Here is a 112,679-nt window from a genome sequence, read left to right as displayed (position 1 = left end):
CGGATGCTGGGGATCCAGCTGCACCCGCCGGGCCCGCGCCTGCGCGGCCTGCTGGCGGATGAACGACGCCGCCGGGTGTGCATCCGAAAACAGTTGGCGCTGCATGCGCAGCGGGTTCAGGCGCATCAACGCATTGGCGCTTTCGCGGGTGGCCGTCATGCGCACCCAGGGGCGTACCCAGGTCTTGTAGAACTGCGCATTGATCTGCGACCACTGGCTCACCGTCGAGAAGACGGATTCCTCCTCGCGCCCCTCGGGATTGAGCCGGCGCAAATCGTCCATGGTGCGGTGCTGGTATTGCACGGTATAGTCGCCCGGCTCCAGCGCGTCCCAGCGCTGCGCCTGCTGGCCATCCTTGCGCTCCAGCTTCATCTCGTAGAGGCCCGGTGGCAGGCTTTCGATCACGTCCAGCGAGCTCACCAGCTGGTCGTGTTCCTTGAGCGCCACCGATCCCCCCACGAAGATGCCCAGGTGGCCCACGCTCTCATGCAACACGTAGATGATGGTGCGCCCGGCAGCAGCGATGGCGCGCTCGTCGCCCCAGGTGTCGATGATCCAGTTCAGGGCCTGCGGCGGCGGCGTGATGTTGTCACCCCAGGAGGCGAAGACCACGATAGGCGCCACGATATCGCGCAGGTTCACCGCCTTGCCGCGCACCTCCAGTTCGCCCCGCGCCAGCTTGTTGCCGACGAACAGGTTCTCGGTGATGGCCTCGATCTCGGCCCCGGTCATGCGGAAGAAGCCGCCCCACCAGCGTTCGAACTCCAGGAAGCGCGGCGCCTCCTGATCGACCCCGGCCCACAGGTTGTAATACTTGTTCCAGAAGGTATTGGCCGGGTTGAGCTTCTCGAAATTCTCCACCAGGCTGGCACCATCGAAGCGGTCCGCCCCGAGATCGGCCGCCAGCGAGGCCAGCCAGGTACCGCCCAGCGTGGCGCCGCTGTAGCGCATGGGATTCAAGGTCGAACTGCCGGCCCAGTAGGAAGCGGGCGCACCCACCATCATCAGCGGGCCGAACAGTTCCGGCCGCACCGCGTCCAGCGTCATCATGGCCCAGCCGGCCTGGCAATTGCCGATCACCACCGGCTTGGCCGCACATTGCGGATGACGGCGGATCACCTCTTCCAGGAAGCGCGCCTCGGCCTCCATCACGGTGACCAGGGTCTGGCCATCCTCCGGCTCCGGCCGGAAGGTCACGAAATAGACCGGATGCCCGGCCTTCATCGCCATGCCCACCTCGGAATCGAACTTGAAGCCACCAATCCCGGGGCCATGCCCGGCCCGGGGGTCGACCACCACCACCGGCCGCGCTGCAGGATCGACCGGCAGCTCCGGCGGTGGTTGCAGCAATAGCAAGGCGTAGTTGCAGGGCGCCGGCAGGTCCTTTCCGTCCAGCACCAGGGTATGGTCGAACTTCAGCAGCGGCGGCGTGCCCTGCTCCAGGTGTTCCAGGTAATCATTGCCCCGGTCCAGCAGGGTATCGAGGAAGAGGAAACTGCGCTGCACGCAGTCCTCCACATACGCCTGCACATCGCCCCAGGCCAGGGCTGGCGCGGCTGCAGTATCGGCTACAGCACCGGCTGCAGTACCGGTGGCGGCATCAGGGTGAAGGGATCCAGCGTTCTTGCGACTTGCCATGGACTCGCTCCCGGAGGGGGTTCAGAGGGGTAACCAGTCCATCATACGGAGAAAGGTGAAAGCAAATCGTCCGATCTCTGAGACAATAAAACCGCTTTTCCCTGCTTTGGCCCAGCCGGCACAACAAAATCATTGCGTGGAGGAATTCTCATGGAGCTCAAGAGCCTGGTGGACCAGCCCGGCAAGTTGCCGACCGTTCCCAAGGTGGTACAGCAACTGATGGCCAGTTTCAATGCCGAGGACGTCTCGGCCCAGGACATCGCCCAGCAGATCGCCGCCGATCCGGCGCTCACCGCCAAGGTCCTGCGGCTGGCCAATTCGGCCTTCTTCCACGCCTCGCGCACCATCGGCACGGTCGACGACGCGCTGCGCATGCTGGGTTTCATCATGGTGCGCAACCTGGTGCTGGGCAACGGCATGGTGGCCGCCTTCAAGAACACGCGCGGCATGGACCTGCACCAGTTCTGGCTGCACACCCTCTATACCGCCGTCGCCGCCCGCTGGCTGGCCATGCACGCCGGTCATGCCGGCGAAGACAATGGCGACGCCGTCTTCACGGTCGCCATGATGCATGGCATCGGCCAGTTGCAACTGCACGCTGTGGCCGCAGCGGCGGTAGCGCCCCTGGACAAGCAATGCAATGTGCTCGACGCCGACCGCGCCGAGCGGGAGAAAGCCGCCTGGGGCTTCCACTACGCCGATGTCTCGGCCGAACTGGCCACCCTCTGGCACTTCCCCGACGCCATGACCACCGCCCTGCGCAACATTCCCGATCCCCTGGCCGTCGGTCGCCTGGAGCGTGCCGCCGCCTGGGTCCACCTGGGCGCCTGGGCGGCCCGGGTCGAAGTGCTTGCGCTGGATGACGCAACGGCCCTGGCCAGCTATCCCGCTGCGCTGGCCAAAAAACTGGGCGTGGACCCGGCATGGCGCCCGGTGTTGGTAAAACATGCGCCAGATCAGGCCGAGCGCGCCATGCCCTCCTTCAGCGAGCTGTCGGCCGGGCTGGACGCCATGCTGGAATAAGCCCGTCACCATGGAGACCTTCATCGGCCTGGTGCTGGGCCTGCTACGCCATCTGGCCTTCAATGCCGTCTTCTACGCCATCGGCTGCGGCCTGCTCAAGCTGGTCACGCTGGGCCGCTACCCGCGCCTGACGCCGCTGCGCGGCGAACACTGGCGCCACCAGGTGCAGGACGTCGACCTGGTCGCCCTGCTGGGCTTTCTTGCCACGGTAGCGCTGCTGATCCTGATGGCGCATTGGCTGGGCTGACCCGCTTCGGGCCGCTGCCTGCAGCGACATCAGGTCGCACAGATGCTGCAGCTATGCCCCTTGCAGTTGTGCAGCACGCTGCTGCGCCCCGCCCCGGCATGGGTACCGGGGCCGGTGGCCCCCTGACCGGCCAGTTGTTCGGCGCCGTTGCGCGGTTGCCAGCGATACCTGACCTGCAGCCCCACATGGCCACCGGTGAGCATGGGCGCGGCCGCCGTCGGCCGCTTGCAATAGGGACAGCTGGTGTCGCCATGCAAGGCCTGCAGGGGAATCAGTCGTTCGAAGATGCCGTCGCAATGGCTGCAACGAATGTCGTACAAGGGCATGTCCCCTCCTGAAAAATCCCGACCCGAAAAGACCCGACCGGAAAGACCGCCGGCCGGGAACACACTACACACTACGCACAACAAACAAGCTCAGCCTTCAGCCCTTGCGCCCCCAGTAGGACTTGTCGTTCAACATGCCCTTGGGCGTGATGTCCTGATCGAAGATCGAGGTCGGCAAGGCCACCGTGCAGGCGCAGTTGGGAATATCGACGATGCCGCCGATGCGCCCTTCCACCGGCGCGGCCGTGAGCAGCATGTAGGCCTGGCTGCCGGTGTAGCCGAAGTGGGTCAGGTAGTCGATGGCCTTGAGGCAGGCCTGGCGATAGGCCACGGTGGCGTCGAGGTAGTAGTTCACGCCGTTTTCCACGCTGATGCCCTCGAAGGTCAGCCACTGCTCGTAATGCGGCTTGACGATGCTGGGCATGAAGATGGGCGACGTGATGTTGTACTTCGCCATGCCACCCTTGATGAGGTCGAAGCCGACGTGGCTCACGCCATCCATCTCGATGGCACCACAGAAGCCGATCTCGCCATCGCCCTGCGAAAAGTGCAGGTCACCCATCGAGAAACCGGCCCCCTTCACATACACCGGGAAGAAGATGCGCGTACCGGCCGACAGGTCCTTGATATCGGTATTGCCGCCATGCTCGCGCGGCGGCACGGTGCGCGCGGCGACCTTGGCCATCTCGTCGAACTTGGCGCCGGTCAGACCGCGCAGCACGGCGGTGCTCGGATCGGGCGGCTTGGCCAGACCCTTGGCGGCCAGCGGCGCCTCGCGGCGGTTCCATTCGGCCAGCAGCTCATGCGAAGGCAGACAACCCATCAGGCCCGGGTGGGTCAGGCCGGCGATGCGCACGCCCGGGATATGGCGCGAAGTGGCGTACAGGCCCTTCAGGTCCCAGATGGCCTTGTCGGCCTCGGGGAAGTAATCGGCCAGGAAGCCGCCGCCGTTTTCCTTGGAGAACACGCCCGAAAAACCGACCGGGGTCACCGGCTTGATGTCCAGCAGGTCGATCACCAGCAGGTCACCCGGTTCGGCGCCTTCGACGTGGAAGGGACCGGTCAGCGGGTGGGCGCGGGTCAGGTCGACATTCTTGACGTCGGAGACGTCATCGGTGTCCTTGATCTGGGCATCCAGGAAGTCCAGCGACTCGATCAGGATGGATTCACCGGGCTTGACCGAGGCCAGGAACGGCAGGTCCGGGTGCCAGCGGTTGTGGCCCAGTTCAGGCTGCTCTGCCAGCGGGACGCCGGGCTTGATCTTGAAGTGTTGCATGCGATCTCCTTGGTGGTGGATAGGTTCGTGACTTGTTGCCAGTCTGCAGTGCTACGGCCGTTCGTCCTGAGTAGCCGCAACGCGGCGTATCGAAGGCGCGCCAGCGGTTGGCAAGCGGCATTTGCATCCCTTCGGCAAGCTCAGGACAGGCTTCGATACGACCCTTTGGGTCTACTCAGTCCGAACGGACATCAGCTTGCCAACCCGAATGACTTGTCAAGCTGCTGGTTCGGTCGGAATCCCCGGCATCGGACATTCAGGCGTGCCGGCGCTGTTGCGGGTAAGCGCCTCGACCTGGGCGCGGGCGGCCTGCGGATCGTTGACCCAGGTGCGGTAGAAATCGAAGGGACACTCGGCCACGCCGGCCGGCGATTCGCCCGAATTGATCTTGCCCGTATAGCCCCGGTGCAGCAGCTTGTAGAGGTGGTTCTGCGATTGCCAGTTGCGGCGCGCATCGCGGATGGCGCCGATGGACAGCTCGGCATACTGGATGCCCATTTCCTCCGTGCCGCATTCGCCCAGGGTGCGGCCATCGAAGCCGACGATGGCCGAGTGGCCGAAGTAGGAATAGACGCCGTCGAAGCCGGCCGCATTGGCCACCGCCACATAGAGGTTGTTCATCCAGGCCATGGCCTTGGAGACCATGATCTGCTGTTCCTTGGCCGGGTACATGTAGCCCTGGCAGCGCACCACCAGCTCCGCGCCCTTCATGGCACAGTCGCGCCAGATTTCGGGATAGTTGCCGTCGTCGCAGATGATCAGGCTCACCTTCAAGCCCTTGGGGCCGTCGCAGACATAGGTGGTGTCGCCCGGATACCAGCCCTCGATGGGCGTCCAGGGCATGATCTTGCGGTACTTCTGTACGATCTCGCCCTGGTCGTTGATGAGGATGAGCGTGTTGTACGGCACCTTGCGCGGATGCTCTTCATGACGTTCGCCGGTCAGCGAAAACACGCCCCACACACCGGCGATGCGGCAGGCCTCCGAGAAGATGGCGGTCTCCTCGCCGGGGATGGTGGCGGCCGTCTCGAACATCTCGTCGCGGTCATACATGATGCCGTGGGTGGAATACTCCGGGAACACCACCAGGTCCAGCCCCGGCAGGCCCTGCTTCATGCCCACCAGCATGGCGGCGATCTTCCTGGCGTTTTCCAGCACCTCGCCGCGCGTATGCAGGCGCGGCATCTTGTAGTTGACCACCGCCACGCCGACGGCATCCTTGCTGCTTGAAATGTCTCCGTGTCTCATGGACTGGCTCCTTCTGCAAAACGGGTTAATTCAGATTGACGATCAGACCGACAGGTACTTGCTGATGGTCGGCGCATCGACGTTGGCGCGCGTGTCCTCGTAGACGAAGCGTCCCTTGTCGATCACCAGGAAACGGTCGGCAATCTCCAGCGTGAAGCTCAGCACCTGCTCCGAGACCACGATGGTGAGCGCGCGGATCTTGCGGATTTCCTTCAGGCTCCTGGCGATGTCCTTGATGATGGAAGGCTGGATGCCCTCGGTGGGCTCATCCAGCAACAGCACCCGGGGGTTGGTGGCCAACGCCCGCGCAATCGCCAGTTGCTGCTGCTGGCCGCCGGAGAGGTTGCCGCCCTTGCGGGTGCGCATGTCGTAGAGCACCGGGAAGAGCGAATACAGCTCGTCCGGCACCTTGCCCCGGGCCGAAGCCGGCAGGCCGGTCTGGATGTTTTCCAGCACCGTCATGTGCGAAAAGATCATCCGCCCCTGCGGCACGTAGGCCACGCCGCGCTCCACGCGCTGGTGGCTTTCCAGGGCGCCCAGTTCGACGCCGTCGATGCTGATGCTGCCGCCGCGCAGCGGCAGGATGCCCATCAGGGTCTTGAACAGCGTGGTCTTGCCCATGCCGTTGCGGCCCATGACGGCGACGATTTCTTCCTTGGCCACCGACAGGTTGACGTCGTGGATGACCTTGCTCTGGCCGTAGCCGGAGGCGAGTTGCGAGACTTTGAACATGGCAGGCTCCGGGTTGGGTAGGCGTTCAGTGACCGAGATAGACATCGATCACCTTGGGATCGGACTGCACCTTCTCCATGCTGCCCTCGGCCAGGATCTTGCCCTGGTGCAGCACGGTGACCTTGTGGGCGATGCTCTTGACGAAATCCATGTCGTGCTCGATCACCACCACCGAACGGCCCTGGCTGATGCGGCCCAGCAGTTCGGCGGTCTTTTCGCGCTCGGACACGCTCATGCCGGCCACCGGCTCGTCCAGCATCAGCAGTTCGGGCTCCTGCATCAGCAGCATGCCGATCTCCAGCCACTGCTTCTGCCCGTGCGAGAGCAGGTCGGCCTGGGTGTGCAGCTGCTGGTCGAGGAAGATCTCGGCGGCCACCGACTCCACCCGCGCCACCACGTCCGGCGAGCGCTGGAAGGTCAACGCGCCGAACACCTTGCGACCACGCGGGAAGGACATTTCCAGGTTCTCGAAGACGGACAGGTTCTCGTAGATGGACGGCGTCTGGAACTTGCGCCCCACCCCCGCCCGCACGATGGCGTGCTCGCTCATCTTCGTCAGCTCATGGCTGTTGAACTTGATGCTGCCGGAGGTGGCGCGGGTCTTGCCGCAGATCAGGTCCAGCACGGTGGTCTTGCCGGCACCGTTGGGGCCGATCACCACGCGCACCTCGTTGCGTTGCACGTAGAGATTGAGGCCGTCCACCGCCTTGAAACCGTCGAAGGACACGGTCAGGTCTTCGATGGCCAGGACCGGATGGGCATCCGATTCGAAACCGATGGGGTTCTCGCTCATTTGCTGGCCTCCAGAGTGGCGCCGGGCTCGATGCCGTCGCGCTTGGGTTCGGGGGTGGACGGACGGGCCGTCGCGACATTCGTGACAGTCGGGGCCGCAGCGGAGGCGACCGTTGGTGCCACCGCCGCCGGCTTGGGCTCGCCACGCAGCCGCGCCATCAGCCGCTTGCCCTGGGTCTGCCAGAGACCGGCCAAACCATTGGGGAAGTACATCACCACCGCGATGAAGAGGCCGCCCATCAGGAACAGCCACAGCTCGGGGAAGGTCTCGGAAAAATAGGTCTTGCCGAAGTTCACCAGCAGCGTGCCGTACACCGCGCCCAACAGCGACATGCGACCACCGACAGCGGCATAGATCACCATCTCGATGGACGGCACGATGCCCACGAAGGAGGGCGACATGAAGCCCACCTGCAGCGTGAACATGGCCCCGCCGATGGCCGAGAACATGGCCGCCGCGCAGAACACGAAGACCTTGAAGCTGGCCACGTCATAGCCCGAGAAGCGCACCCGCTCCTCCTTGTCACGCATGGCCACCAGCAGGCGCCCCAGCTTGGAGCCCAGCACATAGCGCCCGAACAGGATGCAGCCGAACAGCAAGGCGGCATTGACGAAGTACAGCACCAGCTTGGCATGGTCGGTACGGATGTCCCAGCCCATCAGGGTCTTCAGGTCGGTGATGCCGTTGACGCCGCCGGTCAGACCCTGCTGGCCGATGATCAGGATGGAGAGGATGGCGGCGATGGCCTGCGTGACGATGGAAAAATACACATCCCCCACCCGGCGCTTGAACATGGCCAGGCCGATCAGCATGGCCAGGATGGTCGGCACCAGCAGCACCGCCAGCACGGTGAAGGTAAAGCTGTGGAAGGGCTCCCACATGGCCGGCAAGGCGGTGATCTGGTTCCAGTCCATGAAGTCGGGAATGCCCGGCGTGGACTGGATCTTGGTGCTGATGGGGTCGGAGGCTTCGAGTTTCAGGAACATGGCCATGCAATAGCCGCCCAGGCCGAAGAACACCCCCTGGCCGAGGCTCAAGATGCCGCCATAGCCCCAGCACAGCACCAGGCCCACCGCCACGAAGGCATAGGACAGGTACTTGCCCACAAGATTGAGGCGGAACATGTCCAGCGTCAGCGGAAACACCACCAGCAACAGCACCGCCATCACCAGCAGGCCCACCGCCCCGGAGCGCCCGCCCAACAATTTTTCATAGGCTGCATGCATCATCGGACCTCGCACGGATTGTTGGAGAAAGAAAAGCCGGCCATCACTTGCGCACCTTGGCCGAGAACAGGCCCTGCGGACGCAGCATCAGGATCAGGATCACCGCCGAGAGCGTGAGCACCTTGGCCATGGAACCGGTCAGGAAGAACTCCGCCGTGGACTGTGTCTGGGCAATCGAGAAGGCCGAGGCGATGGTGCCGATCAGGCTTTGCGCGCCGCCGAAGACCACCACCAGGAAGGTATCGACGATGTACAGCGAACCGCTGGTGGGACCGGTGGAACCGATGGTGGTGAAGGCCGCCCCGGCCACGCCGGCCACCCCGCAACCGAGCGCAAAGGTGGTGCGATCGACCTTGCGGGTATTGATGCCGACCGCCCCGCTCATGACCCGGTTCTGCATCGTGGCGCGCACCTGCAGGCCCCAGCGCGAGCGGAACAGCAGCACGAAGATGGCCCCGGTCAGCAGCACCGTAATGCCCATCATGAACAGGCCATTGATGGGAATGTCGATGGCATCGGTCGGCTTGAAGGACCCCATCAGCCAGTCCGGCAGGGTGGCGCTGACTTCCTTGGCGCCGAAGATGGAACGGAAGGTCTGCTGCATCGCCAGCGACAGGCCCCATGTGGCCAGCAGCGTATCGAGCGGGCGCTTGTAGAGGCGGCTGATCAGCAGCAGTTCGGTCAGGTAGCCCACGCCATAGGCCACCACGAAGGACAGCACGATGGCCACGAAGAAGTAGATCGGCTGCAAGGCTGGCGCATAGGTGGTGGTGAGATGCGACAGCAGATAGGTGATGTAGGCGCCGATGGTGAGGAATTCACCGTGGGCCATGTTGATCACGCCCATCTGCCCGAAGATGATGGCCAGGCCCAGCGCCATCAGCAACAGGACGCAGAACACCGAGAGGCCATTGAAGCCCTGCATGGCGAAGATGGCGCCGAATTCGGATAGAGAAACCATGTTGACTCCCGATGGGCAAGGATGAATTGACCGAATTGACCGAATTGATCGGTAAGGGGCGACGACGCCCGCATGTCACTACAGACGCCGCCGCTTTGCTGCACTGAAGGAAGAAGCACGCTCCGAAGCACGCTTCAAAAACCCGCTTCAAAGCCCGCTTTGCATCGCGCAATCACACTCCCACCGTTCGGACTGAGTAGCGGCGCAAGCCGCGTATCGAAGGCGAAAGAACAGAGCGCTCCTTCGATACGACCCTGCGGGCCTACTCAGGACGAACGGGGATGCGATGTATCAAGGCAATTACTGCAAGGTCTTACTGGTAACCCTTGGGGAAGGGATTGGGCTCGATCAGGTCGGACTCATACACCACCTTGAACTGGCCATCCTTCTGCGCTTCGCCGATGCGGGTCTTGCTCCACAGGTGGTGGTTCTCGTGGACCTTGACGTAGCCTTCCGGCGCGGTCTTGAGTTCGATGCCGGGCGAGGCTGCCACCACCTTGTCGACGTCGAAGCTGCCGGCCTTCTCCACCGCCGCCTTCCACAACCAGGGGCCGAGGTAGGCGGCCTGGGTGACGTCGCCGATGACCGAATTGGCACCGAACTTGGCCTTGAACTCGGCCACGAATTTCTTGTTGTTGGCGTTGTCCAGGCTCTGGAAATACTTCATGGAAGCGAAGAAGCCCTCCACGTTCTCGCCACCGATGCCCAGCATTTCATCTTCGGTGACCGAGATGGTCAGCAGGTTCTGGGTCTTGGCGGTGACGCCGGCCGCCTTCAACTGCTTGTAGAAGGCCACGTTGGAGCCGCCCACCACGTCGGCGAAGATGACGTCGGGTTTCTTCAGCTTGATCTTGTTGATCAGCGAGCCGAACTGGGTATTGCCCAGCGGATAGTATTCCTCGCCCACCACCGAGCCCTTGAGCACGTTCTCGATGTGCTTGCGGGCGATCTTGTTGGACGTGCGCGGCCAGATGTAGTCCGAGCCGACCAGGAAGAAGGTCTTGGCCTTCTTTTCCTTGGCCACCCAGTTCAGGCCCGCCAGCACCTGTTGCGTCGCCTCCTGCCCGGTATAGAAGACGTTCTTGGACTGCTCCAGGCCTTCGTAGAAGGTCGGGTAGTAGAGCAGGCCGTTGTCCTTCTCGAACACCGGCAGCACCGCCTTGCGCGAGGCCGAGGTCCAGCAGCCGAAGACGGCCGCCACGCGGTCGTTCTCCAGCAGCTTCTTGGCCTTTTCGGCGAAGGTCGGCCAGTCGCTGGCGCCGTCTTCCTGGATGATCTTGATCTTGCGACCGAGGATGCCGCCCATGGCATTGATCTGGTCGATGGCCAGGCGCTCGGCCTGGATCGACCCGGTCTCGCTGATGGCCATGGTGCCGGTGGCCGAGTGCAGCTGGCCCACGGTGACCTCGGTATCGGTGATGGCCAGCTTGGTGGTATTGACCTTAGCGGTCGGATACTGCTGGGCCGAAGCCATGCCCGGCAGGGCGGCGGCGGCAGCACCGGCGGCCAGGCCCATGAGGACCTTGCGGCGCGGCAGCGAGGGCGGATTGGAAGACGAGGAATGCGACATGCGGTACTCCTTTCGATCGTTGTTGTTGGATGCCGGCCGGGCAAACGTGGCGTCGTGCAGAAAAAAAAGCCGGTAAAAAACGGAAAAGTGAACAAACGAGGGAAAGGCCCGCCACTGGCGTGGCATTCAGGAAAAAGTCTCCTGACAGATATGAATATTCCTTCAAGCCCGCCTTTAGCTGCGCTGGCCCTGCCCTTCGTTCTGGGAGGCAGAATAGGATCGGCGGTGCAGCGCAACAATACGTTGTTTGACGTAAGCTCCCGGCCGCGGCCGGCCGCCTGCCTGCACAGCTTTTGCCCGCCCGCTGCCTGTTGTTGGTGCAGGCAAATGGCGGGGAGCTTGGCGATGCTCTTGCCGGGGTGGCAATACCTGCTGCGGGTCTGCTGTGTTTTGGTGAATTCCCGTGGAATGCGGCAGCGCACATACGTCATTTGACGTATGCCCTCACCGTCCAAATGGTTTGAAAATTGCTTGCGCCTGAACGCGAGCGGTCCGGCAGCCCAGGACCTGACGAGATGACCTGACTTCCCCCCGAGCCAACGTGACCCATCCCGCCACACAACGCATCGTCAAGGTTCGCCGCGACTACAACACCTGGGTCGCCAACGAGACCCTGGAAGATTACGCACTGCGCTATACGCCGCTGTCGTTTCGCCGCTGGTCCGAATTCCGCCTGGCCAACACGGCCCTGGGCGCGACCTCCTTTTTGGCGCTGGAAGCCATCAGCGGCGCCATCACCCTCAGCTACGGCTTTACCAATGCCTTCTGGGCCATCGTCTGCGTGGTGGTGCTGTTCTTCCTGACCGGTCTGCCGATCAGCTACTACGCGGCGCGCTACGGGGTGGACATGGACCTGCTCACGCGCGGCGCCGGCTTCGGCTACATCGGCTCGACCATCACCTCGCTGATCTATGCCAGCTTCACCTTCATCTTCTTCGCGCTGGAGGCGGCCATCATGGCCCAGGCCATCGAGATCTATTTCGGCCTGCCGCTGGTGTATGGCTATGTGCTCTGTTCGCTGATCATCATCCCCATGGTGGCCTACGGCATCACCCTCATCAACCGCCTGCAGATGTGGACCCAGCCACTGTGGCTGGTGCTGCTGGTGCTGCCCTACCTGTGCGTGCTGTACAAGGAACCCGACGCCCTGCGCAACCTGATGAGCTTTGCCGGTCGCGCCGAGGAAGGTAGCTCCTTCAACCTGCTGCTGTTCGGCGCGGCGGCGACGGTGGCCTTTTCGCTGATCGCCCAGATCGGCGAGCAGGTCGACTTCCTGCGTTTCCTGCCGAAAAAGACCGCCGCCAATCGCGGCCGCTGGTGGAGCGCCCTGCTGCTGGCCGGCCCCGGCTGGATTCTGCTGGGCGGCGCCAAGATGCTGGGTGGCGCGCTGCTGGCCTTCCTCGCCATCCAGCACGAGGTGCCGATGGCGCGCGCCGTGGAACCGACCCAGATGTACCTGATCGGTTACCAGTACGTGTTCGGCAATCCGGCCCTGGCGCTGGGGGCGGTGGTGCTGTTCGTGGTGGTGTCGCAGATCAAGATCAATGTCACCAATGCCTATGCCGGTTCGCTGGCCTGGTCCAATTTCTTCGCCCGCCTGACCCACAGCCACCCGGGCCGCGTGGTGTGGCTGGTGTTCAATGTCCTGATCGCGGTGCTGCTGATGGAACTGGGCGTGTTCAATGCGCTGGAACACGTGCTGGCGCTCTACAGCCTGGTGGCCATCTCCTGGATCGGCGCGGTGGTGGCCGACCTGGTGATCAACAAGCCGCTGCGCTTGAGCCCGGCGCATATCGAGTTCAAGCGCGCCCACCTGTACGACGTCAACCCGGTCGGCGTGGGCTCGATGGTGATCGCCACCCTGCTCTCCACGCTGGCCATGTCCGGGGTGCTGGGCAAGACGGTGGCGGCACTCTCCCCCTTCATCGCGCTGGGGACGGCCCTGGTGAGCGCACCCTTGATCGCGGTGGCCACCGGCAGCCGCTACTACATCGCCCGCCGCGATACCTTGTCCGAACAGAGCTATCGCCCCTACACGCCCGGCCACAGCCCCTCGGTACTGGACTGCGTCATCTGCGGCAATGCCTTCGAAACCCCGGACATGGCGCACTGCCCGGCCTACCAGGGCGCCATCTGTTCCCTGTGCTGCTCGCTCGATGCGCGTTGCAAGGACCGCTGCAAGACCCCGCGCGCGCGGCTGCCCAACCAGATCCTGCATACCCTGCGCCAGCTGATCCCGGCGCGCTTCGCGCTCAAGCTCAATACCCGCATCGGCCATTACCTGAGCGTCTTCGGTCTCTTGGCCGGTGGCCTGGCCATCGTGCTGTGGATGCTGTACTTCCAGCAGATGGCCGACCTCTCCGGCCTGACGCTGGCCGCGCCCGACTCGCTGCGCGGCGTCTTCATCAAACTGTTCTGCCTGTTGCTGGTGGTGGTCGGCGTGGGCGCGTGGTGGCTGGTGCTGACCAATGAAAGCCGCGCCGTCGCGCAGGAAGAATCAGAGCGCCAGACCAACCTCCTGCTGCAGGAAATCGAAGCCCACAAGCAGACCGACGCCGAACTGCAGCGCGCCAAGGAAGCCGCCGAATCGGCCAACCTGGCCAAGAGCCGCTTCGTGGCCGGCATGAGCCACGAGCTGCGCACGCCCTTGAACAGCATCCTCGGCTATGCCCAGATCCTGCACGTGGACGCCACCATTCCGCCGGCCCGCAAGGAAGCCATCGCCATCATCCGCCGCAGTGGCGAACACCTGCTGAGCCTGATCGATGGCCTGCTCGACATCGCCAAGATCGAGGCCGGCAAGATGCGCCTGGCCTCCGACGAACTGGCGCTGGAAGCCTTCCTGGAACAGATCGTGGGCATGTTCGCGCCGCAGGCCGAACAGAAGGGCCTGCAGTTCCGCTTCGAAAAGACCGGCCGCCTGCCGCACATCGTGCATGCCGACCAGAAGCGGCTGCGGCAGATCCTCATCAACCTGCTGGGCAATGCCGTCAAGTTCACCGACCGTGGCGGGGTCACCCTGAAGGTACGCTATGCCCGCGAGATTGCCTGGTTCGAGGTGGTCGATACCGGCATCGGCATCGCCGACGACGACCTGGAGCGCATCTTCCTGCCCTTCGAACGCAGCAACGCGGCCAGCCTGCGCGAAGACATCGGCACCGGGCTCGGCCTGGCCATCAGCCGCATGCTGGTGCACATCATGGGGGGCGAACTGAGCGTGCAGAGCACGGTCGGCAGCGGCAGCAGCTTCCAGCTCAAGCTCTACCTGCCGGAGGTGCATGTGCCGCGCCCCCGCCTGCAGCTGGAAGACCAGATGTCCGGTTATGCCGGCCCCTCGCGCCATATCCTGGTGGTGGACGACCAGGCCTCGCAACGACGCCTGTTGAAGGACATGCTGGCCCCGCTGGGATTTGCGGTCAGCGAGGCCGACAGCGGCCTGGCCTGCATGGAAAGACTGGCGCACGAGGTGCCGGACCTGATCCTGCTCGACATCGCCATGCCGCAGATGGATGGCTGGAGCGTGGCCCGCGCCATCCGCGCGCGGGGCCTGACGCAGTTGCCCATCCTGCTGGTCTCGGCCAATGCCTTCGAGAACCTGCACGAACGCAACGGCGCGCCACTGGTCAACGATTTCCTGGTCAAGCCGGTCTCGTACAACGAGCTGCTGGGCAAGATCCGGCAACACCTGCAACTGGACTGGGTGGCGCCCGGCACCGCCTCCGCCACCACTCCACCCACCACAGCTACCACAGCCAAGCCGCTGATGCTGGTGCCGAGCCAGGACAGGCTGGCCGCCCTGCTGCAACTGGGCAGCATCGGCTACGCCAAGGAAATCCTGCGCCAGCTGGACGCCATGGACCGCCAGAACCCGGCCTACCTTCCTTTCACCACGGAGCTGCGGCAACTGGTCAGGCAGTTCCGACTCAACGAATATGTCACCCGCATCAAGGAGCTGATCCGCCATGATCTCAACGACGTTCGATAGGCAAGTCGTACTGATCGTCGATGACATGCCCGACAACCTGGCCATGTTGTCCGACGCCCTCGACGAAAGCGGCCACATCGTGCTGGTCGCCACCGATGGTCTCTCGGCGCTGCAGCGACTGGATCACATCACGCCCGACCTGATCCTGCTGGACGCCATGATGCCCGGCATCGACGGCTTCGAGACCTGCCGCCGCATCAAGCAACTGCGGCAGGTGAGCCACGTGCCGGTGGTCTTCATGACCGGCCTGTCGGAGACCGAACATGTGGTGCGCGGCTTCGAGGTCGGCGGCATCGACTACGTGACCAAGCCGATCCGCCCGCAAGAAGTGGTGGCCCGCATCGGCGCCCACATCCGCACCGGGCGCATGATGTCGCAGGCACGCGGGGTCCTGGAACAGGCCGCGCATGCGGTGATCGTCCTGGGCGGCAACGGCTTGCCGACCTGGCAGACCAGCAAGGCCTCGCAGTGGCTGGAGAAGTATTTCGGCGCCCCCGCACCGGGTAGCCAGCGGTTACCGGCGGCACTGCAGGTCTGGCTGAACGAACAACTGGTGCGCCAGCGCCAGGGCGAGAACCTGGACCAGTTGCCGCCGCTGGTGGTGCGCCTGGACCAGGGCGAACTGCACATCACCCTGTGCGGCCCCGGCCAGGGGCATGGCGCCAGCCTGCTGCTGGAAGAAAAGACCGGCGCCGCCGCCGCGCTGGCACGGCCGGAAGACGGCCCGGTGCTACCCGCCTCCCTGGAAGCCTGCCGGCTCACCCCGCGCGAGAGCGACGTCCTGCTGTGGCTGGGCAAGGGCAAGACCAACCGCGACATCGCCGACATCCTCGGCATGAGCCCGCGCACGGTGAACAAGCACCTGGAACACATCTTCGTGAAACTGGGCGTGGAAACGCGCTCGGCGGCGGCGGTGCTGGCCAGTAGCGTGGCGGCGGGGAGTGGCGGGCAGTTGCTGCAATAGAGGATTCACCCAGTCGGCAACTGGTTTATCAGGACTGACGCTGATTGGATCATCTTAGCTGTCGCAGGTACAGCACCAGTGTCAACGCTGCGACGGCGAGCATACAGGCGGGAATACCGCACTTCATCAGGCGGTCATATTGGCGTTGCACCGAGGCCCGCGCAACGATGAGACCGCAACAGAGCGGGACCAGGCCATAGATCCATAGCGAGATCACCCTGAGCGTATTGCCACAGGACTCACGGCACAGGGTGATAGGCAAGACGGATTCGAGGGCATGCGGGATCAGGTCAATGACCAGGCCTACCCCGGTGCCGAGGAGAAATCCTCGGACATTAGCAAGCATCATGGAATGAAAAAAAACAGAATCAGTTGGGCACTACGCAGGTCGGAATAGAGTGGCAGCCAAGGCCGATGTATCCCCAGACGGAATCGCGCAAAGGTTTCGACCGTGCCAGTGATGCCGTTATAGGTCAGCCGGGAGCCGTTCCATAGATCGATGTGGCCGCCGCTGGGTACTGTTTCACCGGAACGGTACCAATAGGCATGGAACATGATGATGCCGGTTCTGCCCTTGATTTTCGCTTCCCAGTCCTGTCCTGTGATATTTTCCGGCTCCGGCGGTAAGCCGCAGAATGGCTGCAGCTTGAGCCATTCGGCCAATTCCTGCGCTCGGGTCGCGGCGGGCTTTCCATCCAGCAGTATGCGCCCGAGGGTCTTTCGCCCTGCCATGGGCTTGACGGATTTCTGGGAGAACGACCGCATTTCTATGCCCACCTTATGCAAGGTGGCGCTGATGCGAATCGCGCACTGGTTGCCGTATTCCTCGCTTTCCGACCCATCTGGCTGGTACGGATTGCCGCTCACATAGTTGCCCCACAAATCCGCGAAACGTACGGCCGGCACTTCAACACTGCATAGTGAATCCTTGACCGAGTTGGTTCGGATACGTGCTTGCTGAACCCGCTTCTGCCCTCTCACTGGCCCGCTCCTTCCATCATGACCAGGGCATCATCTCCCCAATAGATCACCAGATTGTCGGCACGCAAAGTCGCGATCCTGGGCATCAGTCCATCAGCCCCAAAGCGGCCGGAAATGCTTCGTCCGCCTGGAAGAGCGGCGTAATACGGCACCCCTTCCACTCCGGAAGCCTGCAACCTGAAGCGTTCGTCAAACTGCTCTGCCACAAGCTGTTGATCGCCTGAAATCGATCGGCCCTGCTCGTCGGGGAGATATCGCTCCGATACGGGCGAAGAACCGGCATCGGACACGCCATCCACCTCGTTCAAGGTGGAATAGCATGGGCAGCCATTCGTACTGCGCATGCCGTGAAGAACCCTTGATTGCCCGTTCGTCAGTCTGGCGCGCCCATATCCTTCAGCGATGACACACCCCTTCTCACAGGCAATGCGCGCCCCCTGGAAGGCATAGGCGCGTCCTCTGCTCTTGACCCGTTGATCACCTTCCGCGATATGGCCACCGCAGGCCGTCGCGTCGCCCTCCCTTACCCACCCTATGATTTTCATGCGCCACCTCGCGCACATAAAGTGGGTCCATTGTTCTGTCGCTCCATGCTGCTCTCCGGTTGTTTGATTGTGCGGTAGGGATCCATGAAACGAGTGCCATGGCCGAAAACCGCGCATTTTGCATGCCGCTCCGGCAACCCGGAAAACAAAGGAGAAATAGCTTGAAAACACCGAAACAATCAGATCGATTGCTCGTAAAAGAGGGGGACTTTTCCAGGTGAAATACGAGATGGGATCGGCGGGCGCCTGAAGAAAATTTCACATGAGCGGGCGCTTTGCCCTATCCTTGCACAGGGCACTTACGCCCATCATCACCGAAGCAAGGAGTCATCATGCCCAAGAAAGAGAAACTGGACCCGGAAACCGAAGCCCTGATCCAATGGTGTACCGAAGTCGAGCAATTCCTGGTCAAGGGCGGCGCCACGCTGGACCAGGCGCAGGAGCACATCGAAGAACAGGTGGAGTGGTTCACCGATCTGTTCTACGACGGCCTGCCCCCGGAAGAAGCCGCCAAGGAAGCCCTGGCCTGAAGCAGGTTCCGCCAACCTCCCCCACCACCAGCATCCCGGCCCGCAAGGCCGGGATTTTCTTTTCATGGTTCAGTCGCGGCCAAAGCGCGTGGAGAGTCCGCGCAAGGCGTCGTAGAGAGGCCGGGTGGCCTCGGCCAGGCGCTCCAGACTGGCTTCGCGCAGGGCGTCCAGGTCCAGCGCGGCGGCGCCCTTGAGGCCGGCCCACGCCAGCAAGGCGGCCAGTGCCTGCGGATGGTCGAACATGCCGTGCAGGTAACTGCCCAGCAATTGGCCATCGGCCGATTGCGCGCCCTCGCCCCGCCCTTCGATGACAAAGGCCGGTCGCTCCAGCGCGGCACCGTGTGAGACGCCCATGTGGATCTCGTAGCCGCGCACGCTGGCGGTGTCCTGGCCGAGGTTGCCGAAGTTATCGAAGTTACAGTGGCCGCTGACCTGCAGCAGGCGCTTTTCCTGCGTCAGTTCGGTGTGCATGGCGAGCAGGCCCAGGCCGGCGCTGCTACCGGGCGCGCCTTCCACGCCGTGGGGGTCGTCGATGCGCTCACCCATCATCTGGAAACCGCCGCAGATGCCGATGAGCTTGCCGCCATAGCGCAGGTGGCGGCTGATGGCTTCGGTCCAGCCATGCTGGCGCAACCATTGCAGGTCGCCCCGGGTGTTCTTGCTGCCGGGCAGGATGATGAGGTCGGCCGGGGGAATCGGCTGGCCGGGGCCGATGAAGCGCAGGTCGAGGTCGGGATGGGCGCGCAACGCGTCGAAGTCGGTGTGGTTGCTGATGCGCGGGAAGACCGGTACCACCACGCGGAAATCCCCCTTGTGCTCCTGCGTGGCGGCGACCGCATCTTCGGCGTCCAGCTGCAGGCCGTGCAGGTAGGGCAGCACCGCCAGGACCGGCTTGCCGGTACGTTGCTCCAGCCAGTCGAGCCCGCCTTGCAAGAGGCTGATGTCGCCCCGGAAACGGTTGATGACGAAGCCGACCACGCGCTCGCGCTCGCTCTCGGAGAGGCAATCGAGGGTGCCGGTCAGGTGTGCGAAGACACCGCCACGGTCGATGTCGGCCACGATGATGACCGGGCAATCGACCGCTTCGGCAAAGCCCATGTTGGCGATGTCGCGGGCGCGCAGGTTGATCTCGGCCGGGCTGCCGGCGCCTTCGACGATGACGCAGGCATATTGCGCGCGCAGGCGGGCATAGGATTGCAGCACGGCCTGCATGGCCTCGGTCTTGTAGCGGTGGTAGTCGCGGGCGTTCATGTCGGCGCGCACCTTGCCGTGCACGATGACCTGGGCGCCGGTGTCGCTGGAGGGCTTGAGCAGGACCGGGTTCATGTCGGTATGCGGGGCGATGCCGGCGGCCTGGGCCTGCAGGGCCTGGGCGCGGCCGATCTCGCCACCGTCGGCGGTGACGGCGCTGTTCAGGGCCATGTTCTGCGGCTTGAACGGGGCCACGGCGATGCCGTCCTTCTTCAGGAGCCGGCACAGGGCGGCCGCCAGAGTGCTCTTGCCGGCGTCCGAGGTGGTGCCCTGGATCATCAGGGTGTGGAAGGGGAAATCAGCCACGTCGGCTCCATCTATGCAGGGCTTGTTGCAGCCGCTCCCAACCGGCTTCGTCAGGCGGCAGGCCAAGGCGGATGCCACCGGCACCACGGGTGAAGAGGCGCACCCAGATGCCCTCTTGCGCCATGGCTTGGTGAAACGCCACGGCCTCCGGTTCCGGCCACCACTGGAACAGCGCAGTGCCATGGGAGGCGATGCCGTGGGCGGCCAGCAGGGTCTGCAGGCGCTCGCCGGCGGCCAGCAGTTGCTGCAGGGTGGCCTGCTGCCATTGGCGGTCGCCAAGGGCGGCACAACCGATCTGCTGGGCCGGTCCGCTGATGGTCCAGGGTCCCAGCCAGTCGGCCAGCGCATCCAGCAGCGCCGGTGCGGCAGCAACGAAGCCCAGCCGCAAGCCGGCCAGGCCGAAGAACTTGCCCACCGAGCGCAATACGATCAGGCCGGAGGTGGCCGTGTGGGCCGCCGTGTGGGCGGCCACGCTCTGCCCGGGCAACGTATCGCCGAAGGCTTCATCCACCACCAGCCAACCGCCGCGTGCGGCCAGGTGCGCGGCCCATTGCAGGAGCTGGGCCGGAGCCACCCGCGTACCGGTGGGATTGTTGGGATTGCAGAGCACCAGTACGTCGCAGGCAGTGCCCTGCACTGCCTCGTCCAGTGCGGCGTACGGAATCTCTCGCACCGCATGGCCGGCGCGCTGCCAGCAGTGCGCATGTTCGGCGTAGATGGGCGCGGCCACCACCACCTGGGCCGGGCGTCCGTCCTGCCGCAGCCGCAGTTGCGGCAGTGCCTGGATGGCGGCCTGGGTGCCGGCCACGGCCAGCATGCGGGGCGCACCGTAGTAGGCGCAGGCGGCCTGCTCCAGCGCCTGCGAGACTTCGGGCAGGCGGTGCCAGGCGTCGGCGGCGATGGCAGGCGCCGGATAGGGCCTCGGATTGATGCCGGTGGACAGGTCCAGCCAATGGCTGCGGGGGCGGCCGTAGTGGCGCGCCGCGTCGTTGAGGTTGCCGCCGTGTTCAAGCATGCAGGCCTCCCAGGCAGAGCAGCGCCACGGCGCTGATGACGGCCAGCCATAGGGCCGTGCTCATGGCCACCAGTCGCCAGGCACGCACGATGTCCGGCCCTTGCGGCAGGGGACCGCGCCCCAGTGGCGGGCGCTGTTCCAGTTCGCCGTCATAGATCGCCGGTCCGCCCAGAGCCAGGCCCAGTGCGCCGGCGCCTGCGGCCATCACCGGTCCGGCATTGGGGCTGCTCCAGGCCGGGGCCTGTTCCTTCCAGCAGGCCATGGCCTGGCGCCGCTGGCCCAGCCAGGCGTAGGACAAGGCGGTCAGGCGTGCCGGCAGCCAGTTCAAGGCATCATCGATGCGTGCTGCAGCCCAGCCGAAGTGCAGGAAGCGCGCCGTGCGGTAGCCCCACATCGCATCCAGGGTATTGGCCAGGCGGAACAGCAAGGCGCCGGGGCCACCGGCCACCAGGAACCAGAACAGCGTACCGAAGACGGCGTCGTTGCCATTCTCCAGCAGCGATTCGACGCCAGCCTTGGCCAGTTCCTGCTCACTGGAATGGCGCGTGTCACGGCTGACGATGCAGGAGGTCAGGCGGCGTGCCTGCGGCAGGTCGCCGGTGGCCAGCGCCTGAGCGATGGGCAGGGTATGTTCGCGCAGGCTGCGCAGGCCGATGCAGAAATACAGCAGCGCCGCATGCAGCAAGGCGGCCAGCCACCAGGGCGCGGCCGCCAGCAGCCACGCGGCCACCAGCACCGGTGGCAGCACCGCCAGGCTCCAGGCCAGCACGCCGCGCAGGCGCAGTGCCGGGCGCTGGTTGAGGGTGCGCTCGATGGCTTTGGCCAGGTTGCCGAAACCGACCAGCGGATGCCAGCGCCGCGCCTCGCCCAGGGCCAGGTCCAGCGCCACGCCGAGCGCCATCAGCACGGCCAGCCAGGGCCAGGACAGGCCGCTCAGCATGGGCTGTCCTTCAGGCTCAGGGGCAGCCCGGCGGCGACCCATTGCACCCGTTCGCAGAGGGCGGCCACGGACTGGTTCAGGCGGCCGGCCTCGTCCACGAACCAGCGCGAGATGGCGCCCTGCGGGATGATGCCCATGCCCACTTCATTGGAGACGATGATCACCGGCCCCGCGACCTCCTGCAAGGCGCGCAGGAAATCCACCCGCTGCAGCGTGAATGCCGCTGGCGGGTCGATCGGCCCCCGTTCAGGAAATTCAATGCCGTCGGCAAACAGCAGGTTGGCCAGCCACACGGTCAGGCAATCGACCAGCACCACGCGATCGGGGCGGCTGTGCTCGCGCAGGGCCTGGCCCAGGGCCAGCGGTTCTTCCGCCGTGCGCCATGGGCCACCCAAGGCCAGTCGGCGTTGCTGGTGGTGGTCGATGCGGGCCTGCATCTCTGCGTCGTCACTGCTGGCGCGGCGGCTGGCGGTGGCTAGATAGACGATCTCGCTGGCGCCGCCCTGCCAGGCGGCCAGTGCCAGTTTCTCGGCATGTGCGCTCTTGCCGGAGCGGGCGCCGCCGAACACCAGGGTGCGTTGCGGCGGGCGGGAAGCGGGCTTCATGCTTGTGGTTCTCCCTGGGCGGGCCAACGGTCCTGGTAGACCAGATCGGCCAGTGACTGGCGTGTGGCCCATTGCTCCTGTTCCAGCATGGGCCGTTCGTAGAAGGCGGGGACGTGGCCCAGGCACAGCACCGCCATCGGCTCGGCGCCGGTCGGCATCTGCAGCAACTGCGCCAGGGCCAGCGGATCGAACAGCGACACCCAGCCCATGCCCAGCCCTTCGGCACGAGCGGCCAGCCACATGTTCTGCAGCGCGCAGGAGAGCGAGGCCAGGTCCATCTGGGGCAGCGTGCGGCGGCCGAAGACGTGGGCTTCGCGGTGGTCCATCAGGGCGGCGACTAGCACTTCGCCGCACTCCAGGATGCCTTCCACCTTCAGGCGCATGAACTCGTCCTCGCGCTGGCCCAGTGCCTGCGCGGTGACCACGCGTTCCTGCTCGACCAGTGCGTGGATGGCCTGGCGCAGGTCGCGATCAGCGATGCGGATGAAGCGCCAGGGCTGCATGAAACCCACGCTGGGCGCTTGGTGCGCGGCCTGCAGCAGGCGTTCCAGCAGGGCCGGCTCGACCGGGTCGGACAGGAAGTGGCGCATGTCGCGCCGCTCGCGGATGACGCGATAGAGGGCCTCGATCTGCTCCTGCGGATAGCGATGGGCCGGCTGGGGTGAGACCGATTGAGGCGAGGCCGTCGGCTTCATGCGACCGCGCCTCCCAGCAAGGCCGCCACGGTGCGCGGGGCGGAACGGAAATAGGCGTGCAGGTAGCTGGCGGTGACCTGTTGCTGGCGATAGACCACCTCGCCCTCGGAAGAATCGAACAGGCGCTCGCCCCGCGCCATGAATTGCGCGCCCACCACCGCCCGCGAATAGTGGAAGGTGTGGCAGCGCAGATGCTCGCCCACGGCGCCCGGCAGGTTCAACTTCAGGGTCTGGTAACCCAGCCCCTGCAGGCGTGGCTGCACCGTGGCCTGGCCGGGCAGCACCCCGCACATCTGGCCGCTGCTGCCGTCCTGGCCGACGATGCCCTCCAGCAGGAACAGCATGCCGCCGCACTCGGCGTAGAGCGGCTTGCCGGCGGCCGCATGCGCGCGCAGGCCGGACTGGGTGACCTGCGCGGCCTGCAGTGTGGCGAGGTAGAGCTCGGGATAGCCACCCGGCAGCCACACCGCATCGCAGGGCGGCAAGGGATCATCGGCCAGCGGCGAGAAGAAGGCCAGGCTGGCGCCCATCTGCTGCAGCAATTCCAGGTTGGCGGTGTAGATGAAGGAAAACGCCAGGTCGCGCGCCACGGCGATGGTCTTGCCTGCCAGCAGGCGCGGGAAGTCGCGCTCCGGCGGTGGTGTGCCGAAGTCCACCGGGTCCGGCAGCGTGGCCAGGGAAGTGCTGGACATGCGCTCGGCCACCGCGTCCAGGCGCGCATCGAGGTCGGCGATCTCGGGTGCGGCCACCAGGCCGAGGTGGCGCTCGGGGAGGGCGAACTGCATGTCGCGCTGCAGGCCGGTCAGCAGCGGCACCGACGGCCGGGCGTTGCGCAGGCCCTGGCGCAGCATCTGCGCATGACGTGGGCTGGCCACGCCATTGGCCAGCACGCCGGCAAACTTCAGTTCGGGCCGGTAGGCCAGCAGGCCCTGCGCCAGCGCGCCGATGGTCTGGCCCATGCCACGCGCATTGATCACCGCCACCACCGGGATGCCCAGCAACTGGGCCAGGTCGGCACTGCTGGGTTCGCCATCGTAGAGGCCCATGACGCCCTCCACCAGCAGCACGTCGGCCTCGGCCGCGGCCAGCGCCACCTGGCGCCGGCAGTGGTCTTCGCCGCCCAGCCACAGGTCGAGGTTGACCACCGGCTGGCCGCTGGCCTGCTCCAGCACCATGGGATCGAGGAAGTCGGGGCCGGTCTTGAAGACCCGCACGCGCCTGCCCTGGCTGCGATAGAGACGCGCCAGCGCGGCCGTGATGGTGGTCTTGCCGTGGCCGGAGGCCGGGGCCGAGATGAACAGGGCCGGGCAGCTGTGTTGAAGTTCGGACATCAGAATTCCACGCCTTTCTGCGCCTTCACGCCCTGCTCCTTGTAGGGGTGCTTCACGGGGCGCATCTCGCTGACCAGATCGGCCTGTTCGATCAGCGCCTCGGGCGCGTGACGGCCGGTGACGACGATGTGCAGCATCTCGCGACGGCCGGCAAAGACGCGCAGCACTTCTTCCAGATCGAGGTACTGGTATTTCAGGACGATGTTGAGTTCGTCCAGGATCACCATGTCATAGCTGGGGTCGTTGATCATGCGCACCGCCTCGGCCCAGCCGCGCGCTGCGGTGCGCATGTCGGCTTCGCGGTCCTGGGTATCCCAGGTATAGCCCGCGCCGACGACGTGGAAGTCGCAATTGGCATGGCTGCCCAGGAAGTCGCGTTCGGCGCTGTAGAGCGCGCCCTTGATGAACTGCACCACGCCCAGTTTCATGCCATGGCCGAGGATGCGCATGCCCATGCCGAAGGCGGCGCTGGACTTGCCCTTGCCGGTGCCGGTGTTGACGATCAGCAGCCCCTTTTCCAGCTGGGCGGCAGCCTTCTTCTTTTCAAAGCCTTCCTTGTGGCGCTGGGTCATGCGCTTGTGGGAGTCGGGATCGGTTTTCACGGTCGGGTTCTTTCCAAAGATTCGTTCAGGTCCAGTCGGCACCGGTGCGCTCGGCAAGGATGCGGGCGACGTTGCTGCGACTGGGATGGTAGCCGATGAAGACCAGTTCGCTGTGCTTGCCATCGTGGCTGGCGGTACTGCCCTGCCCGCTTGTAGCAGCCACCACGCGCGCGCGCACCGCCTGCAGCAGCAGCGGGCCGGCGGCGCTGTGCACGAAGCCCTTGGCGCGCAGGATGGGCTCGGCCAGGGCGGCGGCGGCCACCGCCTGGCGCAGGCGCTCCGGGTCCTGCGGCGCCGTGCTGCGCAGCGTGAAGGATTGCCAGCCGGGGTCTTGCTCGTGGAAATGCTTGTGGGTGGACAGCCCGTGGCTGTGCGCGCCCAGGCCGGAGTGGGCATGGCCGTTGAAGCGGCGCTGGTCGGCCGCGACCGTGGCGCGCTCGCCCGGCATGCCCACCGGCGTGTAGTGGTGATGCACGGTCGCGCCCGCCTGGTGCAGGCGCAGGCCCAGCGCCAGGCGGATATCCAGCCGGGCGCCATAGGCCAGTTCCAGGAAGCGCACATTGGGCGCCAGTGCGCGCACGGTCGCTTCGGCCTGCAGCAAGGGCGCTTCGTCCATGCCGTCGATCTTGTTGAGGACCACCACGTCGGCGCATTCCAGTTGCTGGCGGAACAGGCTGGCGGTGGCATCGCGTACGACGTCGCCACTGGCGAAGGCTTCTTCCAGCAGCAACGGGGTATCGACCACGGCCAGGGTGGCGTCCAGCACGAAGTGCGGCGCCAGCTCGGGCGACTGCAGCACCTCCATCACGGCGCTGGGCAGGGCCAGGCCGGAGGTTTCGATCAGCACATGGTCGATCTGCGCACGGCGGGCGGCCAGCGCCAGCATGGCCGGCACGAACTGCTCGTCGTCACCATAGGCGATCAGGCCATGGGCAAAGTCCTGGATCTGCACCTGACCCTGTCCATCGCCGTCGGCGCGCAGCAGGTCGCCGTCGATGGCGACTTCACCGAATTCATTGATCAGCAAGGCCAGCCGGCGCGACTGGCGGCGCTGCACCAGGGCGCGCAGCAGCGTGGTCTTGCCGGCCCCGAGGAAGCCGGTGACCACGGTCACCGGGATGGGCGGCATGGCAGTAGCCAATGCTGGAGCCGATGCGGCGCTCATCGTCAGGCTCCCGCCAGTGCCGCCAGGCGGGCATGGACTTCAGCGAAATCATGGGCGACCAGCGGGTAGTCCAGGCGTGGACGGCGCACCGTCAGCAGGGGGATGCCCAGGGCGCGCGCTGCCTCGACCTTGGCCCGATAGCCGCCGGCCTCGCCGGAGTCCTTGGTGACCACACAATCGATACCCCAGTCGCGCCACAGTGCTTCGTTGAAGGCTTGCGAGAACGGCCCCTGCATGGCGCACAGCTGCGCACGCGGCAGGCCCAGTTCCAGGGCGCGACGCAGGAAGTCGGGGTCGGCCGTGACACGGGCGAACCACTGGCGCTCCTGCGCGCCGCTGGCCTGCAGGAAGGTTGCCAGGTCCTTGGAGCCGGTGGCCAGGAAGATGCGGCGCCCCATGGCAATGGCCCGGGCGGCGGCCTCCTGCATGTCGGTGCAGGCATTGGGATCATCGGCGGCGATCTCGCTGGGGCGCTCATAGCGCAGGTAGGGAATGCCCAACTCCTGCGCCAGCGACATCAGTTGCTGCGACATCTGCACCGCAAAGGGATGGGTGGCATCGACCAGCACCCGGGCCTGGCTGTCGCGCAGGGCCTGGCGACGCGCCTCCACGCCCTGGCGACCGGACCAGACGAACACGCCCGGGCAATCGCCGCGCGCCAGCTGGCCGCCATAGTCGGTGGCGGTGGAGACCACGACGCTGCGGCCCTGCCCGGCCAGCTCGGCGGCCAGCGCATTGCCGTCGCTGGTGCCGGCGAACACCCACACCGCCTGCGGCGGCAAGTGAGCGGCCGCCTGGGCTTGCGACTCTTCGCTCCAGTCGTTGTAGCCACGCGGGGTGAAAATCCAGTCGCGCTTGCGCTGGGTGAAGCGGTTGCCGATGACGATCGAGGTCAGCATGTCGAACTGCAGGCCCGGCAATTCATCCAGGCGATGGATGGAGACCTGCTGGCCCGGGCGGTAGGCATTGCGCACCACGCCGCACAGGGTATGCGGGGCCTTGTGCTGCAGCATCAGTTGCAGGATGCGATAGACGCCCTCCTGCCGGCCGGCGCTCTGCACGTTGTAGAGCACGCAGGCCAGGTCGGCCTGGGCGATGTGGCTGGCGCGCTGTTCGATCCACGACCACGGGCATAGCAGGTTGGACAGCGACAGCGTGGCGAAGTCGTGCGACAGCGGCGAGCCCAGGAGCGATGCACAGGCATTGGCAGAGGTCACGCCGGGGATGACGTTGACTTCAAAGGTGTCGTCCTCGCGCATGTCGTCGAAGGCCAACGCCGCCATGGCGTAGATGCCGATGTCGCCGCTGGAGATGAGCGCCACCCGGCGCCCGGCGCGGGCCTGTTCGATGGCCAGCAGGGCGCGCTCGCGCTCCTGCGTCAGTGGCGGGGTGTGGATTTCCTTGCCCTCGATGTGCGCGGCGATCCAGCGCAGGTACAACTCGTAGGCGACGATGACCTCGCTCTCGCGCAAGGCCTCAATGGCACGCGGGATGATCATCTCTTCGAAACCGGGGCCGACCGAGACCAGGTTCAATACGCCTTTTTTCTTGACTGCTTCCATCCTGTTTTCCTGCTAAAAATTGAGCGACGACTACCAAAACTTCTCATGCCCGTTATTTCTCATGCCCGTTCGGACTGAGTAGCGGCGAAGCCGCGTATCGAAGACGCGCCTTCGATACGGCCCTGCAGGGCCTACTCAGTCCGAACGGTATTGAATTCATCCCTAAGCTGGGTCATGCAAATTTTCAATGAAACTGCGCCACCCCTCGCCATCATCCACGATGGCCACCGTCACCCCATCCAGCGCCGTCTTGCCCAGCAGCAGGCGGCCACGCGGGCTGGCGATGAGCGCCGCCGGTTCGCACACGCCGTCCACGCCGATGTTCTGCCGCACCCACTCCGAGGGCTTGCCCACCCAGGCGCGCTGGGCGATCTGCTCGCGGGCGATCACCCGCAGCGGCAAGCCATGGGTGGCGCAGAAGGCCAGCAGGCCGGGTTCCTCGGCCTTGAGGTCGATGGTGGCGACTTCGCGCACCTGGGCCAGTGTGGCGCCGGGGCATTGCTGCAGCGCCTGCGCGACGGCCGCGCCGATCTGTTCGACCGAGGCCAGCTTGCGGCAGCCTATGCCCAGCACCAGCGGCTTGACGGCTTCGGTGGCGGTGGTCACGACCGGCTGCGCGCCCGTCAGCTGCGCCACCCGAAAGGCCAGGCTGTTGGCCCCACCCTCGTGACCAGCCAGCAGCGAGATGGCGAAGCGGGCCGCTTCATCCACCAGCACCACGGCCGGGTCGCTGTGCTTGTCCTGCGGCAGGCCGTCGAGGAAACGCACGGCGATGCCGGTGGCACCGATCATGATCCACTGGCGATGGCGGCGATAGGCCAGCGCGAACTGCTGGCGCTGCGACTGCGATGTGCCTGCCTCGCTATTGAGCCAGGGCTGGTACAACTGGCCACCCAGCCTGTCCTGCAGGTACATGGCCAGCGGCGCGGCTTCGACGCGCACTGGCCACAGGCCGAGTTCAGGCAAGGCGACCGGCGGGTTCATGCGGCATCCTTGTTCTTCTTCACCACGCGGAACAGATGCGTGAAGTCCTTGGAATAGAGGCTGGACTCGGCCACCTGCGCCTTGTCCAGCGCCGCGCCCACCAGCATCATGGTGGTCAGGTTCCATTCACCGCGCTTGTTCTCTTCCAATACCTTGTCCAGTTGCCCCTGATAGACACGCTGTTCGGGCCAGGTGGCGCGATAGACCAGGGTCACCGGGGTCTCGGCCGGATAGTGCAGCAGCAGGTCGGTGACGATCTTCTTCAGGTGCGGGCCGGAGAGGAAGATGCACATCGTGGCGCGATGCGCGGCCAGGGAGGCGATCGATTCGGATTCCGGCACGGCCGACGCGCGGCCAGAGACACGGGTCAGGATCACGCTCTGCGATACCTCGGGCTTGGTCAGCTCGGCCGAGACCGCAGCGGCGGCTGCCGTGAAGGAGGACACGCCCGGCACCACCTCGTAGGCGATGCCCAGCGCGTCGAGGCGGCGCATCTGTTCGGCGGTGGCGCCATAGATGGCGGGGTCGCCGGAATGCAGGCGCACGACGTCGATGCCCTGCTCCCGGGCGCGTTCATAGCAGGCCTGTTGCTGTTCCAGGTCGAGCGCGGCGGTGTCGATGATCTCGGCATCGGCGCGGCAATGTTCCAGCAAGGCGGTGGGCACCAGCGAGCCGGCATACAGCACCATCTGCACCTGGCCCAGCAGGCGCGCGCCGCGCAGGGTGATGAGGTCGGCCGCACCGGGGCCGGCGCCGACGAAATAGACTTTCATGCACTTCCTTTCAATGATGCTGGCGGGCGATGGCGCTGCGCCTGCGCGGTCTTGCGGATCAGCAGCACGGCCAGGTAGCCGCTGGCCTCGGCCGCATCGAGCGTACTCAGGTCGCTGGCCAGTACCTCGCCTTCCAGGCCGATGCGGCGGGCAAAGCCGCAGTGTCGGGCGATGTCCATTTCACGCAGCAGGTCCAGGACCCAGGGCAGGCGCGCGCCGACCTTCATCAGCACGACGATGTCGTGGCTCTCGATCTCGGTGCGCAGGGTGGCGGCGTCTTCCGGGCAGGGCAGGATCAGGGTGCGTTCCTTGCCCACGCCCAGCGGCCATTCCAGCGCCGCGGCAGCGGCCGCGTAGCTGGTGATGCCGGGCAAGGTGACACAGTCACATTGCGGATAGAGGTCGCGCACGGCCGCCAGCACATAGCCATAGGTCGAGTAGGTCAGCGCATCGCCGATGGTGAGGTACACCAGTCGCTGACCGGCGCGCAGTTGTGCCGCCAGCTGCTGGCCCAGCTGGGCGTAGTGTTCCTGCAGGACCTGGCGGTCGGGGTCCATGTTGAACTCGATCTCGCGCAGGCGGCTGCGGTCGAACTCCACGCCTTCCAGGCATTGCAGGGCGACCGACAGGTCGGCGCCACGCGCCCGGGGAATGTAGATCAGGTCGGCGCTGCGCAATGCGGCCAGCGCCGCCAGCGGCAGGTAGCCAGCCGGGCCGGGGCCGACGCCGATGCCGGTCAGGCGGCCGGTCTTGGGATCCGTCATGCCAGTGCTCCCAGGTGACGGCCGTCGAGGTCGAACAGACGCACTTCGATGCGCGAGACCGCCGGTACGCGGGCCTGCGCCAGCGCGGCGATGCGGGTTTCGATCCCGCTCCAGAGGCGGCGCGAGAGCGCGCTATCCTGCTGGCGGACCAGCTCTATGATTGCTTCCACCGTATTGGCTTCCTTCATCTGCTGCAACAGCGCGGGGGAGAACAGCTCACCCTCGCCTGCCGCGTTCATGTCTTGCGCCACGCGGGCCACGCCCTGCATGGCCATGTTGCTCTTGCTGGAGTGGGTGTCCCACACGCCGTCCAGTACCTTGGCCAGCTTGCCGGGATGGCCGGCCAGCCACAGCAGCGGCAGCCTGCGGCCCTCTTCGCTCAGGGCCTGCTGCGTGAAGTCCAGCGCATCGCCGAGGAAATTGGCGATCTGCACGCTGCGCTTGTCGGGCAGGCCCAGGGTCTGCGCCACGAAGACGCGACCGATCTTGCCCGGCAGGTAGGCCACGGCATCCCCCTCATCGTCACCGGGCGTGCAGGCCGCCAGCGCCACGCGGATATAGACCTCGATGGAGGCGATCCAGGAGGCCATCGACATCGGTTCGACGATGCCCGAAGTCCCCAGAATCGAGATGCCACCCACGATGCCCAGCTTGGGATTGAAGGTCTTGGGCGCGATGGCCCGGCCTTCGCGGCAGCCGATGTGCAGGTCGAAGCCGGGCACGTCGGCCGGGCCGGGTTGCAGTTCCTGCCATACCTCGGCGACGGCAGCGCGCATCATGGCACGCGGCACCGGGTTGATGGCGGGCTCGCCGACGGCCACGCGCAGGCCGGGCATGGTGGCCGTGCCTACGCCTTCGCCGGCGAAGAAGCGGACCTCGCCGAGCGCATTACGCCGCACCTGGGCGACGATGGTAGCGCCATGGGTGTTGTCGGGATCGTCGCCGCCGTCCTTGAGGACTTCGGCTTCAGCCATGCCCTCTTCCACCATGCGCACCGCCTTGACCGGCACACACAGGTAATGCCGGCCATCGGGCAGGCTGACGTCAGTCTGTTGCAGCGTCACGCCGCCCAGCAGGCGATAGAGCGCGGCGCGCACCGCCGCCGTGGCGCAACTGCCGGTGCTGCGACCACGCCGCAGACCGTTGGGGGCGAGCACGGCCAGGTCGTATTCGGCGCGTTGCAGTTCGCCCGGGTGGTCCATCACTGCACGCCTTCGACTTGTGCTTCCTGCTGCACCAGCCAGGCGATGGCATCGATCATCAGGGCATTGACCACGCTGGCGGCCCAGGGCGAGCCGCCCCGGGTGCCGCTGTTGGTGATGCGCGGCACCTGCAGGCAGCGGCGCAGCTCGTCCTTGCTCTCGCGGGTGCCGACAAAGCCGACCGGCAGGCCGATCACCAGTTGCGGGCGCCAGCCATGTTCGCGGATCAGGCGCACGGCTTCGGTGATGGCGGTGGGCGCGTCGCCGATGGCCAGCACGATATCGTTGCCGAACTTCTGCCAGGCGCGCCGGATGCCGGCCGCCGAGCGGGTCATGCCCAGGTTCTGGGCCATCAGGTGTGACTCGGGATCATGCACGCCGCACCAGGTCTCCACGCCCAGCTGTTCCAGCACGGCGCGCTTCAAGCCGGTCTGCACCATGGTCACATCGGTGACCACGCGCTTGCAGCGCAACAGGGCTCTCATGCCGGCCTGGGCGGCACCGGCCGAGAAATAGATTTCATCGGCCACGGCGAAGTCACCGCTGGTATGCACCAGCCGCTGCAGCACGGTCAGGTGCTCCGGCGGGAAGCCGCTCCAGTCGCGCCCGGCCTGGATGATCTCCATGCTCTCGGCCTCGATGGGATGCGGCACGTAGGGCGCGGTGCGCGCCGGTATCGCCGCCGACTGGGCGCGGGCAGTCAGATCACGCACCTGCAGATGATGGGCGCGCTGCGGCTCGCCGACCTGCTGTTCGAAACCGACGATCTGCACGCGGTACTTGCACAGGGTGCAGTTCATCGCGGCGCGGCCTTCGACGGCCTCGCGGGCGCGCTCCAGCATGACATCGGCAACATGGGCGTGCACGCCCAGGTAGGCGGCCTTGAGCACTTCCACGCCGGGCTCGCGCGCGGCCTGTTCGTCGGCGGCGGCATAGATGCGCTTGACCAGCACGCCATCGAAGAGGAAGAACGGCAGCACTACCAGGCGCTGCCAGCCCTGGCCGGCGGCCAGCGACAGGCCTTCGCGCACCAGCGGTGTGGCCGTGCCCGAGAAGCAGACCTTGACGCCGCCGAAGCCCATCCCTTCCTGCACCATGCGGGCCAGCTTGGCGATCTCGCCATTGGCGTCGGGGTCCGTGGTGCCACGGCCGACCAGCACCAGGCAACTGTCCTGGCGGTGGATGATTTCCTCGGAGGTGGCCTCGGCCTCCACCACCCGTTGCTGCACCAGTTGCAGCAGCAGCGGATGCAGGTCCATCGGCGCGCCGAAGTGGAAATCCACCTGCGGGTAATCCCGCGCCAGGGCCAGCAGTTCGGCCGGCATGTCGTTCTTGGCATGACGCGCGCCCAGCAGCACGCCGGGCACCACGGCCACCTCGGTGGCCCCCTCGGCCACGCAGGCGGCAGCCGCCTCGGCAATCGTGGGGGCGGCGAATTCCAGGTAGCCGTGACGCACGATGCGCCCCTGGGCGCGCTGGCGCACCAGTTCCACCAGCGCCTCGAATTCGCGCAGGGAATCGGGATCGCGGCTGCCGTGGCCGGCGATGACGACCGCCGACCTGGTCCGCTGCGGGGTGAGCTCCTTCATGCCGCTCCTCCTGCCGCTCCTCCTGCCGCTGCTCCTGCCACCGCAGCTGCCGGCGGCGGTTCGATCTGGCTGGCCATGGGGGCGAGGGTGCGGATGAGCATGATGCTCATGTCGCTGAATTCGACATCGGCGCAATCGGCCAGCTTGCCGTGCCATTCGGCGTCGCCCCGGGTCAGGTTTTCCCAGACCTCGGTGGGGTGATCGGGACTGACGCCCTGCTGCAGGAGATAGCTGGCAATGTGGCGCGGCATGAAGGAACGCGCCGCATCCCAGGGGCAAGGGATGACGATGGCATTGCGACCGTCATTGAGGACATGCACCAGATGGCGCTTGAAGGGTTCCAGGTCGCCACGGCGGTGGAAGGTGATGAAGGTGGTCTCGTCAAAGCAGACGCGGGCGCGGGAGGCCAGGATCTGGGCCGAGGAAATGCCGGGCAGGGTTTCCACCCGGTGGCCGCAGGCACGTTCCACGCGTTCCAGGTACTGGAAGCCGCTGAAGTGGATGTCGCCCATGAAGACCACCACGCAGCGCTTGCCGGCGTGGTGCAGGGCCGCCACTTCGTCGAGCTTGGCGACCTGGTCGCGGTAGCCCATGAGCACCACCTGGGCGCTGGCGGGGATCAGTTCCTTGACTACGTCCACCACGGCGTTGAAGCCGGCCACCACGTCGGCGTTGCGGATCAGTTCGGCGCCGCGCAGGGTGAGATAGGAGTGGTCGCCGGGGCCGGCGCCGATACAGATGATCATGTTCTTTCCTTTCAGCGCTTGCCCAGTTGGGCGCGCACGGTCAACGCCAGGGCGTCGCCGGTCAATTGTTCCAGGGTCAGGCAGGGCGCACCCAGCGCCTCGGCCAGTTGGGCCGCACGGCCCAGGCGCAGGTAGCCCGATTCGGTATCGAGCACCAGCGCCGGTATGGCTTGCGCGGCCAGGTTGGCGGCCGCTTCCAGGGTCTGCGTCCAAGCGTCGCCCTGGCTGCCGGGCAGGCTCACATTCGCCTTGCCGTCGGACAGGATCACCAGCAGCGGCGGCAGCTCATCGCTGGCCTGGCTGGTCTGCTGCAGCAGTTGCGCCGCCAGTTGCAGCGCGTGCGGCAGTGGCGTGCGTCCACCGGTGGGCAGTTCGCGCAGGCCCTGCTCGGCCAGGTCGGCACTGCGGGTCGGCGCCAGCAGCAGTTGCGCCTGTTCACCACGAAAACCGATCACGGCCAGTTGGTCGCGACGCTGGTAGGCGTCCGTCAGCAGTGCCAGCACGGCACCCTTGACCGCTTCCATGCGCCGCTGCGCGGCCATGGAGCCGGAGGCATCGACCACGAAGACGATCAGGTTGGCGCCACGGCCGCTGCGCACCTGGCGATGCAGGTCTTCGCGGGTGACCTGCAGGCGCTCGCCGCCCTCGCCCGCCAGGGCGCCCCGCACGGCGGCGCTGCGCAGTGTAGCACCGACGGCCAGGCGGTCCGGATTGGCGTCCGGCACGGCGCGCAGGGCGCTGCCCCGGCTGGCGTCGGCCACCGCGCTGCGGCGGCCACTGGCCGTGGAGGCCGGAAAGCTCGTGGTGGGCGTGACCACGCTGATCTTGCGGGCCGGACCGGCGGCGCCGGTGGCGAAGGTCTGCTGGGCACTCTCGCCTTCTCCATTCTGTTGTTCTTGCTGCTCTTGCCGCTCTTGCTGCTCCTTTTGATCCTGCGGTTCTTGCCCTTCCTGTTCATCCGGGGCGGTATCGGGTGGTGCGCCTGCGCTGCCCTGCCCCTGGCTTTCCCCCTGCGCCTGTCGCGCCTGATCGACCAGATCGTCGAGCTTGTCCTGGTCCATGCCGCTCTGTTCGAAAGGCTTGCGGCGACGGCGGTGTGGCAACACCAGGAGCGCGGCGGCGCGTACGTCGTCGGGGGTTACGCGCGCGCGGGCCTGCAAGGCGGCGATGGCGCGGGCGGTCTTGTGCATGACGATGTCGGCACGCAGGCTGGCCACCTCGAACTCGCAGCAGAGATGGCTGATCAGTTCCAGCATGGCGTCGTCCAGCGCCACGCCGGGCAGCAGGCGCTGGGCCTGGGCCACCTGGGCGCGCAGGGCATCCTGCTGGGCCTGCCACTGGCTGGTGAAGGCCTGCGGGTCGGCTTCGTAGGCGATGCGTCGGCGCACCACTTCGGCGCGTACTGACTTGTCGGTGGGCGCCGTCACTTCCACCATCAGGCCGAAGCGGTCCAGAAGTTGCGGGCGCAGGTCGCCCTCTTCCAGGTTCATGGTGCCGATCAGGGTGAAGCGGGCCGGATGGCTGACCGACAGCCCTTCTCTCTGTACCGCGTTGACGCCCATGGCGGCCACGTCCAGCAGGACATCGACCAGGTGATCAGCCAGCAGGTTGACTTCATCGATGTAGAGGATGCCGCGATGGGCCGCCGCCAGCAGCCCCGGCTGGAAGGCGCGCTGGCCGCCCTGCAGGGCTAGCTGCAGATCCAGCGAGCCCAGCACGCGGTCTTCGGTGGCGCCCAGCGGCAAGGTGACGAAGGGGACCTCGGCCAGCGTGGCGGTGGGTGGCTCCTGCGCGCTGCAGACCGCACAGGCCGCAGCGGGCTGGCCGGGCGCGCAGTTGAAGGCGCAACCGGGGTTGCGCAGGATGGCCGGCAGCACCTGGGTCAGGCCGCGTGCGGCGGTGCTCTTGGCGGTTCCCTTGTCGCCGCGTACCAGTACGCCGCCGATGCCAGGATCGACGGCGCACAGCAGCAGTGCTTCTTTCAGCAGGGGCTGGCCGACGATGGCGGAAAAGGGATAGCCAGGATGGTGATGGGGGTGGGCCGCGCTCATTGCATGTCCTTGGTGTGTTCACTGCCACGCACGGTTTCGCCACGGGCTTCGAGCAGGGTTTCGCTGTGCAGGTAGAGGGCGCGCAGTCGCTCCAGTGTCTGTGCATCGGGCTCTTGCCACATGCCGCGACTGGCGGCTTCCAGCAGGCGCTCGGCAATGGCGTTCTGGGCCCAGGGGTTGGCCTGTTCCAGGAATTCACGCATGGCCGGGTCGAAGCCATAGGTCTCGGCCAGTTGTTGGTACATCCAGTCGTCCAGCACCTGGGCGGTGGCGTCGTAGCCGAACAGGTAATCGACGGTGGCTGTCAGTTCCAGGCCGCCCTTGTAGCCATGGCGACGGATGCTGGCCAGCCACTTGGGATTGACCACCCGGGCGCGGAAGACGCGCAGGGTTTCTTCCTTCAGGTCGCGCACGGCGGCGCGTTGCGGGTCATGGCTGTCGCCGAAGTAATGGCGCGGCTGTTGGCCCGACAGGGCGCGGATGGTGGCGATCATGCCGCCGTGGTACTGCAGGTAGTCATCGCTGTCGAAGATGTCGTGCTCGCGATTGTCCTGGTTATGCAGGGCCACCTGCACCCCGGCCAGGCGCTGGCGGAAGGCCTGGCGCTGGTCGGCGCCCTGCACCTTGCGGCCATAGGCAAAGCCGCCCCAGTTGATGTAGGCCTCGGCGAAATCGGCTTGGTCCTGCCAGTTCTTTTCCTGGATCAGGGGCAGGATGCCGGCACCGTAGCTGCCGGGCTTGGCGCCGAAGACACGGTAGGCCGCCTGGGTGGCGGCCTCGGCCTGGCCCAGCCCGGTTTGCAGGCCCTGCTGCAGGTCGCGCAGGTAGTGCTTGCGCACGAAGTTCATGTGCTCCGGCTCGTCGGCGGCGATGGCCAGTTGCACGGCGTCGTCGATGAGTTCGATCAACTGCGGGAAGGCATCGCGGAAGAAGCCGCTGATACGGGTGGTGACGTCGATGCGCGGGCGCTGCAATTCTTCCAGTGGCACCAGTTCGACCCCGGCCACTTGCCGGTTGCCGGCGCGCCAGAGCGGGCGTGCGCCCATCAGCGACAGAATCTGGGCGACGTCGTCGCCGTGGGTGCGCATGGCGCTGGTGCCCCAGATGCTGATGGCCACGCTCTCGGGGTAATCGCCGCTTTCGCGGTGGTGGCGCGCCAGCACTTCACGCGCCAGTTGCTGACCCACGCGCCAGGCCGATTGCGAGGGCACGCTGCGCGGATCGACCGAATAGAAATTGCGGCCGGTGGGCAGGATGTGCGCCATGCCGCGCGTGGGCGAACCGCTGGGGCCGGCCGGGATGTAGCCGCCACGCAGGCCGCAGAGCAGGTTGCCGATTTCTTCGCTGGTCTGGTGCAGGCGCGGCACCAGCTGTTCGCAGGCGAAGGCCAGCACACGGCGCAGCCCGCTGGCCTGGTCCAGCGTCGTGTGCGCGGCCGGGGGCGTGGTCCGCTTCACCGGCGCAGCCGATGGGTGGGCCAGCGCGCGCATGCCACCCAGCACGCTGCCGGCGCTCTTGCCCAGGGCGGGTTGCAGGCGCGGTCGCTGCTCGGGGCTGGCCTGCTCCAGCGCCGCGAAAACGGTCTTGAGTACGCTGTCGATGGACTGCACAGTGAAGTTCTGCTGCTGCAGGGCCTGCATCAGCGAAAGGCACAGGGCGTCGATGGCTTCCAGCGCATCGGCGCGGGTGACGATGGCGCGACCGGCGCAACGGGCCAGGGCGTCGTCGATGTTGAGGCGACGGCCCTTGTGTTCCAGCAGCATGTCCAGCGACAGGCCGAACAACCGTGCCACCTCTTCCTGCAGACCCGGCAGGTCCTGATTGGGCAGGCGCACCAGGGCCACCAGCATGTCGGGCATCTGTGCCTGATCGGGCATGCGGCCGAGGATGTGCAGGCCGTCGCGGATCTGGGCCGCGCCCAGTTCGCAGAGGTAACCGTCCAGGTCTTCGATCAGGTGCGCCACGCCGGCGCCGTCCAGTTCGGTCAGGGCGTGCGGGAGTTCGCCGTCTTCGTGCGGGAGTTCGCCGTCTTCGTGCGGGAGTTCGCCGTCTTCGTGCGGGTGGTCGTGATCGTGGTGCTCATGATCATGGTGAGCATGATCGCCATGATGGTGATGATGGTGAGCATGTCCATGGCCGTGATCGTGGTCATGATCATGGTCGTGATGCAGCAGCTTGTACTGCAGGTCGGTATCCAGGTTGGTCTGCCGCACCAGTTCCCAGATCTGCTGCTGCAGCAGCGGCAGCTTGGCGGGGTCCAGCACTTCCACCTGGTAATACTCGTCCACCAGTTGCGTCAGCTGCGCCAGGGCGCCATAGCTGTCGGCGGTGGTCATCGGCGGCGTCAGGTGGTCTACCACCACGGCGTGGACGCGGCGCTTGGCCTGCGAACCCTCGCCGGGGTCGTTGATGATGAAGGGATAGAACAGCGGCAGGTCGCCCAGCAGCGCATCGGGGAAGCACGCCTCGGACAGGCCCACGCCCTTGCCGGGCAGCCATTCCAGCGTGCCGTGCTTGCCGACGTGGACGATGGCGTCGGCGCCCCATTCTTCGTCCAGCCAGCGGTACAGGGCGTAGTAGTGATGGGTGGGCGGCAAGTCGGGCTGGTGGTAGATGGCGTCCGGGTCCATGCCATAGCCACGGGGCGGCTGCAGGGCGACGAAGGCATGGCCCAGGTCGAGGCCGGCGATGGCCAGGTGCTGCTCATGCACATAGGCCTGGCCGGGCGCGGCGCCCCACTGGCACTCCATCCTGGCTTGCAGGGCCGAGGGCAAGGCCGCGAACCATTGCGCGTAACGGACGGCGGGAATGCGGGCGGCGGCGCGGCGCAACTGGTCTTCGGTGAGCAGGATGTCGTCGTAGGAACAGCGGTCCACCAGTTCATGGATCAGCGCGGTACCGCTGGCCGGCAGGTCGGCGATAGCGTAGCCGTCGGCCTGCAGGGCGCGCAGCACGGCCATCAGGGACTCCGGTGCGTCCAGCCCGACGGCATTGCCGATCTGCGCGGCCTTGCTGCTGGAATTGGTGAAGATGAAGGCGATGCGCTTGTGCGCATTGGGTGTGGTGCGCAGGCGCACCAGCCGCTGCGCCAGGCCGGCGATGCGATGCACGCGGTCCGGCAGCGCCCGGTATTGCACGGCGCCATTGTCGGTGACTTCCTTGAAGGATAGCGGCACGCCGATGATGCGGCCGTCGAACTCTGGCAGCACCACGTTCATGGCGGCGTCCAGCGGGTTCATGCCGCGCGTGGAATGCTGCCACTGGTCTTGCGTCATGCCACTGGTGATGGCTTGCAGTACCGGCAGGTCCAGCTGCTCCAGTACCGAGACCGACCAGCCGGCCGGAGTGACGCCACCGGCGGTGATCTCGCCCATGGCAAAAGAGGTGGTGTTGATGATCAGGTCCACCTGGCCGGCGCCGAAGTATTGCAGCGCGGGTGGCAAGGCGGCGCCGCTGGCGGCCGACACCCGCAGCGAGGAGGTGAACACCGGCAGCACGTCCAGGCCGCGTGCTTCCAGCGCGGCCACCAGTGCGTCGATGAAACCGGTATTGCCCGAGAGCCAGTGCGCCCGGTAGAAGATGATGCCCACGGCCGGCTTGCCAGCGGGTGCGCGGGCGCGCAGGGTTAGCCAGTCGGCGATGCCGGCATCCTGCTCCAGGTCGGGATGGTAGAGACCGTGTTCGGGCAGTGCCTGCGCCGGTGCATAGCCGTAGCCGCTCAGCAGCAGGCGGTCGGACAGGCAGCGCAGCATCTGCGCCAGGTTGACGCTGCCGCCGCCGTTGAAATAGGCCAGCGCCTGCTGCTGCGCATCGACCGGCGCGGTGGAGGCGGCGGCCAGTTCGGCATCGGGCTCGCCGGTGCCGGACAGCAGGATCAGCTGCCGGCCCTCGGCACGCGCCACGCGTAGCAGCTCGGGCAGGCCATTGACGGCGCCCAGGCGGCCAAGGATGCGCAGCACGATCACCTGCGCCGTCGACAGCTCTTCGCGCAGCATGTCGGCCAGGGTGCGGCGCGGCTGCCCGTGTTCATCGGTGTCGGCATGCAGGCCTTGCAGGTCGTAGCCGGCCACCGGGGGAAAGTCCGCCGGCAACTGGCTGCGGGCGGCGGCCAGCATGGCCAGGTCGGTCGGGGCGTGGGTGAGCAGGACGATCTGCGGACGGGCGGCTGAGGTCGCTGAAGTGGCTGATTCAGACATCGCTACGCTCCGGTTCGGGATGGATGTCGCCGCTGCCCAGGCGATGGAAGACCAGGTCGCTGACTTCGCGTCCGCCTTCGAGGTGTTCCACCACCACGCGCTCGATGGCGCTGGCGTCTTCACAGCGATACCAGACGCCTTCGGGATAGACCACCACCACCGGCGCCTGGGCCTTGCAGGCCACCATGCAATGGGTGCGGGTGCGCTTGACGCGCAAGTCGGGACGGGCGTCGATCTGCTCGCCCAGGACGCCGAACATGGCTTCGGCCAGGACACCGTTCTCGGTGCAGCGCGGGCCGACGCACATGAGCACGTGGCGGTGATGAGTTCTCATTGCTTCACTTTCAGAGGCGCCGCGACGCTATCGGCGTTGGCCGGACAGCCAACGCCAGACGGTTCAACCGAACCGGCGGTAGAAGAAACCGGTCAGGCCGCCCAGGGCCAGCCAGAACACGGCATTGGCCATGGCGGTGGCGCGGATGAAGGCTTGCGCCAGCTCTTCCGGCGCGGCACTGCCATGCAGCTCGGGTTGCGGCGCGCCGACCAGGTGCGGCACCACCAGCAGCAGTACGGCCAGGACCTTCCACCACCAGCCACGGCCGAACACGAACAGCCCCAGGCTGGCGGCGGTCATGACCGCCGTCATCACCCACCACAACTGGCGTGCGTGGAGGGGCGCGGCCAGGGTGCCCGGCACTTCCGGCGGCAGGCCCAGCGAGGGCGCGACAAAGAACACGCCATAGCCGGCCAGGCCCCACAGCAGGCCGCTGCGCCAGCCGACGCGGCGACCGCTGATGGCAAAGGCGGCCACCAGCATCAGGGCGAAGCCGACTGCCATGCTGACGTTGGCCAGCACGGTATAGCCGGTGCGTTCGGCGCCGTCAGCCGGCTCCCAGGCGTTGGGGTCGTGCTCATGTGCATCGCCGTGACTATGGGCCGGGGTGCCGGCCGCATGCTCATGCGCCGGGGCGGCGTCATGATCATGGTCATGGGCGGCGGAGGCGGCCGGAGCAGCCTCTTCGGCCGCTTTTTCATACTGCTCGGCCTGGAGGATGATCTTTTCGACCTGGAATTGCTGCACACCCGACAGCAGCACGCCCGACAAGGCGCCTGCCACCACCACGGCCGACGCCATGCGCCGGAAGACGGTCCAGTTCATTGCACGCTCCTCAATGGCAGGGGAAGCCGGCCGAATGGCGCCCGTCGTGGGCGGCATTGTGCAGCTCGACCTTGGAGGCGAAGCCGGCACCGTAGATCAGGGCCACGCCCAGCACAAAGGCCAGCAGCGACGGCGCGATGCGATCGCGCCAGACATGGCTGCCGGCGTGGGAGGATGAAGTGGTGCTGCTGGCATTGAGACCGGAGGTGGTGGACATGCACGTTCCTTGGCTGGATGGATGGAACGGAGAAAGCCACACGTGAAGCACCCATGCACGATCCGGTCGTCCACGGACGACGCTGGCCAGGGCCTGCTCGGAAACATGATGGAAGCTGTCCGCATGATCGCCCTCCGCGAATCATTGAAGAATTTGCTACTGGCCGGTCTCCGGGCTGGCGGGATGAAGTCTCAAGGTCTGAGGCTTCGCGGACAGGCGCCTTCCCATGCTCAGGCACAGTGGCGTAGTGCGTGTCCTTCCTCGCTTACCGTTGCGGGGGCAGCGCCGGCATTGGCCGCACGTGGTCGCGTGGGCCGCACCGGCTTCCCGTTTGAATCCCTGGCGCGGCTGCGCGCGGGATACCAGAAGCAATGCTAGGGGCGAAGTATAAAGGCGGGGGCCCGGTTGGGCAACACGGCGCTCAGCGGGCCGGGTCGGTCGTGGCTGGCGGCGGGGTGGCCAGTTTGTAGTAGAGATGGAGGTCGCCGCCCATGCCGAACGGGATACGTCCCACGAAGACCGCACGGAGTTGCCTGCCGCCCCGTTCTCCGCGCAGTTCCATCAGGCAGAGGTAGCGCTGGCCCAGGTGGCTCAGCAGGGCGAAGGAGGCCTCCTGCGGCCGCTGCACGGTAGACGCTGCCTCCGCGCCGAGGGCGATGGCGCGGTCGATGTAGCCGCGATGGGAATTGACGAACAGGTAATCACCGGCGCCCGGGTTGCCGCTGGCATAGCCGATGCGCCAGCGGGAGTTGTCGCCATCGGGCAGGTAGAGGCGGTAGGGCGACAACGGGCCCTGCTCCAGCATCTGCACCCGGCCGGCCACGGGATCAATGGTGACCCGGCTGTCGCTGGCACGGTCAACGGCCAGGCAGGTGTCGAGTACGACGCCGGGCAGGGGCTGGGCCGCCGGGCAGGCCGCCAGACAGATCAGCAGCAAGGCCAGTGGCACGGAACGCCGCAGCGGTACGCACCAGTAACAGACAGTGGCAAGGCAGCGGGTCAAAAACAGGCTCCAAGATCGTGCAACGGGACGGCACTGGCACACCCAGCCCCGGACTCGCCGCCATCGTTGCAGAAGTGAATTTCCTTTCATATCAGAAAATTCTGAATGAAGACAAAGAAAGCCTGCCCGAATGGGAGGGAAGTCACTTCTAGTAGCCCGGTTGACGCTCCTGGACGATGCCCTGGAACAACTTCAGGGCCACGAAATGCCATTGCGCCGACTCCACATCGTAGAGCGCCACCTGGTTGATCGGCGCCCCCGGCCGCGCCGTGCCGGGGATGCGGCGGATTGCCTGCAGCGCCTGGCGATGGCGCTCGACGTGGCTGGCGGCCAGCATGCGGGCGTGGGATTCGGCATGGGCGAACAGGCCGGCCTGCTCCCACAGGCGTTCATGGCATTCCAGCACCGGCAACTCGATGCGCAGGTGGATGGCGTCGATCAGCTGCGAGATGGCGGCGCTGTGGGCCGAGGACAGGCGCAGCAGGCCGCCATCCCGACGCACCACCAGCTGGCCGTCGTGCGCACCCCAGGCCACGTGCAGGCAGTAGGGCAAGCGTTCGGGCTGGTAGATCAGCAGTTCGTCAGGGCTGAAGGCGGAGGCTGCCATGACCTCGTAGCGATCGGGAGCCAGGGCGTGCCAGGCGGCGTCGATGCAGGCCTCGAAGGGGGAAAGGTAGACCACCATGGCATTGGTGCCGGGCCCGTTGTCGTGATTGCGGGTCCGCTCGCACATCACCTGGCACAGGCCGTCGGCACTGGCCAGGCCGGTGGCGCGTACCAGCACGTATAACGGCGTAAGGGTCTGGAGCACGTGCCGGCGCTGACTGCGACGACGGCCGGGATGGCCCGGATGACCGGGGGCAATGGGAAGCTGATAATCATCGGACAAGGGCTGCACTCCTCTGTGGAAACGGGGGGTGGTCAGCCGGAAAACCGGGATGGATGCCAGTGGGAAGTACTATCCGGGACCTTGCGCCCCACCCTGCCCGATCCGTCCGTACCTGCTGCCAAAACGGCATGTTTTCACAGATGTAAAGCACTTGACATGGGAATTGTCTGAATGAAGCAAGGTTTCGATGCAAGCCGATGGCAGCGCCAGCGATTCAGCATTTACGCCCGTTAACTGCAGAAGCTTGCAAGACCGCTTTTCACTTCAGTTTTTACAATTTCAAGCTGAATGTTCACGAGCAATCCAGTTTATTGGGCACAGTCTCTACCCAGCGCACAAAAAAAAGCAGGCGCGACCGTATCCGGCTACGCCTGCAGTACGCTCACGATGCCGCGAGCCAATGAGGCATGCTGCATCGGGGCGTTGATGCCTCAACGATTCTCTCCCTCCTACATCCGTATCGGTTTGTCGGACGGGCGCGGGTTCAGGGGTGGGTCTTCCACCGGGACCGGATCGTCGTCCGGCAACTCCGGTGGGGGCAGGTGCGGGTCGTGCGCAGGCGGGGTTTCCTGGGGCGTGTGCAGGGCGATATTCAATGGGCCTCCTTGGACGATGTCGATGGCACGCTGCTCGGCGCAGCGTGCTCCTGGCGAAATCAGCGCTGTGCGGTGGGATTCTGGTGAGGAATCGGATCCTGCGGCGGCGTCGGGTCCAGTGGCGGGACTTCCACCGGGGGAGTGTCCTGGGGCTTGTGCATGTGATTCTCCTTGGGAAAAATGGGGGATGGGTCGGCACCGGGTGCCGGCTGTTCGGGTAGCACGCCATCGTCGGCGTTGGACCATGGGTCCTCGGTGCCGTCGGGCTCTACCTGGCCAGGATGCGGCGCGGTCGAAGACAGTGCAGGATCTTCAGGTTTAACACCCGCCACGCTACCGGGCGGCCTGAGCAAGGCCGCTTCAGGCGCGGCCGACGGGTGGGAATGAGACTGTTCCATGCGATCCTCCTTGCCGGGCTGGAATGGAATAATGGAATGACTCATCTTACGAAGCCCGCGCCCCGCTCTCAGCCAGACATCGGCCGATTCCCCTGTAGGAAGGACGGAAAACATCCAACAACGGCAAATAAAAAACCGCCATCCCGGATGAGGATGGCGGCGCTGAGACGGCCTGAGGGTGCTGCGCCCGTACGATTCAATCTTCCTTGAGGGCGCGGCTGACGATTTCCTGGGCTTCGGCAAAGATCTTGTCCAGGTGGGTCTGGTCGCGGAAGCTCTCGCCGTAGATCTTGTAGATGTTCTCGGTGCCGGACGGACGGGCAGCAAACCAGCCGTTGTCGGTAACGATCTTCAGGCCACCGAAGGCCTTGCCGTTGGCCGGCGCCGTCGTCATGACTTCGCGGATCGGTTCGCCGGCCAGTTCGGTGGAACTGACATCGGCCGGCGACAGGCGCGACAGCCGCGCCTTCTGCTCGGGCGTGGCGGCGGCTTCCTTGCGGCCGTTCAGCGGCGCGCCCAGTTGCCGGGTCAGGTCGGCGTAGATCTGGCCCGGGTCGTTGCCGGTGCGGGCCGTCATCTCGGCCGCCAGCAGGGCGGCGGTGATGCCGTCCTTGTCGGTGCTCCAGGGCTGGCCGTCGAAGCGCACGAAGGAGGCACCGGCGCTTTCCTCGCAGCCGAAGGCCAGGCTGCCGTCATACAGCCCATCCACGAACCACTTGAAACCGACCGGCATTTCCAGCAGCTTGCGCCCCAGGTGATCGGCCACGCGATTGATCATCTGGCTGGATACCAGCGTCTTGCCGACGGCAGCATCGGCACGCCATGCCGGGCGATGACGGAACAGGTAGTACACCGCCACCGAGAGATAGTCATTGGCCGGCAGCAGGCCCCTGCTCTTGGCGACGATGCCATGACGGTCATGGTCGGTATCGCAGGCCATGGCCACATCGAAGCGATCCTTCAAGGCAATCAGTTCGCTCATGGCGTAGGGCGAGGACGGGTCCATGCGGATCTGCGCGTCCCAGTCCAGCGGCACGAAGCGGAAGCTGGCATCGACATCGGTATTGACCACTTCCAGGTTCAGCTTGTAGCGATCGGCAATGGCCGACCAGTAGTGCAGACCGGCACCGCCCAGCGGATCGACGCCGATCTTGACGTTGGCACCGGCGATGGCGGCCAGGTCGATGATATTGGGCAGGTCGCCGACGTAGTTGTCGAGGTAGTCGTAGCGGCGCGTGGTATCAGCCTTCAAGGCCTTTTCGAAGCTGACGCGCTGCACGCCCTTGAGCTGCTGCTCCAGATAGGCATTGGCGCGCTTCTCGATCCAGCCGGTGACATCGGAGTCGGAGGGGCCGCCATTGGGCATGTTGTACTTGAAGCCGCCGTTATCGGGCGGATTGTGGGACGGCGTGACCACGATGCCGTCAGCCAGCTTGTCGCGGTGCACGCGGTTGTGCGTGAGGATGGCATGCGAGACGGCCGGGGTGGGCGCGTAGGGGCTGCCCTCGGCCAGCATGGTCACCACTTCGTTGGCCGCCAGCACCTCCAGCGCGCTGTGCCAGGCCGGTTCGGACAAGGCATGGGTATCGATGCCGAGGAACAGCGGCCCCTTGAAGCCCTGCTCCTTGCGGTAATCGCAGATGGCCTGGGTGATGGCCAGCACGTGCCACTCATTGAAGCTGTGGGCATTGGCGTTGCCGCGATGACCGGAAGTACCAAAGGCGACCCGGTGCGCCGGCACGGACACATCCGGACGCAGGCTGTAATAGTTCGACAGCAGCACCGGCAGGTTGACCAGGGCGGAAGGAGCGGCACGTTTGCCGGCGAGGGGATTGACGCTACTCATGGTGTCTTTTATGGATGAATGGATAGCAGGAGAAACCCGGAAAACCGGGGAACGCGAAGCAGCGCCAGCCAACAGCGCGCGCCCGCGAAACTTATTCTTTTTTCAACATCAGAAATATTGTAACGCTTTGCTGCCGCATTGCAGCATTTCCGTGCAGGTCAGCGTGACGATTTGGTGACGATGTGATCAATGGAGCGCTTGCAGCGACTTCCAGCGATTTGCGCCGCTTGCTACGGATCATCTCTGGATGATTCCCGCAAACAACGCAAAATGCGCCCGGGCATAGGCACGGACGCATTCGCTGACGGCGCTGAGGCCGGCAAGCTGAAGGCGGACGTCACATCCGCCCTGCCCGCCCACCCCGTCAGGCTCGCCGGAAGGCGCGTACGATCACCAGCAGCACGATCGCACCCAGGGTCGCGGTGATGATCGAGGCCAGGATACCCCCGCCCACGGCGATGCCCAGCAGACCTGCCAGCCAGCCGCCGATGACGGCACCGACGATACCGATCAGGATGTCGGCCAGCAGACCGAAGCCGCCGCCCTTGACCAGCACACCGGCCAGCCAGCCGGCCACAGCACCAATGATCAGCCATGCGATGAGTCCGTGTTCCATGATGTTCCCTTTCCTAGCGTTCTGTCTTTCTTGGGTTGGTCGCGGAGTGCGCCGGCCCGCAGGCCATTGGCAACGCTCCTTCCTCTTCTCTGCGGGCGCTCGGCACAACAGATGAGGTCATCTTAGGAACATCGCTTGCCGCCAGGTATCGGACAGCGGCCCATTTCCTTGTAGGACAAGCCCGCCCGTGGCCGCTCATCTTCATCGACCCGGAATTCCCGGGGTGAGCGGCCTCCTGTTTTCCTACACGGCAAAAGGCGGCACTCCTATAGAGAGGAAGCGCGAGTTTTTTTAAGCTTGCTTCGCAGTAGAGCAGAGCAGCAAAAGCAGTGCAACAAGTACCAGGCACCGCCAGCACCAGACTTCTACGCCTTACTTACGTTGAACAACGTCGATCAAGAGCCGCCATCATGCCGACCCACGAGCCCAGCGCCCAGCAGCCCACCGCCTTCGCCAATCCCTATGCGCTGAGCGCATTCGGCACGCCGCCGCAGCGTGATGCCGACTTTGCCGACCACTATGCGCGCTATGCCCGCGAATCGGCCCAGTTGATGCAGCAGATCTCGCTGAAGGCGCCGCAACTGGCGGCTGTGCTTGAGCAACTCAACGAGGGTAGTACCCAGCACTCGCAGCATCGCATCGAACTCGACGCCGTGCCGTCGCAAACGGGCCCGAGCCACACCAGCCGCCCCGGCGGCAGCCTGCTCGACACCACTGCCAGCCTGCTCAGTCATGCCTTTCCCGGTGTGGCGCCGTTTTTCCACGGCTGCCGTGCCTTCCTTCATCTGAAGATGATCAAAAACAATCGACAGGCTTGAAGCGCATCCGCGCCCAATAGCCTGCACCGCGTCTGAGGGTGCCACGTCCTCCAACCCATCTACCTGGACCTATCATGAAAAAAATCACCAAAGCCGTCTTCCCCGTCGCTGGTCTGGGCAGCCGCTTCCTGCCTGCCACCAAGGCACAGCCCAAGGAAATGCTGCCCATCGTCGATAAGCCACTGATCCAGTACGCCGTCGAGGAAGCGGTCGAAGCCGGTATCACCGAGATGATCTTCATCACCGGCCGCAACAAGCGCGCCATCGAAGACCACTTCGACAAGGCCTATGAACTGGAGACCGAGCTGGAAGCCGCCGGCAAGGTCAAGCTGCTGGAAACCATCCGCAACGTCATTCCCAAGCACATCAACTGCGTCTATGTGCGCCAGGCCGAACCGCTGGGCCTGGGCCATGCCGTGCTGCTGGCCAAGCCGCTGGTGGGCGACGAGCCCTTCGCCGTGCTGCTGGCCGACGATTTCATGGATGCCGCCCCGGGCCAGAAGAATGTGATGGCACAGATGACCGCCCTCTACGAGCGCGAAGGAAAGAGCCTGCTGGCCGTGCAGGATGTGCCGCGTCCGGAAACCCGCCAGTACGGCATCGTCAGCGGCAGCGCCCATGGCGAACGCACCGAACTGCTGACCGGCATCGTCGAAAAGCCGGCGCCGGAAGATGCGCCCTCCACCCTGGCGGTGGTCGGCCGCTATGTCCTGACCCCGGCCATCTTCGAGCGCCTGGAAAACATCGGTACCGGCGCCGGTGGTGAAATCCAGCTCACCGATGCCATCTCGGCCCTGCTGCAACAGGAACAGATCCTGGCCTATCGCTACGAAGGTCAGCGCTTCGATTGCGGCTCCAAGTTGGGTTACCTGAAGGCCGCCGTGGCCATGGGCTTCAAGCACAAGGAAGTGGGTAGCGGCTTTGCCCAGTACCTGCAGGAATTTGCCGCCCAGCACGATCTGGCGCAGGCGGCCCAGCCCAAGGGACCGGCCACCGTCACCCCATTGAAGCCGACAGCGGCCAGCCCGTCAGCCCCCGTCCCGGCCAGTACCGAAAAGCAGCCAGCCGTAGCCCGTAGTGTCATGTAAGTCCCCGGTAGAGACCGTTGTTGATTGCAGTCCAGCCTCTGGCCGGACTGCTTTTTTTTCGTCCCTATGCTTCCCTACGCTTCGTATAAATTGTTTTGACCTTTGTCACAGAGTTTTAACCTGGACTTGTTAGCATCGCCGCCATGCATCTGCAGACATTCATTTCGCCAGCAACGACATGAATTGCGGCATCCCCGGCCAGGCAGCGTATGCTGTGGCCTCCGCACACCACTTGTAAACGTTTGCAGGCTGATAATGCAGCATGAAATCGTTGCCAGGAGCCTGGAGCGATTGCGGCAAAGGCGCAAAAAATATATATTGTTTATATCAATTTATCACAGGAGCGTTCATGGCCACCCGAGTTCAAGCCGCAGCAGCATCGACCGAAAAGAAGAAACCTGTCGCCAAGGCGGCAGCCCCCAAGCCCCCAGTCAAGAAGCCCGCAGTGCGCCCGGCTGCGCGTCCCGCTCCCAAGGCAGCCGCTGTAGCCAATCCGGCCCCGGAAGCGGTGAAGACTGAAAAGAAGGCAGAGAAGGTCGTCAAGCCGGTGAAGGTGGAGAAGGCCGAAAAGATCGAGAAGGTAGAGAAGGTCGCCAAGCCCAAGAAGGTCAAGCAGGTGCGTGACAGCTTCACCATGCCCGAGAACGAATACGCGGTCCTGGCCCAGGTCAAGAAGTCCTGCCTGAAGGCTGGCGTGGAGATCAAGAAGAGCGACCTGCTGCGCATCGGCGTGTCCCTGATCAAGAACCTCAAGATCGCCGAACTGAAGGACATCCTCAGCAGCCTGACCCCGCTGAAGGTCGGCCGCCCCAAGAAGTAAATCCTCCCGGGCAAGTCTGCCCTGCCGGCTTGCCCAGCGGTTCCCGCAAAAACAATGCCGCCCGGTCTCGATCGGGCGGCATTGTTTTTTGGTGTCAGGCGAGCCGGCTAATTCCTGTCCCCCATGCTGCGGATCACCCGCCAGCGGCCCTGATGGACCTGATACAGCGTAAACACCGGGTCCCGCAGGTTGCCCTCTGCATCGAAGGCGATCTGGCCGGTGATGCCCCGGTAGCGAATGCGGTGCAGTTCGGCCGTGACCTTGGCCGGCGCGAGCGAATCGGCCTCGCGCATGGCGGCGGCGATCACCCGCACGGCATCGTAGGCGAAGGGTGCGTAGAGATAGATGTCATCCTTGTAGCGGGCTTTCCAGGCGCTTTCGAAATGGCTCCATTGCGGCCCTTTGTAGGACGGCAGGCCAGGTTCCACCACGCTGGTCTCCTCACCGGCCACGCCGGCCAGGCGCAGGAAGGTCGGCCCCACCAGGCCACCGATGCCCACCAGGCGCGCGCGTATCTGCAGCCGGCGCAGGTCCTGCACCAGTTGCGCAGCCTGCGCATCCAGGCCGGCGAAGAAGACCACGTCGGGGTCGCTGGCGCGGATGCTGCGCAGGATGCTGTTGAAGTCCGAGGTCTTGCTGCTGACCTGATAGCGGCCCGCCACCCGCCCCTGCTGGGCGGTCACGGCGTTGACGAATTCCTGGGCATAGGTGGCGCCAAAGAGCGTGCTGTCATCGATGACGGCGATGCTGCGCGCCTTCAGGTCGTGCATGACGTACTGGGCCGTGTGGCGTGCGCCGTCGCCATCATGCGGCACGATGCGAAAGGCCGAGGCGTAGCCCTGGCGGGTATAGTCGGGCGCGGTCACGGCGGGCGCCACATGGGCAATCCCGGCAGCGGCATAGATGCGCGAGGCCGGTATGCCCACGCCGCTGTTCCAGTGCCCCACCACCGCCGCTACCCCGGTCTTGACGAAATACTGGGCCACCAGCTCGCCGGTCCGTGGATCGGCGCGGTCGTCCTGCGGCAGCAGCTTGAACAGCACCGGCTCGCCACCGATGACGGGCTTGCCGTTGTTGATGTCTTCCACCGCCAGCTGCGCGGCCCGCTCCAGACTTATCCCGGTACTGCCGGAGGGGCCCGACATGGGCGCCGCCAGGCCGATCAGCACGGTGCGCGGGGTAGCTGCTGCCGCACCGGATTGCATCGCCCATCCGGCGCCCAGAAGGACGGCGGAGAGCAGAATTGTTCTACGCATTACCTTGTTCATCCTTGTTGCTTGCGTGTGTTTTGCGTATGTCTTGCGTGTGTTTTGCTTGTGCCTTGCCTGCCGCCATCGCTAGCAGGTTTCGCGCCACCTCAGAAATTGAACTCCCAGTGGCAGGCCTGCCCGACTTGGATGCTGCCGCCAATGCCACCGATGACGATGGCGTTCTGGCCGAAGGTGAGGCCGCCGTCCACGCGGGGATTGGCGCGGTAGGCCGCCAGCGTGTCCAGCGGCTCGTCGGGCCATTGCGCGTCGCGCAGGCCGGTGTGCTGGTCGATGCCGGGGATCGGGCAACGGGCGCAGGGCTTGACCAGCTTCAGTTGCACCGCCTGCTCGCCCTCGCCAAAGCGCAGGGTATCGATGAAATCTTCCTCGTAAGGCTCCAGCCCGCTGATCACCAGGTTCGGCCGGAAACGGTCCATCGGCAGGCTTGGCGCCCCCTTGGCGGCCAGCCTGGCATTGAGGTCGTCCAGCGAGGCCTGACCGATCACCAGCAGCGGATAGCCGTCCGAGAACTGCGTCGTGGCCTGGTGCGCGCCGGTCCAGCGCTGGCTGCAGGCGCGCGTGACGGCCGGGTCGAAGCGCACCAGGCGCACCTCCTCGCCGAGGTAATGGGAGCACCAGTGACGGGCCGGCTCGCCCTGATCCAGGGCATCCAGATGGCTGTTCCAGACCTGCACCGCCAGGGTGGCCCCATCCTCGCCGGCAGCGGCCAGCCGCAAGGGCGGCATGCCGGGGGCACGCAGCACCAGCGCATCGCCCTCGAAGGCCGGCGTGATGCAGGCCATGCGCGGATGGTTGCGCTGGGTCAGAAAACGGCCCTGGCGGTCCACCAGCATCCAGTGGCGGTCCAGGGCCAGGCCCAGGGCGCCGATATCGGCACGCGTGACCGACAGGCCACCGCAGGATTTGACGGGATAGAAGCGGATGGCGCTGAGGGTGCTGATGGCGCTGGATGTCGACATGGCGATACTGGCCCAGGGAGCGGCGTCTGGCAGGCGCCGATAAAGAATGCAGATAAAGAATGCAGATGAAGTTTCGGCAAGACATTACCACAAGCTCGGCATTGGCTTGTGGCGGGAGCAACACTTCACCCTCGCTCATGCGACAATGCACGCCTGTTCACGAAGCTTTTCCTCACGGGAGTGCCATGCTGGTTGCCAAATTCTTCCATCTGCTGGGACTGACCATCTGGGTCGGCGGCATGTTCTTCGCCCACATGGCGCTGCGACCCGCGCTGGCGGTGCTGCACCCGGAGCAGCGACTGACGCTGATGTCGGCGGTGCTGGGCGGCTTCTTCATCTGGGTATGGGTGGCCATCGCGCTGGTGCTGGGCAGTGGGCTGCACATGATGGCGGTGATGGGTGGCGCTCACTTGCCGCCGTATGTCCATGCCATGAGCGGCATCGGCGCGGTGATGATGCTGATCTTCGCGCATATCTTCTTCGCCCCCTTCCGCCGCCTGAAACTGTCGTCCGCACAGCAGGACTGGGACCGCGCCTCGCGCGCGCTGCGCCAGATCCGCATGCTGGTGGGCATCAACCTGTGCCTGGGCCTGCTGACCATCGCCATCGGTGCACTGGGGCCGCTGGCTGCCTGACGCGGCGGGGTCCGCGCAAGATCACTATCCAAAAAGAGGGAGACGCCCGTGCTGAACGAATCGCAACGCCAGCAAGCCGCTGATCTGCTGTGGGACTGCTGGGCGCACAACCGCCGCATCCCGCACCTGCCGACCGAACTGCAACCGGTTGATCGCCAGGAAGCCTACGATATCCAGCGCCGCCTGGAAGCCCGCAGCTTCGCGCCGCTGGCCGGCTGGAAGATCGGCGCCACCGGGCCGGGCGGCCAGCAACTGCTCCAGGTCGACGCACCGCTGGCGGGCCGCCTGCTGGCAGAGCGCCTGCATCGCAGCGGGGCGCGCATCACCCTGGGCGACAACCTGATGAGCGTGCTGGAAGTGGAAGTAGCCTTCCGTATGCGCACGAGCCTGCCGCCGCGCGTCACGCCCTATACGCAGGAGGAAGTGCTGGATGCGGTGGGCTCCATCCACCCTGCCATCGAAATCCCCGACACCCGCTACGAACACTTCCGCCAGGTCGGCGCCGCGCAACTGATCGCCGACAACAGTTGCGCCGACCATTTCGTGCTGGGCGCACCGGCCGATGTGGACTGGCGCACCCTGGACCTGGCCGCCCTGGCCACCTCGGCCACCGTCGAAGGTGGCGGGCAGCAAAGCAGTGGCAACGGCGCCCAGGTGCTGGGCGATCCACGCATTGCGCTCACCTGGCTGGCCAATGAGCTGCGCGCGCATGGCCTGACGCTGGGTGCCGGTCACGTGGTGGCCAGCGGTTCCACCATCGTCCCCATGGCGGTGCGGGCCGGCCAGACGGTGCACGCCGAACTGGGCGTGCTGGGTACGGTGCTGGTGCATCTGGACTGAATCCGGGGATGAGCAATGCAAAAGGGATGAGCCCGGGCTCATCCCTTTTTTCATTGCGGCACGGCATCAAGCTGGCTTAATTGGCTTAACCGGCTTAGTTGGCCTTCTCGACGCCCGGCTTGACTTCCTCATAGCGGCGCGCCAGCTCCTGGCGCAGCGACTTGCGGATCACGGCGGCATCGAAGCGGCGCTTTTCCTCCTGCGAGAACGGGCGCAGCGGCGGCACCGGGATCGGCTTGCGCTGGTCGTCCACCGCCACCATCGTAAAGAAGCAGCTGTTGACGTGGCGGGTTTCCTGGGTGCGGATATTCTCGGCCACCACCTTGATGCCGATTTCCATGGAGGACTTGCCAGTGTGGTTGACGCTGGCCAGGAAGGTCACCAGCTCGCCCACGTGGATGGGCTGGCGGAACATCACCTGGTCCACCGACAGCGTCACCACATACTGGCCGGCGTAGCGGCTGCCGCAGGCATAGGCAACCTGGTCGAGCAGCTTGAGGATGGTTCCCCCGTGCACGTTGCCGGCGAAATTGGCCATGTCCGGGGTCATCAGGACCGTCATGGTGAGTTGGTGAGATGGCAGATCCATGGTGCGAGGCTCTCTCTGTAGTGGTGGCGATGGGTTGATCATGGGATGGCGCGGCGTCCCGCTACGGGCACTCCCCCGAGTGCACAGGCGACCGGCACGGCCGGCTTTCGTGGAGGAAAGCCGACTGCGGCCGACATTATCGGCCAGCCAGCCCTGCCATGGCAAAAAAACTCGCGTCCACGGTCAGGGCCGCTCCCGTTCAGGCCCGCACCACCGGCTCGGCTGCGGCGAAATGCTCCTCGCAATTGCGCAGGAACTGGCGTACCGAGGCGCTGATGGCCTCCGGCGACCAGCCGGCCACGTGCGGCGTCAATACCACATTGGGCAGGCCGATCAGGGCTGCCGGCGGTTTCGGTTCGCCTTCGTAGACGTCCAGGCCGGCACCGGCCACGCGGCCGGCGGCCAGTGCCGCGGCCAGGGCTTCGGTATCGACCACGCTGCCGCGACCGATATTGACCAGGTAACCGCGGGGGCCGAGCTCTTCCAGCACCCGCGCATTGATCAGGTGCCGGGTCTGGGCGCCGCCTGGGGCGGCCACGATCAGGCAGTCGGCCCAGCCTGCCAGTTGGGCGACATCGGGGAAGTAGTGGTAGTCGACATCATCGCGCTTCTTGCGGTTGCAGTAGGCGATGTCGGCGTCGAAGGCAGCGGCGCGGCGGGCGATCTTCTTGCCGATATTGCCCATGCCGACGATGCCCACACGCTTGCCGGCCAGTTGCGGCTGCAGCGGGATGGTTTCGCGCCAGCCACCGTCGCGGGTGTAGCGGTCCAGTACCGGGATGTTGCGCACGATGGCCAGCAGCAGCCCCATGGCGTGATCGGCCACGCAATCCTCGTTGGTACCGGCTCCGGAGGCAATCTCGATGCCATGGGCCTGAGCGTGGGCGGCGTCGATGTTCTCCACCCCGGCGCCCAGTGCGCAGACCAGTTGCAGGTGCGGCAAGGCGCGCATTTCATCGGCGGTCAGGCCGGTGGTGCCATTGGTGAGCACCACGGCAACCTTGCGGGCCGGGCCTGCAATCATCTCGTCACGGCGCTGGCGGTCTGGCGCGTAGAGGATGTCGTAGTGGGCCGCGATGGTGGCGGTGCTTTCTTCGGAAAGATGGATCAGGACGAGTAAGGGCGGTTTCATGAAAGGCCTGGCGATGCGGATGAAGGAAAATGCAGTGCCCGCCATTCTATTGCGAATTGCGCAATCAGTCCGGCAGAGGTCAAACCGCCTTCATGCGAATTCCATGCCACCAGCGCAAACAGGCCCGACGCGCCATGCGGCGCCCGGGCCTGTCGGGGTTGCGACGGCGCAGGGCCGGCGCGTGGTCTTGCTCAGTGCGACCTGCTCAATGCCGCGCCTGTTCTTTTTCCAGCATCTCGTGCGCTACCTGGCGCGCGCCCTGCTCGGCCGCTTTCTCGTCGGCGAATGTCTGGTCTGGCAGCACGCGCTGGACCGGAAACACCGGATTACGGTGCATGGGGTTGATGGAATGGCCGAAGATGGCGACCTGCGCCACCCATTCGTCACCGCCGATCACGCGTACACCGGCGTACTCGACTTCATAGTCGCCCACTTGTTCGGTTGGCATGATGTGTCTCCTCTTGTCCGCTTGTGTCCGCTTCTGTCCGGCCCTCAGGCCGCACCGTCGCCGGCACGCTGGTCCAGATGGGTGATGGCATAGCCCTTTTCGCCGATCTGCATGAAGGCGTCCTCCGCCTCCAGGGTGAAATGCCGCTTGCCGTCGCGTTCAAAGTCCACGTTCTGCTCGTGGATCTGCCAATCGGTATTGGTGACTTCTTCCGGTAGGGCTTTTTCGTGCGGCAAGACGAGGTAGGAAAACAGACCTTCGCCGTCCGGGCGCTTGTAGACATCGACTTTCATCGGGGGGGCCTCCTGGTCGGGTTGAACGAGGGCGCTGCACGGTGGGTTACCGGGTGCGCCTGCTTGGTGCGACTGGACGGCAGCACATTGGTTCGACGAATGGGAATGCAATGGCCATAAAGCGTGTTGCGCTGTCAGCCTGATCCCACAGGCCGGACCGCCCTGCAGAGGTGCTGCATCGTGATTTATTCAAGATAGCACCGCCCCTGTGACGATGCCAGGAAGAAATCGCGCCCCTGCCCGCTCAGTCGAGCTGGCGCCGCAACCACGCCAGCGCACCCGCAAGGCTGCGGAAATCAGCCAGGGAGCGGCACTGCAGTTGCGGATGACGCTCGCGCAGCATGCGCGAAAGCGCTGCACCCGGCCCCAGTTCCAGGGCCACGGTGACGCCACGTTCGACGCAGGCGTCCATGCATGCCGCCCACTGGATGGGCTCGGTCAGCTGACGCAGCAGCAGGCCCTGTGCCTGTCGGGCATCGGCGACAGCCTGCCCGGTGACGCCGGCCAGCAAGGTGAATTCAGGGGCCTGCCTGACCATGGCGGCCAGACTTGCTGCCAGCGGCGCCACCGCTGCCTGCATCAACGGCGTATGCGAGGCCAGCCCGACCGGCAGGGCCGAGCTGCGTGCTCCCATTGCGGCGAGCTCGACAGCGGCTGTCTGCAGCGCCGTGTCGCTCCCCCCGGCAATGAGCGTATCGTCGCCGGTAATGATGGCCACGTGCGCGCCATGCCGTTCCAGCGTGCTCTGCGCCGAAGCCAGCGCAATACCGCCCACTGCCATCAGGCCCTGCGCCGGTTGTGCGCTGGCAGCCTGCGTCATGCACGCGGCCCGCTGTGCCGCCAGCACGACCGTGGCCGAGGCCGGGATCACGCCGGCAATCGCCTGGGCCGATAGCTCGCCCACGCTGTAGCCGGCCACCACCGCCGGAGGCCCGGCCAATGCCGCCAGCGGTTCGCGCAAGGCTTGCCAGGCCGCCAGCTGGGCGGCGACGATCAGGGGCTGGGCATTGCGGTTGGCGTAGAGCTGGGCCGGGTCCGCCAGTACCTGTTGCAGCGGCGCCTGCAACAGGCCGGCGAGATCACATTGGGCCAGGAATAGCGCGGCCTGCGCATCCTCATTCAGCAGATCGAACATGGCGGCATGCTGCGCGCCCTGCCCCGGACAGAGAATGGCCAGCCGCATGCTCATCCGCGCTCACCGTCCAGCAGACCGACCTGATGCAACAGACAGGCCGCCGCCAGCAGATCGGCCGCACCGCCCGGTGACAGGCGCTGCGCCACGAAGGCGCGGTGACAATCCAGCGCTTGCTGCTGCCATCCCGCCCGGGCCGACCCGCCGGCTGCCAGGAAAGCGGCGCTGCGCGCACGCACCAGCGCCGCGCCGGCCGCACCGCCACGGTGATAGACGTTGGTATCGCTGAGCTGGGCCATCAGGGCGAACAGGGCATCGATGCTGGCGCAGGTCCAGTCGCGCCCCTGCGCCAACGTGGCCTGCAACTGCGGCAAGGCCACCTCGAAGACCGCCGGAAAACCCAGCGCCCCCTCTTCCCGCGCACCGCCCACCGCATACTGTGCGGCGACCTGCTGGCCATGGCTGGACGGCGAGTGAGGCTGCTCGCTCGCGCCGGCGATACTATGGCGCGCCAGCGCATCGCCCCACTGGATCAGCAGGGTGGCTCGAATGACTTGCGGCTGCAACGGCATCCTCCTTGCCCGACAGCAGGCCGTGGCCGCGCACAGCATGCCTAGCGCGAAAATGGCACCGCGATGCGTGTTGATGCCGCCCGTGGCGCGCAGCATGCGTTGCTCGGCGCTGATGGCCAGCGTCTGCAGGCGGTGGAAAGGCGCGGCCTCCAGGCCGGCAACGGCGATCTGGTAAAAGTAATGACGCAACGAGAACAGGCTGCGCAGGAAGGTCAGCGCATTCATGTCGGTGTGGCTGCCATTGTCCACCCGCGAAACCAGGCCGGGCTTGGGATAGAGCACCAGCTCGTGATACAGGCTGCGCACTGCCAGCCGTGCCAGCACGCGGCAGAAGGCCAGGTTGTCGCGCTCGGTCCGGCGCTTTTGCAGATGATGGACGGCCGCATCCAGGGTGGCCGGATGTGCCATCAGGCGGCGCATGGCTGCTCCTCCTGCGGCAGAGCGACCATCAGGGTGCCGACCCGCTCCAGCGCGACGCGGTTGGCACGCTTGACCAGCACCTGGCCCAGCTCTCCCGCGCCCAGTACCGCCACCTGCCGCCACTCCTTCCACGACACCGCAGCGCCATCGGGAAAGACGATCTCGCCATCCAGCGGCAGGAACATCGCCTGCCAGGCCAGCAGGCGCACACCACCCTCCAGCTGGCTGCGGCTGCGCGGGCAGAACAGCAGGTCGATATCGGAACTGGCGCGCAGGTAGGGCTCGGCCGTCACCGCCTGCCAGGCTAGCGAACCGAACACGGAAAGGGCGATGCCGGCGCGCTCCATGTGTTGCTGTAATTCGGCCAGCCCCGCCGGCCAGGACGAGGGCAGACCGCCCAGGCGGGCCGCCACGATATCGCGCAGCAGGAACGGGGCGCGACTGGCCGCCACTTCCTGCGGCGCCACGCGCAGCGCGATGCGGGGCTTGTTGCCCTGCGCATCCGGCGGCAGCGCGATACCGACGCAGAGCTCATCGGCGCGCGCATCGACATCAGTGCGGCGCACCACCACCGGCCAGTGCATGCGCTGCCAGTGCGCCAGGCTGGCGCGCTGGCGTTCGTCCACGCTGTCTTGCTGCAGGCGCTGCCAGGCGGCGTCGTGCAACCAGAGCAGATGGTGCCGCCCGGGAGGTTGCGACGGACTCATCCGTTCAGCGGCACATCATTGGCCACGGCCTGGATGACGCGCTGCGCCCACTTGCGTCCGCCCCGCTCCAACCCCACGGCGGCACGGTTGTCGGCGCTGTCATCGGTCGTCAGCGCCGCGCTCAGGGCCTGGGCCAGGTCGTCGTGCCAGATCTCGGCCACGCCGCCCATGCGCAGATAGTTTTCCGGTCCGGGGGCAAACACCGGGTTGCTCCTGGCCAGTTCGGTCAGGCGCTCTTCCGGGACCTTGGTGATGCGCGCCATGGCCGGCAGGCCCATGACGCGGATGGTGGCATCGGGCAGCGCATAGCAGGCGTCGGCGATCAGGCCGCTGGTGATGAAGCCGCCCGACAGGGCCTGGTCATAGACCAGCCCGATCACGCGGTGGCCCTGGCGGCGCGCCAGTTCCACGCACTTGCCCAGATGCGCCATGTAGCTGTTGATGCCCAGCATTTCGTCGCGGTGACGCAGACGCTGGCCCTGGGTATCGACCAGGATCACGATGGGCCGACCGGGATGCTCGCGCACCGTCTGCAGGATGACGCTGGCCTGGGCCAGTGCGATCTCGATGCCGATGGGCGTGTGAGCGGTGGTGCCGACCACGGTGACGGTGCGACCGTCGACCTGGGCGGTGCCGGAGAGGAAGTGGTCCTTCTCGCTGATCTGCTGGCCCTGCGGGAACAGGGTCTGTGCCAGCGTGCGCCAGTCGACCTGGCTCGGAGTGGGTGTTTGACTCATGGCTCTCTCTCAGGCTTTGAAGGGAATGCGCAGGCCCTGGGCCATGGCGGTGAAGGCGGCCGCTTCCAGCATCGGCACTGTCTCAGGGCGTTCCACGCCCAGCTCGGCCCAGATATCCATCGGGTCTTCGGCGTGGCCGAAGGTGGCGATGCGACGGCGCAGCATTTCCTGTTCGGCTTCCAGGGCGGCCAATGTCAGCTCGGGCGCGCCGGACTGGGCCAGCGCAGTCAGGGCATCCATGGCGGCCTGGCGGAAGGCGTCGGTGTCATCGCTCACCAGTTGCTGACAATCGCCGATCAGGTAGCGATGCTTGCCGCCGGTGGTGCGCCAGACCAGGGCGCGATCGCGCGAGTCGAACTCCTCCACGCCATTGGCAGTCTCAATCACTTCCGGCCCGGACATGGCCAGCCTTCCCTCCTCGGACATGATGACCGTGTTGGCGCAGCGGGCGACGATGCCCATGCCACCGAAGCAGCCATTGGCACCCCCCACCAGCACGATCACGGGGATGCCGGCGGCGCGGGCTTCCAGCACGGCGCGCATCACCTCGGAGACGGCGATCAGGCCGGCATTGGCTTCGTGCAGGCGCACGCCACCGGTCTCCAGCAACAGGACCACGCCGGCCACCTGCTTGCGGATGGCGCGCTTGATCAGGCCGACCAGCTTGGCGCCGTGCACCTCGCCCACCGCCCCGCCCATGAAGCCGCCTTCCTGCGCGGCGGCCATCACCGGGCGTCCGCCCAGCAGGCCTTCGCCGATGATGACGCCATCATCGAAGGACACCGGTGCATCCAGTTGCCCCAGATGCGGGCTCACCACCCGCTGCGCGGGCGGCAACAGTTCATTGAAACTGCCGGCATCGAGCAAGCCCAGGATGCGTTCCCGGGCCGTGGCTTCCAGATAGCTCGCGCTCATGCGCCCTCCTCGACCATGGCTTCCACCGCCTGGTCCAGGCGCAGGCTGACCACGGCAGGCGTGGCGCCCATGTCGTTGATGGAGATGCGGGCATCGGCCAGTTGCCAGCGCTGCTGGAAGTCGCCCACCACCGCCTCCCAGATGGCGCCGAAACCACGGGCAGCGGTCTTGATCTCGATCGCGCAGGCGCCCTTGAGATCGACATTCTCGATCAGCACTTCGAGGTTGCCGGAGCTGACCACGCCCACCAGTTCGGGCGCAGCCTTCAGGCGGCGGCGCCCTTGTTCAAAGCGAAAATTCAGAGTTTCCATCGTCTTGTTCCGATTGCTTGCCAGTGACTTGTCTTTGCTTACCAGTTCCGGAAGCGCTTGGGCGGGTTGTACAGTCCGCCGGAGGCGCGCACCAGGTCTTTCATGTTCTTGGCGGCCAGCAGGTCGCGGGTGGCCAGGCGCTTGTCCACGCCCAGGTCTTCGGCGCGCCGGATGATGCCTCGGTCGCGCAGGTTTTCCACCATCCGCTTGTCGCGTCCCATGCCCACGGCGGTATAGCCGGCCACGCCACGGATGGCCTGTTCGCGCTCTTCGTCGGTGCGGCACAGGAGCAGGTTGGCGATGCCCTCTTCGGTGAGGATGTGGGTGACGTCGTCACCGTAGATCATCACCGGCGGGATGGGCATCCTGGCCTGCTCGCCCAGTTGCCAGGCATCGAGTTTTTCGACGAAGGCCGGCTGCATGTGTTCGCGGAAGGTTTCCACCGTCTGCACCACCAGTTTCTGGCCACGCGGGATGGTATTGCGCCCGGCGCGGGCCTGCTGGCCGGCCTTGAGCCAGGCCTCGCTGGCGTGGCGCCGGCCGCGCGCATCGGCCCCCATGTTGGGTGCGCCGCCGAAGCCGGCGATACGCCCCAGGGTGGCCGTCGAGGAATTGCCCTGCAAGTCGATCTGCAGGGTGGAGCCGATGAACATGTCGCAGCCGTAATGCCCGGCCGTCTGAGAAAAAGCACGGTTGCTGCGCATGGAGCCATCGGGGCCGACGAAGAACACATCGGGCCGGGCGCGGATGTAGTCTTCCATCCCCAGTTCGGAACCGAAGGAATGGATCGATTCCACAAACCCGGCTTCGATGGCGGGGATCAGCGCCGGGTGCGGGTTCAGCGCCCAATGCTTGCAGATCTTGCCGCGCAGGCCCAGCGATTCGGCATAGGTCGGCAGGATCAGTTCGATGGCAGCGGTATCGAAGCCGATGCCGTGGTTCAGGCGCTGCACGCCGTATTCGGCATAGATGCCCTTGATGGCCATCATCGCCATCAGGATCTGGATCTCGGAAATCTGCGCCGGGTCGCGGGTGAACAGTGGTTCGATGTAATGCGGCGTAGGCGCCTGGATGGCAAAGCCGACCCAGTCGGCCGGGATATCCACGCGGGGCAGCACATCGACGATCTCGTTGACCTGGGCGATGACGATGCCGCTGGAGAAGGCCGTGGCCTCGGCGATCGCCGGCGTGTCTTCGGTATTGGGGCCGGTGTAGAGATTGCCGTGGCGGTCGGCCGCCTGCGCGGCCACCAGCGCCACGCGCGGCGTGAGGTCGGTGAAATAGCGGCCGAACAGTTCCAGGTAGGTATGGATGGCGCCGATGTTGAGCTTGCCGGCCGAGGCCAGCTTGGCCAGGCGGCCGGCCTGCGGGCCGGAGAAGGAAAAGTCCAGGCGGTCGGCGATGCCCCGTTCGAACACGTCCAGATGTTCCGGCAAGGCCAGCACCGAGAACAGCATGTGCAAGCCGTTCACCCGTGCCGGGTCGAGTGCAGCCAGACCCTTGGCGAGGAAATCCGCCTGCTTCTGGTTGTTGCCCTCGACACAGACACGGTCACCGTTTTCCAGCACCGCATACAGCAGGTCGGCCAGTTTTTCCGCAGGGGCGATCTTGCCCTGCAACTGGTTTCCCAATGCGGCGGTGGCGCGTGCCAGCCGCTGTTCACGGTTCTTCTGGCGCGCATTCCACACGCGTTCGCTACTACTCATTTACTTGGCTCCCATCAACAGATCAGGCAATAAGGTCGCGATGCCCGGGAACATGCACAAGAGCAGGACCGCAAGGAACATCAGCGCCAGGAAAGGAATCGTACCCTTGATCACATCGCCCAAGGCGATGTCGGGTGCGATGTTCTTGATCACGAACAGGTTCAGCCCCACCGGCGGGTGGATCAGGCCCATCTCCATGACCACCGTCATGACGATGCCGAACCAGATCAGGTCGAAGCCGGCGGCCTTCAGCGGCGGCAGGATGATGGGGGCGGTCATCAGGATGATCGACACCGGCGGCAGGAAGAAGCCCAGCACGATCACCATCCCCAGGATCACCGCCAGCAACAACCACTTGGACAGGTGCAGGTCCACTACCCACTGCGCCGCCGACTGGCTGATGTGCAGGTAGCTCATCACGTAGGAATACAGCAACGACATGCCGATGATCAACAACAGCATGCCCGATTCCTTGATGGTGGAACTGAGGAAGGGTGCAATCTCGCGCGGCTTGTAGATGCGATAGACGATGGCGATCAGCACCAGCGCCAGCAGCGCACCCAGGCCCGCGGTTTCGGAGGGCGTGGCCAGGCCGCCATAGAGCGCCACCATCACACCGATCAGCAGGATCAGGAAAGGCAGCACGCGGGGCAGCATCTCCACCTTCTGCGCCAGCGTGAAATGCTCGTCATCCAGGTAGGCCGACTTGGCACCACCGGCGCTGTAGACCGCATGGGCCAGCTTGTACTCCTTGCGCGCCCGATAGACGGCATAACCGGCAAACAGGAACACCAGCAGCACGCCCGGGCCGATACCGGCCAGGAACAGCCGTCCCAGCGACTGCTCGGCCGCCACTGCGTACAGGATCATGGTGATCGAGGGCGGCAGCAGGATGCCCAGCGTACCGCCGGCAGCAATGATGCCGGCCGCAAACCCGGGCGAATAACCACGGCGACGCATCTCCGGGATACCGGCCGAGCCGATCGCCGAGCAGGTCGCCGGCGAGGAACCGGCCATGGCCGCAAACAGCGCGCAGGCGAAGACGTTGGCGATGCCCAGGCCGCCCGGCACCTTGTTCAGCCACGCATGGATGGCCGAATACAGGTCCTTGCCCGCCGGGGATTTGCCGATGGCCGCCCCCTTCAGGATGAACAGCGGAATGGAGAGCAAGGTGATGGAAGCGATTTCCTCATAGACGTTCTGCGTGATGGTATCGAGCGAGGATGCCGGCATGAAGAAATACATGAAACCGGTCGCCACCACGCCCAGCGCGAAAGCGATCGGCATGCCCGAACACATCACCAGGATGGTGACCACGCCATAGAGCACACCCAGGGTCAGCGGACTCATTGCGCACCTCCGGCCTGCGGGGCGGGAACGGTACCGGTAATGCGCACCAGCACCTGCACCAGCAGTTGCAGGGTCAGCATGCTCATGCCCAGTGCCATGAGCGAATACGGAATCCACAGCGGCGGAGCGAAGGTGGACGAGGTGGTCTGCCCTTCCACCCAGGCTTCATGGAACAGCGCCCACGACTTCCAGGTGAAGAAGGCGCAGAAGGCCAGCGACACCAGGTCGACGATGAACATGCGCACCTTGTTGGCCAGCGGCGAGAGCATGCCGGCCAGGGCCTCGATGCCGATATGCCCGCGCAGCGACTGCACATAGGCCGAGCACAGGAAGATCACCCCCACCAGCATGAACACCGAGGCCTCGTCCTGCCAGTCGGTGGGCTGATGGAAGAAATAGCGCACCACCACCGAATAGGTGAGGATGCAGGACGTCACCAGCAGCGCAATCATGCCCAGGAACACCGCCGCCCGGTGGTAGCCCCGCAGGAAGGCCGCCAGCCAGGCCACCGGGGCGCTGGCGGGGACGGCCGGGCGCGCGGCAGCCGCGCCGGGCATCTCGAAACCGTGGCTCATACGGTCTTCTCCGCCAGGGCCAGCAGCTTGGCGCAGCTGGCATTACGGCCGGCGAAGTCCTTCCAGGCGGTATTGCGGGCGATGTCCTGCCACTTCTTGACGACCTCGGCATTCAGATCGACCACCTTGGCCCCCGCCTTCTGGTACACCTGGGCCACGGCGATATCGTCAGCCTGCGCGGCCTTGGTGGCGAACTGTTCCATCTCCGCACCCACGGTCATGATGACCGCCTGCTGGTCCTTGGGCAGCTTGTCGAAGACGGCCTTGGACATCATCAGCGGTTCGAACATGTACCAGTAGGCTTTGTCACGGCCGGTGGTGAGGGCCTTGGCGACCTCTTCCAGGCGGAACGACATGAAGGACGTCGACGAGGTCATCGCCGCATCCATGGCCCCGGTCTGCATGGCGGCATAGATTTCGTTTGAAGGCAGCGTGACCACGGCCGCACCGGCTTCCTTCAGGATCAGGTCCATCTCGCGGGAGCCGCCGCGCACCTTCATGCCCTTGGCATCGGCCGGATCGACGATGGGCTTGCCGCGCGAGGCCACGCCCCCGGCCTGCCAGATCCAGCTGACGATGACCACGCCCTTCTCGCCCAGCACCCGGGCCAGCTCCTTGCCGACTTCGGCATTCTTCCAGGAGGCCCCCTGCTGATAGGAGGTCACCAGGCCGGGCATCAGGCCGATATTGGTTTCCGGGACTTCGCCACCGGCATAGTTCAGCGGCACCAGCGACATGTCCAGCGCGCCCTTGCGCATGGCCGAGAACTGCGCGTTGGTCTTCATCAGCGACGAACCGGGATAGATTTCGAACTTCAGCGCGCCCTTGGTGCGCTCGCTGACCTGCTGGGCAAACATGCGCACCAGACGATCGCGGAAATCGCCCTCGGTGATGGTGCCACCGGGAAACTGGTGTGAAACCTTCAGGCTGGCCGATTGCGCCCAGGCGGACGGGATGGTGCTGGCAAGCGGTGCGGCGGCGAGTGCGCCAAGGAATTGGCGGCGGGTGAATGCGCTCATGCGGGTGTCTCCTCCAGGATTGATGGAACTACGTGTGTTTTTATGCTCTCATCGTGTATACAATTTCGTTTCAAACGCATACATTGTCAAGCATTAATCCTGTGGATCGCATTCCCTTTACAATGCTTGCTTTAAAGGCAACTTGATCATGGACACCCCAAAGACCCGCTCCGAAACCCTGCGCGAATCGATAGAAGAGATGATTGCCGTGGGCAAGCTGGCACCTGGCCAGCATCTCGATGAAACCTCGCTGGCCGAGGAATTCGGGGTCTCGCGCACGCCCATCCGCGAGGCGCTGATCCAGCTGGCCTCGATGGGCATCGTCGAGATGCGTCCGCGCCGGGGCGCCATCGTGGCCGAGATCGGCCCGCAGCAATTGATCGAGATGTTCGAGGTGATGGCCGAATTCGAGGCCATGTGCGGCCGCCTGGCGGCGCGCCGGATGACGCCGGCCGAGCACGTCGAGCTGCTGGCGGCGCACCAGGCCTGCCAGGCTGCCCGCGACGCCAGCGATCCGGACGCCTACTTCTACCTCAACGAGGCCTTCCACGACCACATCTACGCCGGCAGCCACAACGGCTTTCTGGCCGACCAGGCGCGCGCCCTGCACCGCCGCCTGCGGCCCTATCGGCGCCTGCAGCTACGGGTGCGGGATCGCCTGAAGATGTCCTTTGACGAACACCAGGCCGCGGTCGATGCCATCATCGCCGGCGATGCCGAGAAGACGGTGGAGGTCCTGCGCCACCACATCATGATCCAGGGACAACGCTTTGCCGATCTGGTGGCGTCGCTGCACCAGCTGAAGTCGGCGGCCTGACTGCTTTCCTGCTTTCCTGAGATGACAAACGGCGCCCGTGGGCGTAATGCCGTTCAGTTAAGCTTGTTACGAGCCCGAAAGTTTGCTCAGACTTTGGTCGCGCCACCCCTGACCGTTCGTCCTGAGTAGCGGCGTAGCCGCGTATCGAAGGCGCGCCACAAGCTGAGCAGCGCCCCTTCGACAGGCTCAGGACAGGCTTCGATACGGCCCTAGAGGGCCTACTCAGTCCGAACGGTTTCAGCCTGGCAAGCACTTTACTTCACTTCTTCACCTTGTCCTGTGCAATATCCATGATGAGTCTGGACGACAGGTACAGGCGCGGCACGATGGTATCGAGCAGCACGTATTCGGCATCATTGGAGTGGGCGCCAAAGCCGCTCAAACCCATGCCCTCGATCACCGCGCCCTTGCTCTTCAAGGCGGCGAATGCCGCGTCGGTGCCGCCACCGGTGGCCACCTCCGCCACCTTCAGCGGCATGTCGATTTCCTGGTAGATGGTGCGGGCGTAATTGGCCTGCTGACGCGACGCCGGCGTGGCTTCCAGCGGCGGGCGACGCAGTTCGAACTTGACGCTCACCTTGGCTTCCGGAATCAACTGCTTTTTCACCCCTTCGGCCAGGGCCTGCTGCAACTGCTCGAAGTCGCTCACCTTCAGCGCCCGCGCATCGGCCTGGGCGCTGGCCTGGGCCGGGATCACGTTGCGGTTGCTACCGGCCTGGGCGACGGTCCAGTTCAGTTTCAGGCCACGCTCGGGCTGGGAAAGCTGATTCAACTGCAGCAGCTGGTGCGAAAGTTCATATAAGGCGTTGACACCCTTCTCAGGCGCTGCACCGGCGTGCGAGGACTTGCCCTTCACCTCCAGGTAGGCCGCGCCGATACCGCTGGTGGCCAGGCGCAACTGGCCGTCGGCACCGCCGCCCTCGTACGACAACACCACGTCCTGCTCCGCGCCCAGCCGGGTATGCAGGGAGCGTCCGCCGGGCGAACTGATTTCCTCGTCACCGTTGATCAGCACGGTCAGGGTGTCGTAGTCCTTGAAACCGGCCTTCTGCAGGATGGCCACCGTATGCAGGATGGTGGCGATGCCCTGCTTGTCATCGGCAATGCCCAGGCCGTAGGCCTTGTTGCCATCGACGCGGAAGGGCTGGTCCTTGAGCATGCCGCGCAGGTAGACCGTATCCATGTGGGCGATCAGCATGATCTTGCGCTTGCCGTTGCCCTTGAATTCGGCATGGACGATCTGGCCCAGCTTCTCGGGCGTATCGTCCATGCGATAGACCTCGGGCGCGTCCAGCAACTGCACCTTGCCGCCCAGCGCCTCCAGCTTCTGCTTGATCAGGCCAGCCAGTTGCGCCAGGCCTTCCAGGTCCTTGCTGCCGGATTCGATGCTCACCAGTTCGCGCAGAGTGTCCAGCAGGCCGGCCTGTTCCTGGCGGGCCATGCCGTAGACCGGCTCCACGGGAGCGGCCTGTACCAGCACGGGCAGGCAGAGGGCGGCGACCAGGGCCGTGCAACGCAGTTGGGTGAAAGCTTTCATGCGGGGGTTCTCCTTGGGTGGATGGGCGGGATTGTGATCATCCCTGTTGGTGAGGCTGGTTGTGGGTGTGGCTGGTTGTGGGTGACGCCGATTCACAGACTGCGTTCGCTGGTGAAGTGGCGTTCACTGCCATCGAGTGGATCGATGAAGAAAAGGGAGCGGGCCAGCAGCTTCAGGGGGCGGTCGAGGTCATCGGCCACGCCCACCGGCACCGCGTGCGGGTAGAACAGGTCGTTGACGATGGGGATGCCCAGCGAGGCCATGTGTACCCGCAACTGATGGCGCCGGCCGGTGACCGGTTCCAGCCGGTAAAGGCCCAGCTCCCCGCGCTGCTCGATCAGGGAAATATGGGTTTCCGAATTGGGCGGGCCCTCGGCTTCATGCATCTTGAAGAACTGCTCCGGGATTTCCTCCACCCGGCTGCGATGCACGCGCGGCAGCTCCAGGTCAGCCCGCAAGGGGGCAATGGCTTCGTAGACCTTGAACATGGCGCGTTGCTGGAACATCGACTGGTACTTGCCCCGGCTGGCCGGCTGGTGCGAAAAGACGATCACGCCTGCGGTCTCCCGGTCCAGCCGGTGGATGGGGACCAGGTCCTGCAGACCGGTGGCTTGCTTGAGCCGCACCAGCAGCGTCTCCTGCACGAAGCGCCCGGTCGGGATCACCGGCAGGAAATGCGGCTTGTCGGCCACCAGCAGGTGCTCGTCGAGGTGCAGGATCTTTTCCTCGACCGGGATACGCGGCTCGCCCTGCGGCAGTTCGCGGTAATAGAAAATGCAGTCGCCGCTGCGATAGGCTGACTCCGGACGCAGCGTTTCGCCGTGCTGGTTGCGCACCTCGCCGCGTAACAGCCGCTCACGCCAGAGCGCGGCCGGCACGGCCGGAAAGCGTTCGGCCAGGAAGGACAGCATGTCGCGCCACGGCCCTGGCTGCAGCCACAGGTAGCTGGGCGAGAGGCCGTTGCGCATGGGCAGGGTCGGGGTAGGCCTCATGCGCCCTCCGCGCCGGACGCGCTCTTCTTGCGGGCGGCGCGACGCCGCCAGGCGACGACGCTGGCATTGGCCTCCAGATGGGCCAGCAACCTGGCGCGCTGGGCCTCGGCCAAGGGCAGGCTGTCGATCAGGGCTGGCCAGTGCGTCATGGCGCGGTCCACCGTCTCCACCAGCACCGCCTGCAACCTGGCTTCCGGCAGGCGCCACAGGTTGGCCAGCTGGCGCAGGATGGCGGGGGTGAGCAATTGCTTGCCCTTCTGCCCCGGCAGGAAGGCCAGTGCATGGCCATCGCCGCCGACATAGGCGGCATAGGCCACGATGTCATAGGCCGGCGACAGGGAGGCCGCCTGCGGCGTGTGGTAGAGCAGGCTGAAATTCTTCAGGTGGGCGTCGAAATTGCCCAGCAGTTCGTTGACCTTGATCCGTCGCAGCAACTCGTAGACATCCTCGACACCGCGCGTGCTGCGCTCGGCCAGCACCACACCGAGTGCGGCATAGGTCCCGACGTACTTGGCGCCCGGCGCGGTGCCGGTAATCTGGGCGAAATCCTCCATGTGCAGACGCCCGGTGGGAGTGGGCGCATCGCGGTCGAAGCGCTGTACCAGCAGGAAACGGCTGGCATCGTTGCGCAGCCCGAAGGGCAGGTGATCGGCGATGGCCGACAGGGGCTCCAGGCTGAAACTGCACGTATTCACGCCCGCAGCGGCGGCCAGCGTCAGGGACGAGAATTCCACCTGCGGCATGTTGGGATAGTCGGTGGCCGGGAGCTTGGCGATGAAATGGCTGCCGTGGCTGTCTTTGGAGCGCATCACATAGCGCCCGCCCGCCTCCTTCACCAGGGCCAGCTTGGGCTGCACGCCGGAGAGCGATTCCCCGCCCGGCACCGGCAACTGGCCGGAGCTCATTTCGTAGCTGTCATGCCCCTGCCCCAAGAGCCGGCCCATTCCCCTCTCGTCCAGTTCTTCGGCCAGGGCCGAGACGTCGCCGGGCAAGTCCCGACCGCAATAGGCCAGCAGGCCGAATTCGTCGTCCGGCGCCAGACCGGCGCGCTGGATCAGGTGCTTGCGCAACTGGCCTTCGGGCAAGAGGTTCTGGAAGAACGGCGGCAATCCGCCGCGTCCGTCGCCCCGATTCACGGCCAGGGTGGGGTCGAGCAACTGAGCCAGGGTACGTTCCTCGGTGGAGGCCAGGTAGAGCTGGGAGAGTACCGGCCGCCGCGGTCCCAGCAGGGCGTAGCCATCGTCGAAGCGGAAATAGCAGCGACCGTCATCCAGCGCGAACAGCGAGCCCACCTCAGTCTGGCCCAGGCGGATGCGCAGCGAACGCAACATGCTCATGCCTCGCCTCCCCTGCCCATGAGCGCCTGCAGGCGCTGGCCCAGTTCGGTCTGGCTGCCTGCCCCCTGGCTCTCGGCCGCCCGCTGGCTGGCCGCCTGACGGGGCAGGAGCAACAGGTCCAGGTCCAGTTCGTCGCACAGGGCCAGCAACTTGACCAGCTCGATGTTGCCGCGCCCGGTTTCCAGCGCCAGCAAGGTGTTGCGATGCATGCCGGTACGCGCCGCCAGTTCAATGGCCGTCAGCCCCTGCTCCTTGCGGGCGGTGCGGATGCGCTGGCCGATGTCTTGCAGGTTGGTCATCTTTTGATCCAATGAAATGGGCTTTCCTCTTGAAGCCCATTATATTGGTCATGCTGTGATTGGCAAGTCTATTTAATTGGACTTTTTAGTAATTACCCAATTTATTGTTATTTTTTGATGATATGAAGTTCCCTTCCGGGCTGACCACTCCGAACGGGCTTGCAGCTTGGAAGGCGCAGCGCAGCGCTACCTCAAGTGAAGCATCCGGCAAGCAGGCAAAAAAAATCGCAGTCCGGAGACTGCGATTTTAAAAGTCTGTGCAAGCACTCAGGCGGTCGTATTGACGTTGCGGCCAATATTGGGATTGGCCGGCAACTGCGGCAATGCCTGAAGCATACCGACAGCCGCAGCGGCCTGGCTATCCAGCGCCTTCTTCAGGACCAGCATGTTGACTGAGTCCGAAGTCTGCGCCGAGGCCAGGTTGGTGGCGACCGATGCGATTTGGTTGATATCCATGGATCTCTCCTTTTGGGGGAAACCGAACCAGAAAATCCCCGGCCCGGTGCTTCAATTACGGCATTGAATCGCGTTTCTTTACGTCAATCAAGAAATTTTTCGAGATGTTGTCATCCCTGCTATGCCGATGTGAAACGCATCCTCGCTGCAAAAAAAATCGCACCCCGAAGGGTGCGATCAAGTGCTGCCATTCACTGAGCGCCATCCTGCGCGCCCTGTCTGCCTAGACGATGGTATTGATGATGCGGCCGATATTGATATTGGCCGGTAAGCGCGCCACGGTCGTGGCTGCACCGATCACATCATCCACCGCCGTCTTGGCGACCTTGCCCAGATCAATGCCGACGGACTGCGCCGCCTTGTCGGCCAGCCAGGCCGTTGCTGCGCCGCTGGCGAGCGTTGCTAGCTCCATATGAAACTCCTTGTGTGAACTGCAACGGGGCCATGACGCGGCCTGCCCGTCCGTGTTTCCAGATTCCCCCCTGCACGGCGGTACAGGCTTTACGTCATGGGTGAATGTGTTAGCGGCAGCCGGGCAGCGTCCCTTGACGGTGATTACCCCTTCCTTACCCGCTTTTGCACTTGTAAACCGGGTAGCGGAGTCATTCAGTTGGGCGCAGCCGGGGCCGGGGCGGGAGTGGCCACTACGGGCGCAAGTTGTTCGTAAACCGAACTGGCGATGCGCGAGAGTTCCGGGCGGGCGAGACTGCCGGAGAGGGCGTAGCCGAACTGGCCGTCGATCCAGTAGAAGACGTTGACGCGGCCTTCCTGGGCGAAACGGAAGCCCGTCTCGTGGTTCTGCACCTGGTCGTGCGAGACATACAGGGTGAGCCGCTGACCGGCTGCATCCTGGTACATGAACTGTGCCACCGGTCCGCTCTGGCCGGGCAGCAGGCGACCGCCGATCAGGTCATAGCCCAGCGGGGCCAGCTTGGGGGCGCGCACATTGGCGCCCAGCCGGCGCGACAGCCAGGTCACCAGGGCCTGCTCCTGGTCGGCGCCAACTTCCACCGGGCGCCGCAGGTCGGCGCTGAAGACGGTATGAGCCACTGCAGCCTGGCGTGCCAGCATCACCGGTGCGGAGGCCACGAGAGTGCGCGCATTGCCACCGGCACTCAGGTCGCGCAGGTACCAGCCGCCCAGGCCACCGGCCAGGGTCAACAGCAGCATGGCGGCGTAGCGCCACCAGAGCGCGCTATTGGCGGCTGCGCCCTGATCACGGCGGCGATATTCTTCGCCGCCTGCCAGCACCGCAGCAGCCAGGCGGGGGGGGAGTGCTTCTTCCAGCACCGGGTCGTAGTGCGCATGCAAGGCGCGATTCTGGGCGCGCCAGGCGCGCACCTGCTGCAACTCCACGGCGTGCGCGGGGTCCTGCTCCAGCCAGGCGGCGATTTCACCGGCACGCGATGCCGGCAACTGGCCGTCGGCATAGGCATGCAGCTCTTCTTCGGAAATTGCCGGGGTCTTCATTTCACCACCTTCAGGGTCGAACCGGCGCTACCCAGACCACCCAGGCCACCCGCTCCGTCCATGGCGTGGCGCAGGCGCTCGCGGGCGCGTGACAGGCGCGACATGACGGTACCGGTCGGTATGCCCAGGGTCACTGCGACATCCTCGTAGCGCATTTCTTCCAGCACCACCAGCAACAGGACTTCACGCTGTTCGGCCGGCAGCGCCTGCAGGGCCGCTTCCAGGTCCAGCGCCAGCCCCTGGTCGGTAGCCGGTGCGGGGGCCGCGATGGTCTCCGCCTGCTCCAGTTCCAGTTCCACTGTATTGAGCACCGGCTTGCGGCGCTGGTCGGCGTGCAGGTTATGCATGATGGCGAACAGCCAGGGACGCATGTCGGTGCCGCGCTTCCAGCTATCGCGCTTTTGCCAGGCACGTTCCAGCGTGTCCTGCACCAGATCGTCGGCGCCCTCGCGTTCACCGGTCAGGGCCCGGGCGTAGCGGCGCAGGCGCGGCAGGCAGGCGAGCATGGCTTGCTCGTCGGCCTGTCGTTCGCGCTGTTGCCGTTCCAGCCTGGCCTTGCGTCCGAACATGGGGCGCTCCCGATGCCTGGCGGCTCAGCTCAGGGCTTGACCACGTGCCAGATGTCCTTGAAGTTGTCGCCGGTGCGCTCACCGGGCTTCTTGTCGGCTTCATACAGGTACAGCGGCTTGCCCTGATAGGCCAGCTGGGCGCTGCCGTCGTCGCGGGTCACGGTGGAATACGGCGCGGCAGGCATGCCCATGGGCGCCACCGGCGGCCACAGCTTGGCGCAAGGGCCATTGCAGACGCTCTTGCCGCTGTTGGCGGTGTCCTTGTCGAAGGTATAGACGGTCATGCCCTTGGCATCGACCAGGATGCCGTCCATGGTCTTGACGCCGGCACTCTGGGCGGAGGCGGTCAGGGATGCCGAGGCGCAGGCCAGGGCCAGCAGGGAGCTTGCGAGCAGTCTCATGTCATTTCCTTTTCTTGGTGGGCTTACAGGTTACGGGTTACGCGTTATGCCATACCCATGCCGACGTATACGCGGCCGGCCCCTGCATTATTCCCGTCCCTGCAAAAATATTTTTACCTGAGCCGTGCCGCGCCGCACCATCAGCGGCTGACGGTCTCGCGTTGCATCGGTGCCAGCAGGGCCAGCAGCCGGTTCTGGGTGTGCGAGGAGATGCCGTTGGCGTCCATGGCCAGTTGCAGGTCTTCCACCAGGGCATTGAAGTCGGCGTTGCTGAGCTTGAGACCCTGGTGCACTTCGCGCATGGGGTCACCCGTGTAGATGCAGCCGCCGCCGCTCAACTGGCAGAACTGTTCCACCAGCTTTTGCTTGACGCGCTCGATATTGGACTCCGCAAACGTATGCTTGATGCGCCGATCGGCCAGCATGTTGGCCATGAAGTCATCCACTACTTTCTGCAGCACCGGCAAGCCGCCCAGGGCGCGGTAGAGGCTGTCGTCCGGCGGCGTCTGCGCCTGGGCCGCGCCCAGTGTGCCGGCCAGGGCCAGGGCGGCGGCGACGCGCGCTATCTGCTGTCTCATCATGGCTGCTCCTCGCGCTCAGAATCCGGCCTGTAGCGACAGATAGACGCCGCGCTGCCGCTTGGGGTTGTAGACGGTGATGTCGCCCAGCGCCACGTAGGCCAGGGTCATCGACAGGTTCTTGCTGGGGAACCAGGCCAGGAAGGCATCGTAGTAATCCTTCTCATGGTCGGCTGCGAGGTTGCGCGGCTTCATGCGGTATTCCACGCCCAGCGCCAGCTTGCGGTTGATCAGGTAGGCCGCCGAGAACTCGCCCATGGCCTGGTAGCGATCGCGCTGGTCGCCGCCGAAGCCGAGCAGGCCCATCTGGTTGGCCTTGGTCAGGCGCAGCGTGCCGTTGAGCAGCAGGCTTTCCTGCAGCAGGAGCTTGGTGGCGGCGAGGTAATAATCGATGCCGGCATCGCTGGCTGCGCCCAGTTGCTTGACGTTGGTAACCGCCCCCAGGCCGCCGATGCCATTGTTGTGCTTGAACATGACCCCGGCGGCAATCTGCGGCATCCAGCGGTCCTGGTCGTAGACGGCGTCACCCGCCAGTTTGAGCTTGATGCCGACGATGTCCTGGCTGATCTTGAGGTCGGCCAGCGGCGCCAGGCTGCCATAGAGCTCCTGCTTGTTCAGCGAGAGTTCGACACGGTCGAGGATGCCCACGGCCACGCCGTAGGACTTCAAGGTGTAATCCTGGGTCGACAGATAGGTGTAGTGCGCATTGGCACCATAGCTGTCACGGGTCCCGTAGCCGGTGATCAGGGCCCAGGGCGTGAGGCCACCGCCACCGGCACCTTCCACCTGGATCACGCCACCGGTGGCGGTGAGCTTGCCCAGGTCGGGCATCCAGCGGCGATCGTCGGGCGCTGTGGACGCAGTGGCCTCGCCGGTCGTCGTGGGCGTAGAGGGCGTGGAGGGCGTAGAGGGCGCCGCTGCGGCGGCCGCGCCGGCGCGCATGGCCCGGGCTGCCTTCTGCTGCTGGGCCAGCGCCCAGGCATCGCGTTCGGCATCGCTCATCTGCGCCAGCACAGGTGCGGAGAGCGTTGTCAACAGCGCCAGAGCGCCGCCCTTGATGGTGTTCTTCATCCCACTCCCCCCTGCCCCACTTGTCTGATCCGTCATTGATGCTGGCGGCCCCTCGCCGCCGCTCATACCGCCATGTTTTCGGACTGGTCCAGCGCCTCCGGCGCGCGCCATTGCTGCAGCCATTCCAGGAAACGCTCGACCGGCATGGGCTTGCCCATGAAATAGCCTTGTCCCTGATCGCAGCCCATCTGCCGCAGCAGGAACCACACCTCTTCGCTCTCCACCCCTTCGGCCACCACCCGCAGGCCCAGATTGTGGCCCAGGTCGATGGTGGAGCGCACGATCTTGGCATCGTCCTGATCCTGCGCCATCTTCATGACGAAGGACTTGTCGATCTTCAGCTCCCGCACCGGCAGGCGCTTCAGGTAGGCCAGCGAGGAATAACCGGTGCCGAAATCGTCGATGCTCAAGGCGAAACCCATGGCCGCCAGCCGGTCCAGCGTGTTCTGGGCACGCGCCGGGTCGTCCATGATGGCGCTCTCGGTGATCTCCAGGCAGAGCGCGGCGGGCGTGAGTCCATGGCGCTCGACGATGGCGGCGAAGGCGCCCGGCAACTCCTGATCCAGCAGGTCGCGTGTCGAGAGGTTGACCGAGAATTTCAGGGCAATGCCATTGCGACGCAGATCGGCCGACAGGCTGGCGACCTTTTCCATCATCCAGACGGTCAGCATGCGAATGAAACCGGTGGTCTCGGCGAACGGAATGAAATTGTCCGGGCCGATGAAGCCCTTTTCCGGATGCAGCCAGCGCACCAGCGCTTCGGCCCCGAACACTTCGCCGGAGGCCAGGTCCAGCTTGGGCTGCAGATAGAGCATGAATTCGTCGCGCTCCAGTGCGCGGCGCAGCTCGGAAAGGAGCGACAGGCTTTCCTGGCTGCTGCGGTCGATGGCAGGGTCGTAGACCACCACCCCGCTGCCCTTGCGCTTGGCGGTGTACATCGCCACCTCGACGCGGCTGAGCAGGACATCACTGCTGCGCCCATGAGCCGGATAGCCGGCGATGCCGATGCCGGCGCCCAGATCCACCGTCTGTTCCTGCAGGGACAAGGGTTGCTCAAGCGCCCGCAGGATATGTGCCGCCTGCGCCAACGCGCCTTCCAGGTTCACACCGGGCAGCAGGATGGCAAATTCGTCGCCGCCCAGGCGCGCCACCTTGGCCCCCGGATACAGCAGTTGGGCCGTCAGGCGCGACGCCACCTGGCGCAGCAGGTCGTCGCCGAAGCGGTGACCCAGCACATCGTTGACCTGCTGGAAGCGGTCCAGGTCCATCATCAGGATGTGGCAGGTACCGCCTACCGATTCCCCGCCGTCGATGATGGCGTCCCGTAGCAGATCGGCGAACTGCACCCGGTTGGGCAGGCCGGTCAACTGGTCCTGGTAGGCCAGCCGGCTGATTTTCAGTTCACGTTTGGCGATCTCGCCACGCATGGTTTCGAAGGCTGCACCCAGGCGGCCGATCTCGTCCTGGCGCCGGATGTACAGGCCTTCGCTGTAGTCACCCGCGCCCAGGCGCTTGGCCACGCTGGCCAGGTCGCGCAGGGGGCTGGTGATGCGCCGTGCCATCACGGCACTGGCCACCGCCGCGCCCAGCACGCCCAATACCGTAATGCTCAGCAGGATCACTTGCAGCCGCTGGTAGGGTGCCACCGCTTCGCTGACCGAACGCTGCAACACCGCCACCGCCTGCTGGCCGTTGCTGGCCTGCGCCAGCGGCAGGATGCGGGCGCGATACTGGTTGCCGTCGATCTGCAGGTCGGCCGGGCCGGCGGCGCGCACATCGCCCACTTCGTGCAGCAGCATCTGCGCCTCCGGCTTGGCCAGGGTCGATACATCCGAGACCCAGTCAGCGCGCCCGCGCTGGCGAACCAGGATGGACACCTGCAGCTGCGACAGGGCGCGCATATCATTGACCAGATCGCGATCCACCGGGAAACCCATGACCACCCAGGCAATGGTGACCGGCGCCTTGATCGGCACGGCCACGATCTGGAACAGGTTCTCCCCCACCACCACGCTCTCGGCGGCACCGTTGGCGTTGTCCTTGTCGGCCTTGCGCACCAGTTCCAGGCTGCTGCGCTGGAGGTCGGTGTCGGGGTACTCCATGGTCGAGGCGCGAATCGTGCCGTCGGTGGCGATCAGCATGCCCATGGAAGCGCCGATGCGTGCCCCATGGTTGGCCAGCACGGAGCCGATGGTGTCATGATCGTCGGTGCCAATGGCCTGGCGGAAGCCGAAGTCGGACGCCAGCAGCCTTGCGCCCTGGGTCAGTTTCTGGGCGTTCTGGTCCAGCAGGCGCGTGAAGACGCGCTCACCGATCACCAGTTCGTCGCTGATGGCGCTGCGCGCGTTGCGGTCGATGGCGGTACGGATCGCCACGAAGCCGGCCAGTTGCACCACCACGATGAGGATGATGAACAGCGCAACGATCTTGCTTTCCAGACGGTAGAGACGCACCCTAGCCCCGTTTCCCTTATTTGCCATGCACGGCGCCGCCCTACAGCGGGACCGCCTTGACGTTGAGTTTGATGGCGGCCTTGCCGTCGCCCTGGACCTCCAGCGCCTGTTGCACGGCGGCCTGGTTCGGGCCCATGGTGAAATACCAGGCCTTGAGCGTGTAGCGGCCATTGCCCAGGCCTTCCAGCCGGACCGTGCCGCTGCGATCGGTCACGCCGAAATACGGCGTATTGACCACCTGCACGTAGGCCACCATCTCGTCATGGATATTGCAGCCCAGCACCACGGTTCCCGCCTTGTCGAAGACTACCGGGCTGCCGGGCACGCCGGAATAAAGCTTCAGTTCGAAGGTCTTGGCCGGCGAGAACGAATAGACGTGGTGCCGGATATTGTCGTGATTGGGAAACAGGATGGACGTACCTGTCTGCACCACCGTCACCAGCGGGATGAAGGTCTTGTTCTTCTGCTCGATCTCGACCTGTCGCGGCGGCTTGGCGGGTGCGGCGGCGCCTCCCGCCGGTTCGGCATAGACCACGGCATTGGGAACCACCTGACCGGCGCTATCGAGGACCTGCACCGAGACCGCTGCCTGCGCTGCGCAGGCAGTAGCGGCGGCCCAGATACATGCCATGACCTTGACGAGCTGCCCTGCCCTGCGGCGCATGTTCTTGTTCTGCATATCGCTTGATGGAAAATGGGTAACGGCGGGGGCCACCCGGCGCGCCACCTCCATGGCGCATCCGACAAGCCTTTCCCTTCACCCTGCACTATACGGAAGCCCTTAGCGCTGCATATAGGGGAGTTTCTGAGTTGCCCGACAGCAATCCGACAACCCAACACCCCTTATGATCGCCCTGCTGGTGATCAGTCCCCTCATGAACCTACACCAAGCTTCACGATTATGCCTGCGAATCTTCCCTTGGAGCAGTCAGATAGCCGATCACTGCCGGCAGAATTTCCGGACGCACGCTCCCTGCGGACAGCCCTCCCGGACCGGTCAGGACCACGGCATTGATCAGCGCCTTCAACATGCGCTGCAGGACGAAGGTCGCCACATCCAGGTCTGGCGTGGTGATGCTGCTGCGATGCTTTTCCAGTACGCGGCGGATGGCCTCGAAGAAGCGCTGGCGGATCTCGCTGGACACCGGCAGGTTGTAGGCCGGGAATTCCTCTTCCAGGATGCGGTTCAGTTCCGGCTCCAGCAGATGGGCCGCCACCAGGGCGCCGATCAGCTTGTCGAAGTCTTCGCGCAGGGAGCCGGCGGCATCGATATGCGCCACCACATCCTCGAACAGCCCCAGCATGCGCGAGACGTGGCGCTCGCGCAGGGCAAAGATCAGCGCGTCCTTGTTGGGGAAATACTGGTACAGCGAGCCCACGCTGATACCGGCCGATTCGGCCACGAGATTGGTGTTGGTCTTGGCATAGCCGCGCTCGACGAGCACGCGTGACATGGCATCAAGGATGGTATCGACCATCGCCCGCGAACGCGCCTGGCGTGGTTCTTTTCTGGGTTGCAGTTTCATTGGCAGCTTTGGTAAGGAATTCGCCCGCCCCCGACGCGAATTCACAACATGAGTGATTGTTCGTATATCCAAGTATAATACGGAAAATGAGTTTTTACTCGCCCCGCCCCCGGATGGTACTCGTAAATCCAGGTGAGCGCTTGGCGCCGGATCGAACCGGCGCCGCCAGCATCCCATGCGTGTGGCCTGCTGCGCAGGCATCAGCGGGTCGCAAAACTCACAAAAGAACTCGTATCGCCAAATACCTCTTCGTGGAGAATTCTATGAAACGCATCACGTCGCCCGGGCTGCGGCCACGGGCGATCGCCACTCGTGTCGTGGCGACCGCCTTGCTGGGCGCGCTCGGTTTGTCAGGTTGTGCCAGCTTCGAGGGCATCGGCAGTGACAAGCAGCTCGCCCAGGCCCGCGATTTCGCGACCCAGCGCAGTCTGTCGGATCCCAATCCCGGCGCGCCCGACGGTCAGTGGCCGGGAAGCGACTGGGTGCGCCATTTCGGCGACGCCCAGTTGAACGCCCTCATCGAAGAAGCCCTGGCCGCCAGCCCCAGCCTGCAGCAGGCGCGTGCCCGCATCGGCGCGGCCACCGCCCTGGCCGAATCGCGCGGCGCGCCGCTGCTGCCCAACGTGGATGCGCAGGCCTCGTTCACGCGCAACCAGTTCTCCAGCACCTCGATCTACCCGCCGCCGTATGGCGGCAACTGGTACAACGAAAAGAAGGCCGGCCTCAACGTCGGCTATGAGCTCGACCTGTGGAACAAGAACCAGGCCGCCCTGGAACAGGCCATCTCCAGCGAGAAAGCCGCCCAGGCCAGCGAACAGGAAGCGCGCCTGGCCCTGACCGCCTCCATCGTCTCGGTCTACAGCCAGCTGGCGGCACAGTATGCGCTGCACGATATCCTGCAGCGCACGGTCGATCAGCGTACTTCCCTGGAAAAGATCACCGCCGATCGCGTGCGTACCGGCCTGGATAGCCAGATCGAGCGCAACCAGTCGCGCAGCAGCAGCGCCGAGGCACGCGCCCAGCTGGAGCAGAGCGAAGGCCAGATCATCCTGCTGCGCCAGCAACTGGGCGCCCTGAGCGGCAAGGGGCCGGATCGCGGCCTGCAACTGGCGCCGCCCTCCCTGCAGAACCTGGCCACGCCCGGCCTACCGGCGGATCTGCCGCTGAACCTCATGGGTCGCCGTCCTGACATCGTGGCTGCACGCTGGCAGGTGGAAGCCGCCAGCCAGGGCATCACCGTGGCCAAGGCGCGCTTCTACCCGGATATCAACCTCTCGGCCATGATCGGCTTCGACAGCCTGATCGACAGCAACCCCTTCACGGCCGCCAGCAAGAGCATCGCCTTTGGACCGGCCATCTCGCTGCCGATCTTCGAGGGCGGCGCGCTACGGGCCGGACTCAAGGGCGAATACGCCAACTACGAGCTGGCCGTGGCGACCTACAACAAGGCGCTCAACGATGCCTATGCCGACGTGGCACGCCAGATCGCGGCGATCCACTCGACCGAGCGCCAACTGCCGATTCGCAACGAGGCCCTGCAAGCAGCCGAACGCGCCTACCAGCTGGCACGCGAGCGCTATCGCCTGGGCCTGGTCTCGCAACTGACGCTGCTGTCGGCCGAGACCGCCGTGCTGGGTCAACGCCAGTCCATGGTGGCGCTGCAGGCGCAGCGCCGCGAACAGCAGGTGGCGCTGTACAAGGCGCTGGGTGGCGGTTTCGACGCCCAGCAGGCCGGGCTGGCCTATGGTCAACCGCAACAGCAGCCACAGCAGCAACGCTGAAGCAGGCCCGCCACAGATCTGCATGACATCCCGACATTGAATCCAGCCTGGTGGCCGGTCTCTCCACTGATCCGCCGACCACCGGGACGGCGTGCCGCAACAGCGACGCGCCGATTGACCGCCTACAAAAAGATAGAACGGAGTCCTCCATGAGTGACAGCACCACCCAAAACAATGCGCCAGCCAACGGCAATGCAAATGGAAACGGCAATGGCAATGGCAAGCGCAAACGCCAGCTGATCTTGCTGACCCTGCTGCTGCTGGTGATCGCGGTCGCCTGCTTCCTGTACTGGTTCCTGCATGCACGCTTCTTCGAAGAAACCGACGACGCCTATGTCGGCGGCAATGTGGTGCAGATTTCCGCCCAGGTGGGCGGCACCGTAGTGGCCGTGAAGGCCGACGACACCCAGATCGTCAAGGCCGGCCAGCCGCTGGTGGCGCTGGACGCCGCCGACACCAGGCTGGCCCTGGACCAGGCCCAGGCCGCACTGGCCCAGGCGGTGCGCCAGACGCGCCAGCTGTTCCTGAACAACGATACCCTGGCCGCCAACGTCGCCGCCGCCGACACCAACCTGGCCCGCGCTCGCGAAGACCTGCAACGCCGCCAGGCCGGCCTGGCTTCCGGCGCGGTCTCGCAGGAAGACGTCTCGCACGCCCGTGATGCCGTCAAGAGTGCCAGCGCCGCCCTGGACCAGGCACGCGCCGCCGCCGCCGCCAACCGCGCGCTGACCGACCACACCAGCGTCACCGAGCACCCCAACGTGCTGCAAGCCGCCACCGCCGTGCGCAATGCCTACCTGAACTACGCCCGCGTCAATATCGTGGCGCCGGTCTCGGGCTTCGTCTCCAAGCGTTCGGTGCAGGTCGGCCAGCGCATCGCCGCCGGCAACCCGCTGATGGCCATCGTGCCGCTGGAACAGATCTGGATCGACGCCAACTTCAAGGAAAGCCAGCTGCAGCACATCCGCATCGGCCAGCCGGTGGAAGTGATCGCCGACGTCTATGGCTCCAGCGTCAAGTACAAGGGCACCGTGATCGGCTTCTCGGCCGGCACCGGTGGCGCCTTCTCGCTGCTGCCTGCGCAGAACGCCACCGGCAACTGGATCAAGGTGGTGCAGCGCGTGCCGGTGCGCATCGCACTGGACCCTGAACAGGTGCGCGCCCATCCTCTGCGCATCGGCCTGTCCACCACGGCCACCGTCGATATCCATGGCGACGGCCGCGCGCTGGAAGCGGTGCCGACCAATTACCAGACCGACGTCTATGACGACCTGGGCAAGCAGGCCGACAGCATCGTCGAGCGCATCATCAGCGACAACGCCAGTGGTTTGCCGCAAGCCCGCAAGAGCAAGGCCACGGCCACGCCGGCTGCCGTCCCGCATACCTGAGACCATGCCGCTGCAATCACTGGACAATGACGGAGCCCCATGGCCAACAGCCCTACTCCCCCAAAACCCTACACGCCACCGCCACCGCTGACCGGCGCCAACCTGGTGCTGGGCACCCTGTCGGTGTCGCTGGCGGTGTTCATGAACGTGCTGGACTCGTCCATCGCCAACGTCGCCATTCCGACCATCTCGGGCAACCTGGGCGTGTCGGTCGATGAAGGCACCTGGGTCATCACCTCCTTCGCGGCCGCCAACGCCATCTCGATCCCGTTGACCGGTTGGCTCACCCAGCGCCTGGGCGCGGTGCGTCTGTTCGTCACCTCGGTGCTGCTGTTCGTGGTGGCGTCCTGGCTGTGCGGACTGGCGCCCACGCTGCCCATCCTGCTGGCCGCCCGCGTGCTGCAAGGCCTGGTGGCCGGCCCCATGGTGCCGCTGTCGCAATCGCTGCTGCTGGGGGCCTACCCCAAGTCGCGGGCCTCGTTCGCCCTGGCGCTATGGGGCATGACCGCCGTGGTGGCGCCGGTGGCCGGGCCGGCGCTGGGCGGCTGGATCACCGACAGCTATACCTGGCCCTGGATCTTCTACATCAACATCCCGGTGGGCCTGATCGCAGCCGGCATCACGCTGGCCATCTACCGTTCGCGCGAAACGCCCATCCACAAGCTGCCCATCGACAAGATCGGGCTGGCACTGCTGGTGACCTGGGTGGCCGCCTTCCAGATCATGCTGGACAAGGGCAAGGACCTGGACTGGTTCGCCTCGCCCACCATCGTCACGCTGGGCATCATTGCCCTGGTGGCCTTTGCCTACTTCGTGGTGTGGGAACTTAACAATGACCATCCGGTGGTGGATCTGCGCCTGTTCGGCCGGCGCAATTTCGCCGGCGGCACCATCGCCATTTCGATCGGCTATGGCGTGTTCTTCGGCAACCTGGTGATCCTGCCGCAGTGGCTGCAGCAATACCTGGGCTATCGCTCCATCGACTCGGGCCTGTCGACCGCGCCGATCGGGATTTTCGCGGTGATCCTGATGCCGCTGATCGGGCGCTTCCTGCCGCTGGTGGATGCGCGCAAGGTGGCCACGGCGTCCTTCATCGGCTTTGCCATTGTGTTCTGGCTGCGCTCGCGCTACAACCTGCAGGTGGACCAGATGACGGTGATCCTGCCCACGCTGCTGCAGGGCATCCCGACGGCCATGTTCTTCGTGCCGCTGACGGTGCTGCTGCTGTCGGGCCTGCCGCCCGAACGCATTCCGGCGGCCGCCGGACTGTCGTCCTTCGTGCGGGTGTTCTGTGGTGCGGTCGGCACCTCGATCTCCACCACCGCCTGGAACAACCGCACGATCATGCACCACGCGCAGCTGACCGAGCATGCCACGCCCTACAGCCCCTGGCTGCAGGAAACGCTCAACAACATCAGCAGCACGCTGGGCCTGAATGCCGAGCAGAGCGCCGCCATGCTGGAGCGGACCATCACCTTCCAGGCCGCCATGCTGGGCATCAACGACATCTTCTTTGTGTCGGCAGTGATCTTCCTGGTGATCATCCCGCTGATCTGGATCATCAAGCCCTCCAAGGGCGGTGCCGGCGCGGCCGAAGCTTCGGCGGCGCACTAGGCGAAGGCACCTGGCCCGGGTGGCCCGGCTAACGCAGCCGGGACAGTCCATGCTGCAGGCGGATGATGTCGATCAGCTTGCGCAAGGCCGGATGGGCATGGCGCCGGCTGCTGTAGTACATGTGGAAGGGCTCGCTGGGTGCAGCCCATTCAGGCAGCAGCACTTCCAGCGCCCCCTCTTCGATGTCCTTCCTGATCCTGGCCTCCAGCAGATAGGCGATACCGACCCCGGCCCGGGCGGCGGCGATGGTGGCCGCCGTATTGTTGATCGTCACCAGGCCCGGCACGCGGATGCGCTGCTGGTGCTTGCCACGGCCGAACTCCCACTTGTAGCTGGAATTGTCCCCCAGCAGCAGTTGCAGGCAGTTGTGCTGCGCCAGATCCTCCAGCGTCTGCGGACGGCCGCAGCGCTGCAGATAGTCCGGCGAGGCGGCCGCCACCCAGCGGTGGGCGCGCGTCAAGGGCGCGGTCACCATGCCTTCCGGCACGTAGTGTCCGTAGCGGATGCCGGCGTCATAGCCTTCGCTGACGATGTCGATGGGCCGGTCATCCACCACCACGGTGAGCTTGACCTTGGGGCATTGCCGGACGAACTCGGGGATGGCCGGCTCGATCAGCAGATGCGCGGCATCGGCAAAGACATTGATGCGCAACTCCCCCAGGCTGCCCGCCGCTGCGCTTTCCAGCACGCCCAGCGCAGCACCGATCTTCTCGAAACCCTCCTCCAGGCGTAGCGCCAGTTCGCTGCCGGCCGCCGTCGGCGAGACCGCCCGGCTGGAGCGGTACAGCAGGCGGGTGGACAGCCGCTCCTCCAGCCGCTTCATGGCATGGCTGGTGGCCGAGGGGGTCAGGCCGAGCTGGATGGCAGCGGCCTTGAAGCTGCCGGTCCGCAAGATCGTGACAAATACCCGCAAATCCGAAAAATCCACATGATCCAGCAAGGACATGAATGAACTCCATTCACTTCATGAATTAATGATGTGCATGTTAAACCATCCTCCCGCTGCCGTGACGCAGGGTATAAATACGGTTTCACCGCCCGCAGGCGCCCCCACGGACCCTCCCGGGCCGGACAACCCATGCAAAGGATGAGCAACATGAAATCAAGAACGTTTGGCCGCACCGGTGCGGAAGTGTCGGAGATCGGATTCGGCGCCTGGGCCATCGGCGGCTCCTGGGGCGACGTCTCCAGCCAGGACGCCAAGGCGGCCCTGCATGCGGCGCTGGACAGCGGCGTCACGTTCATCGATACCGCCGACGTCTATGGCGATGGCCGCTCCGAGCAACTGATCGCCCAGGTCCTCAAGGAACGTGGTGGCCAGCGCCCCTTCGTCGCCACCAAGGCCGGCCGCCGCCTCTCGCCCCATGTCGCCAGCGGCTACACGCGCGAGAACCTGGGCACCTTCGTCGAACGCTCGCTGCGCAACCTGGAGGTGGAATGCCTGGACCTGGTGCAGCTGCACTGCCCGCCGCCGGAGGTCTATTACCAGCAGGAAGTCTTCGGCTATCTGGATGAGCTGGTCAGTGCCGGCAAGATCGCCCACTACGGCGTTTCGGTGGAGAAGGTGGAAGAAGGCCTGAAGGCCATCGAATACCCGAACGTGAAATCGATCCAGATCATCTTCAACATCTTCCGCCAGCGTCCGCTGTCGCTGTTCCTGGATGAGGCGCAACGCCGCGACATCGCCGTCATCGCCCGGGTGCCGCTGGCCTCGGGCCTCTTGACCGGCAAGATGTCGGCGCAGACCACCTTTGCCGCCGATGACCACCGCCACTTCAATCGCCATGGCGAAGCCTTCGATGTCGGCGAGACCTTCTCCGGCGTGCCGTACGAGGTCGCCCTGGCGGCCGTCGAGAAGATTCGCGCGCTGGTGCCGGAAGGCGTATCGATGGCGCAGTTCGCGCTGCGCTGGATTCTCATGGAAAGCGGTATCAGCACCGTCATCCCCGGCGCGCGCAACGTACAGCAGGCGCAATCCAACAGCGCCGCCAGCGGACTGCCGCCGATCCAGGCCGACGTGATGCAGGCGCTGTGGCAGCTTTATCAGGACGACATCGCGCCCTACGTGCATCAACGCTGGTAAGCTTTGGCCCCTGCCCGTCACCCCCTACAAGAACATAAGGACAACATGACACCCATCAAACTCGCCATCGCCGGCGTCGGCAAGATCGTCTATGACCAGCACGCCCCGGCCATCGCCGGCAACCCGGATTTCCAGCTGGTCGCCACGGCCAGCCGCAACCACAGCATCGACGGCGTGACCGCCTTCAAGACCATGGCCGAGATGCTGGATTCCGGCACGCAGATCGATGCCATCTCGCTGTGCATGCCACCGCAGTATCGCTATGAAGCGGCCCGCCAGGCGCTACTCGCCGGCAAGCACGTGTTCCTGGAAAAGCCGCCCGGCGCCACACTGTCGGAAGTCGAATCGCTCAAGGCGCTGGCGGCCGAACAGGGTGTGACGCTCTTCGCCAGCTGGCACTCGCGCCACGCACCGGCGGTACAGGTGGTCAAGCGCCACCTGCAGCAGCACGCACCGCGCCGGGTCGAAGTGATCTGGCGCGAAGACGTCCGCCACTGGCACCCCGACCAGGAATGGATCTGGCAACCGGGCGGCCTGGGCGTGTTCGATCCGGGCATCAATGCCTTGTCCATCGTCACCGAGATCCTGCCGCAGGCCATGTTCCTCAAGCAGGCCACGCTGGAAGTACCGGCCAACCGCCAGACCCCGATCGCCGCGCGACTGGCCTTCACCGATGCCCTGGGTACGGATGTGCAAGCCGACTTCGACTGGCGCCAGACTGGCGAGCAGACCTGGGATATCGTGATCGATACCGCGAGCACGCATCTGCATCTCAAGAAGGGTGGGCTTGAATTGTGGATCGACCAGGCGCCGTGCGAGCTGCCGGTGGAAGGCGAATATCCTTCGCTGTACGCCCATTTCTGCCAACTGATCCGGAACAAGTCCTCGGATGTGGACGTGGCACCGCTGCGCCATGTGGCCGATGCCTTCATGCTGGGGGAGCATGTGGTGACGGATGCCTTTGTCTAAAATGGCCCTCTTGGCTTGACCTCATTGCAAACGCGGCACCGACGGCCCTGATTGGGCCGTTTTTTTCGTCTGCCGCCCGCCGGTTACGCAATCAAAAAATAGATCCCGGGAAGAACGAGCCGCAGATCGCTCCCTACAAATCGTCGTTTAGCGATGGGACTATTTGACGGCACGGATTATTTTCTTCGTTTTTCGGAATGGAGAAAATCATGGCAAACGCCATCATTCGCAAGGGCGACTCGACTTCGCACGGCGGCACCGTGTTGGAGGGATTCGCGACACTCAATGTGCTCGGCAAGAACGCAGCCGGCGTAGGCCATATGGTCTTATGCCCAAAGTGCAAGGGCAGTTTCCCGATCGTTCAAGGCGCAGAGAACGTCAGCTACCTCGGCAAACCCGTCGCTGTGGAGGGCATGAAGACATCGTGCGGCGCCGAACTGCAAGCGAGCCAGTCGAGCGTTCGAATCGGTACCGGCAGCAGGGCAGCCACCGCTCAGAAATCGCCACACGAATCTCGCGACGAGATCACCGAACACTGGTACAGCTTGGAGGGGGAAGATGGCACTCCAATCGAAGGCTATCGCTTTGACGTGTATCAAAACGAGAAACTCATGGCACATCAGGCCAGTTTCTCAGAAGGAAGGAGCACAGTCTTTACCGGCGAAAACTCAAGCATGGTGCTATGGCTAGCCAAAGAAGGGGGGCAGCCATGAACGAAAAGACGACAGAAACAAACCAGAAACCCATCGATCCAGAGGTCCGACTTCTAGCCGCCATTGCTTATGGGGAATCATCTACCCAGAACAACGCCGATGAGATGTATGCGCTTGCCAGCATTCTAAAAAGACAACGGGATGCGCGACGCTATTCGTCAATGGCTGAATTTGTTCGTGGAGAGTCGAGTTTCAGTTATGTCGTAGGTGACGGGAACCCGCGATTTCAGAAATTCAAAGGTGCCACGGATGCACAGGTTCTGATAGACCCGGCGATGAAGGTTGCGGTCGCAGCGGCGGAGAATGCGCTAGCGAACGGTCCAGACAGATCAAACGGCGCATGGTTCTGGGACGGAGCAGATATCAAAAAGAACTATGAAACACACTTCAAGGTGAAGAATGGCATCCGATTTACACACTCCTCACACAACATCTACTCCCTCAAGGAATCCTCGAAGTTGGTCATAAAATACAAGACAACCAAAAAAACTGTAGACGGGAAGTCCTCCATTCAAAAGGAAGAAATCTACCGGTACGACCATATTTATCAATCGACCGCGGCTCACGGAGGAACAATTTTTTGGAAGCAAAATCCAGATTATCTGAAATACACAAAGGCAAAGGAACATAAGTGAGGCTGCTTCTATTCTCACTCTCTCTGCTCTCGATCTCAGATCCTGTCTCAGCTGCCGCCGTTCCGTCGGAAAACATCATCAAGAGTTGCCTCCATGCGAAGGCGCTGCCACCTATTTCGCAGCTAGAAATCGAAACGACCGAGATTTTCTTTCAGCCCGATTATCGGCCCGGTTATTCGACCGAGTACGTCGTCTTTCGCGGCAAGGAAGTGGGTTACGCCACCTCCCGGCGCGGCGGAGCCATCCTGTATGACGGAAGACTTCACCCTATCCGAAGGTCCACCACGTTGGTGCAGACCAGGTCCAGGCAGAAACCGGAAGTCCGTCTTGAGCTGGCGGGCTGGTCTCTGATACGAGAGGGCCGGGAGGAGTATCTCTGCGTAGCTGATCATTTCGATGGACTCGGACGTAGCGGAAGCTTCCAGAAGGTCAGATATGCCTATTTGCTGAACACGCGGAAGAACGCAGGACTCTTCTTCGTCGATGGTCTGGTGGACTGAAATTCATCCTTGCCCAGCCAGACCCTCATCGACATTTGCCAGCAAGCGGGCTGTCCCTGACGAGCTTGTCTTTCCTTCTGCTCATCCTGAAACAAAAAGGGCTGACCTGTCGGTCAGCCCTCCACTTCATTCAACGCCATCACGCGCCATGCCGGAATTTACGCTGTCAGGATGCGATGATGGAAGCGCAGATGATCTTCCACAAAGCTCTGGATGAAGTAATACCCGTGGTCGTAACCCTCATGCCGGCGCAGCGTCAACGGTTGTGAAGCCTCGCGGCAGGCGGCCTCGAAGCGTTCTGGCAGCAGTTGCTCCAGCAGGAATTTGTCGGCCAGGCCCTGGTCGATCAGGATGCCCTGCGGGAAGGGAGCGTAGAGCTTGCGCATCAGTTCGCTGGCGTCATGCTGCTGCCAGCTTTCCTGATCCGAGCCGAGGTAGTTGCCAAAGGCCTTCTGGCCCCAGGGGCAGTGCAGCGGCGCCGCAATCGGCGCAAAGGCGGAGACCGAGCGGTAGAGCTCGCGATGACGCAAGGCCAGCGTGAGCGCGCCATGCCCGCCCATGGAATGGCCGAAGATGCCCATGCGCTGCGGGTCGGCCGGGAAATTCTCCAGCACGGCCTGGCGCAGGTCATCCACCACATAGCTCTCCATGCGGTAATGCCGATCCCACGGCGCCTGGCTGGCGTCGAGGTAGAACCCCGCCCCTACGCCAAAATCCCAGCTATCGCTTTCACCCGCAACGCCTGCTCCGCGCGGGCTGGTGTCCGAGCTCACCAGGATCACACCCAGCTCGGCCGCCACGCGTTGCGCACCGGCCTTGATCATGAAGGTTTCTTCGGTACAGGTCAGTCCGGCCAGGTAGAACAGCACCGGCAGCTTGCCGCCGGTGCGGGCCTGTGGTGGCACGAAGACCGAGAACCGCATGTCCAGGCCGATGGCCGGCGAGGCATGGCGGTAATAGCCCTGCACGCCGCCGAAACAGCCGTGCTCGGAGAGTTTCTCCAGCATCGCGCGCTCCTCAGAACTCGACCACGGAACGGATCGATTCACCGCTCTTCATCAGGTCGAAGCCTTCGTTGATGCGCTCCAGGGGCAGCTTGTGCGTGATCAGGTCGTCGATGTTGAGCTTGCCTTCCATGTACCAGTCGACGATCTTGGGCACGTCAGTACGACCGCGCGCGCCGCCGAAGGCCGAGCCCTTCCAGACACGGCCGGTCACCAGCTGGAACGGACGGGTGGAGATTTCCTGGCCGGCTGCTGCCACGCCGATGATGATGGACTGACCCCAGCCCTTGTGGCAGCACTCCAGCGACTGGCGCATGGTGGTGGTGTTGCCGATGCACTCGAAGCTGTAGTCGGCGCCGCCGTCGGTGAGGCCAATGATGGCATCGACCACGTTGGCGACGTCCTTGGGATTGATGAAGTCGGTCATGCCGAACTTGCGGGCCATGGCTTCACGCGCCGGGTTCAGGTCCACGCCGATGATCTTGTTGGCGCCGACCATCTTGGCTGCCTGGATCACGTTCAAGCCAATGCCGCCCAGGCCGAACACTACCACGTTGGCACCCGCCTCCACCTTGGCGGTGAACAGCACCGCGCCCACACCGGTGGTGACGCCGCAGCCGATGTAGCAGACCTTGTCGAAGGGGGCATCGGAACGGATCTTGGCCAGGGCGATTTCCGGGACCACGATGTAGTTGGAGAAGGTCGAGGTGCCCATGTAGTGGAACAGGGGCTTGCCGTCCAGCGAGAAGCGGCTGGTGGCGTCGGGCATCAGGCCGCGGCCCTGGGTGGCGCGGATGGCCTGGCACAGGTTGGTCTTCTGCGAGAGGCAGAACTTGCACTCGCGGCATTCCGGGGTGTACAGGGGGATGACGTGGTCGTCCTTCTTGAGCGACTTCACGCCCGGGCCGACGTCGACCACCACGCCCGCGCCTTCATGGCCGAGGATGGCGGGGAAGATGCCCTCCGGGTCGGCGCCGGAGAGTGTGTAGTAGTCGGTATGGCAGATGCCGGTGGCCTTGATCTCGACCAGGACTTCGCCGGCCTTGGGGCCGCCGAGTTCGACTTCCTCGATGGTCAAGGGCTTGCCTGCCTGCCATGCTACCGCTGCTCTTGTCTTCATAGGGATGGGTCCTTTATCTGGTAATGGGGAATGCGTGGAGGTAACCTGGGATGGGTGCATCCTGCTCAGCCTCAACCGCGGCGGCGATCAGGGTTGCACTCAGCTGCTGAGGTACTGGCGTACTGAGATGCTGTGATCCCGGACGCAGTATTATCGCATTGCAAACGAAAATGCAGTTGCCGCATCGCGGTACTGAATTTTTACGAGTCATCTTGATGTCAGAACAAGTGAAAATTTCCGCCTGACATGAAAAACCTGCTGTCGCGTTGCGGCATCGCCGCCACGATAATGACAAAGCCTTTGGCTTGGGGTAAGGTTGCTACAAAACAAACGACAGCCGGGGACGGCCAGCGCGCCGCAGTGCCTCAAGCAGGACAGGGCAAGGCAGGGACAAAGCAAGGACAAGGCTAGAGCAGGGCCGGAGCAATAACGACATCCAGGGTAGCGAGCGCAGATGGCCCTGTTCCAATCATGCGCATCTGCCGACCATCATCTGGTTGTACGCAATACGACAAGACGCATCAAGCGCAGCATCAGACGGGATGGCATACTGTCATCCTTCGTATCAGCAAGTGGGGGCATCCACGTAATTTTGGCGTAAGCAACGGTCACTATGGTGACCGCCTGCGGCGATGTGTTGTGCCAGCGGCTTGGCACAGGACGTCAACGACAGGAAAAATGCGCCTTGCGTGAGAGAGCTGTCGAACGGTCGTCCGGCAGGCGTCGGACGAATGGATGAGCAGCACCAAGCTGCCTAACGACAGGTGATGTGATAGTTGGTCACATGGGAAAACAGAACAAATCACCGGGACGCACGGGTTATACCCTGAAGACCTTGCTGCTGTTCGTCGGCTTCGTCGGGTCGTTCATCGTGGTACAGACATGGTGGGAAATCCGCCAGGACCGGCAGTTGACCATCGATTCCGAACGCGCCAGTTCGATGGCCGCCGTACGCAGCGTGCAAGAGCATGCAGAGCGCGTCTTCGGCGACCTCGACAAGATGCTGTGGAATACCGCCGAGCACATCCAGGGTGCCGGCCCCGACCTGCTGGACGACGACCAGGCCCTGTACCACCTGCTCTCGGAGATGCAGCAGCGCCTGCCTACGGTGATGGTGCTGCGTTATGTGGATCGCAACGGCAATACCCGTGCCAGTTCGCTGCGCGCCTTCGATACCACCAGCATTCCCGAGGATCGCAAGCTGACCTTTGTCGACGGCAATCCGGCGCGCCCTACCCTGTTCGTCGGCCAGCTCATGCGCAGCCGCTACAACCGCGAACTGGTGTTGCCGGTGGCGATGAACCTGTTCGATCGCAGCGCACGGCCGATCGGCTTGCTGGTGGCCGAATTGCGGGCGGCGACCTTCTTCGATTTCTACAAGCGCATCACCAACTTCGAGGCCATCGTCTCGCTGCGTTCGGAGAGCGGCTCGATGATGCTGCGCTCCCCCTATGAGGAACGCTGGCTGAACGTGAGCCTGGCCGACGCCAAGAGCATGGGGCGCATCCGGGCCGGCGCCGAGGAAGGCGCCTTCGAAGAAATCTCCCACCTGACCGGCGAATCGCTGCTGTTCTCCTACAAGCGGCTGGAAAAATGGTCGCTGGTGGCGGTCTACGCGCGCCGCATGGAAGACGTACTGGCGCCCTGGCGCAGCCGCACCGAGAACCGCATCCTGCTGACCACGGGGATACTCGGTTTCATCCTGATCGCGCTGATTTCCTTCCTGGTCTACTACCGCTACCAGCGGCGCCTGGATCATGCTTTGTCGGCCAGTGAATATCGCTATCGCAAGCTCTATGAGGAGGGCAGCGATCCCATCGTGCTGATTTCGTCGGAGTTGCGCTACCTCGACTGCAATGCCGCCGCACTGCGCTTTTTCGGCGTACCGGACAAGGAGCGCATCATCGGCCGCAAGGTCGGCCTGTTCTCGCGCCAAAAGGCCAGGACGGCAGAGCAGCCGGATATCGATGAGCTGGTCGGCCGCGTGCTCTCCGGCCAGCCACAGCAGTTCGAGTGGGTGACCGTACGACGCAACAAGATCATCCACACCGACGTCACGCTGAACCGGGCCGAATTCGAGCGGGGCTATGCGATCTTCGCCATCCTGCGTGACATCAGTGCCCGCAAGCGCGCCGAACTGCTGCAAAGCGAGCAGAACCGGGTGCTGCACATGGTCATGGCCGATGAAGACCTGGATGGCATCCTCAACGAAATCGTCGGCTTTGCCGATGCCCAGATTCCCTACGGCGCCAGCTGCGTGATGCTGGTCAACGAGCAGGCTTCGCATTTCACCACTGTCTTGAGCCGGCGTTACCCGCCCCGCCTGTTGCGGGCGCTGCAGGGCATGCCGATCCGTCACGGCTGCGGCGTCGGCGCGGAGGCGGCGCTGCGGCGCGGGCCCTGCATCGTCACCGATATCGCGCGTGACCCGGTGACTGAACACCTGCGGGTGCTGATCGATGTGGAGGTCTATCCCTCCTGCGGCGCCTGGCCCATCATCGGTAAAGAGGGGCAATTGCTGGGCGTGTTTGCCGCCCTGCTCAAGGAAAACCAGGCCCCCAGCAATGAATACCTGCAACTGGCCAATATCGCGGCCGACCTGGCCAGCGTGGCCATCGAAAGCCGTCGCGCCGACGAGCGCATCCGCCACCTGGCGCACTACGATGAACTGACAGGCCTGCCCAACCGCTTCCTGTGCACCCAGCACGTCTCCAATGCCATCACCCACGCAGAACACCGCAATGGCATGGTAGCGGTGCTACTGATGGACCTGGACCGCTTCAAGAACATCAACGATACCTTCGGTCACGAGGCTGGCGAGGCGGTGCTGCAGGAAATCGCCCAGCGCTTCCGCAACAGCCTGCGCGAACTGGACATCCTGGCCCGGGTGGGCGGGGACGAGTTCATCGTGCTGGTGGATGACTTCGACGATCCGCTGCAACTGGGCGAGATCGCGCAGAAGCTGCTCTCCGAGGCACGCAAGCCCTTCATCATCGATGGCCAGGAAGCGATGCTCTCGGCCAGTATCGGCATCGCCACCTATCCCGGCGATGGCGACAATGCGCAGACCCTGATCAAGAACGCCGATATCGCCATGTACCGTGCCAAGCACCATGGCAAGGACGACTATCGCTTCTTTTCCGACGAGGTCAACACCAATACGGTGGAGCGCATCGCCCTGGAAGCCGAGCTGCGCCGCGCCATCGAGCGCGCCGAATTCGTGGTGCACTACCAGCCCAAGATCAACCTGGCCAGCGGCAGCATCGTCGGCGCCGAGGCGCTGGTGCGCTGGCAGCACCCGGTACGCGGTCTGCTGCCCCCGGGCGAATTCATCCCGCTGGCCGAGGAGACGCGCCTGATCGACCAGATCGGACTGGAGGTGCTGGACGTGGCCTGCCGCGACATCGGCCTGATGCTGGAGCGCAACCTCGAATGCGGACGCATCTCCATCAACCTCACCGGCAGCCAGTTCGGCGACGAACACCTGCTCGACGACATCAAGTCGGTGGTGGCGCGGCACGGCACACCACCGGCCTGCCTGGAATTCGAGATCACCGAAAGCATGGTGATGCACAATCGTGACCAGGCCATTGCCATCATGGATGGCATCCGCGCCGAGGGCTTCACCATCTCCATCGACGACTTCGGCACCGGCTACTCGTCACTGGCTTACCTGAAGCGCTTCCCGGTCAATACCCTGAAGATCGACAAGTCCTTCATCAATGACATCCCCGATGACGCCAACAGCAGCGCCATCGTGCAGGCCATCATCGCCATGAGCCATGCCTTGAACCTGAAGGTGGTGACCGAAGGCGTGGAGACCGAAAAGCAGTTGCAGGCTCTGCGCGAATTCGGTTCGGACGAATACCAGGGCTATTACTTCAGCAAGCCGGTTCCCTATGTGCAGTTCCTGCAGATGCTGCTGATGCAGCAGCAGGCGCTGCGGCAGGCGGCGCAGGCCCTGGTCATCGAAGGCAGCCCGCCCTGAGCGCTGCCCCTGCCCTCCCCCCGGCTCCTGCCTCTGCCCTCACTGCGAAGATCGCGAACTGAGCCGGTCGACCTGGTACAGCGAGGGGAACAGGCGAATCCACAACAGCACGATGATCACCGTGCCGATGCCCCCGATCAGCACCGCCGGCACCGCACCGAACCAGGCTGCGGTCAGCCCCGATTCGAACTCCCCCAGCTGGTTGGAGGTGCCGATGAAGACCGAATTGACGGCCGACACCCGGCCGCGCATGGCGTCCGGTGTCTCCAGCTGGACGAAGGACGAGCGCACCACCACGCTGATCATGTCAGCCGCCCCCAGTACTGCCAGCGCAGCCAGCGAGAGCGGGAACCAGTGTGAGAGGCCAAAGACGATGGTCGCCATCCCGAACACCGCGACAGCAATGAACATGGTGCGGCCCACGCGACCGCCCAGGGGCCGGCGCGCCAGCCACAGGGCCACCACCAGCGCACCGGCCGCAGGCGCCGAACGCAACAGACCCAGGCCGGCGGCACCGGTATGCAGGATGTCATTGGCATAGACCGGCAGCAAGGCAGTGGCGCCGCCCAGCAGCACGGCAAACATGTCCAGCGAAATGGCGCCGAAGATGGCCGGCTTGCTGCGAATGAAGGCCAGGCCGGCGAATACCGAGGACAGGCTGGCACCGGTCGGCTTGGCGGCAGCCGCAGCAGAAGCAGTGGCTGACGCGGGTCGCCGGATCAAGGACAGCAGCAGGCTGCACAGGGCGAACAGGGCGCAACTGCTGGCGTACACCACGGCCGGTCCGGCCACGTAGAGCAAGCCGCCCAGCGCCGGGCCGATGATGATGGCGAACTGGGTGGCCGACGCCGAGCCGGCCACCGCGCCCGGCAAGGCGCGGGGCGACATCAGGCTGGGCAGCAGGGCCGACATGGTCGGCTTGGAGAATGCGCGACCGGCACCGATGACGGCGACGATGGCGAAGATCATCTCGCGATTGAGCCAGCCTCCGATGCTGCCCAGGGCCAGCGTGGCCGCAGCCAGGGCCTCCACCAGCGCGCTGATGCGGGCCACATTGCGCCGGTCATGGCGATCGGCCACATGGCCGACCACGAACACCAGGAACAGCGAGGGAATGAACTGCACCAGTCCGACGATACCCAGGTCGAAGGCGCTGTGCGTGAGCTGGTAGACCTGCCAGCCGACCGCCACGATCTGCATCTGCAGCGCAATGGTGGAGGCCACGCTGGCGCACCAGAACAATTTGAAGGGGGTGTGGTGACGCAAAGGCTGCTGGTCGTCGCCGGCCTGGTCGGGCTGCTCGGTGGTACTGGTGGATGACATGTCTGGATGTGGAGATTGGGCGATGTGGACCGGAACAGCAGACTGTGAGCGGCTGCACCGGCATCACGCAGACGGTCTTGGCGCCGCTGCGGCCCTGCCCTGCAAGGCAGGTCGGGCGCAGATATACTACCCGATCCCGCGCCCGCCGGCTGAAGCAGGCCCCCATCTGCGATCGACGCTGCAGTCGGCGGCGCAGTCGGCCAATTACAAGGAGAACCAATATGCAGTACCGCCAACTCGGCCGCACCGACATCAAGGTCAGCCAGATCACCCTGGGGACCATGACCTGGGGTGAACAGAACAGCGAAGCCGAGGCCCACTCGCAACTCGATCTGGCCGTTGAACGCGGCATCAACCTGATCGATGCCGCCGAGATGTATCCGGTGCCACCCAAGCCGGAAACGCAGGGCCTGACCGAGCGCTATCTCGGTACCTGGCTCAAGAAGTCCGGCCAGCGCGACCGTCTGCTCATCGCCACCAAATGCACCGGCCCGGCACGCAAGCCGCACAACCCGCGCCATATCCGTGGCGGCATCAACAACCTGGACCGCAAGGGCTTGACCGAGGCCTTGCATGGCAGCCTGGAGCGCCTGCAGCTGGATCACGTGGACCTGTACCAACTGCACTGGCCGGACCGCAGCGTGAACAGCTTCGGCCAGCTCGGCTACCAGCACGTGGACGATGAGAGCACGGTACCGGTCGAGGAGACGCTCAAGGTCCTGAGCGAATTCGTGAAGGCGGGCAAGATCCGCACCATCGGCCTGTCCAACGAAACCGCCTGGGGCGTGGCTCAATTCCTGCGCGCGGCCGAGCAGCACGGGCTGGAGCGCATTGTCACGATCCAGAATCCCTACAACCTGCTCAACCGCAGCTTCGAGATCAACCTGGCCGAGTTCGCCCATCGTGAGCAGGTCGGCCTGCTGGCCTATTCACCGCTGGCCTTCGGCATGTTGAGCGGCAAGTATCTTGACGGCGCGCGCCCGGCCGGGGGCCGACTGACGCTGTTCGAGCGCTTTGTGCGCTATACCAATCCGCAAGCCGAACGCGCCACGGCCGAGTACGTCGCCCTGGCCCGCAAGCACGGCCTGGACCCGGCGCAGATGGCCCTGGCCTATGTGAACAGCCGTTCCTTCCTGACCTCCAACATCATTGGCGCCACCACGCTGGACCAGCTGCGCAGCAATATCGATAGCGCCCAGTTGGAGTTGAGCGAGGAAGTGCTGGCGGGGATCGAGGCGATCCATCGCGCGCAGCCGAATCCGGCGCCATGACGCCTGCTTGGCGCAAGCAACAAAAAACCGGCGACGCGCCGGTTTTTTTGTGTCATCACATCGCTCAAACGAGCAAGCAATTTTCAGTCGCCGCTGCTTTCAGTGGCCACGGCCGCTTGCACCTGCTCCTCGCGGGCGCCGTAGCGCGCCGCCATCACCGCGCAGACCATCAACTGGATCTGGTGGAACAGCATCACCGGCAGCAGCACCATGCCGATGGCGCCGCTGGAGAACAGCACCTTGGCCATCGGTACGCCCGAGGCAAGGCTCTTCTTGGAGCCGCAGAAGACGATGGTGATCTCGTCTTCCTTGTTGAACCCGAGGCGGCGGCTGCCGAAGGTGGTGATGCCCATGATGATGGCCAGCAGCACGGCGTTGATCACCAGCAGCGCCACCAGCATGGACACCGGCACCTGGTGCCACAACCCTTGCACCACGGCTTCGCTGAAGGCCACGTAGACCACCAGCAGGATGGAGCTCTGGTCGACGAACTTGAGCCAGGACTTGTTGCGCTCGATCCAGCGGCCGATCCAGGGACGGGCGATCTGACCGGCCACGAAGGGCAGCAATAACTGATAGACGATTTTCAGGATCGAATCGAGCGAGGAATGTCCGCCGCCGTCATGCGCTACCACCAGCACACCCACCAATAGCGGCGTGAGGAAAATGCCCAGCAGGTTGGAGGCGGAGGCGGCGCAGATGGCGGCCGGCACGTTGCCGCGCGCCACCGAGGTAAAGGCGATGGAAGACTGTACGGTGGAAGGCAGCACGCACAGGAACAGCAGGCCCAGGTACAGCTCGGGCGTGATGAACTGCAGCAGCACGGGCTTCAACAACAGGCCGATCAGGGGAAACAGGGCGAAGGTGCAGAGCAATACCGTCACATGCAGCTTCCAGTGGGTGAAGCCGACTACCACCGCCTCGCGCGAGAGCTTGGCGCCATGCATGAAGAACAGCAGGCCGATCATGAAGGTGGTCAGGCCATCGAAGGCCTCGGCCACCTGGCCGGTACAGGGAAGGAAGGATGCTGTGAGCACGACGGCCAGCAGCATCAGGGTCATGTTGTCGGGCAGGAAGCGGGGACGGGCCATGGCGGTATCGATTCTGTTGTAATGGTATGACCCGTGCCGGGGCGCGGGCAAACCGCCATTTTACGTGAGAGGCGCCGTCCCTTGCAGTACCGCAGGAGGCGATGCGGCTCAGGCCTTGCGCACGAATTCGGTCTTCAGGCCCATGGAGCCGAAGCCGTCGATCTTGCAGTCGATATCGTGGTCGCCCTCGACCAGGCGGATGTTCTTGACCTTGGTCCCCATCTTGACCACGCCACCACCGCCCTTCAGTTTCAGGTCCTTGATGACGGTGACGGTATCGCCATCCTGCAGCACGTTGCCGGATGCATCGCGCCAGACGCGGGCCTGTTCGGCGGCGGGAGTCGCCTGGGCGCTCCATTCATGGCCGCATTCCGGGCAGACCAGCTGGTTGCCGTCCTCGTAGGTGAATTCGGACTGGCATTGGGGACAGGCGGGCAAGGTGCTCATGAAAACTCCGGCAATTAGCGTGAAAAGGCAGCGATTGTACTGCTTCAACCGCCAACTACACCATGATCCTGCTCATCTTCGCCATCGAAAACACGAAAAAAACGGCAGATCCGCCTGGGCAGACCTGCCGTCTTTGGTGTTGACTTCGCTGCTGCGTCCCTGCTTACCAGCCCCAGAACATCAGCCACCAGGCGGTATTGACCAGGGCCAGGCCACCGATCAAGGGCAGCATCGCCAGCCATTGCCGGCCCCACCCGTCGGCGTGGCGCGCGACCACTTTCCAGCACAGCCACAGGCTCCACAAGGTCATGGCAGCCAGCAAGGCGGCGCGCACGTCATTGGCCCAGTACACCGGCCAGTGCTCGGCACGCAACAGGCTGATGGTGGTCGCCGACAGGCCAATGAAGACGCCGCAACCGGCCAGCGGGATCAGGGCCTGCACCAGGTGGTTGAAGCGGCCCCATTCCCATTTGCCCAGCAGCCGTGTCGCCAGGGCGAACATGAGCGCCACTCCGCTGCCCAGCACGAGGCCGGTAGTGAGGATGTAGCCGACCACCATAGCGCCATCCAGCCAGGTGAAGACATCGCTTTGCTGCGGGTAGTTGGTCAGCAGCCACCACGGCGCCTGGGTGCCGAAGGGCCACATGATGTCGCGGTCGATCAGCCAGGTGGCGATGTCCTGCTTGATGGCGATGAACCAGGGGCTCACGGTCCAGTGGAAGGCGCCGATGGCGATACCCAGCAGGCCGTACAGCACCAGCGCGCTTTCCCAGAGATTGTTGTGGGTCTTGCCGAACTGCACCACTTCCACGGCCGGCGGACGGAAGGTCAGCGCGATGGCATCGCGGTGGCCGCTGCAGCGACCGCACATATGGCAATCGGATGCACCCTTCATGTTGCGCAAAGGGACCAGCGGCGCGCAGTTGATGGGGATGATCTTGTGTTCGGGATGGTAGGAAGCGCGCCAGGCGGCTTCATCGACCTTGTAGTGCAGCGGCGCCAGCTTGGCCAGCAGGCCGAAGACACCGTTGACCGGGCACAGGTACTTGCACCAGACACGCTTGTCGCGACCGTAGAGATAGCCGACGATCATGGCCCCCACGGTGGAGCCGCCCAGCACCAGCAGTACCGCCTTGGGATACTGGTAGACGCTGACCATCTGCCCGTAGACGGTGGTCAGGGCGAACGCCACGAAGGGCCAGCCGCCCCAGCGTATCCATTTGGGAATGGCTCTGCCGCGTCCATGCTTGCTGGCGAATTCGGTGAGTGCACCTTCAGGGCAGAGCACGCCACACCAGACGCGCCCCATCAGCACCATGCTCACCAGCACAAAGGGCCACCAGATACCCCAGAAGGCGAACTGGGCGATCAGGGTCAGGTTGGACCACAGGTGGGCGGTTTCGTCAGGCAGAGGGAGGAACACCGGGACCAGGATCAGCAGCGCATACACGGCCACTACGATCCATTGCAGGCCTCGGATGAATGCGCCATTGCGGCGCATCCATTCTCCGGTACGCGTGAGCAGAGTCGGCGATTGCGTACAGGTCGTCATCAGGCTTCAGACTGCTTCTTGCCTCTTGCTCTTGGGCTGAGGCTGGGGTTTTCGATAGAGGGCCGAGCATACCACAGCCCAGTAAACCACATAGACGATCACCGACAGCAGCGCCGGACGGGCGCGATAACCGGTCAGCGTGGAGACCAGGCTGCCCAGGGTAGTGGAATCATCCAGCAGCATGGAGGTGTCCCACACCGGTGCGGTCAAGGTCATGGTCCAGTTGGCCGAGGCCAGCATGTCCGAGCTTTCCAGGATCACGTCGAACAGCTTTTCCACGCCGGTGACCAGCAGACCCGCTGCCAGCAGCAACAGGATGACTTCAGTGACCTGGAAGAAACGGCGCCAGGAGAAGATCTTGCCGCCCAGCTGCAACAGATAGAAGGTCAGGAAGGCCAGGCCGAAACCGATCACGCCGGCCAGCACCAGCGAGGCCGTGCTGGCCTCCTGCTGACCCAGGCCGATGCCATACAGGAACACCGCGGTCTCGCTGCCTTCGCGGGCAATGGCCAGCATCACCAGCACGAACACGCCCCACCAGTTGCCACTCTCGTAGCTGGACTGCATGGAGCTTTCCATGTCCTTCTTGAGCGTGCGACCGTGCTTGCGCATCCAGAACACCATCTGCACGATCAGCACCGCCGCGATAAGCACGATGGCGATCTGGAACCAGGTCTGGGCGTCGCCCGAGAGCAGTTCCGAGAATCCCAGCAGCGCCGCGCCCAGACCGGCAGCCAGCAGCACGCCGGCAGCCACGCCGCCCCACAGATAGGGAATGCCGCGGCGTGCGCCGACGTCACCGTTCTTCAGCCAGGCATACAGAATACCGACCACCAGAAGCGCCTCGACGCTCTCGCGCCAGACGATGAACATGACCTGTCCCATGAACTACCCTTCCCTAGAAACCTGGACTCCCTGCAACACCGCCGCCTACTTGGCGACGATCACGCCCTGCGGCATGTTGAGATGGAAGTCGTCGAAAAACTTGTACTCGCCCGGACGCAAGGGCGCGATCACCACGAAGGATTGCGCGCCGGGGGCAAGCACCTTTTCCTTGCGCAGTTCCACGCTCTCGAACTCGGCGGCGGACTTGCCGATGTTGTGCACCTCGATCTTGATGCGCTGACCGGCCGGAACTTCGATGCGCGGCGGAATCAGCTTGCCGTCCTGCATCTCCAGCTTGAAGGTCGGCAGGTCCGAGGCTTGTGCCTGCACGGCCGCGCCGAACAAGGTCAATGCCAGGAGGGACGAACGGACAATTCTTGCAATCATCGAGACTCCGAAAATCCTGAAAACGATAAAACCGGCGCGCCGCCATGGCAGCAGGCCGGAGTCGATTCATGGGCGCCGGGCCAGCGGCCCGCGCTCCACGAAGGCTTAGTAGCCGCCCTTCTTGCCGATGCCGGCGAAGGTGAAGTCATAGGTCAGTTCGAAGGTCTTGAACCACGGACCGACACCGGTTTCCTTGTCGACGTGACGACCGAAGTGGGCATGCGCGTTGGCCTGCGGCGAGGAGATGGTCAGCTTGAGCTTGTACTTGCCCGGACCTTCCAGCTTGACGTTGTCGCCGTAGTGCGGGCCGTCGTTGGCGACCATGGGCATCATGTCGCCCTTGATGGACTTGGTGGAACCGGCCTTGGTCAGTTCGTACTTGATGACCAGATAGGGCATCCAGTCACCTTCGGCGAAACCGTTGGGATTCTTGGCCACGGCGCGGATGTCGGCTTCCAGGTGGATGTCGGATTCCTCGGCCTTGCGCATCATGCCGTCCGGTTCCATCTTCACCGGCTGCAGGTAGACGGCGTTGACTTCGAAGCCGTTCTGGATCTGCGGCTTGCCGATTGGGTATTCAGCTGCCGAGGCGGCTCCGGCGAAGGACATGCTCAGCACTGCGGCGACGGCAAGTTTCTTGAAACCGATCATTGCGTATTCTCCTGGTGGTCAAATGATAATGATTAGCATTAAGTATATCATCGTTTGAGCCAGTCTTGCTCGCCTACCTCTGCAATCCAGCAATGCAATGCTGACCCGAGCCGACGGAAAGGCAAATAAAAACGCCGCCCGAACTGAATCGGACGGCGTCTGTTGCCGGCAAGTGGCCCGGCCCCTTAGGCCCGTTAGCCCCCTAGCCGCAGCCGCTTGGCTTGTTGCCAATGGCCGGCCGGCAGGATCAAGCTCAGTACTCTTCCAGCTCGGGCTCCATCTTCCGGCTGGCAACCGGGGACGGCGTCGCCGGCAGGCGTGCTGCCTTGGGCGTGACATCCACCGAACGCACTGACGCAGTCGCAGCCCCCAGACCGGCGGCAGCCCGCTGTTCCAGCTTGAACACGGCCACCACGCTTTCCAGTTTCTCGGCCTGCCCTTGCAGGGCCTGCGCTGCAGCGGCAGCTTCCTCCACCAGAGCGGCATTCTGCTGGGTGCCCTGATCCATCTGCGAGATCGCCTGGTTGACCTGGGAAATACCGGTGCTCTGCTCTTCGCTGGCATCGGCGATATCACCGACGATCTGGGTCACGCGCTGCACGCTGTCGACGATCTCGCTCATGGTGGTACCGGCCTGCTCCACCAGCTTGCTGCCGCTGCCGACCTTGTCCACGGAGTCATCGATCAATTCCTTGATCTCCTTGGCCGCAGCCGCCGAGCGCTGGGCCAGCGAACGCACTTCCGATGCGACCACGGCAAAGCCGCGTCCCTGCTCGCCGGCACGAGCAGCTTCCACCGCTGCGTTGAGCGCCAGGATGTTGGTCTGGAAGGCAATGCCATCGATCACGGCGATGATGTCGACGATCTTGCGCGAGGAATCATTGATGGAATTCATCGTATCGACCACCTGGCGCACCACGTCGCCACCCTGGGAAGCGATATGCGACGCCGATTGCGCCAGCTCATTGGCCTGGCGCGCGTTCTGGGTGTTCTGCAGCACCACCGAGGTCAATTGTTCCAGGCTGGAGGCACTTTCTTCCAGTGCAGCGGCCTGCTGCTCGGTGCGCGCCGAGAGGTCGGCGTTGCCGGCGGCGATCTGGCGTGCCGCCACCGTGACCGAGTCGGTCGAACTGCGGGTGGTCGCCACCACGTCGACGATGCGCGCCAGCAGCTTGTTGAAGGCGGCGGCGGTACGGCCGATTTCATCCATGCGTTCCACCGGCACCGGACGCGACAGGTCCAGGGTCTGGCTGACGTGCTCAAAGGTCTGCTGGATCTTGCCGAGGCTACGGATCACGCTACGCAGCATCTGGATGCCCAGCAAGCCCGTGAGCAGGACCGCCACCACGATCACCGCGATCATGCTGCGCAGGGCGAAGGCATAGGCCTCGTCGCTCTCCTGCTTGACGGTATCAATCATCTTGCGACCGATCAGGATGTGGTCGTCGAAGCCCTTCTTGGCGGCCGCCGCCGAGATCGCCAACGGCGTGCCGGCTTGCAGCGTGGCACGTACGCCGTCCATGTCATTGGCATAGGCGGCAGCGAAGAACGGCACCAGCGCCTTGCGATAGGCCTCGATATTGGCCTTGTCGGCCTGGATCAGAGCGCGATCCTTGTCATCGAAGATCAGGTCGCGCTCGTAGTGGGCGAACTCTTCATCCAGTGCCTTGTTGGAGGCGTCCACCGCTTTTTGCAAGGCGCTCTTGTCGGGCAGGTTGGCAAACACCGAGAGGCGATAGCCGGCCAGGCGCGAATCGGCCAGGTAGCCCTTGAGCAGGTTCAGGCTATCCATGCCCGGGATGATGTGGTTCTGGATCAGCTCCAGCCGCTGCTGGGCGCGTTGCAATTGCCACAGGCCGCCGGCACCGACGAACAGCAGCGCCAGCAGGGCCGTCGAGAGAGTGATGATGAGGCGCTTGGTAATGGTCATGATTGAAAATCCATCGATGAAAATAAAAGGTGCCGAAGCACGGTGGTACGTCAACTACGCAAACAGGAGTGGCAGCGTAGATGGATGAAGCCCGGTGGATCAGGCCGCCAGCGACGCTTCCGGTGCCGTAGCGTCGAGCAGGTCGTGATGCTGCCGGCAGAAATCCAGGCCGGCGCGATAGCCCACATCGAACAGCAACTGCATGTTCGAACTCGACCAGTCCAGAACCTGCGGCCAGTGTTGCTGCGGCACCCCACCCATCAGGTCGACCTTGAGCACCTGACGACGCTGGGCGCCGGTCTGCGGATCACGGTTGTGCTCCAGCTCGAACAGGCGCTGCTCGGTCTTGGAAATCTTGACCAGCGGCGTGATGATGGAACGCACCCAGGCATCGTAGAGATTGCGCGGCTTGCGGATGAGTCGGTCCTCGCCCAGGATATCCAGCACCACCAGGGTATCGACCTCGCCGGCTGGCGCCACGCCAGTCTCCGGGTCGGTAATGAAGGGGGTGAAATTGAGCGTATCCAGTGCCGCGCCCTCGATGTAGTTTTCGCCGTCGATTTCGGTAGGCGCATAGAGGAAGGGAAAGGACAGCGATGCCCGCACGTGTGCCGGCGTGATCTGGTCCTTGTTCCAGATCTGCATATGGTGGCGATCGATGTTGTAGGCGTTGATGAAGAATTCCGGGCGCATGCCCGGCACAGCGCCGAAATCGATGGACTGCTCCAGGAAGGGCAGATGGGCACACAGACCCAGGCTGCCCGAATGCAGGTCGGAGGGCGACATGGCCGACATCATCAGATGCATCCAGTCGTTCCACTTGGCCGACGCATCGGCGAAGTGACGGGTCAGGAGCTCCGCAAACGGACTGCCGGCCAGTCCCGGTATCTGCGGCAGTTGGCCCAGCATCGATTCACGATAGGTTTCGGCTTGCACTCCTGGCTTCTTGAACACCTTGTAGTTGACCGGGAACAGCTTGTAGATGCTGTCGGCCACCCCGACCTCGGCCCATTGCAGCAGTGCTTCACGCGGCGAGACATCGCGCGGCGCCGTCGCCAGCAGCCCCATCAGCACCCCCGCGCCCGAGGCGGAGATCACCTCGAACTCCACCCCCTGGTCGAGAAACGCCGCCAGCGCGCCGGCAATCAATGTCGAGTTGGGCGCCCCGCCCCCGATGACCAGCGCCTTCCTGCTTCGTCCTGGCGAATCTTTCATCGCACCCCCTGTTATGTTGGCATCCAGCCGTTTTTGTGCGATGCACCGGAAGCATCGCGATACCGCATTTCCTTACCGCGGCAACGTAACTTTTACGCACGGTGGAAATATAGCCGAGGGGCAACGTCAAAATGCTGCAGTGCGAGATTTTATTACCTCATATCTGGCATTCAGAAATTTAATGAGCCAGACAGGGAGGGGGCAGCGGGGACATAGGGCAAGCGCCGGGTGTAAAAAGTACCGATCTGTCATTTTGGCGTAAGCAAAATAGGCTAGATCGGAGGACGCTGGCACTGGACGCCAATGATCGGACCACCGCGCAAGGGCCCACCAGCGGCGCGGGCCGGCGGACGGTGAGCAAACAGCAATGGATTTATGTAACTCCGTATGTCAAACTTGGCGGGCAAAAAAGTGCCATATCTAAAAAAACACAGGTCCAGCTCCTTTCATACGCATGTCCCGCCCCAGCATATTGATGGTCGATCCCAGTCCGGAGTCGGTGGAACTGGCGCGTTTCAGCCTCTGGCGCAGCAAGCTGGATTGCGCCTTCGGCTGGTTCGAGGATGCCGAGCACACCATGGAGTCGCTGTTGAGCCCGCAGGCGCAAAGCCAGCCGAAAGCCCTTCCCATCATGATCTTCATCGAGCCACGCCTGCCCCGCATGGAAGGGCTGGAATTGCTGCATCTGCTGCGCTCCCATCCGCTTACACAAGCGCTGCCGGTGGTCATGTTCGCCACTTCCTACGATGAGACCGACGCCGCCCGCTCGCGCACGGCAGGCGCCAGCGACTACATCGTCAAGCCGGTGGATGCCCGTGAATTCATGCAGGTCGTCAGTGACACCGTCGCACGCTGGCTCCCGGCCGACAGCCAGAAAGCGGACTAGGGAAGAAGGCGAGAAGAAGCGGGGAGAAAACAGAAGGAAGGCAAAAAGGCGGGACCAGAAAGACAAAAGGGTCCATCTTGCGATGGACCCTTCATATCTGGTGCGGCTGGCAGGAATCGAACCCACGACCCCTTGGTTCGTAGCCAAGTACTCTATCCAGCTGAGCTACAGCCGCGAAAAACAAAATTATAGCAGCAAGTTTTTGCCTTTGGGAAGCCCCTGCCGCGAAATTTCCTGGATTTGCAGAATAATTACCAAGAAACTCCCTGCCCCTTCACTTCCGACTAAGCTGATCCGCACCCTTGCGCAGCATGCCGGAGATGACCGCATCTCGCCCGGCGGCTATGATGGCGACTCGATCCACCCCACCCTGCCCCATGCCCGACCACGCCGCTACCGACCTGACGCACGAACAGCGCATCCGCGAGCAAGAGCGCGCCCGCATCGCGCGCGACCTGCACGATGAGCTGGGTGCCCAGTTGGTCGGTATCGGCATGGCGCTGGGCCAGTTGCGGGAGCAGCTGAGCGCAGGCGGCGAGACCGGATCCGCCCTCGGCCATGCCGACTACGCCCGGGAACTGCTGGCGCAGGCGCACCAGAGCATGGACCAGATCATCGATGACCTGCGCCCCCCCATCGTTGAATTCGGCCTGGTTGACGCCCTCGCCTGGCAGTGCCGCCAGGTGACCCGGCAAAGCGGGCTGCCGTGCCGCCTCGACAGTCCTTCCGCGCTGCCGCTGGAGGATGAGTTCGTGGTGCTGAGCCTGCTGCGCATCGCCCGGGAGGCGCTCAACAATGCCGTGCGCCATGCACAGGCCAGCCGGATCGACGTAAAGCTCACCCTGACGAACGGCACCCTGCTGCTGGCCATTACCGACAACGGTGTCGGCTTCGACCCCCAGGCCGTGCGCCAGCACGGACAGGGCCTGCGCAACATGCGCCAGCGCGCACAGGCGCTGGGTGCCAGCCTGGCGCTGGAACGCGGTGGCAGCAAAGGGAGCGAGGGCGGCAGCAGCATCGTCCTCCGGATGCCTGTCCCTCTCTGAGCGAACGCTATAGAATACGGCCTCGCGCAGCCTACCCGGCCGGCGCCATCCGCAGCACCTCCAGAGGAACCAAGCGCCCGCCCATGAGCAAGAAAGTCACCGCCGCCATCAAGGTCCTGATCGCTGATGACCACGCCATCGTGCGCGAGGGTCTGCGCCAGATCTGCGCCGGCACCAAGGATATCCTCGTGACCGGGCATGCCGCCAACGGCCTGGAAGCCATCAAGCTGGCGCGCGAAGGCGATGGCAACGTCATGTTGCTGGACATCGTGCTACCCGACCGCAACGGCATCGACATCCTCAAGCAGATCCGCAAGGAGCAACCCGATTTGCCGGTGCTGATCCTCTCCGTGCACCGCGAAGATCAATACGCCATCCGCGCCCTCAAGGCCGGTGCCGCTGGCTTCCTCAACAAGCAGGCGGCGCCCGCCGAACTGCTGGCCGCCATCCGCCAGGCCGCTTCCGGCCGCAAGTACGTCAGTCCCTCACTGGCGCAGGAACTGGCCACCCAGATAGGCTTCGATCACGACACCCCCCTGCACGAAACCCTGTCCGACCGCGAATACCAGACCATGGTCATGATCGCCTCCGGCAAGACCGTCAGCGACATCGCCGCCGAGCTACTGCTCTCGGTCAAGACCATCAGCATGTACCGCTCGCGGGTACTGGCCAAGATGAAGATGCGTCACAACGCCGAACTGACCCACTACGCGCTCAAGAACAATCTGGTGGAATAAAAGAGACAGAAACAGACAGTCGCAGCTGCTTTGGCTGATGCGGCCCTTTTCTCCCCCTATTAAATGCATGCCGCGAAAAGGCGCTGACGTACAATTAGTTGTCATTTTGTCCCTCCGATTGAGGAGGCTGACAACGGACTGTCGGCAGCAGGGGGACCTGTCGGCGTCTGCCAGGTGATCGTCGGTCGGCAGCAGTGCTCAAGCAATACGCCTGTGCGCCGATACCGTAAGGAACTCCCTGTCGCAAACCGACATACACACCAACAATAGAGTCAGCCGGCATGTCCAAGAAACCGACCACGCTCACGCCTGTCGAGATCGCCCGAGAAGCTTTCCAGCGACTGGGGGCCAGGCGCATCGCGCCCACTCCCGACGCGTACCGCATCGCCTATGAAGAAATCCAGGGGGATGCCCCTGGCGTGACGGCCGAAGCCGTATTGGGCAATTTCGCCACCAAGCTGTCGCGCCAGCCGGGAGAAAATGGTCTCCTGGGAACGCGGCTGGTACGCGCCCGCGACAATGGCGACTGGGCAGAATTCGAGCGCCAGCTGCTGGAATTCTCCGACGCCAACTGGCAGAGCCGCCCCATCGCTCCGGCCGCACCGATGGTGCCGCACGGCGAGCTGGTCCCCATCGATCTGGAGCGCCAGTTCATCCGCGACAGCAAGAAGGAAAAGATGCTGCGCGAAATGCTGGCTCGGGTGCTGGTATTCAACCTGCCCTCGCTGCTCTCGACCGCGCCGGAGCTGGCCAACGAATCGCGCGACAGCGGCCAGGACCTGAAGACCGCCTTTTCGGAACAGGCGATGAACGACATCATCGCCCGCGTCAAGCAACTGAGCTTCCAGATCGAACTCAAGACGGATGACATGGCCCAGCAGCAGGACTTGCTGATGCGCCTGTTCCAGTTGCTGCTGGAAAACATCAACGGCCTGCTGGAACAGGGCTCCTGGCTGTCCAGCCAGATCGAGACGGTGCAAAGCCTGATCGCCGGGCCGCTCAGCAGCACCTCGCTGGCCGACGCCACCAAGAACCTCAAGGAAGTGATCTACAAGCAGGGTCTGCTGAAGAACACCCTGTCCGAGGAAAAGGTGGTGGTCAAGAACATGATGCTGACCTTCGTGGACCGGCTCTCGGCCATGGTCTCCACCACTGACAACTACCAGCGCACGATTCGCGGTTTCTCGCAGCAGATCAGCCAGGCCGGCAACATCGCCGACCTCAACAGCGTGCTCAGCGAGATCATGAGCGAAACCCAGAAGGCGCAGGAAGAAGCGACCCGCTCGCGCGACGCCATGGAAGATGCGCGCCAGGAAGTGGAAAAGGCCGAAGATCGCATCCACACCCTGGAGCAGCAGCTGCAGCAGATGGGCGAACTGGTGCGCGAAGACCAGTTGACCGGCAGCCTGAACCGCCGTGGCATGGACGAATCGCTGGACCGCGAGATCGCCAATGCGGTACGGCGCGACACGCCGCTGTGCGTGGCCCTGCTGGACCTGGACGATTTCAAGCGCATCAACGACACCCATGGCCATGCCACTGGTGACGAAGTGCTGGTGCACATGGTGCAGGTGATCAAGGAGACGCTGCGCAAGCTGGATGTGATCGCCCGCTTCGGTGGCGAGGAATTCGTGGTACTGATGCCCGAGACCACGCCGCAGGATGCGGTACAGATCATCACGCGGGTACAGCGCGAACTGACCAAGCGCATCTTCATGCACGAGAGCCAGCGCCTGCTGATCACCTTCAGTGCCGGCGTGGCGGTCTACCACCCGGGAGAGAGTCAGGCAGAGCTGCTCAAGCGCGCCGACGTCGCGCTTTACAAGGCCAAGAACGCCGGCAAGAACCGCATCATCTTTGCCGAACCACCCGCCGGTGCCGCACAGCTGGTCTAGCCGCAGCGCCGGGCGCAGCAGCTCCGTACGGCCTCAGTACGGACTGCCGCTGCCGGCCAGCTTCCAGCGTCGCCAGCCGGCGGCGGCCATCACCACGAACAGCGCATAGAGCATGGCCGTCAACGTCAGGTGCTTGTACAGGTACAGGCCGACGTAGAGCACGTCCACCGCGATCCACACCAGCCAGTTCTCCAGCTTCTTGCGCGAGAGCAGGAACTGCCCCACCAGGCTGCCGGCGGTCAGGAAGCCATCCATGTGCGGCACGTCGGTATCGGTGTAGCGCTGCAGGAACCAGGACAGCAGCCACCACCCGGCCAGCCAGGCGGTCGCCGTCATGACCCAGCCGGATCGCGTCAAGGTCGACACCTGCAGCGGCCGGTGCTGCTCGCCGCCACGCAGCCATTGATACCAGCCCCAGACCGACACCGCCACGAAGACGAACTGCAGGCCGGCGTCGCCATACAGGCGCGCGTCGGCAAACACGGCGGCATACAGCAGCGAGGACAGGATGGAAAACAGCCAGGCCCAGTGGTTCTGGCCGATATTGAGCCAGACCGTCAGCACGGCCAGGGCGAAAGACACCAGCTCCAGTGGCGTGGTGGTGAGGCCGAACCAGGTCAGCGGAGTGTCGGGACTCATGCAGCGGGACTCATGCAGCGGGACTCATGCAGCAGCAGGCAGATTCAGGAGCGTATCAGACCATCAGCGCGTAGCCGCACGCGCGCCACCCGCAGGTGCGTTGGCGGGAATGGAAACGCTGTTGGGTTGCCCGGAACCAGGCATGTAGGGATTCGGATTGGCGGCATTGGCGGGCTTGCCGGAACTGCCATCGAGCAATTGCACGAAGATTTCGTTCTGCTTGATCATGCCCAGCTCGAAACGCGCACGTTCTTCGACGGCGCCCTTGGATTGCTTCAGGTCGTCCACTTCGGAGGCGAGCTTGGCGTTGCGCTCCTTGAGTTCGTCGTTCTTCTTGTGCGCCAGCTGGACCTGACGGTCGAGCTCCCAGACCTTGAACCAGCCGCCCTTGCCCAGCCAGAGCGGGTACTGGATCAACACCAGCAGAAAGGACAGGCAGAGGATGATCAGGCGCATAGCCGGGAGCTCTCTTTGCGGCGCCTGCCTTCAGGGTGGGCGCCGCAAATGTGTTACTTCAGGTTGTAGAACGCAGCGCGGCCCGGGTAGCTGGCGATATCGCCCAGGTCTTCCTCGATACGCAGCAGCTGGTTGTACTTGGCCATGCGATCCGAACGCGACATGGAGCCGGTCTTGATCTGCAGTGCGTTCATGCCGACGGCGATATCGGCGATGGTCGAGTCTTCGGTTTCGCCCGAACGGTGCGAGATCACGGCGGTGTAGCCGGCACGCTTGGCCATTTCGATGGCGGCGAAGGTCTCGGTCAGGGTGCCGATCTGGTTGATCTTGATCAGGATGGAATTGGCGATTTCCTTGTCGATGCCTTCCTTCAGGATCTTGGTGTTGGTGACGAACAGGTCGTCGCCCACCAGCTGCACCTTCTTGCCCAGGGTTTCGGTCAAGAGCTTCCAGCCAGCCCAGTCGTTCTCGGCCATGCCGTCTTCGATGCTGATGATGGGGTACTTGTCGCACCAGGAGGCCAGGAGACCCGTCTTCTGGGCCGGGGTCAGCACCATGTTTTCACCGGCCAGGTGGTAGTTGCCGTCCTTGTAGTACTCGGAAGCGGCGCAGTCCAGGCCCAGGGCGATCTGGGTACCCGGCTCGTAGCCTGCCTTCTCGATGGCTTCGATGATCAGCTTGATGGCTTCTTCGTGGCTGGAGACGTTGGGTGCGAAGCCGCCTTCGTCGCCCACCGAGGTGGCCAGGCCGCGGTCATGCAGGATCTTCTTCAGGGTGTGGAACACCTCGGCACCGTAGCGCAGGGCTTCACGGAAGCTCGGTGCGCCCACCGGGATGATCATGAATTCCTGGATGTCCAGGTTGTTGTCGGCGTGCGCGCCACCGTTGATGACGTTCATCATCGGCACCGGCATCTGCATGGAACCGCTGCCACCGAAGTAGCGATACAGCGGCAGGCCGGCTTCTTCAGCGGCAGCCTTGGCCACGGCCATGGACACGGCCAGCATGGCGTTGGCGCCCAGGCGGCTCTTGTTCTCGGTACCGTCCAGGTCGATCAGGGTGCGATCCAGGAAGGCTTGCTCATTGGCGTCCAGGCCCATGATGGCTTCCGAGATTTCGGTGTTGATGTTTTCGCAGGCTTGCAGCACGCCCTTGCCGAAGTAGCGGCTCTTGTCGCCGTCACGCAGTTCGATCGCTTCGCGCGAACCGGTGGATGCGCCCGAAGGCACGGCAGCGCGACCCAGCACGCCGGATTCCAGCAGCACATCGCATTCCACGGTGGGATTGCCACGGGAGTCGATCACTTCGCGGCCGATAATATCAACGATTGCACTCATTCAGATCTCCATCAAGGTTTTAAAAATTGTTGGCGGGTGCAGGCCCGGTGGCCGGGGCGCCCATGATGAAACGGCCGCCCGACGGCAGCCGTTTCATGCACACGTTCAGACCGTCACGCCTGGCCTTTGATTGCCGCGTGATGCGCCAGCGCCGCGCGGATGTACGAGATGAACAGCGGATGGCCGTCACGCGGAGTGGACTTGAACTCCGGGTGGTATTGCACGCCGATGTAGAACGGGTGAGCGTTCTCGCCGGAGCGCGGCAATTCCATGATCTCGCACAGATCTTCGGACGGGGTACGGGCCGAGACCACCATGCCGGCCTCTTCCACGCGACCGAGGTAGAAGTTGTTGGCCTCATAGCGATGGCGGTGACGCTCGGTCACGCTGTCGCCGTAGATTTCCGCGGCCAGGGTACCCGGCTTGACGGCGCAGGTCTGCGCACCCAGGCGCATGGTGCCGCCCAGGTCGGAATTGGCATCGCGACGCTCGACCTTGCCATCGTGGTTCTGCCATTCGTCGATCAGGGCCACGACCGGCTGTTCGGTGTCCGGATCGAACTCGGTCGAGTTGGCCTTGGTCAGTCCCGCCTTGTTGCGGGCGTATTCCAGCAGCGCCACTTGCATGCCCAGGCAGATGCCCAGGTAAGGCACCTTGTTTTCGCGGGCATAGCGGGCGGCGGCGATCTTGCCTTCCACACCGCGCTTGCCGAAGCCGCCCGGCACCAGAATGGCGTCGTACTTGCCC

At 64.6% G+C, this 112,679-nt stretch carries 108 protein-coding genes, 1 tRNA gene and 1 riboswitch (2 of these 110 cut by a window edge); of the genes, 25 read left to right on the top strand and 84 right to left on the bottom strand.

What is annotated here, in order from left to right; translation table 11 throughout:
• Positions 1-1,638: the 5' portion of a DUF3141 domain-containing protein gene (locus tag BTM36_RS14495; protein ID WP_077236849.1), read on the bottom strand. The gene continues 876 nt to the left of window position 1, outside the view; only the first 1,638 of its 2,514 coding nucleotides appear in the window; its start codon is at positions 1,636-1,638; its stop codon lies beyond the left edge, outside the window.
• Between the two features lie 150 nt (positions 1,639-1,788).
• On the opposite strand from BTM36_RS14495, the gene BTM36_RS14490 reads away from it, so the two are divergent.
• Together BTM36_RS14490 and BTM36_RS14485 are read left to right on the top strand one after the other, a co-directional pair.
• The gene (locus BTM36_RS14490) at positions 1,789-2,661 is read left to right on the top strand and encodes an HDOD domain-containing protein (RefSeq protein WP_077236848.1); all 873 of its coding nucleotides are present in this window, start codon (positions 1,789-1,791) and stop codon (positions 2,659-2,661) included.
• A gap of 10 nt (positions 2,662-2,671) precedes the next feature.
• Entirely contained in the window at positions 2,672-2,908 is a 237-nt protein-coding gene (locus BTM36_RS14485; protein ID WP_077236847.1) for a hypothetical protein, read from the top strand.
• Positions 2,909-2,937: 29 nt separating this feature from the next.
• Here BTM36_RS14485 and BTM36_RS14480 read toward each other — a convergent pair whose 3' ends face one another.
• From BTM36_RS14480 to urtA, 8 genes are all read right to left on the bottom strand, one after another.
• The gene (locus BTM36_RS14480) at positions 2,938-3,234 is read right to left on the bottom strand and encodes an FmdB family zinc ribbon protein (protein WP_077236846.1); all 297 of its coding nucleotides are present in this window, start codon (positions 3,232-3,234) and stop codon (positions 2,938-2,940) included.
• Between the two features lie 97 nt (positions 3,235-3,331).
• Complete coding sequence (gene fmdA / locus BTM36_RS14475; RefSeq protein ID WP_006713014.1) at positions 3,332-4,510, bottom strand: formamidase; 1,179 nt, start codon at positions 4,508-4,510, stop codon at positions 3,332-3,334.
• A 216-nt stretch (positions 4,511-4,726) separates the two neighbouring features.
• A complete protein-coding gene (locus tag BTM36_RS14470; protein ID WP_077236845.1) occupies positions 4,727-5,758 on the bottom strand; it encodes an aliphatic amidase in 1,032 nt (343 codons plus the stop codon).
• Positions 5,759-5,800: 42 nt separating this feature from the next.
• Complete coding sequence (gene urtE, locus BTM36_RS14465; protein ID WP_077236844.1) at positions 5,801-6,490, bottom strand: urea ABC transporter ATP-binding subunit UrtE; 690 nt, start codon at positions 6,488-6,490, stop codon at positions 5,801-5,803.
• 25 nt (positions 6,491-6,515) lie between these two features.
• Positions 6,516-7,283 (bottom strand): urea ABC transporter ATP-binding protein UrtD, encoded by a 768-nt coding sequence (gene urtD / locus BTM36_RS14460; RefSeq protein WP_077236843.1) that lies wholly within the window; start codon positions 7,281-7,283, stop codon positions 6,516-6,518.
• Positions 7,280-8,509: an urea ABC transporter permease subunit UrtC gene (gene urtC, locus BTM36_RS14455; RefSeq protein ID WP_139347161.1), complete on the bottom strand. Its 1,230-nt coding sequence runs from the start codon at positions 8,507-8,509 to the stop codon at positions 7,280-7,282. Before urtC ends, urtD begins: the two co-directional genes overlap by 4 nt.
• Before the next feature lie 43 nt (positions 8,510-8,552).
• On the bottom strand, positions 8,553-9,470 hold the full coding sequence (gene urtB / locus BTM36_RS14450; protein WP_077236841.1) for an urea ABC transporter permease subunit UrtB: 918 nt from the start codon (positions 9,468-9,470) through the stop codon (positions 8,553-8,555).
• 313 nt (positions 9,471-9,783) lie between these two features.
• Positions 9,784-11,040, bottom strand: a complete 1,257-nt coding sequence (gene urtA / locus BTM36_RS14445) for an urea ABC transporter substrate-binding protein (RefSeq protein WP_077236840.1) — start codon at positions 11,038-11,040, stop codon at positions 9,784-9,786.
• Positions 11,041-11,581: 541 nt separating this feature from the next.
• Between urtA and BTM36_RS14440 the strand changes: the two genes are divergently transcribed.
• Together BTM36_RS14440 and BTM36_RS14435 are read left to right on the top strand one after the other, a co-directional pair.
• A complete protein-coding gene (locus tag BTM36_RS14440; RefSeq protein ID WP_077236839.1) occupies positions 11,582-15,025 on the top strand; it encodes an ATP-binding protein in 3,444 nt (1,147 codons plus the stop codon).
• A complete protein-coding gene (locus BTM36_RS14435) occupies positions 15,003-15,989 on the top strand; it encodes a response regulator transcription factor (protein WP_077236838.1) in 987 nt (328 codons plus the stop codon). The genes BTM36_RS14440 and BTM36_RS14435 overlap by 23 nt, the downstream gene beginning before the upstream one ends.
• A 345-nt stretch (positions 15,990-16,334) precedes the next feature.
• On the opposite strand, the gene BTM36_RS14425 is transcribed toward BTM36_RS14435, so the two are convergent.
• Together BTM36_RS14425 and BTM36_RS14420 are read right to left on the bottom strand one after the other, a co-directional pair.
• The gene (locus tag BTM36_RS14425; RefSeq protein WP_077236836.1) at positions 16,335-16,970 is read right to left on the bottom strand and encodes a type VI secretion system amidase effector protein Tae4; all 636 of its coding nucleotides are present in this window, start codon (positions 16,968-16,970) and stop codon (positions 16,335-16,337) included.
• Entirely contained in the window at positions 16,967-17,515 is a 549-nt protein-coding gene (locus BTM36_RS14420; protein ID WP_077236878.1) for a PAAR domain-containing protein, read from the bottom strand. The genes BTM36_RS14425 and BTM36_RS14420 overlap by 4 nt, the downstream gene beginning before the upstream one ends.
• 332 nt (positions 17,516-17,847) lie before the next feature.
• On the opposite strand from BTM36_RS14420, the gene BTM36_RS14415 reads away from it, so the two are divergent.
• Positions 17,848-18,045 carry a hypothetical protein gene (locus BTM36_RS14415; protein WP_077236835.1) on the top strand — a complete coding sequence of 66 codons (198 nt, stop codon included), beginning with the start codon at positions 17,848-17,850 and terminating at the stop codon, positions 18,043-18,045.
• A gap of 69 nt (positions 18,046-18,114) precedes the next feature.
• Here the strand turns inward: BTM36_RS14415 and BTM36_RS14410 are convergent, their stop codons facing one another.
• From BTM36_RS14410 to BTM36_RS14290, 26 genes are all read right to left on the bottom strand, one after another.
• Positions 18,115-19,602, bottom strand: coding sequence for a cobyric acid synthase (locus BTM36_RS14410; protein WP_077236834.1), 1,488 nt, complete (start codon positions 19,600-19,602; stop codon positions 18,115-18,117).
• Positions 19,595-20,617, bottom strand: a complete 1,023-nt coding sequence (cobD, locus tag BTM36_RS14405) for a threonine-phosphate decarboxylase CobD (protein ID WP_077236833.1) — start codon at positions 20,615-20,617, stop codon at positions 19,595-19,597. Before cobD ends, BTM36_RS14410 begins: the two co-directional genes overlap by 8 nt.
• Positions 20,610-21,557, bottom strand: a complete 948-nt coding sequence (cbiB, locus tag BTM36_RS14400) for an adenosylcobinamide-phosphate synthase CbiB (protein ID WP_077236832.1) — start codon at positions 21,555-21,557, stop codon at positions 20,610-20,612. The genes cobD and cbiB overlap by 8 nt, the downstream gene beginning before the upstream one ends.
• A complete protein-coding gene (gene cobU / locus BTM36_RS14395; protein ID WP_077236831.1) occupies positions 21,551-22,162 on the bottom strand; it encodes a bifunctional adenosylcobinamide kinase/adenosylcobinamide-phosphate guanylyltransferase in 612 nt (203 codons plus the stop codon). Before cobU ends, cbiB begins: the two co-directional genes overlap by 7 nt.
• A complete protein-coding gene (gene bluB, locus BTM36_RS14390) occupies positions 22,159-22,857 on the bottom strand; it encodes a 5,6-dimethylbenzimidazole synthase (protein ID WP_077236830.1) in 699 nt (232 codons plus the stop codon). The genes cobU and bluB overlap by 4 nt, the downstream gene beginning before the upstream one ends.
• Positions 22,854-24,188, bottom strand: a complete 1,335-nt coding sequence (locus BTM36_RS14385; RefSeq protein ID WP_077236829.1) for a cobyrinate a,c-diamide synthase — start codon at positions 24,186-24,188, stop codon at positions 22,854-22,856. Before BTM36_RS14385 ends, bluB begins: the two co-directional genes overlap by 4 nt.
• Positions 24,188-24,790, bottom strand: coding sequence for a cob(I)yrinic acid a,c-diamide adenosyltransferase (gene cobO, locus BTM36_RS14380; RefSeq protein WP_077236828.1), 603 nt, complete (start codon positions 24,788-24,790; stop codon positions 24,188-24,190). The genes BTM36_RS14385 and cobO overlap by 1 nt, the downstream gene beginning before the upstream one ends.
• 25 nt (positions 24,791-24,815) lie before the next feature.
• Positions 24,816-25,955 (bottom strand): GTP-binding protein, encoded by a 1,140-nt coding sequence (locus BTM36_RS14375; RefSeq protein WP_077236827.1) that lies wholly within the window; start codon positions 25,953-25,955, stop codon positions 24,816-24,818.
• A gap of 2 nt (positions 25,956-25,957) precedes the next feature.
• Complete coding sequence (cobJ, locus tag BTM36_RS14370) at positions 25,958-27,517, bottom strand: precorrin-3B C(17)-methyltransferase (RefSeq protein WP_077236826.1); 1,560 nt, start codon at positions 27,515-27,517, stop codon at positions 25,958-25,960.
• Between the two features lie 162 nt (positions 27,518-27,679).
• Entirely contained in the window at positions 27,680-28,501 is an 822-nt protein-coding gene (locus BTM36_RS14365; protein WP_077236825.1) for a cobalamin biosynthesis protein, read from the bottom strand.
• A complete protein-coding gene (gene cobM, locus BTM36_RS14360; RefSeq protein WP_077236824.1) occupies positions 28,498-29,274 on the bottom strand; it encodes a precorrin-4 C(11)-methyltransferase in 777 nt (258 codons plus the stop codon). Before cobM ends, BTM36_RS14365 begins: the two co-directional genes overlap by 4 nt.
• On the bottom strand, positions 29,271-30,038 hold the full coding sequence (gene cobI / locus BTM36_RS14355) for a precorrin-2 C(20)-methyltransferase (RefSeq protein WP_077236823.1): 768 nt from the start codon (positions 30,036-30,038) through the stop codon (positions 29,271-29,273). The genes cobM and cobI overlap by 4 nt, the downstream gene beginning before the upstream one ends.
• Positions 30,035-31,240, bottom strand: coding sequence for a cobalt-precorrin-5B (C(1))-methyltransferase CbiD (gene cbiD / locus BTM36_RS14350; RefSeq protein WP_077236822.1), 1,206 nt, complete (start codon positions 31,238-31,240; stop codon positions 30,035-30,037). The genes cobI and cbiD overlap by 4 nt, the downstream gene beginning before the upstream one ends.
• Positions 31,240-32,829: a precorrin-8X methylmutase gene (locus BTM36_RS14345; protein ID WP_077236821.1), complete on the bottom strand. Its 1,590-nt coding sequence runs from the start codon at positions 32,827-32,829 to the stop codon at positions 31,240-31,242. The genes cbiD and BTM36_RS14345 overlap by 1 nt, the downstream gene beginning before the upstream one ends.
• On the bottom strand, positions 32,826-33,641 hold the full coding sequence (locus tag BTM36_RS14340; RefSeq protein ID WP_077236877.1) for a cobalt-precorrin-7 (C(5))-methyltransferase: 816 nt from the start codon (positions 33,639-33,641) through the stop codon (positions 32,826-32,828). Before BTM36_RS14340 ends, BTM36_RS14345 begins: the two co-directional genes overlap by 4 nt.
• Positions 33,587-35,626, bottom strand: a complete 2,040-nt coding sequence (locus tag BTM36_RS14335; RefSeq protein WP_077236820.1) for a putative cobaltochelatase — start codon at positions 35,624-35,626, stop codon at positions 33,587-33,589. The genes BTM36_RS14340 and BTM36_RS14335 overlap by 55 nt, the downstream gene beginning before the upstream one ends.
• Entirely contained in the window at positions 35,623-39,822 is a 4,200-nt protein-coding gene (locus BTM36_RS14330; RefSeq protein WP_077236819.1) for a cobaltochelatase subunit CobN, read from the bottom strand. Before BTM36_RS14330 ends, BTM36_RS14335 begins: the two co-directional genes overlap by 4 nt.
• Entirely contained in the window at positions 39,815-40,156 is a 342-nt protein-coding gene (locus BTM36_RS14325; protein WP_168189788.1) for a ferredoxin, read from the bottom strand. Before BTM36_RS14325 ends, BTM36_RS14330 begins: the two co-directional genes overlap by 8 nt.
• Positions 40,157-40,219: 63 nt before the next feature.
• Positions 40,220-40,981: a CbtA family protein gene (locus BTM36_RS14320; protein WP_077236817.1), complete on the bottom strand. Its 762-nt coding sequence runs from the start codon at positions 40,979-40,981 to the stop codon at positions 40,220-40,222.
• Positions 40,982-40,991: 10 nt separating this feature from the next.
• Positions 40,992-41,198, bottom strand: coding sequence for a CbtB domain-containing protein (locus tag BTM36_RS14315; RefSeq protein WP_006463938.1), 207 nt, complete (start codon positions 41,196-41,198; stop codon positions 40,992-40,994).
• Between the two features lie 143 nt (positions 41,199-41,341).
• A riboswitch (cobalamin riboswitch) is annotated at positions 41,342-41,580 on the bottom strand.
• Between the two features lie 39 nt (positions 41,581-41,619).
• Positions 41,620-42,201 carry a hypothetical protein gene (locus BTM36_RS14310; RefSeq protein ID WP_254427011.1) on the bottom strand — a complete coding sequence of 194 codons (582 nt, stop codon included), beginning with the start codon at positions 42,199-42,201 and terminating at the stop codon, positions 41,620-41,622.
• A 148-nt stretch (positions 42,202-42,349) separates the two neighbouring features.
• Positions 42,350-43,090: a hypothetical protein gene (locus tag BTM36_RS14305; RefSeq protein ID WP_254427010.1), complete on the bottom strand. Its 741-nt coding sequence runs from the start codon at positions 43,088-43,090 to the stop codon at positions 42,350-42,352.
• A 449-nt stretch (positions 43,091-43,539) separates the two neighbouring features.
• Positions 43,540-43,686 (bottom strand): hypothetical protein, encoded by a 147-nt coding sequence (locus tag BTM36_RS28370; protein WP_006463942.1) that lies wholly within the window; start codon positions 43,684-43,686, stop codon positions 43,540-43,542.
• A gap of 59 nt (positions 43,687-43,745) precedes the next feature.
• Entirely contained in the window at positions 43,746-44,084 is a 339-nt protein-coding gene (locus tag BTM36_RS14300) for a hypothetical protein (protein ID WP_077236815.1), read from the bottom strand.
• A 196-nt stretch (positions 44,085-44,280) separates the two neighbouring features.
• Complete coding sequence (gene pgm / locus BTM36_RS14295) at positions 44,281-45,930, bottom strand: phosphoglucomutase (alpha-D-glucose-1,6-bisphosphate-dependent) (protein ID WP_077236814.1); 1,650 nt, start codon at positions 45,928-45,930, stop codon at positions 44,281-44,283.
• A gap of 364 nt (positions 45,931-46,294) precedes the next feature.
• Positions 46,295-46,546: a GlsB/YeaQ/YmgE family stress response membrane protein gene (locus tag BTM36_RS14290; protein WP_006463945.1), complete on the bottom strand. Its 252-nt coding sequence runs from the start codon at positions 46,544-46,546 to the stop codon at positions 46,295-46,297.
• Positions 46,547-46,956: 410 nt separating this feature from the next.
• Between BTM36_RS14290 and BTM36_RS29010 the strand changes: the two genes are divergently transcribed.
• The 3 genes from BTM36_RS29010 (at position 46,957) to BTM36_RS14275 (ending at position 49,272) form a co-directional block, all read left to right on the top strand.
• On the top strand, positions 46,957-47,364 hold the full coding sequence (locus BTM36_RS29010; RefSeq protein ID WP_077236813.1) for a hypothetical protein: 408 nt from the start codon (positions 46,957-46,959) through the stop codon (positions 47,362-47,364).
• Positions 47,365-47,438: 74 nt separating this feature from the next.
• On the top strand, positions 47,439-48,452 hold the full coding sequence (gene galU / locus BTM36_RS14280; RefSeq protein ID WP_077236812.1) for a UTP--glucose-1-phosphate uridylyltransferase GalU: 1,014 nt from the start codon (positions 47,439-47,441) through the stop codon (positions 48,450-48,452).
• Positions 48,453-48,801: 349 nt separating this feature from the next.
• Positions 48,802-49,272, top strand: a complete 471-nt coding sequence (locus BTM36_RS14275; RefSeq protein WP_077236811.1) for a hypothetical protein — start codon at positions 48,802-48,804, stop codon at positions 49,270-49,272.
• A 107-nt stretch (positions 49,273-49,379) separates the two neighbouring features.
• On the opposite strand, the gene BTM36_RS14270 is transcribed toward BTM36_RS14275, so the two are convergent.
• Positions 49,380-50,528: a branched-chain amino acid ABC transporter substrate-binding protein gene (locus BTM36_RS14270; RefSeq protein WP_254427009.1), complete on the bottom strand. Its 1,149-nt coding sequence runs from the start codon at positions 50,526-50,528 to the stop codon at positions 49,380-49,382.
• Positions 50,529-50,629: 101 nt separating this feature from the next.
• The gene (locus tag BTM36_RS14265; RefSeq protein ID WP_077236809.1) at positions 50,630-51,502 is read right to left on the bottom strand and encodes an MOSC domain-containing protein; all 873 of its coding nucleotides are present in this window, start codon (positions 51,500-51,502) and stop codon (positions 50,630-50,632) included.
• Positions 51,503-51,687: 185 nt separating this feature from the next.
• Between BTM36_RS14265 and BTM36_RS14260 the strand changes: the two genes are divergently transcribed.
• A complete protein-coding gene (locus tag BTM36_RS14260; protein ID WP_077236808.1) occupies positions 51,688-52,137 on the top strand; it encodes a CopD family protein in 450 nt (149 codons plus the stop codon).
• Between the two features lie 48 nt (positions 52,138-52,185).
• Complete coding sequence (locus tag BTM36_RS14255; RefSeq protein ID WP_077236807.1) at positions 52,186-52,977, top strand: 2-keto-4-pentenoate hydratase; 792 nt, start codon at positions 52,186-52,188, stop codon at positions 52,975-52,977.
• Between the two features lie 94 nt (positions 52,978-53,071).
• On the opposite strand, the gene BTM36_RS14250 is transcribed toward BTM36_RS14255, so the two are convergent.
• The 14 genes from BTM36_RS14250 to dctP all read right to left on the bottom strand — a co-directional run bounded on the left by BTM36_RS14250 (position 53,072) and on the right by dctP (position 64,883).
• Positions 53,072-53,566, bottom strand: a complete 495-nt coding sequence (locus tag BTM36_RS14250) for an acyl-CoA thioesterase (RefSeq protein ID WP_006463953.1) — start codon at positions 53,564-53,566, stop codon at positions 53,072-53,074.
• 199 nt (positions 53,567-53,765) lie between these two features.
• Positions 53,766-54,698, bottom strand: a complete 933-nt coding sequence (locus BTM36_RS14245; RefSeq protein ID WP_077236875.1) for a 2-hydroxyacid dehydrogenase — start codon at positions 54,696-54,698, stop codon at positions 53,766-53,768.
• Positions 54,699-54,903: 205 nt separating this feature from the next.
• Positions 54,904-55,146 carry a hypothetical protein gene (locus tag BTM36_RS14240; protein ID WP_006463955.1) on the bottom strand — a complete coding sequence of 81 codons (243 nt, stop codon included), beginning with the start codon at positions 55,144-55,146 and terminating at the stop codon, positions 54,904-54,906.
• 44 nt (positions 55,147-55,190) lie between these two features.
• Positions 55,191-55,439, bottom strand: coding sequence for a DUF6139 family protein (locus BTM36_RS14235; protein WP_006463956.1), 249 nt, complete (start codon positions 55,437-55,439; stop codon positions 55,191-55,193).
• Between the two features lie 244 nt (positions 55,440-55,683).
• Positions 55,684-56,628: an ACP S-malonyltransferase gene (locus BTM36_RS14230; protein ID WP_077236806.1), complete on the bottom strand. Its 945-nt coding sequence runs from the start codon at positions 56,626-56,628 to the stop codon at positions 55,684-55,686.
• Complete coding sequence (gene mdcB / locus BTM36_RS14225; RefSeq protein WP_077236805.1) at positions 56,625-57,563, bottom strand: triphosphoribosyl-dephospho-CoA synthase MdcB; 939 nt, start codon at positions 57,561-57,563, stop codon at positions 56,625-56,627. Before mdcB ends, BTM36_RS14230 begins: the two co-directional genes overlap by 4 nt.
• Complete coding sequence (gene mdcG / locus BTM36_RS14220; RefSeq protein ID WP_077236804.1) at positions 57,551-58,270, bottom strand: malonate decarboxylase holo-[acyl-carrier-protein] synthase; 720 nt, start codon at positions 58,268-58,270, stop codon at positions 57,551-57,553. The genes mdcB and mdcG overlap by 13 nt, the downstream gene beginning before the upstream one ends.
• Positions 58,267-59,007: a biotin-independent malonate decarboxylase subunit gamma gene (gene mdcE / locus BTM36_RS14215; RefSeq protein ID WP_077236803.1), complete on the bottom strand. Its 741-nt coding sequence runs from the start codon at positions 59,005-59,007 to the stop codon at positions 58,267-58,269. The genes mdcG and mdcE overlap by 4 nt, the downstream gene beginning before the upstream one ends.
• Before the next feature lie 9 nt (positions 59,008-59,016).
• Positions 59,017-59,922, bottom strand: coding sequence for a biotin-independent malonate decarboxylase subunit beta (locus tag BTM36_RS14210; protein WP_077236802.1), 906 nt, complete (start codon positions 59,920-59,922; stop codon positions 59,017-59,019).
• A complete protein-coding gene (gene mdcC, locus BTM36_RS14205; protein WP_006463962.1) occupies positions 59,919-60,233 on the bottom strand; it encodes a malonate decarboxylase acyl carrier protein in 315 nt (104 codons plus the stop codon). Before mdcC ends, BTM36_RS14210 begins: the two co-directional genes overlap by 4 nt.
• Positions 60,234-60,271: 38 nt before the next feature.
• The gene (gene mdcA, locus BTM36_RS14200) at positions 60,272-61,939 is read right to left on the bottom strand and encodes a malonate decarboxylase subunit alpha (protein WP_077236801.1); all 1,668 of its coding nucleotides are present in this window, start codon (positions 61,937-61,939) and stop codon (positions 60,272-60,274) included.
• Positions 61,940-63,289, bottom strand: coding sequence for a TRAP transporter large permease (locus BTM36_RS14195; protein ID WP_077236800.1), 1,350 nt, complete (start codon positions 63,287-63,289; stop codon positions 61,940-61,942). It lies immediately after the preceding gene.
• Positions 63,286-63,864 carry a TRAP transporter small permease gene (locus BTM36_RS14190; RefSeq protein ID WP_077236799.1) on the bottom strand — a complete coding sequence of 193 codons (579 nt, stop codon included), beginning with the start codon at positions 63,862-63,864 and terminating at the stop codon, positions 63,286-63,288. Before BTM36_RS14190 ends, BTM36_RS14195 begins: the two co-directional genes overlap by 4 nt.
• A complete protein-coding gene (gene dctP, locus BTM36_RS14185) occupies positions 63,861-64,883 on the bottom strand; it encodes a TRAP transporter substrate-binding protein DctP (protein ID WP_077236798.1) in 1,023 nt (340 codons plus the stop codon). Before dctP ends, BTM36_RS14190 begins: the two co-directional genes overlap by 4 nt.
• A gap of 148 nt (positions 64,884-65,031) precedes the next feature.
• Here dctP and BTM36_RS14180 point away from each other — a divergent pair, with 148 nt between their 5' ends.
• A complete protein-coding gene (locus tag BTM36_RS14180) occupies positions 65,032-65,700 on the top strand; it encodes a GntR family transcriptional regulator (RefSeq protein ID WP_077236797.1) in 669 nt (222 codons plus the stop codon).
• 259 nt (positions 65,701-65,959) lie between these two features.
• Here BTM36_RS14180 and BTM36_RS14175 read toward each other — a convergent pair whose 3' ends face one another.
• The 14 genes from BTM36_RS14175 to BTM36_RS14110 all read right to left on the bottom strand — a co-directional run bounded on the left by BTM36_RS14175 (position 65,960) and on the right by BTM36_RS14110 (position 78,389).
• Positions 65,960-67,237: a M20/M25/M40 family metallo-hydrolase gene (locus BTM36_RS14175; protein ID WP_077236796.1), complete on the bottom strand. Its 1,278-nt coding sequence runs from the start codon at positions 67,235-67,237 to the stop codon at positions 65,960-65,962.
• A gap of 92 nt (positions 67,238-67,329) precedes the next feature.
• The gene (locus BTM36_RS14170) at positions 67,330-68,229 is read right to left on the bottom strand and encodes a pseudouridine synthase (protein ID WP_077236795.1); all 900 of its coding nucleotides are present in this window, start codon (positions 68,227-68,229) and stop codon (positions 67,330-67,332) included.
• On the bottom strand, positions 68,226-69,566 hold the full coding sequence (locus BTM36_RS14165; RefSeq protein WP_077236794.1) for a type II toxin-antitoxin system HipA family toxin: 1,341 nt from the start codon (positions 69,564-69,566) through the stop codon (positions 68,226-68,228). The genes BTM36_RS14170 and BTM36_RS14165 overlap by 4 nt, the downstream gene beginning before the upstream one ends.
• A complete protein-coding gene (locus BTM36_RS14160; protein WP_077236793.1) occupies positions 69,563-69,865 on the bottom strand; it encodes a helix-turn-helix domain-containing protein in 303 nt (100 codons plus the stop codon). The genes BTM36_RS14165 and BTM36_RS14160 overlap by 4 nt, the downstream gene beginning before the upstream one ends.
• A 267-nt stretch (positions 69,866-70,132) precedes the next feature.
• Positions 70,133-70,321 (bottom strand): YjfB family protein, encoded by a 189-nt coding sequence (locus BTM36_RS14155; RefSeq protein ID WP_077236792.1) that lies wholly within the window; start codon positions 70,319-70,321, stop codon positions 70,133-70,135.
• Between the two features lie 223 nt (positions 70,322-70,544).
• Positions 70,545-70,733 carry a hypothetical protein gene (locus tag BTM36_RS14150; protein WP_006463975.1) on the bottom strand — a complete coding sequence of 63 codons (189 nt, stop codon included), beginning with the start codon at positions 70,731-70,733 and terminating at the stop codon, positions 70,545-70,547.
• Positions 70,734-70,927: 194 nt separating this feature from the next.
• On the bottom strand, positions 70,928-71,791 hold the full coding sequence (locus tag BTM36_RS14145; protein WP_077236791.1) for an anti-sigma factor: 864 nt from the start codon (positions 71,789-71,791) through the stop codon (positions 70,928-70,930).
• Positions 71,788-72,360, bottom strand: coding sequence for an RNA polymerase sigma factor (locus BTM36_RS14140; protein WP_077236790.1), 573 nt, complete (start codon positions 72,358-72,360; stop codon positions 71,788-71,790). The genes BTM36_RS14145 and BTM36_RS14140 overlap by 4 nt, the downstream gene beginning before the upstream one ends.
• A gap of 29 nt (positions 72,361-72,389) precedes the next feature.
• Complete coding sequence (locus BTM36_RS14135) at positions 72,390-72,761, bottom strand: hypothetical protein (RefSeq protein ID WP_077236789.1); 372 nt, start codon at positions 72,759-72,761, stop codon at positions 72,390-72,392.
• 140 nt (positions 72,762-72,901) lie between these two features.
• Complete coding sequence (locus BTM36_RS14130) at positions 72,902-73,342, bottom strand: group 1 truncated hemoglobin (RefSeq protein ID WP_077236788.1); 441 nt, start codon at positions 73,340-73,342, stop codon at positions 72,902-72,904.
• A gap of 15 nt (positions 73,343-73,357) precedes the next feature.
• Complete coding sequence (locus BTM36_RS14125) at positions 73,358-74,410, bottom strand: DUF3034 family protein (RefSeq protein WP_077236787.1); 1,053 nt, start codon at positions 74,408-74,410, stop codon at positions 73,358-73,360.
• 62 nt (positions 74,411-74,472) lie between these two features.
• Positions 74,473-76,890 carry a bifunctional diguanylate cyclase/phosphodiesterase gene (locus BTM36_RS14120; protein ID WP_254427008.1) on the bottom strand — a complete coding sequence of 806 codons (2,418 nt, stop codon included), beginning with the start codon at positions 76,888-76,890 and terminating at the stop codon, positions 74,473-74,475.
• Positions 76,891-76,903: 13 nt separating this feature from the next.
• Complete coding sequence (locus BTM36_RS14115; RefSeq protein ID WP_254427007.1) at positions 76,904-77,527, bottom strand: methylamine utilization protein; 624 nt, start codon at positions 77,525-77,527, stop codon at positions 76,904-76,906.
• A 235-nt stretch (positions 77,528-77,762) separates the two neighbouring features.
• Positions 77,763-78,389: a TetR/AcrR family transcriptional regulator gene (locus BTM36_RS14110; protein WP_039875728.1), complete on the bottom strand. Its 627-nt coding sequence runs from the start codon at positions 78,387-78,389 to the stop codon at positions 77,763-77,765.
• A 263-nt stretch (positions 78,390-78,652) separates the two neighbouring features.
• On the opposite strand from BTM36_RS14110, the gene BTM36_RS14105 reads away from it, so the two are divergent.
• The 3 genes from BTM36_RS14105 to BTM36_RS14095 all read left to right on the top strand — a co-directional run bounded on the left by BTM36_RS14105 (position 78,653) and on the right by BTM36_RS14095 (position 83,172).
• On the top strand, positions 78,653-80,170 hold the full coding sequence (locus BTM36_RS14105; protein WP_077236785.1) for an efflux transporter outer membrane subunit: 1,518 nt from the start codon (positions 78,653-78,655) through the stop codon (positions 80,168-80,170).
• Positions 80,171-80,319: 149 nt separating this feature from the next.
• Positions 80,320-81,558, top strand: coding sequence for an HlyD family efflux transporter periplasmic adaptor subunit (locus BTM36_RS14100; protein WP_077236784.1), 1,239 nt, complete (start codon positions 80,320-80,322; stop codon positions 81,556-81,558).
• Between the two features lie 39 nt (positions 81,559-81,597).
• Positions 81,598-83,172, top strand: a complete 1,575-nt coding sequence (locus BTM36_RS14095) for a DHA2 family efflux MFS transporter permease subunit (protein WP_006463987.1) — start codon at positions 81,598-81,600, stop codon at positions 83,170-83,172.
• A 28-nt stretch (positions 83,173-83,200) separates the two neighbouring features.
• Here BTM36_RS14095 and BTM36_RS14090 read toward each other — a convergent pair whose 3' ends face one another.
• Positions 83,201-84,118 (bottom strand): LysR family transcriptional regulator, encoded by a 918-nt coding sequence (locus BTM36_RS14090; RefSeq protein WP_006463988.1) that lies wholly within the window; start codon positions 84,116-84,118, stop codon positions 83,201-83,203.
• A gap of 150 nt (positions 84,119-84,268) precedes the next feature.
• Here BTM36_RS14090 and BTM36_RS14085 point away from each other — a divergent pair, with 150 nt between their 5' ends.
• The 5 genes from BTM36_RS14085 to BTM36_RS14065 all read left to right on the top strand — a co-directional run bounded on the left by BTM36_RS14085 (position 84,269) and on the right by BTM36_RS14065 (position 88,072).
• Entirely contained in the window at positions 84,269-85,255 is a 987-nt protein-coding gene (locus BTM36_RS14085) for an aldo/keto reductase (RefSeq protein ID WP_077236874.1), read from the top strand.
• Between the two features lie 45 nt (positions 85,256-85,300).
• Positions 85,301-86,224, top strand: coding sequence for a Gfo/Idh/MocA family protein (locus tag BTM36_RS14080; RefSeq protein ID WP_077236783.1), 924 nt, complete (start codon positions 85,301-85,303; stop codon positions 86,222-86,224).
• A gap of 209 nt (positions 86,225-86,433) precedes the next feature.
• Positions 86,434-86,937: a PAAR domain-containing protein gene (locus BTM36_RS14075; protein ID WP_077236782.1), complete on the top strand. Its 504-nt coding sequence runs from the start codon at positions 86,434-86,436 to the stop codon at positions 86,935-86,937.
• Positions 86,934-87,572 carry a hypothetical protein gene (locus BTM36_RS14070; RefSeq protein ID WP_077236781.1) on the top strand — a complete coding sequence of 213 codons (639 nt, stop codon included), beginning with the start codon at positions 86,934-86,936 and terminating at the stop codon, positions 87,570-87,572. The genes BTM36_RS14075 and BTM36_RS14070 overlap by 4 nt, the downstream gene beginning before the upstream one ends.
• Positions 87,569-88,072 (top strand): hypothetical protein, encoded by a 504-nt coding sequence (locus BTM36_RS14065; protein WP_077236780.1) that lies wholly within the window; start codon positions 87,569-87,571, stop codon positions 88,070-88,072. Before BTM36_RS14070 ends, BTM36_RS14065 begins: the two co-directional genes overlap by 4 nt.
• A gap of 158 nt (positions 88,073-88,230) precedes the next feature.
• Here the strand turns inward: BTM36_RS14065 and fghA are convergent, their stop codons facing one another.
• Positions 88,231-89,079, bottom strand: coding sequence for an S-formylglutathione hydrolase (fghA, locus tag BTM36_RS14060; protein ID WP_077236779.1), 849 nt, complete (start codon positions 89,077-89,079; stop codon positions 88,231-88,233).
• A gap of 10 nt (positions 89,080-89,089) precedes the next feature.
• Entirely contained in the window at positions 89,090-90,196 is a 1,107-nt protein-coding gene (locus BTM36_RS14055; RefSeq protein WP_077236778.1) for an S-(hydroxymethyl)glutathione dehydrogenase/class III alcohol dehydrogenase, read from the bottom strand.
• Between the two features lie 784 nt (positions 90,197-90,980).
• On the opposite strand from BTM36_RS14055, the gene BTM36_RS14050 reads away from it, so the two are divergent.
• A complete protein-coding gene (locus tag BTM36_RS14050) occupies positions 90,981-94,184 on the top strand; it encodes an EAL domain-containing protein (protein WP_077236777.1) in 3,204 nt (1,067 codons plus the stop codon).
• 39 nt (positions 94,185-94,223) lie between these two features.
• On the opposite strand, the gene BTM36_RS14045 is transcribed toward BTM36_RS14050, so the two are convergent.
• Positions 94,224-95,507 carry an MFS transporter gene (locus tag BTM36_RS14045; protein ID WP_077236776.1) on the bottom strand — a complete coding sequence of 428 codons (1,284 nt, stop codon included), beginning with the start codon at positions 95,505-95,507 and terminating at the stop codon, positions 94,224-94,226.
• A gap of 221 nt (positions 95,508-95,728) precedes the next feature.
• On the opposite strand from BTM36_RS14045, the gene BTM36_RS14040 reads away from it, so the two are divergent.
• Positions 95,729-96,778, top strand: a complete 1,050-nt coding sequence (locus BTM36_RS14040; RefSeq protein ID WP_077236775.1) for an NADP(H)-dependent aldo-keto reductase — start codon at positions 95,729-95,731, stop codon at positions 96,776-96,778.
• Positions 96,779-96,861: 83 nt separating this feature from the next.
• Here BTM36_RS14040 and BTM36_RS14035 read toward each other — a convergent pair whose 3' ends face one another.
• The 8 genes from BTM36_RS14035 to BTM36_RS14000 all read right to left on the bottom strand — a co-directional run bounded on the left by BTM36_RS14035 (position 96,862) and on the right by BTM36_RS14000 (position 104,936).
• Positions 96,862-97,869 (bottom strand): bile acid:sodium symporter family protein, encoded by a 1,008-nt coding sequence (locus BTM36_RS14035; protein WP_077236774.1) that lies wholly within the window; start codon positions 97,867-97,869, stop codon positions 96,862-96,864.
• Positions 97,870-97,977: 108 nt separating this feature from the next.
• The gene (locus tag BTM36_RS14030) at positions 97,978-98,316 is read right to left on the bottom strand and encodes a zinc ribbon domain-containing protein YjdM (RefSeq protein WP_006463997.1); all 339 of its coding nucleotides are present in this window, start codon (positions 98,314-98,316) and stop codon (positions 97,978-97,980) included.
• A gap of 163 nt (positions 98,317-98,479) precedes the next feature.
• The gene (locus tag BTM36_RS14025) at positions 98,480-99,817 is read right to left on the bottom strand and encodes a 4Fe-4S binding protein (protein ID WP_077236773.1); all 1,338 of its coding nucleotides are present in this window, start codon (positions 99,815-99,817) and stop codon (positions 98,480-98,482) included.
• A 57-nt stretch (positions 99,818-99,874) separates the two neighbouring features.
• Positions 99,875-100,753, bottom strand: a complete 879-nt coding sequence (locus BTM36_RS14020; RefSeq protein WP_077236772.1) for an FTR1 family protein — start codon at positions 100,751-100,753, stop codon at positions 99,875-99,877.
• A gap of 45 nt (positions 100,754-100,798) precedes the next feature.
• Complete coding sequence (locus BTM36_RS14015) at positions 100,799-101,140, bottom strand: cupredoxin domain-containing protein (RefSeq protein ID WP_077236771.1); 342 nt, start codon at positions 101,138-101,140, stop codon at positions 100,799-100,801.
• Positions 101,141-101,245: 105 nt separating this feature from the next.
• The gene (locus tag BTM36_RS14010) at positions 101,246-101,791 is read right to left on the bottom strand and encodes an iron transporter (protein WP_077236770.1); all 546 of its coding nucleotides are present in this window, start codon (positions 101,789-101,791) and stop codon (positions 101,246-101,248) included.
• A gap of 253 nt (positions 101,792-102,044) precedes the next feature.
• A complete protein-coding gene (locus tag BTM36_RS14005; RefSeq protein ID WP_077236769.1) occupies positions 102,045-103,721 on the bottom strand; it encodes a methyl-accepting chemotaxis protein in 1,677 nt (558 codons plus the stop codon).
• A gap of 99 nt (positions 103,722-103,820) precedes the next feature.
• On the bottom strand, positions 103,821-104,936 hold the full coding sequence (locus BTM36_RS14000; protein ID WP_077236768.1) for a patatin-like phospholipase family protein: 1,116 nt from the start codon (positions 104,934-104,936) through the stop codon (positions 103,821-103,823).
• A 475-nt stretch (positions 104,937-105,411) separates the two neighbouring features.
• Here BTM36_RS14000 and BTM36_RS13995 point away from each other — a divergent pair, with 475 nt between their 5' ends.
• Complete coding sequence (locus BTM36_RS13995; RefSeq protein ID WP_254427006.1) at positions 105,412-105,822, top strand: response regulator; 411 nt, start codon at positions 105,412-105,414, stop codon at positions 105,820-105,822.
• Positions 105,823-105,920: 98 nt separating this feature from the next.
• On the opposite strand, the gene BTM36_RS13990 is transcribed toward BTM36_RS13995, so the two are convergent.
• Positions 105,921-105,997: transfer RNA gene (locus tag BTM36_RS13990), tRNA-Arg, on the bottom strand.
• Between the two features lie 145 nt (positions 105,998-106,142).
• Here BTM36_RS13990 and BTM36_RS13985 point away from each other — a divergent pair.
• The 3 genes from BTM36_RS13985 to BTM36_RS13975 all read left to right on the top strand — a co-directional run bounded on the left by BTM36_RS13985 (position 106,143) and on the right by BTM36_RS13975 (position 109,500).
• Positions 106,143-106,868 (top strand): sensor histidine kinase, encoded by a 726-nt coding sequence (locus BTM36_RS13985; RefSeq protein ID WP_254427005.1) that lies wholly within the window; start codon positions 106,143-106,145, stop codon positions 106,866-106,868.
• Between the two features lie 83 nt (positions 106,869-106,951).
• Positions 106,952-107,605, top strand: coding sequence for a response regulator transcription factor (locus tag BTM36_RS13980; RefSeq protein WP_077236765.1), 654 nt, complete (start codon positions 106,952-106,954; stop codon positions 107,603-107,605).
• Between the two features lie 281 nt (positions 107,606-107,886).
• A complete protein-coding gene (locus BTM36_RS13975; protein ID WP_077236764.1) occupies positions 107,887-109,500 on the top strand; it encodes a GGDEF domain-containing protein in 1,614 nt (537 codons plus the stop codon).
• A gap of 33 nt (positions 109,501-109,533) precedes the next feature.
• Here the strand turns inward: BTM36_RS13975 and pnuC are convergent, their stop codons facing one another.
• From pnuC to BTM36_RS13955, 4 genes are all read right to left on the bottom strand, one after another.
• Positions 109,534-110,139, bottom strand: coding sequence for a nicotinamide riboside transporter PnuC (pnuC, locus tag BTM36_RS13970; RefSeq protein WP_077236763.1), 606 nt, complete (start codon positions 110,137-110,139; stop codon positions 109,534-109,536).
• 63 nt (positions 110,140-110,202) lie between these two features.
• Positions 110,203-110,595, bottom strand: a complete 393-nt coding sequence (gene ftsB / locus BTM36_RS13965) for a cell division protein FtsB (protein ID WP_077236762.1) — start codon at positions 110,593-110,595, stop codon at positions 110,203-110,205.
• Between the two features lie 53 nt (positions 110,596-110,648).
• Entirely contained in the window at positions 110,649-111,932 is a 1,284-nt protein-coding gene (gene eno / locus BTM36_RS13960) for a phosphopyruvate hydratase (RefSeq protein ID WP_077236761.1), read from the bottom strand.
• A 113-nt stretch (positions 111,933-112,045) separates the two neighbouring features.
• On the bottom strand, positions 112,046-112,679 hold the 3' portion of the coding sequence (locus tag BTM36_RS13955) for a CTP synthase (RefSeq protein ID WP_006464011.1). The gene runs 1,019 nt beyond the window's last position; the window shows 634 of its 1,653 coding nt (coding positions 1,020-1,653); its start codon lies beyond the right edge, outside the window; its stop codon occupies positions 112,046-112,048.

The sequence above is a fragment of the Herbaspirillum sp. VT-16-41 genome (genome assembly GCF_001994935.1).
Taxonomy (GTDB): Bacteria; Pseudomonadota; Gammaproteobacteria; order Burkholderiales; family Burkholderiaceae_D; genus Herbaspirillum; species Herbaspirillum frisingense.
Note: the sequence above shows the minus strand (reverse complement) of the source record. Positions and strands in the feature narration are given on the sequence as shown.

Coding starts and splice junctions, on each gene's coding strand:
- dctP (WP_077236798.1), bottom strand. CDS start 64,883: ATGAGCGCATTCACCCGCCGCCAATTCCTTGGCGCACTCGCCGCCGCA.
- BTM36_RS13975 (WP_077236764.1), top strand. CDS start 107,887: ATGTCCAAGAAACCGACCACGCTCACGCCTGTCGAGATCGCCCGAGAA.
- mdcG (WP_077236804.1), bottom strand. CDS start 58,270: ATGAGTCCGTCGCAACCTCCCGGGCGGCACCATCTGCTCTGGTTGCAC.
- BTM36_RS14010 (WP_077236770.1), bottom strand. CDS start 101,791: ATGATCGGTTTCAAGAAACTTGCCGTCGCCGCAGTGCTGAGCATGTCC.
- BTM36_RS14480 (WP_077236846.1), bottom strand. CDS start 3,234: ATGCCCTTGTACGACATTCGTTGCAGCCATTGCGACGGCATCTTCGAA.
- BTM36_RS14095 (WP_006463987.1), top strand. CDS start 81,598: ATGGCCAACAGCCCTACTCCCCCAAAACCCTACACGCCACCGCCACCG.
- BTM36_RS14260 (WP_077236808.1), top strand. CDS start 51,688: ATGCTGGTTGCCAAATTCTTCCATCTGCTGGGACTGACCATCTGGGTC.
- BTM36_RS14335 (WP_077236820.1), bottom strand. CDS start 35,626: ATGAGCGCGGCCCACCCCCATCACCATCCTGGCTATCCCTTTTCCGCC.
- pnuC (WP_077236763.1), bottom strand. CDS start 110,139: ATGAGTCCCGACACTCCGCTGACCTGGTTCGGCCTCACCACCACGCCA.
- BTM36_RS14195 (WP_077236800.1), bottom strand. CDS start 63,289: ATGAGTCCGCTGACCCTGGGTGTGCTCTATGGCGTGGTCACCATCCTG.
- BTM36_RS14345 (WP_077236821.1), bottom strand. CDS start 32,829: ATGAAGGAGCTCACCCCGCAGCGGACCAGGTCGGCGGTCGTCATCGCC.
- BTM36_RS14420 (WP_077236878.1), bottom strand. CDS start 17,515: ATGAAAATCATAGGGTGGGTAAGGGAGGGCGACGCGACGGCCTGCGGT.
- BTM36_RS13980 (WP_077236765.1), top strand. CDS start 106,952: ATGAGCAAGAAAGTCACCGCCGCCATCAAGGTCCTGATCGCTGATGAC.
- BTM36_RS14470 (WP_077236845.1), bottom strand. CDS start 5,758: ATGAGACACGGAGACATTTCAAGCAGCAAGGATGCCGTCGGCGTGGCG.
- BTM36_RS13985 (WP_254427005.1), top strand. CDS start 106,143: ATGACCGCATCTCGCCCGGCGGCTATGATGGCGACTCGATCCACCCCA.
- BTM36_RS14070 (WP_077236781.1), top strand. CDS start 86,934: ATGAACGAAAAGACGACAGAAACAAACCAGAAACCCATCGATCCAGAG.
- BTM36_RS14375 (WP_077236827.1), bottom strand. CDS start 25,955: ATGAGCGCCGCATCGGCTCCAGCATTGGCTACTGCCATGCCGCCCATC.
- BTM36_RS14140 (WP_077236790.1), bottom strand. CDS start 72,360: ATGTTCGGACGCAAGGCCAGGCTGGAACGGCAACAGCGCGAACGACAG.
- cobI (WP_077236823.1), bottom strand. CDS start 30,038: ATGACGGATCCCAAGACCGGCCGCCTGACCGGCATCGGCGTCGGCCCC.
- BTM36_RS14485 (WP_077236847.1), top strand. CDS start 2,672: ATGGAGACCTTCATCGGCCTGGTGCTGGGCCTGCTACGCCATCTGGCC.
- BTM36_RS14015 (WP_077236771.1), bottom strand. CDS start 101,140: ATGATTGCAAGAATTGTCCGTTCGTCCCTCCTGGCATTGACCTTGTTC.
- BTM36_RS14125 (WP_077236787.1), bottom strand. CDS start 74,410: ATGAAGAACACCATCAAGGGCGGCGCTCTGGCGCTGTTGACAACGCTC.
- BTM36_RS14080 (WP_077236783.1), top strand. CDS start 85,301: ATGACACCCATCAAACTCGCCATCGCCGGCGTCGGCAAGATCGTCTAT.
- BTM36_RS14315 (WP_006463938.1), bottom strand. CDS start 41,198: ATGTCCACCACCTCCGGTCTCAATGCCAGCAGCACCACTTCATCCTCC.
- mdcE (WP_077236803.1), bottom strand. CDS start 59,007: ATGAGTCAAACACCCACTCCGAGCCAGGTCGACTGGCGCACGCTGGCA.
- cbiB (WP_077236832.1), bottom strand. CDS start 21,557: ATGCTGAGCGGCCTGTCCTGGCCCTGGCTGGCCGTGCTGATGGCGCTC.
- BTM36_RS14050 (WP_077236777.1), top strand. CDS start 90,981: ATGGGAAAACAGAACAAATCACCGGGACGCACGGGTTATACCCTGAAG.
- BTM36_RS14385 (WP_077236829.1), bottom strand. CDS start 24,188: ATGTCCGAACTTCAACACAGCTGCCCGGCCCTGTTCATCTCGGCCCCG.
- BTM36_RS14325 (WP_168189788.1), bottom strand. CDS start 40,156: ATGAGAACTCATCACCGCCACGTGCTCATGTGCGTCGGCCCGCGCTGC.
- cobJ (WP_077236826.1), bottom strand. CDS start 27,517: ATGGAAGCAGTCAAGAAAAAAGGCGTATTGAACCTGGTCTCGGTCGGC.
- BTM36_RS14190 (WP_077236799.1), bottom strand. CDS start 63,864: ATGAGCCACGGTTTCGAGATGCCCGGCGCGGCTGCCGCGCGCCCGGCC.
- BTM36_RS14265 (WP_077236809.1), bottom strand. CDS start 51,502: ATGTCGACATCCAGCGCCATCAGCACCCTCAGCGCCATCCGCTTCTAT.
- BTM36_RS14055 (WP_077236778.1), bottom strand. CDS start 90,196: ATGAAGACAAGAGCAGCGGTAGCATGGCAGGCAGGCAAGCCCTTGACC.
- BTM36_RS14210 (WP_077236802.1), bottom strand. CDS start 59,922: ATGAGCGCGAGCTATCTGGAAGCCACGGCCCGGGAACGCATCCTGGGC.
- BTM36_RS14175 (WP_077236796.1), bottom strand. CDS start 67,237: ATGAAAGCTTTCACCCAACTGCGTTGCACGGCCCTGGTCGCCGCCCTC.
- BTM36_RS14045 (WP_077236776.1), bottom strand. CDS start 95,507: ATGTCATCCACCAGTACCACCGAGCAGCCCGACCAGGCCGGCGACGAC.
- BTM36_RS14180 (WP_077236797.1), top strand. CDS start 65,032: ATGGACACCCCAAAGACCCGCTCCGAAACCCTGCGCGAATCGATAGAA.
- BTM36_RS14005 (WP_077236769.1), bottom strand. CDS start 103,721: ATGACCATTACCAAGCGCCTCATCATCACTCTCTCGACGGCCCTGCTG.
- BTM36_RS14040 (WP_077236775.1), top strand. CDS start 95,729: ATGCAGTACCGCCAACTCGGCCGCACCGACATCAAGGTCAGCCAGATC.
- BTM36_RS14000 (WP_077236768.1), bottom strand. CDS start 104,936: ATGAAAGATTCGCCAGGACGAAGCAGGAAGGCGCTGGTCATCGGGGGC.
- BTM36_RS14365 (WP_077236825.1), bottom strand. CDS start 28,501: ATGAACCCGCCGGTCGCCTTGCCTGAACTCGGCCTGTGGCCAGTGCGC.
- BTM36_RS14105 (WP_077236785.1), top strand. CDS start 78,653: ATGAAACGCATCACGTCGCCCGGGCTGCGGCCACGGGCGATCGCCACT.
- cbiD (WP_077236822.1), bottom strand. CDS start 31,240: ATGGACCACCCGGGCGAACTGCAACGCGCCGAATACGACCTGGCCGTG.
- BTM36_RS14435 (WP_077236838.1), top strand. CDS start 15,003: ATGATCTCAACGACGTTCGATAGGCAAGTCGTACTGATCGTCGATGAC.
- BTM36_RS14250 (WP_006463953.1), bottom strand. CDS start 53,566: ATGGATCTGCCATCTCACCAACTCACCATGACGGTCCTGATGACCCCG.
- BTM36_RS14240 (WP_006463955.1), bottom strand. CDS start 55,146: ATGCCAACCGAACAAGTGGGCGACTATGAAGTCGAGTACGCCGGTGTA.
- BTM36_RS14155 (WP_077236792.1), bottom strand. CDS start 70,321: ATGGATATCAACCAAATCGCATCGGTCGCCACCAACCTGGCCTCGGCG.
- BTM36_RS14170 (WP_077236795.1), bottom strand. CDS start 68,229: ATGAGGCCTACCCCGACCCTGCCCATGCGCAACGGCCTCTCGCCCAGC.
- BTM36_RS14100 (WP_077236784.1), top strand. CDS start 80,320: ATGAGTGACAGCACCACCCAAAACAATGCGCCAGCCAACGGCAATGCA.
- BTM36_RS14290 (WP_006463945.1), bottom strand. CDS start 46,546: ATGGAACACGGACTCATCGCATGGCTGATCATTGGTGCTGTGGCCGGC.
- urtB (WP_077236841.1), bottom strand. CDS start 9,470: ATGGTTTCTCTATCCGAATTCGGCGCCATCTTCGCCATGCAGGGCTTC.
- BTM36_RS14020 (WP_077236772.1), bottom strand. CDS start 100,753: ATGGGACAGGTCATGTTCATCGTCTGGCGCGAGAGCGTCGAGGCGCTT.
- bluB (WP_077236830.1), bottom strand. CDS start 22,857: ATGAAGCCGACGGCCTCGCCTCAATCGGTCTCACCCCAGCCGGCCCAT.
- cobD (WP_077236833.1), bottom strand. CDS start 20,617: ATGCTTGAACACGGCGGCAACCTCAACGACGCGGCGCGCCACTACGGC.
- urtC (WP_139347161.1), bottom strand. CDS start 8,509: ATGCATGCAGCCTATGAAAAATTGTTGGGCGGGCGCTCCGGGGCGGTG.
- eno (WP_077236761.1), bottom strand. CDS start 111,932: ATGAGTGCAATCGTTGATATTATCGGCCGCGAAGTGATCGACTCCCGT.
- BTM36_RS14075 (WP_077236782.1), top strand. CDS start 86,434: ATGGCAAACGCCATCATTCGCAAGGGCGACTCGACTTCGCACGGCGGC.
- urtD (WP_077236843.1), bottom strand. CDS start 7,283: ATGAGCGAGAACCCCATCGGTTTCGAATCGGATGCCCATCCGGTCCTG.
- BTM36_RS14135 (WP_077236789.1), bottom strand. CDS start 72,761: ATGAGACTGCTCGCAAGCTCCCTGCTGGCCCTGGCCTGCGCCTCGGCA.
- ftsB (WP_077236762.1), bottom strand. CDS start 110,595: ATGCGCCTGATCATCCTCTGCCTGTCCTTTCTGCTGGTGTTGATCCAG.
- BTM36_RS14030 (WP_006463997.1), bottom strand. CDS start 98,316: ATGAGCACCTTGCCCGCCTGTCCCCAATGCCAGTCCGAATTCACCTAC.
- cobM (WP_077236824.1), bottom strand. CDS start 29,274: ATGAAAGTCTATTTCGTCGGCGCCGGCCCCGGTGCGGCCGACCTCATC.
- BTM36_RS14160 (WP_077236793.1), bottom strand. CDS start 69,865: ATGACCAACCTGCAAGACATCGGCCAGCGCATCCGCACCGCCCGCAAG.
- BTM36_RS14275 (WP_077236811.1), top strand. CDS start 48,802: ATGGCCACCCGAGTTCAAGCCGCAGCAGCATCGACCGAAAAGAAGAAA.
- BTM36_RS14150 (WP_006463975.1), bottom strand. CDS start 70,733: ATGGAGCTAGCAACGCTCGCCAGCGGCGCAGCAACGGCCTGGCTGGCC.
- urtA (WP_077236840.1), bottom strand. CDS start 11,040: ATGTCGCATTCCTCGTCTTCCAATCCGCCCTCGCTGCCGCGCCGCAAG.
- BTM36_RS14035 (WP_077236774.1), bottom strand. CDS start 97,869: ATGGCCCGTCCCCGCTTCCTGCCCGACAACATGACCCTGATGCTGCTG.
- BTM36_RS14165 (WP_077236794.1), bottom strand. CDS start 69,566: ATGAGCATGTTGCGTTCGCTGCGCATCCGCCTGGGCCAGACTGAGGTG.
- urtE (WP_077236844.1), bottom strand. CDS start 6,490: ATGTTCAAAGTCTCGCAACTCGCCTCCGGCTACGGCCAGAGCAAGGTC.
- BTM36_RS14415 (WP_077236835.1), top strand. CDS start 17,848: ATGCCCAAGAAAGAGAAACTGGACCCGGAAACCGAAGCCCTGATCCAA.
- BTM36_RS14270 (WP_254427009.1), bottom strand. CDS start 50,528: ATGCGTAGAACAATTCTGCTCTCCGCCGTCCTTCTGGGCGCCGGATGG.
- pgm (WP_077236814.1), bottom strand. CDS start 45,930: ATGAGTAGCGTCAATCCCCTCGCCGGCAAACGTGCCGCTCCTTCCGCC.
- BTM36_RS14300 (WP_077236815.1), bottom strand. CDS start 44,084: ATGGAACAGTCTCATTCCCACCCGTCGGCCGCGCCTGAAGCGGCCTTG.
- BTM36_RS14320 (WP_077236817.1), bottom strand. CDS start 40,981: ATGAACTGGACCGTCTTCCGGCGCATGGCGTCGGCCGTGGTGGTGGCA.
- BTM36_RS14090 (WP_006463988.1), bottom strand. CDS start 84,118: ATGTCCTTGCTGGATCATGTGGATTTTTCGGATTTGCGGGTATTTGTC.
- cobU (WP_077236831.1), bottom strand. CDS start 22,162: ATGAAGCCCGCTTCCCGCCCGCCGCAACGCACCCTGGTGTTCGGCGGC.
- BTM36_RS13995 (WP_254427006.1), top strand. CDS start 105,412: ATGGTCGATCCCAGTCCGGAGTCGGTGGAACTGGCGCGTTTCAGCCTC.
- BTM36_RS14330 (WP_077236819.1), bottom strand. CDS start 39,822: ATGTCTGAATCAGCCACTTCAGCGACCTCAGCCGCCCGTCCGCAGATC.
- mdcA (WP_077236801.1), bottom strand. CDS start 61,939: ATGAGTAGTAGCGAACGCGTGTGGAATGCGCGCCAGAAGAACCGTGAA.
- BTM36_RS14085 (WP_077236874.1), top strand. CDS start 84,269: ATGAAATCAAGAACGTTTGGCCGCACCGGTGCGGAAGTGTCGGAGATC.
- BTM36_RS14110 (WP_039875728.1), bottom strand. CDS start 78,389: ATGAAACTGCAACCCAGAAAAGAACCACGCCAGGCGCGTTCGCGGGCG.
- BTM36_RS14145 (WP_077236791.1), bottom strand. CDS start 71,791: ATGAAGACCCCGGCAATTTCCGAAGAAGAGCTGCATGCCTATGCCGAC.
- BTM36_RS14490 (WP_077236848.1), top strand. CDS start 1,789: ATGGAGCTCAAGAGCCTGGTGGACCAGCCCGGCAAGTTGCCGACCGTT.
- fmdA (WP_006713014.1), bottom strand. CDS start 4,510: ATGCAACACTTCAAGATCAAGCCCGGCGTCCCGCTGGCAGAGCAGCCT.
- fghA (WP_077236779.1), bottom strand. CDS start 89,079: ATGCTGGAGAAACTCTCCGAGCACGGCTGTTTCGGCGGCGTGCAGGGC.
- mdcB (WP_077236805.1), bottom strand. CDS start 57,563: ATGCGCCGCCTGATGGCACATCCGGCCACCCTGGATGCGGCCGTCCAT.
- BTM36_RS14245 (WP_077236875.1), bottom strand. CDS start 54,698: ATGAAACCGCCCTTACTCGTCCTGATCCATCTTTCCGAAGAAAGCACC.
- galU (WP_077236812.1), top strand. CDS start 47,439: ATGAAAAAAATCACCAAAGCCGTCTTCCCCGTCGCTGGTCTGGGCAGC.
- BTM36_RS14120 (WP_254427008.1), bottom strand. CDS start 76,890: ATGGCAAATAAGGGAAACGGGGCTAGGGTGCGTCTCTACCGTCTGGAA.
- BTM36_RS14115 (WP_254427007.1), bottom strand. CDS start 77,527: ATGCGCCGCAGGGCAGGGCAGCTCGTCAAGGTCATGGCATGTATCTGG.
- BTM36_RS14025 (WP_077236773.1), bottom strand. CDS start 99,817: ATGCGCCGCAATGGCGCATTCATCCGAGGCCTGCAATGGATCGTAGTG.
- BTM36_RS14230 (WP_077236806.1), bottom strand. CDS start 56,628: ATGAGCATGCGGCTGGCCATTCTCTGTCCGGGGCAGGGCGCGCAGCAT.
- BTM36_RS29010 (WP_077236813.1), top strand. CDS start 46,957: ATGCCGACCCACGAGCCCAGCGCCCAGCAGCCCACCGCCTTCGCCAAT.
- BTM36_RS14130 (WP_077236788.1), bottom strand. CDS start 73,342: ATGATGAGACAGCAGATAGCGCGCGTCGCCGCCGCCCTGGCCCTGGCC.
- mdcC (WP_006463962.1), bottom strand. CDS start 60,233: ATGGAAACTCTGAATTTTCGCTTTGAACAAGGGCGCCGCCGCCTGAAG.
- BTM36_RS14235 (WP_006463956.1), bottom strand. CDS start 55,439: ATGAAAGTCGATGTCTACAAGCGCCCGGACGGCGAAGGTCTGTTTTCC.